This window comes from Halobellus limi, assembly GCF_004799685.1.
Taxonomy (GTDB): domain Archaea; phylum Halobacteriota; class Halobacteria; order Halobacteriales; family Haloferacaceae; genus Haloquadratum; species Haloquadratum limi.
In genome coordinates, this window is sequence record NZ_CP031311.1 from 2297539 (window position 1) to 2409670 (window position 112132).

Below are 112132 nucleotides of genomic sequence, written 5' to 3' on the forward strand. Positions count from 1 at the left end.
CCGCGAGTTCCTCGACTTTCCCCTCGCCGAAGTGGTAAGCGGCGTCCTCCTCGCGCGACTGCGAGAGCCGGCCGACGACGTCGTAGCCGGCCGCGCTCGCCAGGTCCGCGATCTCGGTCAGATCGGCGTCGTCGCCGCCGTCCACCCGCTTGGCGACGACGACGGGGCTCGTTCCGCTCATACGTCCACCGCGCACGCGGCGGCCTCGAAGTGGTTCACCTGCACTGTCTGAGAGGAGATACGCGGCCGAACCACTTGAACGCTACCCGCGTTGACGCGCGCAGTCCGCCCAGCCGGACTCCCGACGTCTGCCACCCCGTGTCACGAGTTCACTCAAGAATGGCACGCTATATAGGATTTAAAATCATCTATCACTCGTATTTTATAGATTAGTTTAACTTTGTTCGGCTATAAGAAAGGATACTCTATGATACGTCGTATTCGTTCGCAGTTTCTCCCACCCGACGCGACGCTTTTCGTCGCGCTCGCGACGGTCTGGGGGCTGTCGTTCGTCGCCATCGAAGCCGGACTCGCCCACGTGCCACCGCTCTTCTTTGCGGCCCTTCGCTACGCACTCGCCGGCGTGCTCGTCCTCGCGTACGCCGCGGTCACGACCGATCGCCTGCGCCCCCGCGGCCGCACGGAGTGGTTGAACGTCGCCGTCGTCGGCGGGTTCCTCGTCGGCGCGTACCACGCTCTCCTGTACCTCGGGCAGCTGTCGGTCCCCGGCCCGGTCGCCGCGGTCGTGGTGAGCCTCTCGCCCGTGCTGACCGCGGCGTTCGCGGCCGTGCTCCTCGACGACTCCCTCGACGCGGTCGCGGCCGGCGGCTTCCTGCTCGGCCTCGTCGGCGTCGCCGTCGTGGCCGACTTCGACCTCGGGAACCTCCTGACCGCCGACGTCCTCGGGATCGGACTCCTGCTCGTCGCGGCCGCGGCCTTCGCGCTCGGATCGGTGCTCTCGACGCCGCTTCGGACGACGCTCGCCGACGTGTCGATGCAGGCGTGGGCGATGCTCGTCGGCGCGGGTCTGCTCTTCGCGGGATCGATCGCTCGGGGCGAGCCTGTCGCCACCGTCGAGTGGACGACGACCGCACTCGCCGCCCTGGCGTACCTGACGCTCTTCTCGGGCGTGCTCGGCTTCCTGATCTACTTCGCGCTGCACGAGCGCGTCGGCCCCGCCGAGAGCAACCTGGTGAGCTACTTCCAGCCGATTGTCGCCGCGCTCGCGGGGTGGGCTCTCCTCGGACAGACCGTCACCGAGACCACCGTCCTCGGCTTCCTCGGCATCTTCGCCGGCTTCGTGCTCGTGAAACACGAGATCGTCCGCGAGCGGCTGGGCATAGGCGGTGCGCACTTCGCCCCGCGGAACCCGATGCTTACCTTCAGCTGCCGGGTCATCGAGCGCGGTCGCGGGCTCACCTTCGAACGCGACGTCGCCTCCGAGGACCTCTACGGGTCGACGACGAGTGGCTTCGGCCACGACGCCGACTGAGTAGGCCGTACAGCCGGTTTCACGAGCCGTTTCTTTCGGCGTTAATTCGGTGAATCAACCACCAGCTCGTGCGTGCTACTTGATCCAAGTATAGAATCCTCTGAATAGATTTTTGAACCCAATATCTGCTCCGAGTACAACAAGAACAAACAGATACGCCAGTAATGACAGGCAACTGTTTAATATTTGTGTCGTGCTTGCTGACCCTAATCCAGTCAAGAATAGAAGTGTGGCCACTCCACCGCCGAGCTTCATAAACAATACAATGAATATTATCGTATCCGGGTCAAGTGCGTCACCGATCCACCACCAAAGCAAAGCGAGCGAAATGCTGACCCAATACAACGTTACAGGTTCCCATACCATTAATAAATACACCAGAGAGATACACGTCTGAAGCTCGGCCTTCAATTCTAGCAGTTGGAGTGGTCTCCACGTTAAAAACTACCATCAATCAAATAATATTTTACGATGTGTACATACTTGCACATATGACTGATACTAATTCACCTCTCAGTACAATCAAGCAACTTGTAGACAGTTCTATCGAGAAAACAGACGACAGCGAGATCAGGTTCAAGCTCCGAACAGCTAGCCAATTAGTCGATGTTGTACAAAATCACCACGACGATCTAATAGACTCACTTGAGGACACTGACCTCGATGACGAATTACAAGAGGAACTACGGGATATGGGATATATTGAGTAAGCATCTGTCTTGAGCATCCGCGAGCGAACGGAGTGAGCGAGCGGTTCACCGACGGAGCCGTCGGAACACGGAAGAGCTCTGCTCTTCCGGAGACGGCGGAGTCGGACGTTTTTTGGTCCAGCTTTTTGCAAGGAGCGGTCGCGCGTAGCGCGACCCGACGCAGCAAAAAGGTGGGTGGATGCTACTCGTCCAGGAAGTCCGGTTCGATCCGCTTCTCGGCGTACTCGTCTTCGAGGTGCGCGCGGAACGTCTCGATCTCGACGTCCTGATCCTCCCGCTCCTTGCGGTCGCGGACCGAGATCGTCCCCGCCTCCTCCTCGTCGCCGCCGACGACGATCATGTACGGGACGCGGTCCTCCTGAGCCTCACGGATCTTCCGTCCGAGCGTCCACGAGCGGTCTTCCACCGAGACGCGGAAGTCGCCGAGTTCGTTCTTCACGCGGTGGGCGTAGCCGAGTTGGTCGTCGCTGATCGGCAGGACGCGGACCTGCTCGGGCGCGAGCCAGAACGGGAACTTCCCGTCGAAGTGCTCGATGAGCACCATAAAGAACCGCTCGTAGGAGCCATAGAGCGCGCGGTGAATCATCACCGGCCGGTGATCCTCGTTGTCCTCGCCCGTGTACGACAGCTCGAAGCGCTCGGGCATATTGAAGTCGAGTTGGACCGTCGGGCCGTCCCACTTTCGGCCCAGCGCGTCCTCGAACGCGAAGTCGATTTTGGGTCCATAGAAGGCCCCGTCGCCGGGTTCGAGGTCGTAGTCGATGCCCTGGTTTTCGAGCACGGATCGGAGCTGTGACTCGGCCTGCTCCCAGATCTCGTCGCCGCCGACGGACTTCTCCGGGCGCGTCGCTAAGGCGACGTGGGCGTCGAGGTCGAAGGTGTCGAGCACCTCGTAGATGGCCTCCATCACCTGATTCACTTCCTGCTCGATCTGCTCGGGCCGGCAGAACAGGTGACCGTCGTCGATGGTGAAAGACCAGACCCGAGAGAGCCCCGAGAGCTCGCCGCGCTGTTCCTTCCGGTACACTTTGCCGTCCTCGAAGTACCGAACCGGAAGGTCGCGGTAGGACCACGACTTCTGATCGAAGATCGTCGCGTGCCCCGGGCAGTTCATCGGCTTTAACCCATACTCCTCGTCGTTGACGTCCATCAGGAACATGTCGTCGACGTAGTTGTCGTAGTGGCCCGACTTCTTCCACAGTTCCGTCCGGAACAGGTGCGGCGTCTCGACGGGGTCGTAGCCGGCGTCCAGATTCAGCGAGCGGGCGTAGTCGCCGAGCTCGTCGAGGATCTTCTTGCCGTTGGGGTGATACAGCGGCAGCCCGGGACCGGTGACGTCGGGGATCGAGAAGAGGTCCAGTTCCTGGCCGAGCTTTCGGTGATCCCGCTCCTGGGCCTCCTCGCGGAGCGTGAGGTACTCTTCGAGGTCGGACTCGGATTCGAAGGCCGTCCCGTAGATCCGGGTCAACGTGTCCTCGTCCTCGTCGCCGCGCCAGAACGCCGAGGAGATGTTGAGCAGTTTCACCGCGCCGATGTCGCCGGTCGACTCGACGTGCGGGCCCTTACAGAGGTCCTCGAAGTCGCCTTGGGTATAAAAGGAGACGGGGTCCTCACCGGCGGCCTCGTCCTCGAGGATCTCGCGCTTGTAGCGGTTGTCCTCGTAGGTCTCGAGGGCCTCCTCGCGGGGTCGGAGTTCGCGTTCGATCGGGAGGTCCTCCTCTATGATCTCCTCCATCTCGGCCTCGATCTCCTCCAGATCTTCCGCGTCGAGGTCGACGTTCGCGACGTCGTAGTAGAACCCCTCGTCGGTCGGCGGCCCGATCGCGAGTTTCGCCTCGGGGTAGAGTCGCTGCAGCGCCTGCGCGAAGACGTGGGCCGCGGAATGTCGCAGGACGCGGAGGTACTCGTCGCTCTGGTCCGTCACGATCACGATCTCGGCGCCGTCGTGGACGGGCGCGGCCTTGTCGACGAGTTCGCCGTCGACGACGCCCGCGACGGTGTCGCGGCCGAGTCCGGGGCCGATCTCGTAGGCGACGTCCTCGACCGTCGCGTCCTCCGCGACGGAGAGTTCGGAGCCGTCGGGGAGGCGAACAACGATTTCGCTCATACGCGTTCGGAGTGCGAGCGCACGAATAAGTGTTTTCGAGTCGCCGAGCGATGTCGGGAGAAGAGCGGATCGGGGACCGCTGTCCACCCGATCAGCAGATGGCGTAGTAGGGGTACAGCTCCCCGTCTTCGGTGATCTCCACGTACGCGTTCCCGTAGCACGCGTTCGTCTCGATGGTGACGCTCTCGGTCGCGTTCCGGGCGGTCGCGGTGATCCGGAAGGACTCGATCCCGTCGGGACTCGCCTCTTCGAGGTTGTAGACGTCGCGGTCGGCCCCCGGCTCGAACGTCTCCGTCTCCTCGTAGACGGTCTCGTTCGTGGCCTCGCGGACGACGCTGATCCGGATCTCGACGGAGCGGTTCCACCTGTTCTCCACGTGGATCGCCTTGTCGGGGTCAGGCTGTTCGGACGCCTGCTCGGTCGTCGTCCACTCGTCGGTGGCCGTCTCGCCCGGCGTCGGATCGGGCGTCGGTGTCGGCGTCCCCGGCATCTCAGTGGCCGTCGGCGTCTGCGTCGGCGTGGCCGAGTCGGTCCCGGTCGACGGCGTCCCGCCGAGACAGCCGGCGGTGAGCACGACGACGAGGACGAGAGCGATCGATCGTCGGTAAGCGGGCATCACCCGACGCCACGAACGCTCGACAAAAGTCCCTTGTGTAGACTCAAAGGATCGTTGTAGCGGCCGGGGGCTCTCGGGGCCGCGTGTCGTTCCTCGCGCTCTCGGCCCCGTCGCCCTCTCGGGAGCGCGTCCCGGTCTTCGCGCTCCCGACCCTGGGTCACCCGCCCGACGCCACGTCCCGCTTCACCTCGTCGGCGTAGGCGTCAGCGAGCCGCGTCGGTTCCGGGAGTTTGTAGCCGTCACAGAGTCGCTCGACGAGGTCCGTCGCCGTGTCGACCGCGACCCGGTGGCCGGGGCTGACGTAGATCGGGTTGACGATCGGTCGCGAGTCGTACTGCCGCGACTGGAGCGCGTGTCCGATCCGTTCTCCCGGCTCGGCGTTCTCGACGTCGTCGTCCGCGAGGATCGGCGTCCGCCAGCCCTCCGGCCGCCCGTCGACGTCGGCCTCGGGCGTCCCGCAGAGCAGCCCCTTCGCGACGCCGACGCTCGGGATGTCGAGGGTCACGCCGATGTGGGTCGCCAGCCCGGCCTGCCGGTAGTGGATGCGGCCGCTGCCGTCGAAGACGACGAGGTCCGGATCGCACGTCAGTTCCGCGAAGGCCGCGAGGATCGGCCCGCCCTCGCGGAAGGCCAACAGCCCCGGGATGTACGGAATCTCTAGGTCGGTCACGGTGTGGGCGCGTTCGATCACCGTTCCGCCGCGGCGGACGACCACGACGCTCACCGCGCGGTCGTCGAGGAAGGCCTGATCGACGCCGGCGACGAGCGGGAGGGAGGACTCGGCGCTCGGAGACCCGGGAGAGAGCGTCGCCTGTCGGGAGTCACCGCCGGAACCGGAGTCGCGAAGCGGGCCGACCGCCGCCGGATCGAAGTCGAACTCGTCAGCCCACGTCGCGACTGCGGCGACCTCGCGCTGGAGGGACTCCATCTCCTCGCGTGTCGCCGAGGCGTCGGGGACGAACGCCGGACGGGCCGGGTTCATCGCTCAAAACCGTCCGCCGGGGCCGCCCGGTCCGCCCGGCCCACCGGGTCCGCCCCGACCGCCGCCGAACTGCAGCGACTGCGGGACGCCGACGCGGCCCTTCACGCGGACGCCGTAGGCGAGTCCGACCAGGAGGCCCGCCAGGTGTGCGAGGTGGGCGACGTTGCCGCCGACGACGCCGCCGCCGGCGGCGACGCCGAACCCGGCGACGATGCTGAACGCGGCGAACCCGAGCGTCAGCACCCACAGCGGCATCGGGATGATGAAGTACAGGTACACCTTCAGATTCGGGTTCAACACGGTCAGCACGCCGAGAACGCCCATAATCGCCCCCGACGCGCCGACGACGCCCGCCCCGAAGGGACCGACCGTGAGAAGCGTCGAGAGCACCTGCGCGAGGCCGGCGACGATGCCCGCCGCGAAGAACAGCGCCGTGAAGCGCTTCGTGTCGAGGTAACGCTCGACGACCGGGCCGAAGAAGTACAGCGCGATGCTGTTGAACGCGATGTGCGTGAAGCCCCCGTGGGCGAAGATGGACGTGATCCACGTCCAGACGTACTCGATGTGTCCGGGCGAGAGCACGAACGCCGCCTGCCAGAGGCTGCTCCGCGGCGACGCGCCGAGGAGCAGGGGAAAGACGAAAAACTGCAGCGCGAAGGTGACCCACATCACGCCGAGGAAGACGTAGCTCATATTCCCGCGGAAGTACCCCAGGGGGCCGCCAGTGCCGAGAACTCGGTCGGCGACACCCCCCGAAGTTGATCCGCCGCCGCGGTTCCGGACCGAGTCGTCGAAGCCGCTGTCGAACACTCCGGAAGGATCGTCCCAGTCACCGAGACCCGGGCAGTCGTGGTTCTCCGGGAGCCGGTGCTCGGCGCAGAAGGTCTGTCCGCACCGTCGGCACTGGTACGGCATATTCTCGTGTGCCCCGCACTCGTCGCAGGTAGCCATCACTCTCCGTAGTCACGGCGGGAGTAAAAGCCGTTCCCCTCCGTCCGGCGAGGCGTGGCACGGTTCCGACCGTCGTGGTCGGCTGGCCTACGTGCCCCGTTCCTCGGCGTCCTCGTCGCTCGCCTCGTCAGTCGGTGCCTCGTCGTCGTCTCCCGGGGTGGAAGCGCGGGGAACGACCGTCGGGTGAGCGACGCCGAGGCGCGGTCTACTGGCGGCCATCACGCTTGGACGTTGGTCCTCCACCCGCAAAAGATTACCCATACGCATAAATCATCCGTCAGTGCGTCAGGAATTACTGATAGATATACCAGAGGCGGTCGTACCCATCCGGAACAGGATCGAAAGCGACGTCCGAGAGATCCCCACGGGAAACGAGCGAGTGGCGCGAACGTCGGGTGCGGAACGCTGAAACGAGCGTTACGCGTGTGTGGTATCGCTGAAACGAACCGTTACGCGAAGTTCTCTTCGTAGAGGTCCATCGCGTGCTCGATGGCGTCCTTCGCGGCCGCGGCGTCGTCCCAGCCGAGCGTCTCCGTCTCTTTGCCCGCTTCGAGGTTCTTGTACGTCTCGAAGAACTCGGCGATCTCGGCCTTCTTTTGGTCGGTGAGGTCGTCGACGTCCTGCACGTCGTCGTATCGGGGGTCCTCGGCCGGGACGGCGATCACTTTGTCGTCCTTCTCGCCGTCGTCGTCCATCTCCATCAGCGCGACCGGGCGCGCCTCGATGATACAGCCGGGGAACGTCTGGTCTTCGACCAGTACGAGGATGTCGAAGGGGTCCTCGTCGTCGTAGTACGTCTGCGGGAGGAAGCCGTAGTCGGAGGGGTAGTGGACGTTCGAGTGAAGCACGCGGTCGAGGACGACGCCCGGGACGTCCTTGTCGTACTCGTACTTGTTCCGCTCGCCCTTCAGACACTCGACGACGGCGTAGACGACGTCCGGCGCGTCCGGTCCGGTCTCGATGTCTTCCCAGAGGTTCGACATACCAGCAGTGTCGCCGAACGAGCAAAAAGTCCTTTCGCATCGGTTCGGGCGCACCGGCCGTGAGCCGTGTTCACAACCACCTGAGCGTGGATGTCGGGGGTCGAAGTGCTCTCCACGTACTCGTCGGAGAATATCCAAGTCTGTCGGAGAGTATACAGTTCTGGCGTCGATCCGCCCCTGTTTCACAGCGCTGATCGATCGAGTACCGCCTCGGACGGCCGGAATACGAGTGATGAGGGCCATCGAGATCCGCCGTTGGGAAGCGTTAAATATCACGGTGACTTTGGCTTCGGTATGTCAGAGGCACAAACAGTTACCGAGGCAGATAGTGTAGTGCGTGACCTTACGGCGTTCCAGCAGAATATTCTCGTGATCCTCTCGGAGGAACCGATGTACGGACTCGCGATCAAGCGACAGCTCGAGTCCTACTACGGGACGGAGGTCAACCACGGCCGACTGTACCCCAACCTCGACGACCTCGTCGAGATGGGGCTCGTCGAAAAGAGCGAACTCGACAAGCGGACGAACCAGTACGAACTCACCGAGGCGGGCCACGACGCGCTCATCGATCAGTTCGACTGGATGTTCGCGAAGTTCGTCGCCGACGACGATCGCGCCGCAGAGCTCTCGGATCTCGTCGAAACGCACCGATAAGCGGCCGTAGAATCAGGGTCCGGGCACGTCGTCGCCGACGTCGTTCACGAGATCGACGCTCTCGGCGACGATGGATTCCTGCGCTTCCGACGGCCACGCGTTCCGCCGGTAGTACTCCGTGAGGAACTCCTCTCGCTCGGCCTCGGTAGCGTCGTCGACGCGCTTCAGGTAGTGGTTGCTCATGAAGTCCGCGAAGGCGCGGACGTTGGCCGCGTGGTCTGAGCCGTACTCCCGCTCGACGGCGTCGACGATCGCCTGGTTCGCCTCCTCGACGGAGTCCCACTCCGCGCCGTGGTCGGGCCCCGACAGCGAGACCTCCACTGCGCGGTCGGTGTCCTCGATCCGTTCGAGTCGGACGGTGCCGTCCTCGACCCACTCCTCGGGGTAGAGCACCAGCGTGTCGTCCTCCTGGCGAACGCGAGCGGTGTAGTCGTGGTCGTCGACGAGGTCGTCGCGACGCTCCCGGTACGCCTCGGCGGCCGCCTCGACCGCCGCCTCTCTCGCCAGCCGGGTCAGTCGCTCGGCCTCCTCGACGGTCTCTTCGGCCGGGGAATCGACCTCGGCCCCCGACTCGCCGTCCGTCCCGGTCGACCGCTCCTCGTCCGTTGGCGTCGTCGGTTCTCCGTCGGCCGCGGGCGACCGCTCTCCGCCCGTCTCGGCCGCGATGACGTCGTCGTTCTCGGCCGCCGGGCCGCCGCCTCTCTGTTCTCCGTCGTCCACCGAACGTTCCTCTTCAGGCATCGTCGAGCGCCTCGTTCGCTAGTGAGTCGGCGCGGTCGTTTACCCCTCTCGGTACGTGTTCGAGCGACCACCGCTCGAAGGAGTCGAGCAGTTCCCGCACGCGGACGCGTCGCTCCCGCAGTTCCGGGTTGTTGGTGTCGTACTCGCCTTTCACCTGCCGGACGATCAGCTGGGAGTCCCCGCGGACGTCGACCTCGTCGAAGCCGTAGTCCCGGGCGGCCGAGAGCCCCCGTTCGAGCGCCTCGTACTCGGCGCGGTTGTTGGTCGTCTCGCCGATGCGGTCGCTCCCCTCGGCGACGATCCCGTCGCTCGTGACGATCACCCAGCCGACCGCGGCCGGGCCGGGATTGCCGCGGCTCGCCCCGTCGAAGTAGACGTGCGCCCGTCCGCCCTCGTCGCCGCGGAGAAGCGCGAGGAGGTCCGAGGGGCGTGAGCCCTGCACCACGACCGTGTCGTCGTAGGCGACGGCGGTCGCCTCGCCCCGCTCGGCGCGCCAGCGCTCGTAGTCGGTGTTTCCCGCCTCGACCGCGACGCCGGCGGCTTCGAGCCGTTCGCGCGCGACGTCGGGATCGAGATCTACGCTTGGCATATCCGAACAACTGCGGGAACGCGAAAGAAGGGTTCGATGTCGGAGCGACCGCTGGTCGACGTGGACGGTCGACCCACCCTGCCGACTCGGCGCGTCGGCCGCGACGGCCCCTACGTGGAACGGCGTACAGTCGGCACCCGCTCGCGACGACGGCCCCGTCGTCGCCGTCGGTCCCCCAGCGACGGCCGCTCTCCCGTCGTCGTTTCCCCGCGTCGACGTGCCGAGCGACCGCGACTCGACGCGGGGCCGTATTCAGATCACGGCGCGAGTGGTCGCTCGTTCGTATATAAACGCTCGTCCGCCGCCGGAGGGCGTCGACGGAATCGACCCCTGATCGGCGGAGGGTTTAAATTCGTCGAGACAGCGAATATAAAAATGCGATGACACGGCCCACCCGCCAGCGGGAACAGGACGTCGAGAGGACGCGATGGCAGGGAGAACGCGAGGACGAGGCGGACGAAGCGGAAGACGACATCGACTTCGAGGACATGGACGAGGAGGACCTCGTCCGCACCGGGGACGGCGAACTGATTCACGAACCGACGGGGATCGTCGTCGAGGAGGAGCAGATCGACCCCGGTCCGGAGTGGCGGGCGTTCAACCACTCCGAGCGCCAGGAGAAGTCCCGCGTGGGCGCGCCCACGACGCAGACGATGCACGACAAGGGGCTGACGACGACGATCGACTGGAAGGACAAGGACGCCTACGGGCGCTCGATCTCCTCGCGGAAGCGCTCGCAGATGCACCGGCTGCGGAAGTGGCAGGAGCGCATCCGGACGAAGGACGCGGGCGAGCGGAACCTCCAGTTCGCGCTCTCGGAGATCGACCGGATGGCGTCGGCGCTGGGCGTCCCGCGCTCGGTACGGGAGGTCGCCTCCGTGATCTACCGCCGCGCGCTCAACGAGGACCTCATCCGCGGGCGCTCGATCGAGGGCGTCGCCACCTCCGCGCTCTACGCCGCCTGTCGAAAGGAGGGGATTCCCCGCTCGCTGGAGGAGATCTCCGACGTCTCCCGGGTCGACCGAAAGGAGATCGGCCGGACGTACCGCTACATCTCCCAGGAACTCGGCCTGGAGATGAAACCGGTCGACCCGAAGAAGTACGTGCCGCGATTCTGCTCGGAACTGGAACTCTCGAAGGAGGTCCAATCGAAGGCGAACGAGATCATCGAGACGACGTCCGAGAAGGGACTGCTCTCGGGGAAGTCGCCGACGGGGTTCGCGGCCGCGGCGATCTACGCGGCGTCGCTGCTCTGTAACGAGAAGAAGACCCAGCGGGAGGTCGCCGACGTCGCGCAGGTGACCGAAGTCACCATTCGGAACCGGTACCAAGAGCAGATCGAAGCGATGGGCATCCACAGTTAGGCGTCGGGAGCGCCGACGCCGAACCTTCATATCCGTCGGCGACTCAGTACCACGCGATGAAACTGGACGAGTACGTCGACCTCGAACGCAACGAGCGGGCGGAGCGTCGGCGACTCGCCGAGGAGAAGTCCTACGACATCCTCGATCACCTTGAGACGTTCCAAGACCGGTTCGAGGAGACGCTCCAGGGTGACTCGCTGTACGGCGGCGTCTCGCCGTCGATCTTCGTCGGCACCTCGAACTACCCGCGCGTCTCCGCGGGGCTGCTCTCGCCGGTCGGCCACGACGACGACGCCGAGCGCTTTTCGACCTCCGGTGCGTGGTACGACGAGGGCGTCTCGATCGACGACGTCTTCGCGCGGCGGACGTCGCTTCTCAACTCCAACACCTCCCGGAAGGTGACGAACGTCGCCGACTCGTGGGACGGGTTTCTGGGAACCCAGCGGGAGGTCGCGATCGCCGACCGACCCGTGACGGTCGAGATCGGCCTCGACGAGCGCCCGGACGTCGACCTCGACGTCGGCGTCGAAGACGTCGCGACGCCGGTGGGACCGCGAGCACGCGCCAAGTCCGCGGACCTCGCAGAGAACCCCCACGTGCCGCGTCTCGTCGAGAAGACGCTGGAGGACGACGACTGGAACGCCGAGGGCGCGATGAACTACCTCTACCGCCGCGGGTTCGACGTCTACGACATCAACACGATCCTCTCTGCGGGCGCCCTCGGCCAGACCGAACAGCGCCGGCTCGTCCCCACGCGGTGGTCGATCACCGCCGTCGACGACACCGTCGGACAGTTCCTCAGGGGGCGGATCCGGACGAACCCGGAGATCGACCGGGTGGAGGTCCACCGCAACGAGTTTATGGGCAACGCCTTCTGGGTGATCCTCGCGCCGGGGAAGTGGGAGTACGAACTCGTCGAGATGAAGGCGCCCGGGAGCGTCTGGAACCCCGACCCCGAGGCGGGGATGTACCTCGCCGCCGACAGCGAGGGCCGGGAGGGCCGGACGGGCTACGTCGAGGAGACCGCGGGCGCGTACCACGCCGCCAGACTGGGCGTGCTCGAACACCTCGACGAGCGCGGCCGGCAGGCGAAGTCGCTCGTCCTGCGGCACGTCTCCGAGGACTACTGGGGGCCGGTCGGGGTCTGGCAGGTCCGCGAGACCGTCCGCGACGCCTTCGACGACGAGCGCGGGACCGCCGAGACGTTCGCCGGCGCGGTCCGCGGCGTCACGGAACACCTCCCGGTGTCGCTCTCGACGCTCCGCCGCAAGTCGACGATGGCGGCCGGCCTCCAGACGACGTTCGGCGACTTCGCCCGCCGGTAGGCGAGCCGGCTCCGGTCGTCGGGTCGCGAACCGAACGACCGTGGCGGGGGACACCCTCTCACCCTCGGGTTGGGCGGTACTACTTTAACGGTTCGACGAGACTTACTACCGGAGGTCTATACGGTGGAAATCTCAGATAAGCTCTTGTGTCTGTTCAACGCGGATGTTCGTGAGGAAGACGACCGCTACGTCGTCGAAGTGCCGAAACGCGAGGTCGAGACCGGGTCGATCGAACCCGGCGAGGCCTACCGCGTCGCTCTCATCTCTCGTGCGGTCGAGTCCGACTCGGAATCGACCGAGACCGAGCGCCCGTCCTCCGAGCCGCAGCCACCGGTCGAGCCCGGAGAACTGCGCTACGTGGAGATCGAAGACATCGGCAAACAGGGCGACGGCATCGCCCGCGTCGAGCGCGGCTACGTCATCATCGTCCCCGGCACCGACGTCGGCGACCGGGTGAAGATCGAGGTCAGCGAGGTCAAATCGAACTTCGCGGTCGGCGAAGTGATCGAAGAAGAGGTCTAGACTCCGGCCGCGCCGAACTGACGGCGCGACGGCGCCTCGCAGAACGCCGTCTCGGCGCCGTTCGACACCGGTTCTCGCACTCGCAGAACGTGTCGATGACACACCGAGAGCGGTCGCTCGGACGGCCGGGACGAGGGGGCCCGAGCGTCACCGAAAAACTGTTTTGTGAGTTGCGGATGAACGTCGACTATGGGCCCTCCACACGCGACCGACCGAGCCGGACCGCTCGCCAGGTTCACCCCCGACAGTCGCCGATGGCGGCGGCGGATCGCCGCCGTCGCCGCCTGTGCGGCACCGCTGGCCGCCTACGCCGCGGTGGCGATCATCTCGGGCGTGAAGTCGGGGTTGGTGTACAACCTCCTCGTCGCCGCGTTCGGGACACTCGCGTTGACCCTCCCCGCGGTGGCCGCAGCGTCGCTACTCGCTCCCCCGTCCGGGGCGACGGATCGGACGAAGTCCCGCGAAGCCGACGCGGTGGAGACGCTCAAGCGCCGGTACGCCGCGGGCGAGGTGGACGAAGCGGAGTTCGAGCGGCGGCTCGACGCGCTCGTTCGGACGGAACACGCCGGGTCCGACGAGCCCGCTGCGGGAGCCGGCAGCGGCGAACGCGCACGCGGCAAGGAGATCGAATCGGTCCGCCGGTAGCCAACGCGGCGGGACGACCGACGGGCCGTGTCAGTCGGCTCGGGGGTCCGCCGGGTAATCGCCGGTGAACTTCGAGAAGTCCACCTCGGAGGCGTCCACGTCGCCGGCCGAGTCGTACGGCCTGTTGACGACGATGTCGCCGGCGGTCCGGTCGCCGATGCCCGGGATCGCGGTGAGTTCGTCCATCGAGGCCGCGTTGGGGTCCAGCGGGTACGGAACCCCCGTGACCGATCGGTAGCCGTGATCGACGACCGCGACGTCGATCGTCTCTCCCAACCCGCGCTCGCCCGGGATGCCCACGAGCAGCGGGTAGGTGCCGAGCTGTCGGCCGAACGTCCGGCCGTCCTGGTGGTACTCGAGGTGGACGTCCGGCAGCACCGTCCCCACGGGGGCCAGTCGTCGCAGCATCGGCCGGTCGATCTCCTCGCGGACCTCCTTTTTATACCGCTTGAAGCGCTTCTTGTGCGCCTTCGCGATGTTCGCGCCCTCGTCGGCCATCTCGGTCCCCTCGAAGGCCATCACCTGCCGGATGTTGATCCGGCGGACCATCAGCCCGGCGTCGTAGACGCGCTGTAAGAACTGCTTGTTGTGCTCGAACGTCTCCGCGCGCTCGCCCTTCAGCCCGTGTAGGAGGTTGATCCCCGGGAGGAGCTTCGGAAGCCGGTTCGCGGCTCCCGTCCCGTGGGTCGGCGCGTCGGCGGGGTCGTCGCCGGGCCGCCAGCCGGCCTCCTCGTTGACGATCTCGATCGCTCGGAAGCACTCGTCGGCGGTGACGTTCAGGTGATTTTCCTCCTGAACGAGCGGGTCAGCGGATTCGAGGCCGAACGCGGCGGTGTCGCCCGGGGTGTTGTGCTCGGCGATGATGCGGATCCCCTCCCTGGCCTTCTCGGGCCACTTCACCACCGTGATCGGGTTCATATTGTCCAGATGCAGCGTCCCCAGGTCGGGGGCGACCTCCCGGATCCCGCCGTACAGCCGCCGCAGCGCCTCGGGGTTGGGGGCCTCGCCGTCGCCGCCGTACGCGAGGATGTCGGCCTGGCGACCGAGCCGGAGGTGTCGCACGCCGCGGTCGTACAGCGCCTCGACCTCGCCGACGACCGACTCGGGCGTCCGGAACGCGGGGTCGCCGTACATCGGCTCCGTGCAGAACGAACAGCGGTAGGCACAGCCCCGCGAGGTCTCCAGTTCGCAGATGAGGTACTCGGGGTGGTTCGGGTGCTGTTCGACGACGAACGCGCCCTTCGCGGCCCACCGGTCGAGTTCGTCGTTGTCGCGGTAGCGGTTCTCGAACCCTTCTAATCCGCTGTCGACCAGGTCGTAGGCGGCGGCCTCGACGTCGGCCATCGCGAGGAAGTCGTAGTCGAGGTCCTGCCGCTGCATCTCCTGGGCGCCGGCGTTCTCCTCGCCGACGCCGAAGCGGATCGGCCCGCCCATCACGGAGACGCCCTCGGCGACCCACGCGAGTTCGCGGACCTCGTCGGGCTCGGCCGGCGTCCCGCCGACGTACTTGCCGGGGACGGTCATCCCCCCGATGTAGACGAACAGGTCCGCGTCGGCGACGTCGGCCCACTTGCCTCTGTCCTCGCGGAGTTCGTCGATCGTGTGGTACGTCACGTTCGACTCGGGGACGCCGGCGTCGACGATCGCACCGGCCGTGAACCGCGGGTACGTCGAGATGTACGGCGGCACGCCGAAGTGCGCCGGCTCGTCGACGTAGCCGTCGACGAGCGTCACGGAGAGGTCGGCCGGATCGGTCATAGAAGAGCACAGACGGCCGAGCGGTAAAACGCTCACTCTCTGGGGTCACGCCCAGAGGACCTCGTACCCTGCGTTGCGGATCACACCGTCGGCCGTGATGATCGCGTCCGTGCCCCGCGCCCGGTGAATCGCGACGATCAGCGCGTCGTGAATGCTGAACTCGCCGACGACTGCCGCGTATTCGGTCAGTTCGTCGTCGTCGACTGAGGCGACCGAGATCGGTCCGTTCCCGATCAGTGCACGGCGGGCGTCCTCCGGGGTTCCCGTGAGCGTAACGCCCCGAACGTTCTTGTCTCGGGACACCGAATACAGGACCTCCGCGAGGGCTGTACTCGGTGCCTGAATGACCGTTTCCCCCGCTTCCGCTTCGGCAAACGCCTGGTCGGCCTCACGCGGGAGTGCGTCGACGAGGTAGGCGAGCAGGGAAACGGCGTCCGCGGTGTACACTGCCATCTCAATCTTCCTCGTAGTTGCGGTCGCGACGATTGCGCACGCGTTGCGCCAGTTCTTCGGCGATCTCCCGGCGTTTCTCGTCGGGAGTGTCTTCCGGAAGCAGCATTCCGCGCCCACCGGTTCGCGTGCGTTTCTTTACGACGATGCCCTCTTCGGTGTCCAGCCAGACGACCTGGTCGCCGGGTTCCAGACCGTACTTTTCACGGAGTTCCTTCGGGATCGTGGCCTGTCCCTTCTCCGTGACGCGCGTGGATTTGCTCATACTGTGGTAATACCGTTCGTATTACCTTAGTTTTGTGGAGCCTTCAAGCGGTGGTTCCCATCTCCGAATCGCAAGACCAGTTACCGGGGGTACCGATCCGACAGATATGTCCGAAGATTCTCACGGCGTCCGGCTCCGACCGGCCCGTCCGGGGGACGCGACCGCCGTCCGCGACATCTACGCGCCGTTCGTGCGCGACTCGCCGGCGACGTTCCGCACCGAGGTCCCCTCGGTCGAACACGTCGCCGACGAGATCCGCGAGAAGCGCGCGACCGACGAGTTTCCCTGGTACGTCGCCGTCGCCGGCAGCCCCGAGCACGGGAGCGAACACAGCACCGACGACAGCGACGCAAACGGCGTCGTCGGCTACGCGTACGGCAGCCGACTCCGCGACCGCGGGGCCTACCGCTGGGCCGTCGAGACCTCGATCTACGTCGACCCCGACGCGCACCGGGGCGGGATCGGAACCGCCCTGTACGACCGCCTGCTGGACACGCTCCGCCGACAGGGCTACTGCGGCGTCTACGCCGCTCTTGGAATGCCGAACCCCGAGAGCGAGGCGTTCCACGAGCGCTACGACTTCGAGCGGATCGGAGCGTTCCCCGCTGCCGGGTTCAAACTCGGCGACTGGCACGACGTCGTCTGGTACTATCGGCGGCTCCGCGACCCCGACGGCGAGCCCGAGGAACCGCGGCCGGTGTCGGCGGTCGACACCGCGTTCGCCGACGGCTGAACGCCGGTTGGGCGCACGCCGCGGCGGCGACGCCCTCCCAGCGCGGCAATCCTCCGGAGAGTCGCCACGTTCAAGCGCTCCGGCCGAGTTGCACCGACAACGATGACACGAAGCGTCTGGCTCAAGGCCGACGACAGCGTCGGCGACTGGGAGACACGGAAGCGACGGATCACGGCGGGCCTCGAAGCGGGCGTCGACTGGGTGCTCGTCGACGAGGCCGACGTCGCCCGCGTGCGCTCGCTCGGCGACGTCTCCGTGGCCGCGTTCAAGACCGACGCCGACAGCAGCCTCATCGACGACGTCGAGGCCGGCGAGGACGGAGACGACGACGGAGCGGACGACCAGCACGCCGACGCCTACATCGTCGGCAAGGACGGAGAGGGCGACGGGACGGTCGACCTCCCCGAGGACTTCTCCGGGTCGGCCGATCTCACCACGCTCCGCCGCGAGGACGAGCGGGCGCAGGGGGCCTACGTCCGGATCCTCTCGAAGGACTACGAGGGGTTCGCCGAGGCGGCCGCCGAGGACGCCGAGTACACCATCGTCGTCGGCGAGGACTGGACGATCATCCCGCTCGAGAACCTCATCGCGCGGATCGGCGAGGAGACGGACCTGATCGCCGGCGTGACGAGTGCCGAAGAGGCGAAGACGGCGTTCGAGACGCTCGAACTCGGTTCCGACGGCGTCCTCATCGACTCGGACGACCCCGACGAGATCAGAAAGACCGTCGAGATCCGCGACGAGGCCGAGCGCGAGACGCTCGACCTCGAGTGGGCGACCGTGACCGCGGTCGAGCGCACGGGGATGGCCGACCGCGTCTGCGTCGACACCGGGAACCTGATGGAGCACGACGAGGGGATGCTCGTCGGCAGTATGGGCCGCGGGCTCTTCTTCGTCCACGCCGAGACCGCCGAGTCGCCGTACGTCGCCTCCCGGCCGTTCCGCGTCAACGCCGGCGCGGTCCACGCCTACGTCCGGACGCCCGACGGCGGCACGAAGTACCTCTCGGAACTCAAGAGCGGCGACGAGGTGCAGATCGTCGACTCCGAGGGGAAGACCCGCGAGGCCGTCGTCGGCCGCGTGAAGATCGAGAAGCGGCCGATGTTCCGCGTCGAGGCCGAGATCGACGGCGACCGCGTCGAGACGCTCCTGCAGAACGCCGAGACGATCAAGGTTCCGACGCGGGAGGGCCGGAAGTCGGTGACGGACCTCGAAGCCGGCGACGAGGTGTTGCTGTACTACGAGGAGACCGCCCGGCACTTCGGCGAGGCCGTCGAGGAGAGCATCATCGAAAAGTAACCCGGGAGCGTCCCGACACGCCCGAACCGCCCGACGCCTTCGATCTCGGTCGATCAGTCTGAACAATCACCGAACGCGCCGTCGGTTCGAGATCCGGTCTGACGGCGTCAGAAGTGCTCTCTCACGTCCGCGACCAGCACGTACGCACAGACGGCGAGCACGACGGCCGAAAAGAGCGTCCAGAGTCGGACGTTGATCCCGCCCGGACCCGCCCAGTGCGGGACCGGCGCGCGCGTCGCCGGCGGGGTGAACGGCCACAGGAGGTCGGGTGAAACCGTCGGCGACGGCGGGAGAAGCGGTCTGTAGTTGTCGGCGAGGAGGTGCGACAGGTGCGCGAACGCGAAGGCCGAACTCAGCCTGTTTCTGTCCGTCTTCCACCCGTAGAGAGCGACCGCCGCGAGGAACGGGACCGCGACGGGCAGCGAGTGCATGAACACCCGTCCGGAGGGGATGACTCCGAACTGGTGAGCGAGCGGTTTGTCGATCAGGTCCGGGAACTGGCTCCCGACGAAGACGAGCGCCACCAGGCGGAGTGTGGGGAGCCGTCCGTCCCGCACCAGCACGTAGCCAAGCACGGGGAGGAAAGCGACGATGAAGTGCTCCAGCGGAAGCATATCAGGGCTCTCGGACCGACGGTGCGTGATTGGCTATCTCCGAGCGACTCCGTGGCCCGCTTACTGCTGTTCTCCGGGCCGTTCCCACTCCAGTTCGATCGTACACCACGGACAGAAGTCGATGGCGGGGTCGAGTTCCCCGCCGCAGTTCGGACACTGCGGTTCGTCCGTCATCCGCGGCCCCGCGACGGCGAGGCGGTAGGCGTCAACCGCGCTGACCAGGAGGAGCCCGAACAGCGGGGCGGTGACGGCCACCGGGAGCGTCGCGGGATCGACCGACGCGACGGCCGCCGGATCCGCGAGGTTCAGCGTCGAGGGGTCGACGAACGCCCACAGGAGCACGAGCGCCGCGCCCACGACGAAGGAGAACCAGGCGGCCGCGCGTCGCCAGCGGCGGAGGTAGAGGTGGCCCGCACCGGCGACGCCGAGGCTTGCACCGAGGACGGCGACGAGTGTCGCGATCAACGCACGGCGGCGCGTTCCGGTCATACCCGAGGTCGACGACGTCGGAGTTTATAAACGTCCGGGAAACGACCGCGCGGGTCGGATCGGACGAAGCCCGATAGATCGGCTGTCTCGGGCGCTGATTCGGGGAAACCGGCGCACTCAGAAGGGGAGGAATCCGACGGAAAGTACGGGGTCGACTCCGGCGGCCTGACCGCCGGATCAACGGCGCGGGGACTACGCGAGGCCGATGCTCTCTTCGGCTTCCAGCAGCTCGTGGTAGCGGTTGCGGATCGTGACCTCGGAGATGTCGGCGACGTCGCTGACGGCGGCCTGCGTCGTCTTCTCGTTGGTGAGAAGCGCCGCGGCGTAGACGGCGGCGGCGGCGAGGCCGACCGGCGACTTCCCGGAGTGGACGCCCTTCTCCTTGGCGTTCTTCAGCAGCTGGCGCGCGCGGAGTTTCGCCTCGTCGGAGAGGCCGAGTTCGGACGCGAAGCGCGGCACGTACTGCTCGGGGTCGGCGGGCTTGACCTCCAGCGACAGCTCGCGGGCGATGTATCGGTAGGTGCGCGCGACCTCGCTCTTGGGGACGCGGGAGACCTCCGAGATCTCGTCGAGCGACCGGGGGACGCCGGCCATCCGCGCGGCGGCGTAGACGCAGGAGGTGGCGACGCCCTCGATCGAGCGTCCGGGCAGCAGGTCCTCGTCGAGCGCGCGGCGGTAGATGACCGAGGCCGTCTCGCGGACGTTCTCGGGGAGGCCCAGCGCCGAGGCCATCCGGTCGATCTCGCCGAGCGCCTGCTTGAGGTTGCGCTCCTTCGAATCTCGCGTGCGGAAGCGCTCGTTCCACTTGCGGAGCCGCTGCATCTTCTGGCGCTGGTTCGACGACAGCGAGTTGCCGTAGGCGTCGCGGTCGCGCCAGTCGATGTTGGTCGACAGCCCCTTGTCGTGCATCGTGTTCGTCGTCGGCGCGCCCACGCGGGACTTCTGGTCCTTCTCCTTGGCGTCGAACGCGCGCCACTCGGGACCGCGGTCGACGGAGTCCTCCGTGATGACCAGCCCGCAGTCGTCACAGACGGTCTCGCCGTGTTCGTCGTCGACGACGACGTTGCCGCCGCACTCCGGACAGGACAGCTCCTCGTCGGCCTGTTCGGATTCGGTCTCCTCTTCTTCCTCTCCGGGTCGAACCCACCGCTGGCCGGCCGAGTCGCCGTCTCGGCCCTCGTTCGTTCGCGACTCGTCTCTCGTGCTCGCGTTCACGCGAGTGTAAGTACTCTTCTCGCTCATCGGTATAGCGACGAATGCTCCGTGCCACAGATACGCGTAAGAGAGGCCCGGAGCGGTCCGTACCAACTCCACCGACGGAGAATATAAAAAGGGTTCGGAATCGCTCGCCCGAATCGAACGCACAGCCCCGGACCGAGGGATCCATCGAAAACGACCGTGATGATTTATATACGAGTTGGATCCGGAAGACGCGCACCCCTCCCGCCGGAGGTCGGCAGTCACGTCCGCAGGCCCCGAATTCGACCGTCGCCGCCTCCGCAACGCATTTGCGCCCGACGACGAGATACCCGGTATGGATCCGACCGGGGCCGCAGACGCCGGCAGCGACGCCGACCGAGCGGATTCGCCGCGCTCCGAACGCGCCGACGCCCGCCCCGTCGAGCGCGTCGTCTCGCTCGCGCCCAGCGCGACCGCCACGCTATCGGCGATGGACGCCGGCGACGCCGTCGTCGGGGTCACGACCCACTGCACGCTCGACCGCCCGGTCGTCGGCGGCTGGCTGAACCCCGACTACGACCGGCTGGCCGACCTCGATCCGGACGTAGTCTGCACCGCCGACGCCCTCCAGGCGGACGTCAGAGACGACCTCCGCGAGCGGGGCTACGACGTCTGCCACGTCGAACCGGCGACGCTCGACGAGGTCCTCGACTCGTTCGCGACGCTCGGCCGCGCGGTGGGACGGCCCGAGGCCGGCCACCGGCTCGCGGCGGAAGCACGCGATCGGATCGCCGCGGTCCGATCGAGAACGGCAGCGCGCAATTCGGACCGAGACGGGACCGACGGCGATCCGCGCCCCCTCGTCTACTGCGAGGAGTGGGGCGATCCCCCGATGGCCGCCGGCAACTGGGTCCCCGAGGCCGTCGAGGCCGCCGGCGGCCGGTACCCGTTCTGCGATCCCGGCGGGCGCTCCCGCGAAGTCTCGCGCGAGCGGGTCGAGGCCGCGGACCCGGACCACGTCGTCGTCCACCACTGCGGGCACGGCGACCGCGTCGATCCGGACGTCCTCGAAGAGCGCGGTTGGGACGTCGACGCGACGGTTCACGTCCTCGACGACGACCTGCTGAACCAGCCGAGTCCGGCGCTCGTCGACGGCATCGAGGCGCTCGCGGGGCGGTTCGACGGCGACGGGGCGTAAGCCGCCGAGGCCGTCTGCGGTCCGGCCTCGCGTCGGGCGTACGTTCATATACGAGGCCGGGGCCAGACCGGGCGTGACGTGAAGACAGCCCCGCGCCGGGCAGCGGTCGTTCGGTACGTCGGCGCGGGAGCGAGCGCCGGGCGAAGGTCCCCCGGCCGCACGGTACCGACTGTTCGCCACACGGACTACGGGAGCGCACGCTCGGCCGGTCGCGCCGAAATCGACACACGTAACGTTCGGGTGCGTCCACTCGTGCGTATGCGAATCGCAGTCGGCAGCGGGAACCCGGTGAAGCGCGAGGCGACCGTTCGCGTCTTCCCCGACGACGACGTCGCCGCCGAACCGGTCCCCTCGGGTGTCTCCGAACAGCCGTTCGGCCACGACGAGACGCGACGAGGGGCGCGAAACAGGGCCGAGACGGCACTCGGAGCCGACGCCTACGACCTCGGCGTCGGCATCGAGGGCGGCGTCGCGGGGTTCGACGAATCGGCGGTCGGAATCGAGGAGGGCGGCGTCGCGGGCGGCCGATTCGAGGGCTCCGGGATCGGGGCGTCGGCGACCGGAGCCGGCGAGGACAGCGAAGCGGGGGCGCCGGCCGCCACCGAACTGTATCTCGTGATGTGGGCCGCCGTCACCGACGGCGACCGCTGGGGGGTCGGGGCCGGACCGAGCCTCCCGCTGCCGACGCCCATCGCCGCGCGAGTCGGCGACGGCGAGGAACTGGGCCCCGTGATGGACGACGTCCTCGGCGAGTCGAACGTCGCGGAGAAGCAGGGAGCAGCGGGTGCGTTCACGGGCGGAAAACTGACCCGGACGGACGCGCTCGACGCCGCCGTCGCGGCCGCCGCGTCGCCGTTCCTGAGCGATCTGTACTGAGAAGATCGGGGCGCACGGTCAGAGACCGACTCAGTCGAGCTTCGGCGATTCCTCGGTGCCGCGCACCTCGCGGGTCTCCTCGACGGCGGTCGTCAGCGAGACGTTGAGTCCGAGCATCGAGGCGTAGCCGCCGACGACGGTGACGAGGTTCTTCACGGCGTGATCGAGGACGGCCGCACCGAGCGCGAGTTCCGGGCCGAGCGGGGTCAGCGCGACCACGAGAAGCGTGAACGCGCCCTCGTAGAGTCCGATCCCGCCCGGCGACAGCGGCAGCACCTTCGCGAGGTTGCCGACGCTGACGGCGAAGAAGCTCACCGCGACCAGTTCGACGAGCGGAAGCCCCGGCGCGAACGCCGCGAGGACGAGCAGCGCAGTCACGACGTCGAGCGTCCAGACGAGCACGCTCGTCGCGCCGACGCGGGCGAACCCCCGGCGCGTCCCGGCGACCGTCTGGAGGTCGCCGACGAACCGCCCGATCACGCCGGCGACGAAGTCGGCGTAGGAGTCCGTGCTCACCCGGTGGACCGCCTCCGTGACGTAGTCGCGGTCGCTCCGCGCGGAGAGCGCGATGGCGCCGACCGCGCCGATGGCTGCGAGGCTGACGCCGAGGGCGACGGCGACGGCCACCCGGCCCGCGCCCTCCGCGCCGACGACCGCCCGGGCGAGTTCGGCGGTCTGTCCCGTGACGGTGTACCCGACGAGGACGACGCCGGCCATCGACGCGATGGTGAGCAGATCGAATACCCGTTCGGCCGCCAGCGACGCGAACCCCGAGGGGTACGGAATGCCCCGGCGAGCCTTGACCACGTACGCTCGGATGAGGTCGCCGGCGCGGGCGGGGAACACCAGGTTCCCGGTCTGACTGATGAACACCGCGCCCGTCAGGAAGTCGACGCGCTCGCGGTAGCCGAGTTCCGCGAGGATGTCGCGGTAGCGGAGGCCACGGAGCGGCCACGAGAGGAGGTACACGACCGTCGCCGCGCCCACGAGGACCGGATCGGCCGCCCGCATCTCCGAGAGGACGGTCCCGAAGTCGATGTACTGCGTCATCAACACGAGCGCGAGGACGGCCAGTCCGCCCCCGGCGACGAGGCCGACCCGCTTCGAGAGCCGCGGGCGGACGGACAGCTGCCACCACGTCCGGAGGATCTGACTCCCCATCCCGAGGACGTCGCGGACGAGGTCCACTTTCGTGTCGCTCTGCGGCTCCCAGTCGACGGGGAACTCCGCCACCTCGTAGCCGGCCCGCTGCGCGCGGACGAGCATCTCCGTGTCCCAGAACCAGTGGTCGTCGCCGACGTCGTCTCGGAGCGCCTCGAACGCCTCCCGGCTGAACGCCTTGAACCCGCACTGGTGATCGCGGAGGTCCGAGCGGAGGAACGCGCGCACGAGTCCGTTGTACGCCCGGCTCGGCACGCCGCGTTTCGCGGGCCTGTCCGCGACGTTGTCGGGTATCCAGCGCGAGCCGGTTGCGACGTCGGCCTCCCCGGAGCGGACGCGCTCGACCAGTTCTTCGAGGTGCCGCATGTCCGTCGCCAGGTCCGTGTCGAAGTAGACGAGGGTGTCGCCGTGGGCCGCCTCGAACGCCTGCTCCAGGGCCCCACCCCGTCCGAGCCGCTCGTCGCTGTGGAAGTGCCGGACGCGATCGTCCTCGGCCGCCAGTCGGTCCGCGATCTCCGGCGTCCGATCGTCGCAGCCGTCCTCGGCGACGATCACCTCGAAGGTCCCCGGATCGAGGAACGCGGCGAGCGTGCCGAGCGTCGTCGCGACCGTCGCCTCGATCGTCTCGGCCTCGTTGTAGGCCGGAAGGACGACGCTCACCGTCACGTCCCGGTCCGTGGTCTCCCCGCCGACGCCCTCGGTGCGATTCCCGACGCTCTCGACGCGAGCGGGGTCGGAAGGGTCACCGTCGGTGCCGTCTGGGTGACCAGCCATTACCCAACCCTGGCTCTCCGGCAGGTATGAACTTTCTGTCTCGACGCGCGTGGGCCCGGCCGCTTCGGTTAGACGACCGTACCTCCAGGCGACCCCAGGGTGTCGAATACCGGCGCCGTGATCGGAAGATCGCACCACTGCGGAGTGTTAACCCTCCGTACCAAACCGAACATAGGGCGCTGTCCCGTAGACGTAGGTATGAGCGCGACGGCCACCGCGACGACCGCACCGAAACTCAGCGACAAGCAGCACCGGATCCTCCAGTACCTCCGGGCGAACGTCGACGAGCGGACGTACTTCAAGTCCCGTCTCATCGCCGAGGAACTGGGCCTCTCGGCCAAGGAGGTCGGCGCGAATATGCGTGCGCTGCTGGACGGCGAGGTCGGTCTCACCGTCGAGAAGTGGGGCTACTCGTCGGGGACGACCTGGAAAGTGACGCGGTAGTCGCGAGCGACGGGGCCGCGCCGACGCGAAACCGGCGAACAGTAGCCGTTATCCATCCGCGGAACGAACGCGGAGTGTTGATGGACGATCCGACGCCCACGAAGCGACGACGACTTCTCGAAGGCATAAGTGTCGGGGGAGCGACGCTGCTCGCCGGATGTACGGACCAACTCGACCTCGGCGGCGACGGCGGCTCCGACGAGCAGGTGGATTCGGGGTCCGACGCGGGCGCTGACGGCGTCGCCGCAATCGCGGCTATCGACCAGGAGGCGATCCAGGAGGAGCAGGCCCGACTGCGATCGGAACTCCAGAGCGGCAACATCTCCCAGCAGGAGGCCCAAGAGGAGCTGGCGACCCTCCAGCAGGAGTACCTCGACGAGGCGGTGACCGCGCTCGGCGACACCGCCGCGGAGGCCGAGGGCGTCACCGTCGAAGCGGAGTACCGCTCGCTGGGGGCGGTGGTCGTGACCGGCGATGCCGGTGGGATCCTGGGGATTCTGAACACCGACGCCGTGCGGGCGCTCGTTCCGAGGTCGGACGTCGAGGAGCGGGCGCAGTCGGCCCAGGGGACGGGAACCGCACAGAACTGAGACGCTCTCTCCGACGACCGCGGGTTCCGTTCTCCTCCGTCAGGGATCGTACCGAAGGAGCGAGTCGGCCTCGGCGGACAGTTCGACCGCCTCGGGCCCGAACGAGTCCGCGTATCGGATCACGAGGGTGAGGACCGTCTCCGGCCGCTCGACCGCGTACGCGCCGTCTCGCGAGAGCAGCCCGGCCTCGTCGAGTTCGCTCGCGTAACCGCTCACGGTGGCCCGCGAGACGTCGAGGCGGTCGGCGAGTTCCGCGCCGGTCCGTCCGGGGTCTCGGAGGAGTTCGACGAGCATCCCCCGGGGCGTCCGCCGACGGAGATAGCCCAGCGCGGTCCGTTCGAACGCCGAGAACCGCCCCGCCGGGAAGAAGCGCTTGTAGTCGCCGTCCCGCTGGAAGACGAGGGTGCCGTCGTCGACGAGGCGGCGGAGGTGGTGTTGGGTCTCCCCGGTCCCGAGGCTGAGATCGTCGCGGATCTTCGAGAAGTGTGCGCCCGGCGTGGACGCGACGTAACCGACGATGGCGTCGCGGGCGTCGCTCGTCGTCTCGGCGGCCTCGGCGCTCCCGCTGGCGCCGAGTCCCGCGAGCGGCGAGGCGGCTCCCAGGGCAGCGAAGCGCCGCAGCGTCGTCCGTTTCTCCTCGTCGATTTCGCGGTCCGCCATTCGAGTTCGTGGGTAGTACGGTCCGACGCGGTCAAAAGCGCTTCGTTCGGGTCAATCGATCGAAAAGAGGGGCCAGCGCGCTTCAGAACAGCGCCGCCGGTGCCGCTGTGGAAGCGGACGCTTACTCGCGTTCGGTCTCGACGGCGGGGTCGGTATCCGCTTCGGCGTCCCCGCCGTCCGAATCGGAGCCGGCGTCGGCATCTGAGTCGGCGTCAGTCGGCGTATCCGCGTCGTCGACGGCCTCGTCGGGCTCCGTGAACGAGGCGCCGTCGGCCTCGCTTATGATCTCGTCGGGGCTCTTGATGTCCGTGCCGCCGCCCTGCTTGATCGCCTCGGCCTCCTGTTCGAGTTCCTCGACGTCCATCTCGGTCGCCTCGTCGATCTGGCCGAGGATCTCCTCGATGTCGTCGAGGCCGAGGAGCTCGCGCGTCTCGGCGTCGAAGTCGAGGCTGTCGAGGCCGGCGGACTCCTGCACGTCCGAGTCGGTCAGCTGACGACCGTAGCGGCCCAGGAGGCTCGTGAGCTCTTGGGGGAGCACGAACGTCGTCGACTCGCCCTGGCCGATCGTCTCTAAGCTCTCCATCCCCTTCTCGATGATCGCGCGTTCGCCCATCGACTCGGCGGACTTCGCCCGCAGGACCGTCGAGATGGCGTCGCCCTGCGCTTCGAGGATCTGGCTCTGCTTTTCCCCCTGCGCGCGGATGATGTTCGACTGCTTCTCCCCCTCGGCCTGCTCGACCGCAGAGCGCCGTTCGCCCTGCGCTTCGAGGATCATCGCCCGCCGGCGACGCTCGGCGGACGTCTGCTGCTCCATCGCCTGCTGGACGTCCTTGGAGGGGTTGACTTCGCGCACTTCGACGCTCTCGACGCGGACTCCCCACTCGTCTGTGGGTTCGTCTAGTTCGCGTCGGATCCGGCCGTTGATCTCCTGCCGCTTGTTGAGCGTGTCGTCGAGTTCCATGTCGCCGATGACCGCCCGCAGCGTCGTCTGCGCGAGGTTCGAGACCGCGCGCTTGTAGTCGTCGACCTCGAGGAACGCCTTCTTCGCGTCCATCACCTTGATGTAGACCACGGCGTCGGCGGTGACCGGCGAGTTGTCGCGGGTGATCGCCTCCTGTCGGGGCACGTCGAGCGTCTGCGTCCGCATGTCGAACGGGTACGTCCGCGAGACGAACGGCGGGATGAAGTTGATACCCGGCTCCAGGAGCTTCCGATACTCGCCGAAGACCGTCAGCGCCTCCTTCTCGTAGGCGTCGACGATCTCGACCATCTGGTAGACGGTGACGATCGCGAGGAGGAGTACCAGGATCCCGACGGTCGGGAGCCCGATGCCGGTCTGTAGCGAAACGGGACCAAATACCATACCCGGACTTAGTGTGTCGCGTTCATAAGCATTGGCCCGGCGGTTTCGGTCGTGTCTGGTCAGGCGGTTGCCAGCCGGTCAACCGCTGCCGAGTGGGAGTGGTGGGAGTCGCGCGTCGACGGCGGGGACGACGCGAGCCGCGAGACGGCGGAGCCGCCTCGGCCCCCGCGAACGGGACCGAAACGCCCGTGAGCAGACACCGCAGGGACGAGCGTAGTGAACGGCGGAGAGCACAGCGGGTCGGCGTCGCCGAGCCCGCGGGCTTCCGAGGCCGTCGTATCTCTCCATCGACGTTTCCGCACCCAACGGACAGCACCGTTCGACGGGTGCCAACGAACCTCGGCACCGCGCGATGGCGGCAGAATTGCGACAGTCAGCGGCGGACGAGAAGGAGGGCCGCAGCGAGGAACGCACCGAGGGCGATCGCAATCCCGAATCCGGGGGCCTCACTGCCGGTCGTGTCGGTGGCCGTCGGCTCCCCCTCGGGCGACGCGGTGACGGAGAATCCGTCGAGATCGGTCCCGGCGGCCCAGACGGCTCGTTCGTCGTCGCTGCCGTCCGGAGACGGTGACACCGACGTCAGCGCGTATCCCTCGGGAGCGCTCACGCGAAGTGTGCGATCGGGGTCGAACCCGCTCGCGAAGGGCTCCGTGAGGACCACGCGATCGTCCCGGACGGCCGCCAGGCCGTGCCAGACGACGCTCATCTCGACGACACCGGTTCGGTCGGCCGTCGAGAGCGACAGTTCGGCGTCGCGAGCCGACATCGTCCGGCCGGTCTCCTCCGCCGCGCTCGCGGCGAGCGATCGCATACGCTCCGCGAAGGCCGTGCGGAAGCGATCCCGCGCGTCTTCGTCGTCCCGCAGCTGTTCGAACGCCGCCGATTCGTTGTCGTCCGTCAGATCGAACGTCGAAACGAGCGTGACGGCCGCGGATCCGTCCTCGTGAAGCGCGATCTCGAGCGCGGGTTCGGGTGCAGACTGCTGTGCGGTGACCGGTGCGACCCCGACCGAAACGACGAGGGCGAACGCGGTCGCGATGCCGACGACAGCTCGGGTTGTATCGTCCATTGTTTGTCTCGGATGTGTCTCGTCTGTAGTGCCGAACGGCTATCTGTTCCCGCCGGCGTTTCCGGACCCGGACGCGGCGTCCGCGTCGCCGTCGGTCCGGCTCTCGGTACCGTCCCGTGACGTCGTCGGTTCCTCGCTCTGCGTGGCCGTCGCCGCGTCCGTGGCGTCGCCGTCGCTCCGCTCGCGCGAGTCAGAGTCACCGGGTCGGTCCGTGGGGGCGCTTTCGGCCGAGCCGTCCGACTCGGGGCCGGCATCCGCTCCCGGACCGCCCGCGGCGCTGCCGGCGGACGCCCCGGCGATGCCCCGAGCGATCTCGGCGACCTCGGGACCGGTCAGCTCGCCGGCGTCGTTCTTCAGGGTCCGAATCGCAGTGACGTTGACGCCCTTCGACCGCAGCGACTCCTCCGGGAGGCCCCGCGTCGCGTTTTCGGTGTGGTTCGCGAGCCGTTTCACGCCCTCCGTTCGGGCGTGCAGTTTCGCCATCTCCGTTCGGAACCGAGCCTCGCTCATCGAGCCGTTCTGCCGGGCCTCTTCGAGTGCCCGCTTGCGCTCCGTGATGTTCTGGAGGCGCTGTTCGAGGTCGCCGTACTGCGCCGCGACGACGGCCGCCTTCGAGTCGTTACTCTTCGCGTTCGCGACCGCGATACCGAACGCGCGCCCCTCGAGTTCGGTCTCGAGTTCGGTCTGCTGCGTACTGACGATTCCGCCGAGACGCGCCCCGAGCGGAATGCTCGCGTTGTCGTCCGCCTCGTCGGCGGCGGTACTCGTTTCCGTATCGGTCGGCGTCGCCGTCTCGCTGGCGGTCGTGGTCGTCTCCTGTGCGAGGGCCCCGGTCGGAACCGCGGCGATCGCACTCACGACCAACAACAGCGCGACGACGACTGTGATGTTTCGCCTCATCTCCGCTCTCGGAGACGGCGGAAAGTCGTATATAAACGGACGTCGCTGATCCCGGTTTGTGCTCGTTTAATCCCGTTTTACGTCGATATCGACGGTTACGCCCAGTTTGCGGGACGGAACGTGTCCAATCCCGATCCAACGAGACGGCGAGTCCCCGCACGTGGTCGCGCCGTGTTGACACGTGGTCACGCCGGTCGATTGTTCCATCGCGCACGCGAGTGACTATTGGACAGATCGCCATCGCAGCAATCAGGCTTGACAGATCGCCACGCGGTACCGAATCGCAGCAATCAGGCTCGGTCGCTCTCGGTCTCCCGCTCGGTCTGTAAATCGGCGTCGGAATCGGCCTCGGCGTTCGGGTCGTCCCCGCCGGTCGGACCGTCCGAGTCGGTGCCGGCGCTCTCGTCGTCGCCCGCCGCCGCGGCCCCGCGGTCGAGTTCCCGATCGATCTCGTCGTAGTTCGTCGACAGCGACTCGACCGTGACGACGTTGCCGCCGCCGGGGTCGATCACGACGACCTCGGTCCCCTCTTCGAGTTCGCCGTCGACCGATCGGGCGGAGTAGAAGGGATTGAACCCACCCTCGTCGAGTTTGACTTCGCCCTCGGTTGGCGTGACCCGCTCTGTGACCCGTCCGGTTCGGCCTCGGAGGCTCGTCGAGTCGCTGGTCTGCCCGGAGCCCTTCCCGCCGTAGATGTCGAGTTCGCGGTAGCCGTAGAGCGAGACCGCCCCGAAGAGGAGGACGAGAACGCCGAGGACGATCGGGGAGGCGAGCGGCCCCAAGAGGAGGCCGACGAGCCCCGCGGCCAACAGCGCCACGCCGAGCACGACGAAGTGCGCGCCCGGCGCGAACGCTTCGAGGACGCTGAGACCGATCCCGGCGACGACGAGCAGCAGCGGCAGCGTCTCCGGCGGGATCGAGAGCTGCAGGGCGATCGAGGGCGCACCTTCGAGCATACGCTCCGTAGGTCTGGCGGACGATTAAGGGTTGTCACGCTCCGCGACGCCGTCGCCCCGCGAGCCGGCCGTCTCGGACGCAGTCGGCAGTCGCAGAACCACGTTCGTCCCCGACGCCCCGACCTCGAAGTCGACGGCGCCGCCGAGGGAGTCGACGCCCCACGTGACGATCCACAGCCCCAGTCCGCTCCCGTGTTCGAGGGCCGTCTCCCCCGTCTCGTCGAGGACGGCGAGTTCGTGCTCGGGGATCCCCGGGCCGTCGTCCGCGACCTCGACCGCGAGGAACCCCGGTTCCGCTTCGTCCTCTGCGGTCCGGACGGTCACGGTCGGAGTCTCGGAGGGGTCGTGTTCGATCGCGTTCTCCAGCAGGTTCTCGAAGACGGCCTCCAGGAGCGACGGGGCCGCCCGGACCGTCACGTCGTCGTCGACGTCGACGGTGATCTCGGCAGCCGGTTCCGTCTCCGAGCGTCCCCCGGCATCGGGTTCCGTCTCCGAGAGCCCCTCGGTGATCTCTTCGAGAAGCGGTCGCAGTTCGACGGGGTCGGGGTCGTCGACGCCCGCGTCCAGCGCCCGCTCGATGTAGCGGGCCTTCTCGCCCAGTTCGACGACTCCCGCGGTGTTCTCGGCGGCGACGTCGAGCATCCGCCGGACGTCCTCGTCGTCGACGCGCGCTTCGGCCATCTCCAGGTAGCCGGAGACGACGTTCAGGTCGTTCCGGAGGTTGTGCCGAAGCACCCTGTTGAGAACGGCGAGACGCTGTTCGCGCCGGCGCTCCTCGGTGATGTCCTGAAAGACGATGGTGTCGCCGACGGCGGCCCCGGTGGCGTCCGTGAGCGGCGACGTCGCGACGGCGTAGGTCCGCTTCCCGCCCGCTCGCCGTCGCGTGATCGGCTCGTTGTCGCCGTCGAGGTCGACGTCGTCGAGGTGAGTTTCGAGCCGTCGACCGAGCGCGTCGCTCCGGGCGGTGCCGAGCAGCCGCCCCGCCTCGTCGTTGCACTCGATGATCCGCCGGCCGCTGTCGACGATGACGACCGCCGATCCCAGGTTGTCGATGGCGGCGCGGTCGGCGACGCGCCGGGCCGCGGGCACCATCTCGAACATGTCCCGGGAGAAGAACGCGTACATGTCGAACGCCAGGTGGACCGGAAAGAGCAGCGGCGTGAGGTTCAGCGGCGGCGTCGCGCCGACCTCGGCCAACCAGAGCAGAAACGGGACGCCCGGGAAGATCGGCGAGACGGCGATGGCCGCCGCCTGGGTCCGGTACAGCGGCCCGTAGCTGAACACCGTATCCGCCAGCAGGAACGAGGCGACCGCGATCATCAGGATGAAGCCGGCGGCGTTGACGAACAGCCACGGCTGGTGGGCGTAGACGACGGTCGCGAGGCCGTAGGTCGGTTCGACGGCGTAGTCGCTCCAGGCGATCCGGTGGAGCGGGTTGGTGACGACGAGGAGAGTGTGGAGCACCTGGAGGGCGACGACGCTCCCCATCGCCTTCGACCGGAGGAGGTGCCCCCGCCCCGTGTACTCCAGCGCGAAGGCGAGAAAGAACACCCCGATGAAGTTGATCGCGGTCCAGATCGGCACCTCGAAGGCCTCGCGCAGGGCCGGATCGAACACGAACAGCGCGAGCCCGTACGACAGCGACCAGAGCGCCTCACATCCGATCGTCGCGAGGAAGAACCGCCCGCCGAGGCGGTCCCGATACGGCCAGAGGTACCGCATAAACCCCAGGGAGACGACCCCCGAGGCCAGCGACGCGGCCGCCAGCCACGGGAACGCGGAGAGCACGGGTATCACTCCCGAAGGCCGTCGGTGGTAAAAAGTTACGTGCGTGTCGCCTCCGCGTTCGGCGCAGGTGGACCGCCCGGAGAGCGGTCAGTCGCTTCCGGACTCGACGGTCGCCTCCGGCGCCAGCGAGGGGTCGCGAACGAAGCGCACGCCCGTCTCGTCGGTCGTCAGGAGCGTCGCGCTCGTCCCGTTCTCGGGGACGGAAAACACCGTCCAGACCTCGCGGGTCTCCCCCGGCTCGAAGAGGCCCGCCGAGGGGAAGCCGGTCACGCCGTCCAGCGGCTGATGGGCGTACCGCTCGCCGGCGACGTCGACGACCAGGGCGGACTGTCCGAACTGCGTGGGCGCGCCGTCCCTGTTGGTGACGTTCATCCGCACCAGGAGGAACTTCTGTTCGGACGGCGCGTCGTACGTCGTCCCGTTTACCGTCAGGGAGTCGGTCGTCTTCGCGTTCCAGCGGACGTCGACGGTCGCGTTCGCGCCGGCCGTCGAGACCGCGGAGACGTCCGTGCCGCCGTCGCCGCCCGAGGCGAGCGGGCTGCCGAGACCGACGGCCGGTCCCATCGTCGCACCGAGGACGAAGGCGACGACGAGGACGAGCGGGATCACCACGGCCGGAATCGACCGCGACGAGAGTCCCCGGAGGTGCGACGTGAGCGCGCCGAAATGCCCCCGATTCGATTCGCCGGAACCGCCCGGCGAGGGACCGTCCGCGGGGTCGGTTCCGCCGACAGCCCGGCTCCCACCGTCGGAGCCGGACTCCCCGCCGGCACCACCGTCACCGCGATCGAACCGCTCGCGGATCGAATCGATCGCCGCCCCGGCGCCCGCGACGCGCTCGACGAGCGCGGCCGGCACGGGGACGCCGAACTCCTCCAGTTTTTCGACGGCCGCATCGAGGCCGCTCGCCTCGGTGTATTCACCCAGAACGTCCTCGAAACCGCCCTCTTCGACCGTGTTCGCGAGCGCCGAGCGATCCAGCAGGTGGACGCTCCTCTGACCCGCGATCCGCCGGGCGCCCTCCGCAAACGCGCCCTGCGTCGCGACGACGGCGACGTCGACCCCGCGCTTCCGACAGAAGCCGACGAACTGCTTCAGGTGCCGCTCGGTCACCGTCGCCGTCGTCGTCGGGAAGACGTAGATGACCCCGCGCTTGCCGTCGCCGCGCTTGCCGATCACGAAGTGCGTCTCGTCGGCCCGTTCGCGGACCGACGTCTCCCACCCGCGGGCGTCCCACAGGTCGGCGAGGAACGAGACGAACTCGTCGGGGTCCAGTTCCGGAATCACGGGGAACCACCTCGGCGGGCGAGGAGCGCGGCGGCCCCCAGGAGCGCCGCGACGGCGACGCCCGGAGAGAGGGGCAGGCTCGACTGCGTGGCTCCGACCGGGTCCAGCGGCGTCCGGGTCACCACGGGGTACGGCGTCGCGGAGGGCGTCGCCGTCGCGGTCGCCGTTCGCGTGGGCGTGCTCGTCTCGGTCGGAGCCGGCGGGAACGCGACGTGTGCGGTGTCGTTGACGAGGTATCCGGCCGTCGAGTACGCCGCTGCGCCGGGGTCGTACGACTCGTCCTCGCCGGGGCGAACCAGCTCCGCGCGGAGTTGCTGATCCTCGAACAGCGCCGTTCCGAGTTCGGCCGAGACGTTCGCGTGCCGTCCGGGGGCGAGGTAGTCGCTCCGGCCGACGGACTCGCCGCTCGCGTCCGTCAGGCGGACGAACCCGCCCGCGGGGACCTCGACGCTCGCGACCCCGACGCTCGTCCCGCTTACGGTCTGGTTCTCGATCCGGACCGTCGGATCGGGCGCGACGAGGCGCACCTCCTGGGTCGTCTCGGGGAAGTGACCGCGGACCCAAAGCGTCGCGTTCGTGCCGCGGGTGAGCGCGGAGAGGTCGAACGCGGCCCCGAAGCTCCCGTCCTCACGGACCGTCGCGTCGGCGAGTTCGAGGAACGCGTTCGGGTCCGACGACCGGAGTCGGACCTCCAGTTCGGTGTTCGGCGCGCGGTTCGTCGATCCCGTCACCGCGAAGCTATCGTTCTCCCAGGGGTAGTGTACCGAGTCGGTCGCCGGCGACAGCGACACCGACTGCCGCTCCAACTCGAAGGTCGTCGACGCGGCGGTCGCCGACCCGTCGGAGAGGCCGCTCTCCTCGGTGAGCGTCAGCGCGGCCCGGTAGCGGTTCCGTCCGTTCCGGGACTCGATGGGGACCCCGGAGGTGTTCCAGAGGACGTAGAACTCGTCGTTCGCGAGGTTCGGGAGCACCGTCACGTTCGCGGAGTCGGTCGCGACGTACTCCCGGGGTTCGTGGTTCGGCCCCGGATCCGTCTGCGTGAAGTTCACCTTGAGCCCGTTCGCGGCCGCGCTCCCGGTGAGATCAGAGGCGTTCAGGGCCGTCTCAAGCCCGCTCTCCTCGATCCGCATCACGGCGTAGTCGCCGCGGGCGACGGTCGATCCGGCGGTCGTCGTCGACTGCAGCGGGCCGACGTTCGCGTCGTCGTCCTCGCCGCCGCCGACGTACTCCGAGGGCGCGAAGGAGCCGGGGGCACGGTGGGACTCGGCGGTCACCGCGCCGCGGGGCTCGACCGTGAGCGTCGCGATGTCGCGTTCGACGCCCGCGACGTCGACGCGGAGCAGGTAGTCCTCGGGTTCGAGCGGTTCGTCGAGCGGCGGCGTGTGAAGCGTCGCCGACCCGCCGTCGACGAACGCGCTCGGATCCGCCGCGGTCGTGCGGCGCGTGTCGAGGACGATCTCGTCGGTACCGCCCCCGCCGAGTTCGACGGTGAGGTGGAAGCCGTACTCCGGGCCGCCGATCGTGACGTTCGCCGCGGCGGAGTGAGAGACGGAGATCGTCACCTCGTCGCCGCGCGTGACGCTGACGTTCCCCTCGGGGAACGACCCGGAGGCGTCGTCGGTCTGTTCGCGGGCGGTCGTGTCGGATCCGTCGTACGGGGGAGCGCCGACGCGGTCGGCGACGAGAGACCGATCCGCCGTCTGCTCGTGACCGGCGGACGCGGCGCCGAGTCCGGAGACCGGCGTCGCGGCCCCCGCGAGGAGGGAGAGGGCGACGGCGAGGGTGACGGCGGTGGAGGCGTGAGACATCGGCGAGACGGTCGTCGTTCCCGGCTACCCCCCGACCGGCATAAAACACTGCGGTCAAACCATCAGAACTGATAACCGAGCGGTCGCCGGGGGACGGCGGTCGGCCCCGCGACCATCGCGGCCGCTCGGTCGGCGTCCGCGAACCCCGCCGCCGCCCGGTCAGAGCAGTCCCGGCAGGACGGCGCTCGCCAGCAGCCCGACGGTCCCGAGCACGCCGAGGAACACGAACAGCGCGTGCTCCGCCGACGGGTCCCCGGGTTCGATCGGTTCGCTGAGAAGCGGGTTCAGCTCCTCGACCGCGGTCGCGGCGTCGAGACTCTCGTCGTCGACGTCGTCACCGAGTTCCCCGGCCTCGCCACCGACGCCCTCGGAACTTCCGGCCTCGCCACCGACGCCGTCGGGACTTCCGGTCTCACCACCGACGCCGTCGACGCCGGCGTCCTCCTCCGGCGTCTCCCCCTGACTGCTGCGGTCCGAGTCACTCATTACCGGACGTACGCCCTGGGAGGAAAAAGACCTGCCGCCCCCGTTCCGAACCGACGCTACTCGACCGGGCCGCGTCGGTCGCCGTGTCTGATGAGGTTGCCCTCGAAGACGACGCCCCGCTCGGCGTGCAGCGTCAGCGTCGTCCCGTCGGAGAGCGACCGCGGGAGGGGGGCCCCGGAGATCATCGGAATGCCGAGTTCGCGCGCGACGAGCGCCGGATAGCCGGTCATCCCGGGGCGCGCGTCGATGATGCCGGCGATCTTCGAGGCGTCGCCCTCGAACTCGCCCTCGAAGCGGGCGGGCAGCGAGAGGATCGCGCCGTCGGGGACCTCCGAGAGGTCGCCGTCGTCGACGACGGCGAGGGGGCCGGCGACCCGGCCGCCGACGACCTTCCGTCCGTTGGCGACGGTCTCGGCGGCGACGTGGAGTTTGAGCATGTTCGTCGTGTTCGTCCCCTCGAGTTCGGTCATCATCCCCGAGAGGACCACGAGCGTGTCGCCGGAACTGGCGACGCCGGCGTCGAGCGCGGCGTCGACGGCGTCCTCCATCATCTCGTCGATTCCGTCTCGGTACGAGGAGTACTTCGGGACGACGCCCCACGAGAGCGCGAGCTGCCGGCGGACGCGGTCGTCCGGGGTCGTCGCCACGACGGGGACGCCGGGGCGGAACTTCGCGGTCTTCCGCGCGGTGTAGCCGGACTCGGAGGCGGCGACGATGGCGCTCGCGCCGACGTCGCGCGCGAGATACCGCGCCGAGCGGGCGAGCGCCTCGGTCCGGGAGTCGCCGTCGGCCGTCGGGATGCGCTGCTCGCGGCCCTCGGCGTACTCCTCGCTGGATTCGACCTGGCGGACGATCCGGTCCATCGTGTCGACGACCCGGACCGGGTCGTCGCCGATGGCGGTCTCGCCGGAGAGCATCACGGCATCGGTCCCGTCGAGCACCGCGTTGGCGACGTCGGAGGCCTCCGCGCGGGTCGGACGGCGCGCGTGGACCATCGAGTCGAGCATCTCCGTCGCCGTGATGACCGGCGTGCCCGTGGCGTGGCACTTGCGGATGATCCGCTTTTGAATGATGGGGACGTCCTCCAGGGGCATCTCCACGCCCAGGTCGCCGCGGGCGACCATCACGCCGTAGGCGGCGTCGATGATCTCGTCGAGGTTCTCCACCGCGCCGGCGCGCTCGATCTTCGCGACCACCGGGATGTCCACCCCGAGTTCGTCGAGCGCGTCGCTTATGGTGTAGACGTCTTCGGCGTCGCGGACGAAGGAGGCGGCGACGAAGTCGGCCTCGGTCTCGGCGGCGACTTCGAGTTCCTTCCGATCGCTCTCGGTGATGAGGTCGATGTCGAGGTCGACGCCCGGGAGGTTGACGCCCTTTCGCCCGCCGAGTTTCCCGCCGGAGTCGATCCGGGCGAGGAGGCCGTCGTCGTCGACTTCGAGCACCGTGGCCTCGATCCGCCCGTCGTCGAGGAGGATCGTGTCGCCGGACTCGGCTGCGGTGATCGAATGCGACAGCCCGATCCGCTCGGGGGTCGCCTCTCCGCCCTCGTGGAACCGGACTTCGCTGTCGGTTTCGAGGTGGATCGGCTCCTCCAGCGGCGCGGTCCTGACCTCCGGCCCCTGGAGGTCGACCATCGCGGCCAGCGGCTCCTCCGTCACGTCGTCGACGGCGCGGATGCGATCGATCACCTCCCGGCGGTGGTCCGGCGTCCCGTGGCTCGCGTTGAGCCGGGCGACGCTCATCCCGGCGTCGACGAGGGCCCGAATCGTGGACTTCTCGTCGGACGCCGGGCCGAGCGTGCAGACGATCTTCGCTTTTCTCATAGCGATCCCTACTCGGGACCGAGTTAAAAAGACCGACGATGGAGGGGGAACCGAACGTGGTGCGGGAGTCTGCTGCGAGGGGTCGGGGGCGAGGGCGACGCTCGGGGCTACCGGATCTTCGTGCCCGGTTCGGCGTCGCCGTGCGTCGTGAGCAGGTCGGCCTCTTCGCCCGCCGCGAGCAGCATCCCGTTCGACTCGACGCCGAACAGTTCCGCCTTCTCCAGGTTGGCGACGACGACGATCTTCTCTCCCACCAGGGAGTCGAGGTCGTGAAGCTGCTTGATCCCGGCGACGATCTGGCGCTCCTCGACGCCGATGTCGACGGTCAGCTTCGCGAGTTTGTCCGCGCCCTCGACGCCCTCGGCCGCGAGGATCTCGCCCACGCGGATGTCGAGTTCCTGGAAGTCCTCGAAGCCGATGCGCTCCTCGGCGATCGGTTCGAGGTCGGCGGCCGGTTCCGCGTCCCCGTCGTCGGCCTCGCCCGCGCCGTCCGCGTCGTCACCGGCGGCGTCGCCGTCGTCGCTCTCGCTCGCGGCCGCGACCCGGGATTCGAGTTTCTCGTTCAGCTCCTCGACGCGTTCCTCGGGGATCTTCTCGAACAGCTCGGTCGGTTCGTCGAACTCCCCGGCGGGGTCTTCGAGCGCGGCGTCGACGCCGACCGCGTGGACGTCGCCCTCCTCGCCGAGGTCGTCCCAGAGGTTCTCGGCGGCCTCGGGCGTCACCGGCTCGAAGAGCACGGCGACGGCCTTCGCGATCTGGACGCAGTCGCGGATGACCTGCGCCTTCTCCGGGTCGTCGTCGTCGAGCTTCCAGGGCTCGTTGCGCTGGATGTACTCGTTGCCGAACTGCGCGAGGCGGACCGCGCTCTCGCCGATGTCGCGGACGGAATAGTCGTTGACGCCGGCCTCGAACTCGTCGATGGCTTGCTCGATCCGCTCGCGGACGTCGTCGGAGAGCGCGACGTCGGGCGATCCGCCGAACTCTCGGGCCGCGAAGAGCAGCGAGCGGTAGACGAAGTTGCCGACGGTCCCGACGAGTTCGTTGTTCACGCGCTCGCGGAAGCGCCCCCACGAGAAGTCGACGTCCTGCTGGAAGCCGCCGTTGGTCGCGAGGTAGTAGCGGAGCAGGTCCGGTCGGAAGCCCTCGTCGAGGTACTCGTCGGCCCAGACGGCCCGGTCGCGGGAGGTCGAGAAGCCCTTGCCTTCCAACGTGATGAACCCCGAGGCCATCACCGCGCGCGGTTCGACGTAGCCCGCGCCGCGGAGCATCGCCGGCCAGAAGACGGTGTGGTGCTGGATGATGTCCCGGCCGATGATGTGGACGATTTCCCCATTGTCACGCCACGCTTCCTCCCAGTCGAAGACGTCGGGGCCGACGCGTTCGGTGTACTGCTTCGTCGAGGAGATGTACTCGATCGGCGCGTCGACCCAGACGTAGAGGACGAGGTCGTCGTCGCCGGGGTAGTCGACGCCCCAGTCCATGTCGCGGGTGATACACCAGTCCTGGAGTTCGCCCTCGATCCACTCGCGGGGCTGGTTCTGCGCGTTCGAGGTGCCCTCCAGGCGGTCGATGAACTCGCCGAGGTACTCCTGCAGGTCGGAGACGGCGAAGAACTTGTGCTCTCTGTTCCGGTACTCGGCGGGGTTACCGGTGATCGTCGAGACCGGGTCTTCGATCTCGCCGGGTTCGAGGTGGCGGCCGCAGCCCTCGTCGCACTCGTCGCCGCGGGCGTGTTCGCCGCAGTAGGGACAGGCCCCCTCGACGAACCGGTCGGGGAGCCACTGGTCTGCGTCGGGGTCGTAGGCGACGGGGATCTCCTTCTCGTAGACGTACCCCGCCTCCTCCAGCGTGCGGACGATCTCCTGTGTCGTCTCGACGTTCGTCTCGTCGTGGGTCTGCCCGTAGTTGTCGAACTCGACGTCGAACTTCGGGAACGTCGCCTCGTAGGTCTCGTGGTGCCGAAGCGCGAACTCCTCGGGGGTGACGCCCTCCTCGGCCGCGTTGACCGCGACCGGCGTCCCGTGCATATCCGACCCGGAGACGAACGCGGTCTGCTGGCCGAGTCGCTTCAGCGCGCGGCTGTAGATGTCGCCGCCGACGTACGTCCGGAGGTGGCCGATGTGCAGGTCGCCGTTGGCGTAGGGCAGCCCGCAGGTCACCACCGCCGGGTTCTCGGTGGGGAAGTCCTCGTGGCTCATAGGGGACACTCTCTGCGGCGACACCAAAATCCCGCTGATTCGGATCGGCCGATCCGGGGCGGACGCGGGGGCGAGGTGAGGCGGTCGGGGCGCCTATCTCGTCTCGTCGAGATCGCCCAGGAACGACACGAGCATCTCCCGACTCACGTGCGGCATCACGACGATCCGGACCAGCCCCGAGCCCGTCCGTGAGAGCCGCCATCCCCGGTCTCGAAGGGCCTCGAAGGTGGCCGCCGAGAGGTCGACCACGACGATCGGCAGTTCCACGTCTGCGACGTCGAAGCCGCGCTCGCGGAGTTCGCCCGCGAGCCAGCGTGCGAGACGGTCGGCGCGCTCGTACTCCCGGCGGTAGCCGTCGGGCCACAACGCGTCCATCGCGGCGGCCGCGCCGGCGACGCCCGCGCCGCTTCGGGTCCCCGTCAGCGACGCCTGCGACGTGGATTCGAGATACGGCGTGTCGACCGCCAGCGCGTCCATCCCCGTACGCTCGCGGAACAGCAGGCCGCCGGCGGGGATGACCGCCCGCCCGCACTTGTGGGGGTCGATCGTCATCGAGTCGATCGGGGCGTGGCCGAAGTGCCACTCGTGATCGGTGAAGGGGAGGAGGAAGCCGCCCCAGGCGGCGTCGACGTGGCAGTACGCGCCGGCGTCGTGGGCGAGTTCGGCGAGTTCGGGGATCGGATCGACGCGACCGTACTCGGTCGTTCCCGCGACGCCGACGACCAGCACCGTATCCTCGTCGATCGCGGCCGCGACGGCGTCGACGTCCGCGCGGTGGTCGGCGTCGGTCGGGACCGTCCGCAACTCGACGCCGAGCACCTCGGCGGCCTTCGTGAAGGAGAAGTGGACGCTCTCGGGCGCGACGACGTTCGGTTCGTCGGCGTCGGCGCGGTTCCGCGCCGAGCGCACCGCCTGGATGTTCGCCTCGGTCCCGCCGCTCGTGACGTAGCCGTGCGGCGGTCCGTCGCGGGCGGCGGTCCGCACACCGGCCTGGTTCGGGAACGTCGAATCGAGACCGGCCAACTCGCCGAGCATCGCCACCGCGCGCGCCTCGAGTTCGCCGATCTCGGCGTACGTGGCCGGGTCCCCCGGATTCGTCGCGAGGAACCGCTCTGCGGCCTCGCGCGCCGCGGGATGCGGCTCCGTGCACATCGAGGAGAGAACGCGGTCGAACGTCTGCGGGGCCGCCCGCTGCATAGCGTTCGGTACTTCCCGGTCGCGTTTAGGCATTCTGTTCTGTCGGGACCGCGTCGATCAGGGAATCGACGACCCGTCCGTGGCTGGAACGGACGGCCCGTCGAACGCCTCGATCAGCGCACCGAGTCGAGGAGGAGTCGCTGCTCGACGCGCTTGGCCTCGTGCTGGACGTCGCGGACGGCGTCGATGTTCGCCGACACCGACGAGATGCCCTTCTCGACGAGGAACTGGACCATCTGCGGCTTCGAGGCCGCCTGTCCGCAGATGCTGGTCTTGACGCCGAGGTCGCGGCACGTCTCGATGGTGTCGCCCATGAGCTTCAGTACCGACGGGTGGAGTTCGTCGAAGCGGTCGGCGACGCGTCCGTTGTTCCGATCGACCGCCAGCGTGTACTGCGTGAGGTCGTTCGTCCCGAACGAGACGAAGTCGATACCGGCCTCGGCCATCGACTCGACACCGAGGGCGGCCGCCGGCGTCTCGATCATCACGCCCCACTCCCGCTTTTCGGGATCGACTCCGGCCTGCTTCAGCAGATTTCGGGCGCGCACGACGTCCTCGGCGTCGTTGACGAGCGGGAACATGATCTCGACGTTGTCGTAGCCCATCTCGTATATGCGCCGGAACGCCTCCAGTTCGTGCTCGAACAGCCCCGGATTGTCCAGCGAGCGGCGGATCCCGCGGTAACCGAGCATCGGGTTGTGCTCGCGGGGTTCGTCGCCGCCGCCCTCCAACTGCCTGAACTCGTCGGTCGGGGCGTCGAGCGTCCGGACGCGGACCGGTCGAGGGTAGAACTCCTCGGCCGCCGTCCGGATGCCGTCGACGAGTTCGTCGACGTAGGCGCGCTCGCCGTTGTCCGCGATGTACTTCGTGGGCGTCTTGCCGAGCGAGAGGACCATGTGTTCGATCCGGAGGAGGCCGATGCCGTCCGCTCCGGTCGCCGCCGCGCGCTCGGCCGCTTCCGGGATCGAGACGTTGACCTTCACCTCCGTCGCCGTCATCGGCTTGACGGGCGTCTTCGGACGGGCCTCCTCGATCGGCTCGTGCTGTTCTTCCTCGGCCTCCGCGCCCGCGCGGACGGTTCCCTTGTCGCCGTCGATGGTGATCGGCTGGCCGTCTTCGAGCTGCCGGGTGGCCGATCCCGTGCCGACGACCGCCGGGACGCCGAGTTCGCGGGAGACGATCGCCGCGTGGGAGGTCATTCCACCCTCGTCGGTGACGATTCCCGAGGCGCGCTTCATCGCGGGGACCATGTCCGGCATCGTCATCTCGGTGACGATGATGTCGCCGTCGCCGACCTGATCGAGGTGGTCGAGCTTCGTGACGATGCGGGCCTCGCCCGAGGCGATCCCGGGGCTGGATCCGAGGCCGCGGAAGAGGACGTCGCCGTCGCCCTCGCTCCCGTTCGAGTCGCCGTTCGCACCGCCGTTCCCGGCGACCGCTGCGGCGTCGTCCGCTTCCGCCTCGTCGATGGTCGTGATCGGCCGCGACTGGAGCATGTACACCTCGCCGCCGTGGACCGCCCACTCGACGTCCTGGGGGTGCCGTAGTGGTCTTCGACGCGCTCGCCGAGTTCGACCAGTTCGTCGATCTCCTCGTCGGAGAGCACCCGCTTGCTCCGCTTCTCGTCGGGGACCTCGCGCTCGACGGTCTCGCCGGTCTCCTCGTCTTTGACCATCATCATCTTCTTGTCGGCGACGGTGACCGTCTCCACCTCCGCCGTCTCCCGGTCGATCACGTAGTTGTCCGGGGAGACCGACCCGGAGACGACCGCCTCGCCCAGCCCCCAGGCGGCCTCGATGATGATCTGCGGTTCGCCCGTCGAGGGGTGAGAGGTGAACAGGACGCCGGACTTCTCGGCGTCGACCATCTCCTGGACGACGACCGCGATGTCGACCTCGTCGTGGGGGAAGCCCTGGCGGTTCCGGTAGTAGATCGCGCGCTGGGAGAACAGCGACGCCCAGCACTCTTTGACCCGATCGACTAAGGCGTCCTCCCGGACGTTCAGGAACGTCTCCTGCTGGCCCGCGAAGGAGGCGTCCGGGAGGTCCTCGGCGGTCGCCGACGAGCGGACGGCGACGAACCGCTCGCCGTCGCCGAGGTCCCGATACGCCGAGACGATTCCGTCTCTGACGTCGTCGGGGACGGGCGTCTCCATAATGAGCTCGTGCGCGCGCTCGTGCGCCTCGCGGAGCGCCTCGGTGTCCTCGTGATCGACGTCGACGGCCGCGAACAGTTCCTCGTCGATACCCGCGTTCTCGATGAACTCGCGGTACGTCGCGGCGGTCACGACGAACCCCGACGGCACGGGCAGCCCTGCCGCAGTGAGTTCGCCCAGTGAAGCCGCCTTCCCGCCGACGTGATCGACGTCGGCGGACCGCACGTCGTCCAGCCAAGCTACAGCCATTAGCGTGTGCAATTCCGCAGATATCCCTAAAGTACTTTCCGAAGAGTGCAACGATGAATAAAACGTACTCGGAACCGAGTACGTAATCGAGGGAGTCGGCGGCGAGAGGTTCTTTAGTCCCGATGTCCTTCGAACGACTGTGATTCCGGAATGGGTCTCGTCGCTGCCGCCGTGGCTCGTTTTCGGCCTCCTGGGCGGCGGCCTCGCCTCCGTGGTCGTCGCCGGCGTGTTCCTCGTCGGCGGGCGGTTGTTCCCCGACGAGCCCGCACCCAGGGGTCACCGCGTCGACGGGTCGGCGCGCCGTCGCACGGAGATCCGCAAGTACCTTCGGACCATTTCGGAGCCGTTCGTCGAGGATCACGCGATCCACGGGGAGACGGTCGAGTTCTATCTCCCCCGGCGCGACGTCGCGCTCACCTTCGACGCGCAGGCGTACTTCCGTCTCGAACGCGCGGGGACGTACACCGTCCTCTGCGAACACGAGATGCCGGTGCACGCGCTGGGGCGGCGGCTCCCCTTCGACGTTCCGGAGTTCGACTTCGGACCGCGGGGACGAACGAGCAACGACCCCGTGGGCGAGGCGTTCGACCACCTCGATCTCGCCCGGACCGCGAGTCCCGAGGCCGTCAGAGACGCCTACCGCGACCGCGTGAAGACGGTCCACCCCGACCACGGCGGCTCGCAGGCGGAGTTCAAGCGCCTGCAGGAGGCGTACGCGACCGCCCGAGAGCACGCCGCGGAGTGAACGGGACGAACCCGAGCCGTCCCGAGCGTTTTTATACGAGTACGGAACCACACCGCCCGTGATCTGAACCGCACCACGGCGCGTCTCGCGGGCGTGTGACACACCGCGCCGTGGTTCGAGCGGCGATTCGGCCGTCTCGCCCATCGTGTCACCTGTTCGCCAATTCGAGGTTCACGTAGCCTATACTAGCGTTTGCAAGTCTTCACTCACTCGATCGCACGACAGCGTGCGATCGGACGAGCAATTAGTTGCAAACGCTACTATAGTGTCGCTGCCGCCGCTCGCTCTCCCGACCGGCCGCGAGCGCCACCGGACCCCTGGGTCGCCACCGGCGACCGCCGTCACCGATTTGCGCCCGTCGGTCGTACCTCCCGTCGTGGACGACATCGACTACCTCCCGCGGGCCGTCTACCTCTCGGGGGCGGACGCGCTCGTCGTCGCCGACCTCCACGTCGGACGGAGCGAGTCGTCCGCCGTCGAGTACCCCCTCGGCGAGCGACGCGACCTCCTCGAACGGCTCCGGGACCTGCTCGGCGCTGTCGGTCCGGAGACGGTCGTCTTCGCCGGCGACATCCTCCATCGGTTCGGGACGGTCTCCGAGCGCAGTCGGGAGACCGTCGAGCGGGTCGTCGCAGCCTGCCACGACGCCGGCGGCGATCCGGTCTTCGTCCGCGGGAACCACGACGCGGCGCTGGACTCGGTCCGCGACGACGTCAGAGACGCGTACCTCGCCGGCGACGACCCGCGAACCGTGGTCTGTCACGGCCACGAGGAGCCGCCGCTCGACGCCGAGAGATACGTGATCGGCCACGACCACCCGGCGATCGAGATCGAGGGACGGCGACGCCCCTGTTTCCTCGACGTCCCCGACGCCTACCGCGGCGCCGACGTCCTGATGCTCCCCGCGTTCTCGCGGCTCGCCGCCGGCGTCGAGATCAACGACGCGCGCGACGACAATCTGCTCTCGCCGCTGGTCTGCGGTCTCGACCGCGCCCGACCGATCGTCTACGACGAGGACCGAGCGGAGGCGCTCGCGTTCCCGCCGCTGGAGTCGTTTCGGCGGTTGCTCTGATCGGGCGAGACCCGGAGCAGTGCCGCGGTCAGCGATCCCGCTCGACCGCGCGAGCGGCCTCGCGGCCGCTCCGCATCGCGCCCTGAATCGACGACCACGCGGTGTAGTCGCCGGCGAGGTACGTCGATCCGCCCGGCGCGCGGGCGTCCGGCAGCGACTCGTGGATCCCCGGCGGCTGATCGAACTGCGCGAACTCGATCCGGTGGGTCCGGACCGGTTCGAGTCCCGAGAAGTCGCGTTCGGGGTACCACGACTCCAGCGTCAGCCGCGTCTCCTCTGCGAGCGCCGACGCGTCGCGCTCCAGCGCAGCGTCGCCCAGGAAGGTCGCGTTGAACAGCGCCGTCCCGTCCGGGGCGTACTCGGGGGCGACCTCCGACATCGGGACGACCGTGTTCGGCGACGGGTCGGCGGCGTTGAGCAGGATCTTCCGGCCCGTCCGCGGAGCGTCCTCGGCCGGCAGTCGGTAGTACTGCGTCACGCAGCCGCGGGCCTCGACCGGGATCGACTCGACGCCCGTGAGCCGGCGGGCTTCCTTCGGGTCGGCGGCGACGACGACGACGTCGACGTCCATCGTCTCCGCCTCCGTTTCGACGGTGACGTTGCCACCGGCCTCGTCGATCGACTCGACCCGTTCGGAGCAGCGGATCGACGCGCCCGCGGTCCGCGCGCGCTCGGCGAGCTGCTCGGGGATCGCGCGCATCCCCGCCGCAGGCACCGCGATCTGCCCGTCGGAGAGCGCCTTGAACGTGTACTCGAAGACGCGCTTGGAGGTCGACAGCGACCGGTCGAGCGTGATCCCGCCGTAGAAGGGGGCGACGAAGTGCTCGACGTAGTCCTCGGAGAAGCCCCACTCGCGGAGGTACGACCGGATCGACCGGTCCGCGGCGCGGAAGACCTCCGACTCCGTCCGCGTGCCGACGTGCTGGCGGAGCAGCAGCGTCCGGAGTTTGTCGCTCAGCGTTACCTCGGCGTTCCGGATGGACGCCGGGGCCGAGCGGAGGTCTCTGAGGGGATCCGAGAGCACCGACCGCGACCCGGGGCGGGCGATGACCGCGCCGGGGCGGAAGTACCGGAGGTCGAGCGCGTCCAGATCCAGCTCCCGGCGAACCGCCGGGTAGGCGGTGAAGAGGACCTGGAAGCCGCGGTCGAGCGTGAACCCGTCTCGCGTCTCGGTCCGGACCCGACCCCCCACGGTCGAACGTCGCTCTACCACGGTCACGTCCGCGCCCGAAGCGGCGAGTCGTCGGGCGGCGACGAGGCCGGCCAGTCCCGCGCCGACGACCGCGACGGATTCTCCGTCCATAGTCGACCTTCGCTCGGTGGACACAAAGAGACTGCGAGTGTCTCCGGTCGCGCCGGTTCCCCCGGCGGCGAGTGAATAGGGATTTGTCCGTCGGATCGTAACGCCGAGTATGCAAACGACAGCGGCGTTCCGCGGACTCGTCTGCACCGAGACCGGCGAGCGCTACGACGCGACGGCGACCGGGCCGAGCGACGCCGGGGCGCGGCTCGAAGCCGCGTACGACTACGACGCCGTCGACTGGACGGACGGCGCGCTTGCCGACGCGCCGGCGTCGATGTGGCGCTACGGCGACCTGCTCGCCTTCGATGATCCCGTCACCGCCCAGGAGGGCGGGACGCCGCTGGTCTCGGCTCCGGCACTCGCCGAAGAGGCCGGACTCGGTGGCCTTTCGGTCAAAGACGAGAGTCGAAACCCGACGGGAACTATCCTGGACCGGGGGCTCGCCCCGGCGGTGACCGCCGCCCGCGAGGCCGACGCGGAACTGGTCGCGCTCGCGGCGGCCGGCAACGCCGGCCAGTCCGCCGCCTCGTACGCGGGGATGGCCGAACTCCGCTCGTACGCCTTCGTCCCCTCGCGGTCGCCGTTCTCGAACAAGGCGATGATCAACGTCCACGGCGGGGAGATGCGCGTCGTCGGCGGACGGTACCCGGACGCCGAGGCGGCGCTGCACGAGCAGTTGCAGTCGGAGTGGCACACCCTCCAGGAGTTCGACAACCCGTACCGCCACGACGGGATCAAGACGGTCGCGTTCGAGGTCGCCGAGGCCGGTGGGTGGACTCGGCCGGACGCCGTGGTCGTCCCGGCGGGCACCGGCGAGGTCGTCGCCGGCGTCGCGAAGGGGTTCCGCGAACTCCGGGAGGTCGGGGTCCTCGATTCGCTCCCGCGAATCTTCGCCGCACAGCCGTCGGGGTGTGCACCGGTCGTGACCGCGTACGAACGGGACGCCGACTCGGTTGAGCCCTGGGAGTCGCCGGACACGATCGTCGGCGAGTTGGAGATCACCGACCCGAAGGGCGGGGCCGCCGCGCTCGAAGCGATCGAAGAGACCGACGGCGGTGCCGTCGCCGTCGACGACGAGGAGGGCCTAGAGAGCGCCGTCCTCGCCGCCCAGCGCGTGGGACTGGAGGTCGGCGCGGCCGGCGGCGTCGCGCTCGCGGCCGTCGACGAACTCGCGGGGGAGGGCGTCCTCGGTCCGGACGATCGCGTCGTCGCGCTCAACACCGAGTCGGGGACGAAGACGGCGGACGTGCTCCGGAGTCACCTGATGGGCAAGGGGGTGTAGGTCGACGAGGGCCGAGCCACCCCGCGGGTTTCGACTCGACTCTCGTCGCGGTTTTCCACCGTCAGGTTATTACTTTAGACCGGTCTAAACCGGCGTATGTTGAGCGACGTGATGGAGGACTACCTGAAGGTCATCTACGAGATCCAGGCGCGGTCGGGGCCGCCGGTCTCCACCTCCGCGGTCGCCGAGGCCCTCGACAAGACGCCGGCGACGGTGACGAGTATGCTCGGGACGCTCGAGGAGCGCGGACTCGTGACGCGCGAGAAGTACAAGGGAGCGGAGCTCACGCCGGAGGGCGAGACGGTCGCGCTGGAAGTGCTGCGGCACCATCGACTGTTGGAGGCGTACCTCGCCGAGCAGTTGGATTACTCCTGGAGCGAGGTGCACGACGAGGCCGACGCGCTGGAACACCACATCAGCGAGGAGTTCGAGCGGCGCGTCGCGGCGGCGCTGGACGACCCCGCGGTCGACCCGCACGGCGACCCGATTCCCTCCGCCGATCTCAGCCCGCTGGAAGAGGACGAGACCACGCCGCTTTCGGCCCGTGAGGTCGGCGACCGGGTCGTCGTCTCCCGCGTCAGCGACCGCGACCGCGACGAACTGGAGTACCTCGCGGACGCCGGCGTCACGCCGGGAACGACGCTCGAAGTCGTCGACGTCGCTCCCTTCGGGATGGTCACCGTCCGGACAGACGGGGGAGGCGAACAGAGCCTCCCGGACTCCGTCGCCGACGCGATCCGCGTCCGGCCGATCGACGAGCGGACCGGTCCCGACGATCGAGCCGAGGTGACCGACGCGTGAGTACCTACCTCGAGATCCTGGTCGTGGCGTTCGTCGCGCAGCTGGCCGTCCTCCCCGGCGAGAAGGTCCAGTTCATCATCGCGGGGCTCTCGACGCGGTACGACCCGAAGGTGGTCGTCGCGGCCGCGGGGTCCGCCTTCGCCGGGTGGACGGCCGTCGAGATTCTCCTCGGCCGGGCACTGCAGGCGGCGCTGCCGCCGGTCGTCCTCGACGCGGTGACGGCGGCGCTCTTTCTGGCGTTCGCCGTGCTCCTGTACCGCTCGGCCCCCTCAGCGGGGACGGAGACGACCGCGGCCGCGTCGACCGAGACCGACGGCGGTTTCGCGGACCTCGCTGCAGTGGACCTCCCGGGACCGCTGGAGCGCTACTCGGGGTCCTTCGACGGCTTTCTCCCCATCTTCGTGATGATGGTCACCGGGGAGTTCGGCGACAAGACGCAGCTGGTCACGATCGGTCTGGCGGTCCAGTACGGCGCGACGTCGGCGATCTGGGTCGGCGAGATGCTCGCGATCATCCCGATCAGCCTCGCGAACGCGTACTTCTTCCACACGTTCGCCCACCGGGTCGACATGCGGAAGGCCCACTTCGCCGCGGCGGCGCTCTTCGCGTTCTTCGGCGCCGACACGGTCCTCTCGATCCTGACCGGGTTCTCCTTCTGGGAGACGTTCATCGGCGCGATCAGCGCCGCGGCGGCCGGGCTCGTCTGAGCGCCGCTGGGCGACGCGGTCGACCGGCCGTCCGTTCGGCTTCGGATCTTTTTTCTCACCGCTCACCCTGTGTCCGTTCGATGACGAGTCTCGTCGCGACGCTCGGTGCCGGCGTCGTCTTCGGCGTCGCGCTCGCGGCCCCGCCCGGACCGATGAACGCGATCATCGCCGAGGAGAGCGTGCTCCGTGGGTGGATCGCGGGATTCAAGGCCGGCCTCGGGGCGATGACCGCCGACGGAATCTTCTTCGTGCTCGCGCTGCTCGGCGTCGTCACGTTCGTCGAGCGGTTCCCGCTCGTCCGCGCGGCGATGATCGGCCTCGGCGGCGTGTTGATGCTGTATTTCGCCTACGGCGCCGCCACCGACGTCCGGTCGTCGTTCACGGCCGGCGGCGGGGCTTCGGACGCCGAGGACCCCCGCGTCGGGACGGGGTTCAGAAAGGCGTTCGTGCTGGCGCTCACGAACCCCTATCAGATCCTCTTCTGGCTCACGATCGGCGTCGGGCTGCTCCGGCCGGGGACGCTCGACGTCCTGGCGCAGACGCCGTACGTCGGCGAGTCGCTGGCGGGAGTCGTCGTCGTCGACACCGGATCGCCGGCGCTCATCGCGGGCTTCTTCGGAGGGATCTCCCTCTGGATCACCGGCTTCCCGGCCGCGCTCGTAAGCGCCGAGCGGCGCGTCGACGCCTTCGCGCCGATCGTCGCCGGGGTCAGCGCCGTCGTTCTCGCGGGGTTCGGCGTCCTCTTCCTGGCACAGAGCGCCGGGACGTTTCTCCCGTAGGCCCGCCGGGAGTGACATCGCCGGTGCGCCGCCGGCTCTCGCCGCTGCAAGAACGCACCGCGGGCTCTCGCCGCCGCGAGAACGGGAAGCCATTTGGGGCGTCCGGCGAAACGGGAGCTATGTTCGAGAAGACGACGTGGATCAAACTCCCCCGGAACGTCCTCGTCGGCCACGGCGTTCTCGATGACCTCGCGGCGGCGGTCGAGGATCTCTACCTCTCGGGTCGCCCGCTCGTGGTGACGAGTCCGACGCCGAACGACCTGGTGGGCGATCGGGTGCGCGCCCAGTTCGACGTGGCCGGAACGACCGCGATCGAGACGGCGAGCTTCGACGCCGTCGAGCGCGTCGTCGCCGCCGCCGAAGACGCCGAGGCCGGTTACCTGATCGGGCTCGGGGGCGGCAAGCCGATCGACACCGCGAAGATGGCCTCCGATCGCCTCGGGTGTGGCTTCGTCTCGGTGCCGACCGCCGCCAGCCACGACGGCATCGTCTCCGGACGCTCGTCGATCCCCGAAGGCGACACCCGTCACTCGGTCGCCGCCGACCCCCCGCTGGCCGTCGTCGCCGACACGGAGACCCTCGCGGAGGCCCCCTGGGAGCTCACGACCGCCGGCTGTGCGGACATCATCTCGAACTACACCGCCGTCAAGGACTGGCAGCTGGCCCACCGGCTGAAGAACGTCGAGTACAGCGAGTACGCCGGCGCGCTCTCGCAGATGACCGCGGAGATGCTCGTCGAGTCCGCCGAGGCGATCAAGCCCGGCTTCGAGGAGTCGGCGTGGCTCGTCGCGAAGGCGCTCGTCTCCTCGGGCGTCGCGATGTCCATCGCCGGGTCGTCGCGGCCGGCCTCGGGCGCGGAACACCTCATCTCCCACCAGCTCGACCGACTCGTGCCGGGGGCCGCGCTCCACGGCCACCAGGTCGGCGTCGCCGCCGTCGTGACGGAGTACCTCCACTCGGGCGAACGCGGCGAGTGGGCCGACATCCGCGACGCCCTCGAAGCGATGGGCGCGCCGACGACTGCCTCGGAACTCGGCATCGACGACGACACGTTCTTAGAGGCGCTGACGACCGCCCACTCGATCCGCGACCGGTACACGATCCTCGGCGACGGCGTCAGCGAGGACGCCGCCCTCGAAGCGGCGACGTTCACGGGCGTGATCTGAGCCGGCGATCGAGCGTCGCCGCGGAAGCGACCGACGGCCGGTTCGGGAGACGAGGACGAGACGGGATCCGAAGACGGATTAGGACCGGTTTCCAACTCCGGGTATGGCAACTTCGAGCGCCGACAACGCGGTCAAACGCCACCCGCTCGCGGTCACCGCCCTGCTCTCGGTCGTCGGCTACGCCGCCGTCGTCGGGACGTTCCTCGGCGTCGTTCCGAGAAGCGTGTTCCCCGACCTGTCGCTGTGGGCGGTGAACCGCCTCGCCGACGCCATCGCGGTCGTCAACGCCGCGAACGTCCTCGTGATCGCCGCCGGCTGGCGGTGGATCCGCCGCGACGAGGTCGAAAAGCACGCGGCCGCGATGGTGACTTCCTTCCTCCTCATCCTCGTGTTTCTCGTCCTCTATCTCACGAAGATCGGCGGCGGCGGCACGAAGGAGTTCGTGGGGCCGACGCTCGTCTACTACCCGTACCTGACGATGCTCGCGATCCACATCGTGCTCTCGATCGTGTCGGTGCCGGTGGTGCTGTACGCGCTCGTCCTCGGCGTCACCCACTCGCCGGCGGAACTCAGAAGCGAGACGCCGCACCGCCGCGTCGGTCGGATCGCCGCCGCCTCGTGGCTGCTCTCGCTCGCGCTCGGCGTCGTCACGTACCTGCTCCTGAACCACGCCTTCAGTTGGGAGTACGTCGAATCGGCCGCGGCGACGCTGCTGCTGCTCTGAGCTCCGGTACCGAACCCCGAGGCGCCGTCGACCGAACCCCCTCCGCCGATCCGTTCGCTCGGCCGCCGAATGTCGAGGATTTTTATCGCCGCGACGAAACCCACGGGTATGCGCGTCGCGTTCGTCTCGCTGTACCCCGATCAACTCAGTTCGGACGGCGCCACGAGGCGAACGCGACGGATCGCCGAGCGGCTCGCCGCGCGCGGTCACGAGGTCGTCTTCTGCTGTGCGCAGTGGTGGGAGGGACCGCTCGACGAGTTCGAACACAACGGCGTCGAGTACGTCGCCGTCACGGAGGAGCCAGCGGTTCGGTCCTTCGCCTCGAAACTCCCCTTCGCGCTCCGTCGCGCGTCGCCCGACGTGATCCACGCCGCCAACAGCCCGCCGGCACAGGTCGTCGCCGCGAAGACGGCCGCCCGCGTCCTTCGGGTTCCGGTCGTCGTCGACTGGTGGGCGCGGCGGGACGACGACTCCACGCGGATGCTCCGTCGGGCCGCGAAGGGCGCGGATCGCGTCCTGGCCCCCTCGCGGCTGGTCAAGACGGACGTCCGCGAGTACGGTGCGGCCGCCGACGACGTCACGCTCGTCCCCGAATCGATCGACGTCGACCTCGTGCGCGAGGCCGACGTCGACAACCGGGCGGACCTGGTCTACGCGCGGCACCTCGACGAGCACGCCAACGTGGAGTCGTTCCTCCTCGCGCTCGCGGAACTCCGCGGCCGGGACTGGCGGGCCGCCGTGGTCGGCGACGGGCCCGAACGCGACGCCGCCGAGGAGACCGCCGCGGAACTCCGCATCGACGACCGCGTCGAGTTCCTCGGCGAACTCGACCCCGAGGCGTTCGTGCCGATTCTGAAGGGCGCGCACGTCTTCGCCCAGACGGCGACCGTCGAGCCGTTCGCCCGCGGACTGCTCTGGGCGCTCGCGTGTGGCTGCGTCGGGATCGTCGAGTACCAGGCCCGGTCGAGCGCGCACGAACTCGTCGAGAACCTTGACCGCGGCGCGCGCGTGACGAGCCCGCAGGAACTGGCCGACGAGGTCGTCGCCGCCGCCGGTCACGACCCGGCGACGGTCAACGAGGCGTTCGTCGGGTACGACCACGAGCCGATCCTCGACGCCTACGAGGACGTCTACGAGACCGAACGCGACGACTACGGCTTCTTTTGAGTACTCGCCCGCCAGTCCCGCAGAATTACCACCCCGTCCGGCGTAGGTGGGGGTATGGCGAGTGCCCTCCACCTCCTCGTCCGACTCGTTCACGTCCTCGGGATGGCCGTCCTCCTCGGCGGAGCCGTCGTCGGCTGGCGGACGCTTCGGGCAGAAGACCGCGACCCGCGTCCGGCGTTGCGTCGGTACGAGTGGTGGTTCTGGGGTTCGATCGGCGTGCTGATCGCCACCGGCGTCGGCAACCTCGGGGCGCTCGGTCCGCCGAGGCCCGCGACCCGCTGGGGGTCGATCCTGACGATCAAGCTGCTCGTCGTGGGCGGGGTCGTGGTCCTCTCGGCGGTTCGCTCGCTCGCCGTCGGTCGGCTCGACGATTCTGAAGCGATCCGGTCAACCACCCGCGACCGTCTCCGCGTCCTGTACGCCGCGACCGGCTGGGGACTCGGCGCGACCGTCGCGCTCGCGGAGGTGCTCGCCCATGGGTGACCGGGTCGGTCGGGACGGGACCGAGCCCGCCGGTCGAGCCGAGGACGGATCCACCGGTCACACCGAGGTCGGGCCCGCGGATTCGTTGGAGGTCTGGACGGTCGCCACGTTCGACCTCGCGGCGTTCTCGCTCATCGCGCTCCTGGCCGGGCACCTCTCAGGAGCGCTGGCCGGCGCGTTGACGGGGTTCGGGACGGTCCCGGGGCTGGCCGCGTTCGGCTACCTGTGGCTGCTCGTCGTCGTCGCGGTTCGGTGGGTCCTGTCCGGGGGCGGAATCGCGGCGGGGGACCGCGGCGTCGGCTCGTTGCTAATTCGTGGCAGCCTCGGTGGGGCCGGCGTCGGCGTCGGACTGGTCGGGGGCGGCGTCCTCGTCGGCAGCGTGTTCGCCCTCGTCCGCGGTCCGGAACTCCTGGCGACCGTCGCGTTCGTCGCCGTCGTCGGCGCGGTCGTCGGGGCCGTCGTTGGCGCGGGCGCGGGTGCGGCCTCGGCGGTCTGTAACGTCGCGGTCGCGCGGGCGAGCGAGCGGATCGCCCCGGGAACGGGATCCGACTACTCCTCGTCTTCGAGTTCGTAGTCGCCGCCGTACTTCAGGAAGAAGAAGGCCAGACCGAGCGTGGCGACCATCGCGAACGTCGTCGCGACGCCCAGCGTCTTCGCGGAGTCGGGGACCGACGGGACGTTCGAGGGCTCCGGCGTCTCGATCTCCTCGACGACCTCGATCGTCGCCTCCATCCCGGCCGTGAGGTGGGGCTCGCAGTAGTACTCGTAGGTGCCGAGCGTCTCGAAGGTGTACTCGTAGGTGAAGCCGGTGTTCTCGATCGTCTCGTGGCCCTCCCAGTTCGCGCCCTCGGGCTGGCTGTCGACGACGATGTTGTGGTTGTCGGAGTCCCAGACGAACTCCACGGTCGTCCCGGGCGTGACCTGTAGCGGTTCGCTCGTTCCGGGTTCGAAGACCAGGTCGCCGCCCGGTCCGACCGTGACCGTCGCCGTGCCACCGCCCTCCTGTCCCACAGCGGTCCCGGCGGCACCCGCGACCGCGGCGGTACCGGCGGCCGTCGTGAGGAAGGCGCGACGGGACATCTCCGCGTTGCCGTCAGTCATACTCGGGCGTTGGGAGTCGCCTGTAGTGAATACTTTGGTTTGTCTCGTCGAGATGGACGTCGCGGGCGGCGACATCGCAGTGTGGAGCGTTGCGAGCTCGGGGTACGGTGACGGTGCCGGTAGCGGTAGTCGAGCAGTTACCGCGAGGCGAGCAGAGCGAGCCTCGCGGGACCTTTTTGGTCCAGCTTTTTGCAAGGAGTGGTCGCGCGCAGCGCGACCCGACGCAGTAAAAAGGTGGTTCCGCAATGCCTTTTGCACGTCGTCTCGCACGTGACGGCTATGGCAGACGTAGAGGCGGAACTCCGAGAGCAGTTCACCGAGGCGTTCAGTGGCGCAGACTTCCCCGTAGGCAGCCAGATGGACCTGGTGCCGACGCTCCCGGACGGCCCGGGCACGAAGTTCGAGGCGGGCGACGTGACGCTCACCGCGATGGAGATGGCCGCGAAACTCGGCTCTCACCAGGACTTCCCCTACGACGACGTCGAGTCCCTCGTCGACGACGTCATCGAGGGGCTCAAGGCCGAAGGGATGATCTGACGTCCGGGTACCCACGCGCCGGCGGACTCTCTCTTCAAATCGACGGTCGGCGCACGGATTTCGAGGGCGAGCCGCGTCCGTCCTCAACGATTATGTAGATCCCTCGTGATTGTCCGCGTATGGGATACGTCGTCCGGATGCCGAAGCTCGGCCTGGAGATGGAGAACGGGACGCTCTTGGAGTGGTTCCTCGAAGAGGGAGAGACGGCCGAGGAGGGCGCGGTGGTCGCGGAGATCGAGTCCGAGAAGACGACGGCCGAGGTCGACGCCCGCGAGGGCGGCGTGCTCCGCCGGACCTTCCTCGAAGCGGGCGAGACCGTCGATCCCGGAACCCCGATCGGGATCATCGCCGGAGCGGACGAAGACATAGAGGGGCTGCTGGCGGAGGTCGAATCCGAACTGGGAGACGTCGCCGGGGGCGAGGAGTCGGACACTACGAGCGAGCCGGCCGGAGAATCCACGGAGACGCCGGAGGCTTCGACGTCGGGAACGGCTAGCGAGACGACCGGTTCGTCGGGCGCGTCCGGCTCCGCCGCGAAAGCCAGTCCTCGCGCGGAGAAGCGAGCCGACGAGTTGGACGTCGACCTGACCGGGGTCGAGGGGACCGGACCGCAGGGCGCGATCACCGCCGAGGACGTCGAAGCGAGCGCGGACGCGACGAGCGGCGACGAGGCGTCCGGTGACGCCGGCGGCGGCGACGTCCGGGCGACCCCGCGCGCCCGGAAGCGCGCGGAGGACCTCGGCGTCGACCTCGCGGCCGTGAGCGGGTCGGGACCGCAGGGTGCGATCACCGAGGAGGACGTCGAAGCGCGCGCGGAGTCCGCCGACGAGGGGGCGGAAGCGCAGGCCGACGACGGACCGGGTGCGACGCGGACGCTCCGCGAGGAGCGCGCGTTCGACGGGATGCGCCGGACGATCGCGAAGCGCCTCAGCGAGAGTTACCGCGAGGCCGTCCACGTCACCGAACACCGGGAGGTCGACGCCGAGTCGCTGCTCGCCGCCGCCGACGCGGCCGAGGAGGCACTCGACGCCGACGTGTCGATGACCGACGTGTTGCTGCTGGCGCTCTCGGACGCCCTCGACGAGCACCCCGCGTTCAACGCGACCTTCGAGGACGACACTCACCGGCTCTACGAGGAGCACAACGTCTGTCTGGCCGTCGACGTCGAACAGGGGCTCGTCACGCCGGTCGTCCCCGACGTCGGGTCGAAGTCGCTGTCGGCGCTCGCGACCGACCGACGCGAGATCGTCCAGCGTACGCTGGAGGGCGACTACACGATGGCGGACCTCCAGGGCGGGACGTTCACCGTCACCAACCTCGGCGTCCTCGGCGTGGAGTCCTTCGACCCGATCATCAACCCGCCCCAGATCGGGATCCTGGGCGTGAACGCGCTGCTGGAGCGCGTCGTCCTGGACGACGACGGGACGCCGGGGACGCGCCGCGTGCTCCCGCTGGATCTCTCCTTCGACCACCGGGTCGTCGACGGCGCGGACGCCGCGCGCTTCCTGGGGACGCTCGCGGAGAATATCGAAGACCCCTGGGATCTCCTCCCCGAGGAAGTCGCGGCCGCTCGCGAGGGAGGTGAGGATCGGAGTCCCGAGGCGACAGCGGAGTCGGCCCCCCGCGAGGCCACCGCGCGCTCTATGGAGGGAATGTCCGGGACCGTCAGCACCCAGGGCACCGAACAGCGCTACGGAGACGGATCCGAGCCCTCGCCGGTCGATCTCTTCCTCGGCTCGCTCGCGGCGTGCCTCTCGCTGTCGATCCGCTATCAGGCGGAGATGCGCGACGTGGGCGTCGGCGACATCGACGTCGAGACCGACGCCCGACCGGAGTCAGGTTCGGTGGAGTCGATCGACATCACGGTGCGACTGGACGCCCCGGAGGCCGACGAGTCGACGCTCGAACGGGTCGTTGAGTACGGCGAACGGAGCTGTCACGTCGCCGAACTCCTGCGCGAGGACCTCCCCGTCGAGTTGTCCTGGGAGCGACGGTAGGTCGGGAGCCTCCTCGGGTCGGGGGAGCGACGGTAGGTCGGGAGCCTCCTCGGGTCGGGGAGCGACGGGAGGTCAGAGCCGTCCACGGGTCGAGGGACCGTCGGCGAGTCAGCGATCCGCTACCGCCGTTCGACGGCGCGAGCGTCCGCCGCGAGCGGGGCGGCCTCGAAGACCGCGTCGAAGTCGACCAGGCGGGGGCCGTCCGATACGGGCCGAACCCCGATCTCCGCGTTCTGCACTTCGAGTTCGCGCTCGCCGTCGACGCTGACGACGGCCTCCCCGACCTCGAACCCGTGTTCTTCGTCGGGAGCGAGATGCGACCACTCGGCGACGCCGACGCGCTCGACGACGCCGGGGACGGTGATCGCCCCGACCGTCCGCTCGGCGCCCGCGTCGAGTTCGAGCGCGACGCCGCGACCGTCGTCGGGGTCGACGCGGGTGAGCGCGCCGGCCACGCCGGAGAGGCCGACCTCGCCGCGACCGGCGCGGGAGACGCCGCCGCCGAGGAAGTCGTCGGGGTCGAGCACCGCGCGCGTCCCGACGAACGACTGGTCGACGACGCCGACGGTCGCGAGCCCCCGGATCGAGCGGCCGTCGTCGACGCGGGCCTCGACCATCGTGTGCCGGTACGTGACCGCCCCGGGGTCGACGGCGTCGGTGGCGAGGAAGGCCGCCGCCGCGCCCGCGACGGTGCCGTCGACGGGCGTCGGAACGACGTTGTTCGTTCCGGTGGAGACCGCGAGCACGGGGACGTCCCCGATCTCGACCGCGAGGTCGCGGGTCGTGCCGTCGCCGCCGAAGACGACGACCGCGTCGACGCGCTCGCGGAACGCCTCGGCGGCGCGCCGGGTGTCCGCGCTCGTGTCGTCGACTGGCGTATCGAGGAGTCGCACGTCCGATCGGTCGGCCTCAGCGACGGTCCGCTGGCCGATCTCGCCGCCGTCGGGTGCGACGAGGATATCGACCGGGTCCTCCGCGAGGTCGACGCCCGCGAGGACGCACTCGGCGGCGCGGCGCTTCCCGTAGGTGTCGCTGACGGTCGCGCCGCCGGTCAGGCGGCGGACGTCCCGCCCGGCCGCGGGGTTGACGAGGAGGCCGATTGTCGGTGCGGCCACCCCTCAGACCACCTGGCTGATCGCGTCGCGGACGTCGTCGCCGTCCGGGACGACTTCGTCCTCCAGCGGCGTGCTGAACGGGATGTGCGTGTCAGGCACGCCGACGCGCTGCAGCGGCGCGTCGAGGCTGAAGAACTCGTTTTCGACCATCCGGGTGATTACCTCCGCATGGACGCCGTAGGAGAGGGGGCTCTCGTCGGCGACGACCATCCGGCCGGTCTTCCGGATGCTGTCGGCGAGCGTGTCGGTGTCGAGCGGGTAGAGCGACCGGAGGTCGATGACCTCGACGCTCGTCTCGCCCGCGAGGTCGTCGGCGACGTCGAGCGACTCGCCGACGAGGCGCTGGGTCGCGACGACGGTGACGTCCTCGCCCTCCCGTTCCACGCTCGCCTCGCCGATCGGGAGCGTGTACCCGGGGTCGGTCGGGACCTCGCCCGACTGCTCGTACATCATCTTGTTCTCGAAGAAGAACACCGGGTCGTTCGAACGGATCGCGGACTTGAGAAGCCCCTTCGCGGCCGCCGGGGTGCCGGGCGTCACGGCCTTCAGCCCCGGGAAGTGCGCGAACCAGGTGTGCGGCGTCCCAGAGTGCTGACTCGCCGCGCCCATCCCGCCGCCCTCGGTCGTCCGGACGGTGACGGGCATCTCGATCTTCCCGCCGAACATGTAGCGCATCTTCGACATCTGGTTCATGATCTGTTCGCCGGCGACGCCGAGGAAGTCGGAGAACATCACCTCGACGACGGGGCGAGAGCCGGTGGCGGCCGCGCCGACGCCCGCGCCGACGAATCCGGCCTCGCTGATGGGCGTGTCGCGGACGCGTTCGCCGCCGAACTGCTCGAAGAGGCCGTCGGTCACGTCGAGGACGCCGCCGAACTTCCCGACGTCCTCGCCCATCACGAAGACGTCCTCGTCCTGTTCCATCTCCTCGCGGAGCGCCGCGCGGATCGCCTCGCGTACGGTCAGCGTCTCGGTTCGGTCGGTGGATGCGGTCTCGGGTTTGGTGCTCATCGTCATTCACCTCCCGCTCCGTCGGCCCGGAGCCGGCTCGCGAACTGTTCGATCTCGGGGACCGGTTCGCCGAACATGTCGTCGTACGCCTCCGAGGGCTCCGGCAGGTCCGCGTCGCGGGCGTACTCGACTGCGGCCTCGATCTCGGCCTGCACCTCCGAGCGCATCTCATCGAGTTCCTCCTCGGTCAGGTCGCCGCGGTCGATGAGGCGCTCGGCGAACGTGTCGATCGGGTCGCGGTCGCGCCACTGCTGGACGTCCTCCTCGTCGCGGTAGGGTTCGGGATCGCCCTCGAAGTGGCCGCGGTAGCGGTAGGTGTCGGCCTCGATGAGCGTCGGCCCCTCGCCGTTGCGTGCGCGGTCGCGGGCCTCCGCGACGGCCTCGTTCACGGCCGTGACGTCCATCCCGTCGACGGTGAAGCCCGGGATGTTGTACGACTCCGCGGTCTCGCTCAGGTTCTCGATGTTGTGCTGTTCGTCGGCGGGCGTCCCCTCTCCGAAGTGGTTGTTCTCGACGAGGAACACCGCAGGGAGGTCCCACGTCGCCGCGAGGTTGATCGCCTCGTGGACCTGCCCCTGCGCGACGGCCCCGTCGCCCAGGAACGCGAGCGCGACGCGGTCTTCGCCCTTGAACTGGCTCGTCAGCGCGGCCCCGGTCGCCAGCGGCGGGCCGGCCCCGACGATGCCGTTCGCGCCGAGCATGTTCGCCTCGACGTCGGCGATGTGCATCGAGCCGCCCTTGCCGTTGCAGTAGCCGTCGCGCCGGCCGAACAGTTCGGCCATCATCCGGTTCGGATCGAGCCCCTTCGCGATGCAGTGGCCGTGGCCGCGGTGGGTGCTCGTGATGTAGTCCTCCTCGTCCAGCGCGGCGCAGGCACCGACCGCGACCGCTTCCTCGCCGATGTAAAGGTGTACGAACCCCGGGATCTCTCCGTCGGCGAAGAGGTCACCCGCGGTGCTGTCGAACTCCCGTATCGTCAGCATCCGTCGGAGGATCTCGCGCCTCCCGTCGGTATCTTCGATTGAAATTGATGACATACAGTACGATAGTCAACGTCTCTCGCAATGAAGGTTTCTCTCAGTTTATGTATATGACATCCGTCGAGCGATCGTCTATCCACCGCATCCGACCCCACCCGAACGCTCCCGTCGATTCCGACGAACGCTCCTGTCGATTCCGACGAACGCTCCTGTCGATTCCGACGAACGCTTCCGTCGGTTCCGAATCTACCCGAACGCTTTCGTCCGCATCCGGCGAAGGAGGCGGTATGCCCCACGACATCGAGCGGTACCTCAACGTCCGGAGCGCCTACGGCGCCTCTTTCTCCCCCGACGACGACCGCGTCGCGTTTCTGATGGACACGACGGGCGTCCCGCAGGTCTGGACCGTCGCCGAACCCGGCGGGTGGCCCGAGCAGCGCACGTTCTTCGACGAGCGGGTGACGTTCGTCTCGTGGTCGCCCGAGCGCGAGGAGTTCGCCTTCGGAATGGACGAGGGCGGTAACGAGCGCCAGCAACTGTTCCGGTACGACCTCCCGACCGGGGAGATCACGAACCTCACGGGGTCGCTCGACGCGAAACACCGCTGGGGCGGGTGGAGCCACGACGGCGAGCGGTTCGCCTTCGCCGCCAACCGCCGAGACGAGTCGGTCTTCGACGTCTACGTGCAGTCGCGCGAGACGGCCGGGGAAGGCGCCGAGCTCGTCGCCGAGGGCGACGGCTGGCTGACGCTCGGCGGCTGGTCGCCCGACGACTCCCAACTGCTCGTGACGGAGGCGTACTCGAACTTCGATCAGGACGTCGCCGTCCTCGACGTCGAGACCGGCGAGACGACGGAGCTAACCCCACACGAGGGCACCGTCCGGTTCCAGAGCGCCGAGTGGGGGCCGGCGGGCGAGCGCGTCTACCTCGTCTCCGACCGCGAGAGCGACACCCTCGACCTGTGGTGCGTCGACGTCGAGACCGGCGAGTTCACCCTCGTCGCCGAGGATCCCGACTGGGAGATCGACGGCGTCGCCGTCGACGAGGAGACCGGGCGGATCGCCTACTCGACGAACGTCGACGGGTACACCGAACTGACCGTCGGCGACGTCGTCGCTGCGGGCGAGGTCGAAGAGCGCCCGACCCCCGACCTCCCCGAGGGCGTCGCGGGCGGCGTCGCCTTCGACTCCGCGGGCGAGCGGTTCGCCGTCACGGTGACGCGGCGGGGCGATCCGGCGAACGTCTACGTCGTCGAGGACGAAACGGGCACGGCGGAGCGGTGGACGCGCGCGGCGACCGCCGGGATCCCGCGGGACTCCTTCGTCGAACCCGAACTCGTCCACTACCCGACGTTCGACGGGCGGGAGATCCCGGCGTTCTTTTCGCTGCCGGAGACCGACACGGGTCACGGCGAGACGCCGGTGATCGTGGACATCCACGGCGGGCCGGAATCGCAGCGTCGGCCCTCCTTCAGCGCGGTCACGCAGTACTTCCTCGCGAACGGCTACGCCGTCTTCGAGCCGAACGTCCGCGGATCGGCGGGCTACGGCAAGGCCTACGGACACCTCGACGACGTCGAAAACCGGATGGACGCGGTCGCCGACGTCGAGGCCGCCGTCGAGTGGCTCCACGACCACCCGGCGGTCGATCCCGACCGGATCGTCGCGATGGGCGGCTCCTACGGCGGGTTCGTGGTGCTCGCCGCGATGACCGAGTACCCCGACCTGTGGGCCGCCGGCATCGACATCGTCGGCATCGCGAACTTCGTGACCTTTCTTGAGAACACCGGCGAGTGGCGCCGGGAACTCCGCGAAGCCGAGTACGGCTCTCTGGACGGAGACAGAGAGTTCCTGGAGTCGATATCGCCGCTCAACACCATCGAGGAGATCCGCGCGCCGCTTTTCGTCCTCCACGGCGAGAACGACCCCCGCGTCCCCGTCTCTGAGGCCCACCAGCTCGTCGAGGCGGCGAGCGAGCACGTCCCGGTCCGCGAACTCGTCTTCGAGGACGAGGGCCACGGGTTCACGAAGCTCGAAAACCGGATCGCCGCCTACGAGTCGATCGTCGAGTTCCTCGCCGAGCACGTCGACGACCGGACGTGACAGCGCTGGCGGTCGCCGATCGAACGGGAGCCACACACCGCCGTTCGACGTTGGTACCGGGTGAGTGATATTATGAATCTCTTCTCACGAGACGAATTCGTTCGGAGGTACCACACGATATCCACGTTCGAGTGGGGAAATATTCAAGAAACCAAACGTATTAATGGTCTGACGTTCGATAAGACAGTATGTCGAGAGATGCTGCTGGGGGACGCGTGCTGGTCGTCGTTCCGGGGACGGCCGACGGTCTCGAGACAGCAGACTCTCGTGGCGAAGACGACGTGTCGGCCGGATCGGAGGGCGGCGACTCCCGGAACCGTGACGAGGATATGGGAGGCGACGCCGCCGATCGCGGTGCTCCGTTCCTCCGCGGTGGGAAGCCGGTATCCGACCCCGAGGCGGGTGCGGGCGAAGAGGGCGAGGAGGCGGAGTACTCGGACGAGAACGGCCCGGCGAAGCCGTCGGATCGGGACGGGTCGACGCCGGGCGCCGGCGGGAGCGCGGGTCGACCCTGCGATCCGGAAGCGGTCCTGGCCGTGCTGGAAGAGGAACTCGACGCCGAGGTGGTGGTCCGCTGCGGGGAGACCGCGACGGAGTACGTCTCTGAACTCGGGCCGACCCTCGATTGCGTCGTCGTCCTCGGCGACGACAGGCAACTGATCCACGACCTCATCGAAGAGGGGTCGGTCACGACCATCGTCTGCGAGCCCCCGGTGATCGGGCGTATCGACGACTCCGTCGTCGGTGAAGACTCCACCGGAGAACTCGTCGAACGGGTTCGAGTCGAACTGCAGAACGACCTCACGCGGAACGACCTCCGCGAATCGAACGCGCGGTTGGCCGCGTTGAGCCACTACGCCGAGGACATCACCGCCTGCGAGACGGTCGATGCCGTCGTCGACAGAACCCTGGAGGCGACGACCGACGCCCTGGCGTTCGATTACTGCGTCGTCTTCCTCGTGGAGGGCGAACGGCTCGTCCCGCGGGCGTCGGCGCTGCCCGAACCGGGGGTGAACACCGCCGACGTAACCGAGGGAATCGCCGGTCGAACGCTCGCGAGTGGCGAGGCCGAGATCGTCGAAGACATACAGTCGGACCCGGACGCGATTCCCGAACACGGCGACCTCCACGGGGGGCTGAGCGTCCCGATCGGCGAGCGCGGGGTGATCCAGGTGGCGTCGACCGACCGCGACGCGTTCGACGAGCGGGACAGGGAGTTCGTCGAGATTCTCGCGGGGTACACGCGCGAGGCGCTCGAACGGATCGAACGGGAGGTGACCCTCCGCACGGAGCGCGATCGGCTCCACGCCTTCTTCGGGGACCTGCCCGTCCCGGCGGTCCACGTGGAGCGTCGAGACGGCGTCACGGCCGTCCGGGAGGCCAACCGGGCCTACGCCGGCCAGTTCGGCGAGATCGAACCGGGGACGCGCCTCTCGGAGGTCGTCCGGAGCGAGACGGAGCGCCGGCAGTACGAATCCGCGCTCGACACGGAGACTGTCACGACCGGAACCGTCGACCGGACGAGCGGCGACGACGCCGCCGGGGAGTTCGCACTCAGCGTCGTTCCGGTGTCGCCGCCGGGGACCGCCGAGTGCGCGTACGGGATCTACATCGATCAGACGGTTGGACTCCTCGATGCCCTCAGCTTTCGGAACGCGTGCGACTGATCGCGCGGTCGAACGCGCGTGCGGACGCTCGAACGGGACACGAAGGCGTCCGGCGCACGCTCCGGCGGTAGAACCAAACGGACGGACGTCCAAGCGTCGGCTATGAGCGCCGACGCCGAGGGAGCACACAGACACCGCCCCATCCGGTGTCTCATCGCGAAGGTGGGACTGGACGGCCACGACCGGGGTGCGCACGTCATCGCCCGCGCGTTCCGGGACGCCGGCTTCGAGGTCGTCTACTCCGGGCTACACCGTGCGCCCGAGGAAGTCGTGCAGGCGGCCGTCCAGGAGGACGTCGACGTGCTCGGCCTGTCGATCCTCTCGGGCGCGCACAACACGCTCGTCCCGAAGGTCGTCGAGGGCCTGAAGGAGTACGACGCCTTCGAGGACACGCTGTTGATCGTCGGCGGGATCGTCCCCGAGGGAGACCGCGAGGACCTCCACTCGATGGGCGTCGCGGCCGTCTTCGGTCCCGGGACGCCGATGGAGGAGACCGTCGAGTTCGTGCGGGAGAACGCCCCGCGCCGCGAGTGATGGATCGATCGAACACGGAACGCGGAGTCGACACGGACCCGGAGACGGTCGCCCGCAATCGCGATCTCGTCGAGTCGCTGCTCGACGGCAAACACCGCGCGCTTGCCAGGGTCATCACGCGGATCGAGAACCGAGAGCCGGGACACCGTGACCTGGTCTCGCGGCTCTACGGCCACGCCGGATCCGCGAGAGTCGTCGGGGTGACGGGCAGCCCCGGCGCGGGGAAGTCGACGCTCGTGGACAAACTGGCCGAGGCCTACCGCGAGCGCGGCGACACGGTCGGGATCATCGCCGTCGACCCCTCCTCGCCCTACTCGGGCGGGTCCGTCCTCGGCGATCGGATCCGGATGGCCTCGACCGTCGGCGATATGGACGTGTTCGTCCGTTCGATGAGCACGCGCGGTCGCCTCGGGGGACTGTCGACGGCGACGACGGACGCCGTCACGGCGCTCGACGCCTTCGGCAAGGACGTGATCGTCGTCGAGACCGTCGGGGCCGGCCAGAGCGAGGTCGACGTCGTCCGCACCGCCGACACGGTCGCGGTGCTCGTCCAGCCGGGCAGCGGCGACGACGTCCAGATGTTGAAGGCGGGGATATTGGAAATCGGCGACGTCTTCGTCGTCAACAAGGCCGACACCGACGGCGTCGAGCGAACCGTCGCGGAGTTAGAAGAGATGATCCGCGGTCGGGACGGGACCCGGCGCGTCGCGAACGGCCGGTCGAACTCGGGATCGGTCGCGGGCCACCACGGCACCGAAACGCCGGGTGGTGGGTCGTCGACGCGTCGCTCGGGGACAGCGGATCGAGGCGACGGGGAGTTCGACGGTAGCGGTGGCAGGGAATTCGACGATAGCGGTAGCAGGGAGTTCGACGATAGCGGCGACGTCGCGGGCGGCGAGAGCGCCCGCGACACCTGGCGGCCGCCGGTCGTCGAGACCGTCGCGACCACCGGGTCGGGGATCGAGGACCTCGTCGAGGCGCTGGACGGACACGCCGCGTACCTGCGGGAGTCCGGCGACGACGAGACGCGGGCGCTCGACAGAATCGGCGAGGAGATCCGGCGGCTCGTCCGGAGCGACGGCAACGAGTTGCTGGCGGCCGAGATCCGTCGACGCGGCGGCATCGAGTCGCTGGCGCGGCGCGTTCTCGACGGCGAGACCGATCCGTACACGGTCGCCACGTCGATCGTCCGGCCGGTCCGGGAGTGCATCGAAGGGGGCCTCGAAAACGGCGACGAGGGAGAGCGATCCCCTGACGACGAGCCCACCCGTCGGTGAGCCGCCGGTGCCAGCAGGCTGAAGCGTCCCCCGACCCTACCCCGGCTATGCGCCGCCGCGCTCTCGCCGCCGGACTCGCGATCGGAACCGGAGCCGTCGCCCTCGCGAACACCGCACTGCGACGACGAACGCCCGAGTTGGAGCCGCCGCTCGCGGGAACCCACCGCACGTTCGAGTGGAACGGCATCGACGTCCGGTACACGGAGGCCGGCGACCCCGACGATCCGGACCTCCTCCTCCTGCACGGGATCAACGCCGCCGGCTCCAGCGGCGAGTTCCGCGAGGTCTTCGGGGACCTCGCCGACGACTACCACGTTATCGCCCCCGACCTCCCGGGGTTCGGGACCTCCGAACGGCCGCCGCTCCGGTACTCCGCGACGCTGTACGAGGAGTTCGTCCGCGACTTCCTCTCGGAGTTCGACCGCCCGGCCGTGGTGGCCTCCTCGCTGACCGGCGCGTACCTCAGTGCGGTCGCGGACGACCTGGATCTCGACTCCGTCGTCCTCATCTGCCCGACCGAACGCGGCGGCCCGGATCGCAACCTCTTCGCCCGCGAACTCCTCCGATCGCCCGTCGTCGGCGAGGCGCTTTTCAACCTGCTCGCGTCGAAGCCGTCGATCCGCTACTTCAACGCCGACCACGGCTACTACGATATGGATCGAGTGAGCGAGTCGTGGATGGACTACGAGTGGCGGACCGCCCACCGGCCGAACGCCCGCTACGCGCCCGCGTCGTTCGTCAGCGGCTTTCTCAACGCCGAAATCGACCTCGAAGAAGCCCTCTCCGAGATGAGCGCGCCGGTGACGCTGCTGTGGGGTCGCGAGGCCGACATCACGCCGCTGAAGCGAGGGCGCGACCTCGCGGCGGGGGCCGACTGCCGACTCGTGGTGATCGACGACGCGAAACTGCTCCCGCACGTGGAGTTCCCCGAGCAGGCCCTCGACGTGATCCGGGACGCGATCTGAGGGGGTGTGACACGTCGGAGGAGGGGCGCGCGCTGAACCGCTGGGTCTTTTTCCTCTGCCGCGCACCGACCGAGTATGCTCGAAGCCGAGCCGAATCAGCGGAGACGGGGCCGGAGGGTGGCACGCCCGTGAGTGACGGTTCGCCGACGAACGGCCGTTCCATCCTCGTCCGCGGCCGCGGCTCGCCGAGCGACGCCGTCGTCGACGCGGCCGCCGAGCGCGACGGCGTGTCGGTCGCGCGGGTCGACGCGACCGCCCGCGGAGCCGACGGCGACGACGATCCCGACGTCGTCTTCGCCGTGGGCGAATCCGCGCTGCTCACACTCGCGTCGACGCCGACCGATCGCCCGGTCGTCCCCGTCGAGGCGGGGACGGGTCGGTACGACGTGGCCTCCGAGGACGTGACTGCGGCGGTCGACGCCGCGGCGACGGGCCGATACGAGACCGTGGCGCACCCGATCGTCGACGCCGCGGTAAACGGGGAACCGGCGGGGGCCGCTCTTGCCGACGTGACGCTCATGACGTCCGCGCCGGCGCGGATCTCCGAGTACGGCATCGAATCGCCCGACGGGTGGACCGAACGGGTTCGGTCCGACGGCGTCGTCGTCGCGACGCCCCTGGGGAGCGCGGGGTACGCGCGGGCCGTGGGCGGCCCGCTTCTCGCGCCCGCGACGGGACTCGTGACGGTTCCGGTCTCGCCCTACGCGATGCACACCGACGCCTGGGTGGTGCGGCCGCCGGTCAGACTCACCGTCGAGCGCGACGAGGCAGCGGTTTCACTCCGCCTCGACGACAGGGTCGCCGTCGAGTCGGTCCCGCCGAACACGCCGGTCGAAGTGGGCGTCGACCGGGAACTCTCGCTCGTCCGACCGCAGTCGATCGGCGATTTCTGAGCCCTCTCCCGGTCGTCTCCGGGGCCGCGGGGCGGATCGAAAAGAGGTCTCCGCCGGTCGGCTCAGATGATCGAGTTCCAGACCGGCTCGATGAGGTAGAAGAAGCTCTGGTAGCTGGCGTACAGCAGCGCGAACACCGACGCGCCGATGGCCGCGGTCGGCCGTTCGAGGTCCTTGCTCTTCGAGCGCGCCTCCACGCGACGGGACTCGAACTCGAAGAAATCCGAGACGAACACCGAGAGCGCGAGCACCGACATCACCATTCCGCCGTGCGGCGCGACGATCATGAAGAGGAACGACGCGAACACCATCCCGAGCGTGGTGAGCGTGTGCGGCAGCCACCGATTTATGGCGTCGTCGTCGCCGTCGTCCGCCTGCGCCGCGTGCTTGCGGTGTTGCAAGATGCGGGTCAGCAGGTTGAGGACCACAAAGCCGAAGACGACGAGCGGAAGCACGGGCGCGAGCGCCTCCACCGCGTCGAGCGGGACGAGGAACTGTAGCGGTTGCATACACGACGATGGGGACAGGACTCATTAGAGTTTTTCCAATCCGCCGCGGGACGGCGGGCGTCTCCGATCGAAGCGGACACTGCCGGCGGCACAAAAGACGGCGAGTTCGCGCGAACCCTACTGCGCGCGCTCTTCGAGCGCCTCGCGAGCCTGTCGGATCACGGGGATCCCGACCCAGAACGTCAGCGCGCCGATGATCGCGAACCAGAAGAACATATCCATCAGCAGGACGCCCAGCGTGTCGAACATCGTCGCGGAGTCGCTCAGCGACACCGGGGAGACGAGCTGCTCCTGGCTCTCGAAGCTCGGCGTTCGGTACCACCCCGCGAGGACCATCCACGCGAGCCCCGCACCCGTGAAGATGCCCAGTCCTTTGACGAACTCGTCAGCCATCGTTGTTCGAACCTTCGCCGGAGTCCTCTTGAGACTTTCCCATTCCGCGGGCGCGAAAGCGCGTTCCGATCACGTACACGCCGGCGCCGAAGGCGATGATCGAGAGCCCGACCACGGCGAAGACGGTGCTCAAGATCCCGTCGGCGACGCCGAGGCCGACCGCGGCGAGCGCACCGCGGACGAAGTTCCCGAGGAAGCTCACGCTCAGCGTCGCGGCGTCGAGGAGCATGAATCCGAACACGACGCTCACGACGGCGATCAGCGTCGAGAACACCGTCACGGTCTTGTAGAGCCGCATCGGCACGACGACGTCGCGGCCGCGACGCTCTCGGTCGGCGGTCTCGCCCGACTGCTCCCCCGCGGCGTCCTCGGAGGCGTCGGAGGTCGTCGCCGCCGACTGCTCTGCCGCCGGATCGGTCGGCCCGTCCGCCAGATTCGTCGACCCGTCAGCCGTCGGGTCACCCGACCTATCCGCCGTCGGGTCGTCCGGCCCACCTGCCGCCGGGGCTCTATCGGTCATTGCCGGCGGTAAGGACCGACGGGACATGGACCTTTCCGTGTGGGCGCGGCTCCGGGATCGTGGTCGGAGAGCGTCGGTGTACGGAAAATCGAGTCGAAAACGGAACCCGATCCGAGGGGGTGGAACCGCGAGACGCGAGTTCGCGAGCGACTACCGTCCCGCCTACTTCGGCGGGCGCAAGCGGTAGTACCTGCGGTTGAGGTCGTACATGTACCCCTCGCGCATCGTCTTCAGCACCGCCCAGGTGACGAACCCGCCGACGATCGGCAGCAGGAACGTCAGGTCGAACGCGAGGTGGACGTTCATCGGCAGGAGGTTCTTCGCGGAGTAGACGCTGATGGTGAACGCGAAGATGACGCCGCCGACGCCGACGGCCGCCCAGAAGGGCTGCTCGACCGGTCGGCGGGCGCTCCCCTTGTTGAGGAACGGGACGATGGCGACGAAGCCGACGACGACGAGGTTCGCGAGCACGCCGTAGGTCCGGTCGGCCATCAGCTTCTGTCCGCCCAGGATCGACAGCTCCGGGTTGAGGGGGCCGAGCTTGAGCAGGCCGAACGACCAGTAGAGGTACCAGTCGGGCAGGATGATCGCCGGCGTGCTCGAGGGGTTCGCGGGGTCGCCGATGTGCGGCGGGAGCGTCGCCGACAGGAACAAAAGCATCCCCACGAAGAAGCTCGCGATGGCGAGGTTGCGGATGATCTCGTGGGGCCACGTCGGGAACGCGAGCACGTCGCGCTCGACGTAGTCGGACTCCTGTCGGAGGTCCTGGTCTTCTCGACGGGCGCGCTCGAAGTACTCGTACGTGAGCTGTGAGAGCCCCTGCGTACGCTCCTTGCGCTCGCGCCACGTCGGCGTTTCGTCGTCCGGCGCGACGATGCCGCTGCCGTCGGCGCGGACGTCGTCGTCGGTGGTGGTGTCTTCGTCGGTCATTGGTTTAGTGGGGTTCCGCGATGCCCTGCACCCAGACGATGCCGATGTGGATGGCGATCAGCGCCGTCACCACGAACGGGAGCAGGAACACGTGGAGGATGTACATCCGTTGCAGCGTCGCCTGACTCAGCGAGAAGCCGCCGAAGAGCAGCTGGGCGATCCACTCGCCGATGAGCGGGATCGACAGCGACATCTCGACGCCGATCTGTCCCGCCCAGAAGGCGAGCTGGTCCCACGGCAGCAGGTAGCCGGTGTATCCGAACACCATCGTCAGGCTGATCAGGACGATGCCGATGAGCCAGTTCAGCTCGCGGGGCTCCTTGTACGCCCCGGTGAAGTACACCCGGAGCATGTGCAGGAACACCGCCGCGACCATCACCTGCGCCGCCCAGCGGTGGATCGACCGGAGCATAAACCCGAACTGGAGGTCGCGCATGATGAACGCGATGCTCTCGTAGGCGACGGTCCCCGCCGCTTCCGTTCCGGCGGCGGCCGACGGACTGTAGTAGAATCCCAACAGCGCCCCGCTTATCGCGGCGACGACGTACGCCAGCGTGGAGAACAGCCCCAGCGTGTACAGGGGGTACCAGTACCAGAACTTGTTGTCGAGGTTGTACTGCTCGGTGTGACTCTTCGGCATCTGGAGGTTGACCCGGTAGTAGAGGGTCTCCATCAGTTCCAGGTAGTCGACGATGCGGAGTCGCTTGTCGAGCCAGATGAGCGTCGTGAGGAAGGCCGACTCCACGGGAGTCAGATCCTTCTCTTTCATCCAGCCCTTGTGATCGTATTCGTCTTTCTTTTCGAGGCTCATTGTTATCGCTTGTAGTACGGGTAGATCGCGCGCTTGACGTGGTCCCAGGCGCCGTCAGCGAACGGCGTGCCGTCGACCTCGTCCTCGCGGATGTAGAGGTCCTCCCACTTGCGACGCCGCTTCTTGACGATCACGACGTCCGGCAGGAACTCCTTGCGGTACAGCGCGAGGATGAACGCCAGGTCGATGAAGATCACCGCCAGCACGGCGCCGAGGTACATGTTCCCCGTGTCGCTCAGGCCCCAGCCGGAGATGAGGCCGTACGTGAACAGGAACACGAAGACGACCTCGATGATCGTGAGCAGGACGATCGCGATTGCCGCGGCGGTGCTCTCGCGGGCCGGTTCGTAGCGGTGGATGTCGCCGTAGGTGCTTCCACTCGATGACATTGTCAGTTCCTCCCGGTGCCGGTGTGCGGTGATTCACCGTATTTCAGGATGTAGAACGTGAAGATGACCGTCACGAGGATCCCGAGGATCGTCGCCGCGCCGACCCAGTGGGCGTGGATCGGAACGCCGAGGTCGTGCAGTTCCTTCTCGCCGCCCCCGCCGCCGCCCGCTGGCTCGGGGTTCTCGACGACCTCGATCGTCGCTTCCATCCCGGCGCTCCGGTGCGGGTCGCAGTAGTACTCGTAGGTCCCCAGCGTCTCGAACGTGTGTGAGTACGTGAAGCCGGTGTTCTCGATCGATTCGTGACCGCCCCAGTTCGCGCCCTCGGGTTGGCTCTCGACGACGATGTTGTGGTTGTCCGAGTCCCAGACGAACTCGACGGTCGTCCCCGGAGCGATCTGTAACGGTTCCTCAGTCCCCGGTTCGTACACGAGCGAGCCGCCCGGCCCGACTGTCACCGTGACGGTCTCGCCGCTTCCGCCGCCACCCGAATCGCCTCCGGTACCGGTCCCCGTGCCAGTGCCGGTTCCGGTCCCGGTGCCGTTCTCGGTTCCAGTTCCGGTTGCCGTGCCGGTGGCTGTCCCGCCCGACGTCTCCGTCTCCTGAGCGGCGCCGAGTCCGGCGGTGGCAGAGGCCGTCGTGGCAGCAGCAGGGACGCTTGCTGCTCGCAGAAAGTCCCGCCTCTTCATACAGGCTGACGTCAGGATGGAACGCGCTTAAACCCACCGACTCCCCCGCCAGCGGACGCTACGTGTCGACTTCCTCGTCTCCGGTTCCGCCCGTCTGTGACGACCGAGCGTCGTCGTCCGATGAGTCGTCCGGGGGGGCGACGTCGCTCGCTTCGGTTCCGTCCCCGGCGTCGTCGACGACGCCCGCTGCCGGTTTCCGGTCCGCGGCTCCGTCCGGACGGGGCGCGTCGGCGGCTTCGAGCGCCCGGAGCCGGTTGCGGAACTCCTCGGTCCGGAACCGGTCGGAGAGCCGGGCGTTCGCCACGACCAGGAAGAGGAAGAAACCGATCACGAGGAAGCCGAGGGCGGCGATCGGGGCGACGACCGTCGAGAGCGACGGGAGCGCGATCCAGGCGATCAGCAGGCCGAGACCGACGACGATCTGCGCCCCGGCGACGACCTGCAGCATCAGGTTCCCGAACTCGCCGCTGCCCTCGACGACCTCCTCCGGTTCCGGCAGCGACGCGTCCGCCGGCGCGTCCATCAGTTCGTAACTCTCCATCGAGCAGAGCGCGACGGTCGGCTTGACGTCGCGCAGAACGGTGCCCTCGCCTTCGACGCTCCCGTCGGCGTACACCACCGCGTAGCCCTCGTCGGAGTAGGCGACCACGTACTCTTCGCCGTCGCTGACGCGTTCGACGATCGCGAAGATCTCGCGGATCGCGACCCGCGCCTTCAGTTCGTGTTCCACCCGGTCGAGGAGTTCCTCGCCGACGATCCACGTCCCGGGATCGAAGGCGGCCTCCCACTCTTCGAGGCTCATCTCCGCCATGTCCTCGGGACCGAAGTCGTCGAAGTCGTAGGTCTCTTCGACCTCTCGGCGAAGCGCTTCGAGGTCGGCGGACTCGGAGTCCGGGGCGTCGGTCGCGGTCGCCGACTCCGAGTGGGCCGCCCCGCCCGCCGGGTCGGCAGCGTCGGCCGCGTCGTCGGCATCGCCCGGGTCCGCGCGGCGGTCCACCGCGTTCGGCTCCTCCGAGGACTCGGTCATTTCCAGGGAGTTGGAGTGGCACACTCCTTAGGGTAACGGTTCTTCGGAGCCATCGATCCTGACGCGACGCGCTGCTGCGAGAACGTCGGGCGTGACCGGCAGAGATCGACGTGACCGGCAGAGATCGGACGCGACCGGGGGAAGTCGGACACTTTACCCGTCGGAGGTCCGAACCACCGGCGATGGTATCCGATTCGACCATCGCGACGGTCGCCGCGCTGATGGTCACCTCGAGCCTGCCGTTCTACCTCTACGGGGCGTGGATCATGATCGACGCCGAGACGGTCAGTTGGGACGTCCTCGTCTATCACCTGAAGTTCATCGTCCCCGGACTCGTGCTCAACACGATCCCGGTCGTGACGTGGATGCTCCCGCGGCTGCTCGATCAACTCGGCGGCGTGATCGTCCTCCACGCGATCCTCGGACTGCAGGCGTACGCGCTCTTGGTGCTCGCGCTGACCGGCATCGTCCGCATCCTCCAGGTCAAACGCGACGCCGACCTCTATGAGAACCCCGAGCAGGACGTCGACCTCGACGACCTCCACCCGGACATGGGCGCCTGGCGGGGACGGCTCCGCGTCGGCGTCTTCGGCTACGTCATCTTCTGGTTCCTCGCGTGGCTGCTCGGGCTGTATCAGTATCTCGGCCGGTACGTGCTCGGATGAGGCGATGGGGCCGTCGGGTGGCGCTAGCCGTCAGCCCCAGGCCTCGCCCGACGCGAGGTCGACGTCGCCGTCGAGTTTCGAGGACGGACAGACGTCTTCGAGCACGCACGCCTCGCAGTCGGGGTTGCGCGCGGTGCACACCGCCCGGCCGTGGCTGATGAACAGGTGCGTGAACTGCTGCCAGTCCGATTCGGGCACGAGTTCCATCAGCTCGCGTTCGATCTTCGTCGGCGACTCCTCCTCGGCGATGCCGAGTCGTCGCGCGATCCGCTGGACGTGCGTGTCGACGACGATGCCCTCGACGACGTCGTGGCCGTGCTGGAGGACGACGTTCGCGGTCTTGCGGCCGACCCCCGAGAGGTCCGTGAGCTCGGCCATCGTGTCCGGCACCTCGCCGTCGTGTTCGTCGCGAAGCGTCTCGCCGATCGACTTCAGGTAGCCGGCCTTGTTGTTGTGGAACGTGATCCCGTAGATGTCCTCGGCGAGTTGCTCCTCGTCGGCCTCGGCGTAGTCCTCGGCGCTCCGGTACTTCTCGAACAGCTCCTCGGTCACCTCGTTGACTCGCTCGTCGGTGCACTGCGCAGAGAGCACGACCGCGACGAGCAGTTCCAGCCGGTTCGAGAAGTTCAGCGAGATGGTCGAGTCGGGGTACTCCTCGTAGAGCCTGTCCAGAACCTCCGCGGCCTGTGCTTCGCGATCGGAACGCGGCGTGCCCATACGCGGAGGTCGTGGCCGTCGGTGTTGACACTGTCGACCGCGGCGACGGTGTCGAACTTCCGACTCCGAGCACACGCGGCGGCGGACTCGGATCCGGCGATGTCAGTCGTCGGCGCTCGACTCGATCGCCGCGAGCGACGCGTCGGCGACGCGGTCGACCGACGAGCGGTTGCTCGTCGGGTCCTTCTCGACGGTCACGAGGTCGTCCGCGGCGGCGACGAGGTCGTCGTCGTGGCTCACGATGAGGATCTGTGCGACCCCGAGGCGGCGCATCTCCTCGACGAGGTCGACGAGCCGTGAGACGTGCCCCGAATCCAGGAACACCGTCGGCTCGTCGAGGATGAGCGGGGGCATCGGCGCGGACCCCTCGATCCCCTCCGCGAGGAGCCGGTAGATCGCACACCGCAGCGAGAGGTTGAACAGCGCGCGCTCGCCGCCGGAGAGCTGTTCGGGATCGAGCGCGGTGCCGTCCTTCTGGAAGACCGTCAGTTCGTACTCGTCGTCGAGGCGGATCCGCGAGTAGGCGTCGTTGCCGTAGACGAGGTCGAACGTCTCGTTGAGCATCCGTTCGAGCGTCTCGACGTTCCGCCGTCGGAGCTCCGCGCGGAGGGAACTGTACGTCGATTCGAGCGTCGAGATCTCCTCGTGCAGGGAGTCGAGGTCCGCGACCCGCTCGGCGAGTCGGTCCCGGTCTTCCCGCAGCGATTCGAGCTCCGAGAGCTCGCTTTTGACGCCGCCGATGTCGTTCTGGAGGGCGTCGCGCTTCTCGCGGAGTTCGGCGAGTTTCTCGGCGACGTTCTCCAGGTACGCTTCGGCCTCGGCCCTGTTCTCCTTCGCCGTCTCGATGCGCTCCTCGTCGACCGCCTCGGCGAGTTCCTCGCGCCGCTCGCGCTTCTCCTGGAGGTACTCGCGGCGTTCGTCGTTCCGCTCCGCGATCGACTCGCGGCGCTCTCGGAGCCGGTCGATCTCGGACTCCGCCTTGTCGATCTCCGAGTGCAGCGTCTCGACCCGGTCGAGTCGCTCGCGTGCCGCCTCGACGGCGTCGAGTTCGTCTTCGAGCGCGGCGACTCGCTCTGCGGCCTCCTCGGCCGCCTCCGACTGCGCCGCCGCGGCCTCGCGCTTCTCTTCGGCCTGATCGTCGAACTCGGCCGCCTGCTCGCGGAGCGATTCGGCCTCCGCGCGGCGTTCGCTGGCGGTTTCCCGGGCGTCCTCGATGCTGCTCTCGATCAGCGATCGCTTCTCCCGGAGGTTCCCAAGGCGCGTCTCCGCCTCGGCCAGCGACTCGGCCGTCTCCAGGTCCGCTTCGAGTTCGCTCTCCGCCTCGCGGAGGTCGTCGAGGTCGGCTTCGAGCGTCTCGACCTCCGCTTCGTGTTCACCGATGGCGTCGACGTGCGGTGAGTCCTCGACCGGCTGGCCGCACTCCGGGCACTTGCCCTCCTCGCGCAGCGTTTCGGCCTCTTCGAGTCGGTCGCGGGCCGACGCCAGCTCCGCCTGCGTGGTCGCGATCCGCTCGCGCGCCTCCCTGAGCGCCTCCTGTATCGACTCGCGGTGGTCGCTCGCCTCGCCGACGTCGACGGGTGCCCCGTCGAACCGCTCGCGGAGCGCTTCGATCTCGTCGTCGACGTCGTCCAGTTCCGCTTCCCGCTCGTCGACGCGGGCTTCGGCGTCCGCGGCGGTCGACTCGGCCTCGTCGGCGCGTTCTCGCGCGTCGTCGGTACGCTCTCGGAACTCCTCGGCGCGTTCTGCCAGCTTCTCGGCCTGGTTCGACAGCATCGTCTCGCGCTGTCGGGCCTCCCGTAGCTCTTCGCGGACCGTCTCCTCCTCCGCGTCGAGCGCCTGCCGCCGGTCCTCGATCGCCTCGGCGTCGACGTCGCCGGCGTCGAGAGGTCCCTCAGACGCCGACGCGTCGCTCGCGACCTCGTCGAGACCGGTCTCCGCGACCGCGGCGTCGAGATCGGACTCCAGCTCGTCGATCCGATCGCGGGCCTCGACGATCTCGTCTCGGAGGTCCTCGCGCTCGGATTCGTCCGCCCGGATCGTCTCGCGGAGGTCCGCGATGTCGTCGTCGAGGTCGTCGAGTCTCGCCTTCGTCTCCTCGTAGGCCTCGATGACTTCCTCGGCGTCGGCGAGCGTCTCCTCGGCGCGCGCCTCGTTCTCCTCGAAGCGCTCGATCTCGGAATCGACCTCGGAAAGCTCCGTCTCCAGATCGTTCAGCCGCGCGTGGAGGTTCGCGTCCTCCTTGGCCTCGATCTGCGCGTCGAGCTTCGAGAGCGCGCCCTGCTTCTCCGAGCGGACGTCCTCGACGCCGAGGCGCGCCTGAGCGGCCCGCTCGCGGTACTCCTCTAGCTTCCCCAACTGGAGGAGGTCGTCGATGGTGTCCTGCCGCTCGGTCGGCGTCGCGTTGATGAGCTTGTTCACCTCGCCCTGGCGGACGTACGCGCAGTTGACGAACGCCTCCGCGTCCATCCGGAGGAGGTCGGTGACGAACGCCCGGACGTCGGTCGCGCCGTCGACCGCGACGTCGGGGCCTTCGAGCGTGCAGGTCGTCGTGCTCATTCTGTCGCCGGAGCGCCGCAGTTCGCGCGTGATCTGGTACGTCTCGCCCGCGTGGGCGAACCGCAGCGACACCTCGGCCTCGTCCTCGCCGGTCGTCACCACGTCGTCGAGCGTCTCGTCGAGCGCGCGAGCGCCGTACAGCGCGAAGAAGCAGGCTTCGAGCAGCGAGGACTTGCCGCTGCCGTTCAGTCCGTGGATGACGGTGACGCCGTCGCGGAGATCGAGATCCGCGTCCGCGTACGGCTTGAAGTTCCGCAGCCGGATTCGCTCGAAGCGCATCTAGAAGTCCCCCATCGTGACTTGCCCGTCGGTGGTCCCCGCGTCTCCCGTCGAGTCGTCGCCGACGTCATCGGTCCCGGCGGTGTCGTCGCTGTCGCCGGTATCGTCGGCGCCAACATCGCCGACGTCGACATCGCCGGCGGCGGCACCATCGACGCTCTCGGTGTCGTCGCCGAACTCGTCGTCTTCGGTGTCGTCGTCCACATCATCCTCGATGCCGTCGTCAACGTCGTCGTCCTCGGTGCCGTCATCTATGTCGCCCTCGGTATCGTCGGCGTCCGAAGCGTCGGGCGCCGGTGAGAACGCGTCGCGGTCGGTTTCTAAGAGGTCCGACACCCGCTCTTCGACGGCCTCGCGGACGTTCGAGTCGGCGGTCTTGCTCGCGCGGATCGTCTCGTCGACGTCGAGGGCGGCCGAGGAGAGTCCCAGCTCGCGGACGCGTTCCTCGACGGCGTCGTCGGGGTCGGCGAAGGAGACGTCGAACTCGGCGTCGGTCTCCTGCTCGCGGCGGTCGGTGACGCGGGCGACGAGCGCCCCGCGCTCCGTGAGCGACTCCTCGATCGACGCGGGCGTCACCGGGTCGCCCCCGCCGGTTACTTCGACGACGACGACGGCGCCCTCGACGTCGCGCTGGCGGAGTTGCTCGTGGACCCGTTCTGCGCCCTCGCTCTCGGCCAGTTCGACCGAGACGAAGACGAACGGGCGCGTGTCGAGCGTCCGCCGTCGGATGTCGACGGGGGGAAGGTCGCCGTCGGCGGCCTGTGGGGGTTCGCCCTCCGCACCGTCACCGGTGCCGCCGAACGTCACGAGGTTGTACCCGCGCGCGTCCTCCTCGGCGGCGCTGGCGCGCTCGGTCGACCCGCAGTAGGTCACCCACGCCCCGTCGACGGTCTCGATGCCGGGGGCGTGGTTGTCGCCGAGGAGCACCGCGTCGAAGTCGACGTTCGACTCCGCCAGAACGGTCTCGGTCTCCCAGTCGGCGTGGGCGAAGGGGGTGAAGAGTCCGTGGCTCACGAGCGCGGCGTGGGCGGCGTCGTGCGGTTCGAAGTCGTAGTCGAGGTCGGCCCGCCGTGACTTCGGCACGTGGTCGAGCCCGTAAAACGCCGTGTCGCCGACGGTCCGGGGCTCCGCGCCGAGGCGCTCGCCGAGCCCCAGGTTCTCGAAGAGGTCGAGCCACTGGCCGCCGCGGGTCGACTCGTGGTTACCGACGACCGCGAGAAACGGGATGTTCGCCTCGCTGAGCCGGCGGAGGACCCGGATCGTCCCCAGCAGGTCCCGGAGCTCCGGCCGCCGGTCGTGGAACAGGTCGCCCGCGTGGACGACGGCGTCGACGTCGGCCGAGACGGCGTCGTCGATCACCTGCTCGAACGCGTCGAGGAAGTCCTCGCGGCGCGCCGGCGAGTGATACTGCTGGTACCCGAGGTGGGTGTCGCCGGTGTGAATCACCCGTGTCATCTGCCCGGACGTTGAGCGCAGCGTCCTAAAACCGTTCCGCGAGCGGAGCGGAAGTGGTCGCATCGCCAGTGGTCGCGGCGCCAGTGGTTGCGTTTCCGGTGGCGCCGAGCCGCGGGGTGGTGGTGTCGCCCGCTCACAGTCGGGCTGTACCGATCGCGACAGCGTCGGTGCCTCGTCCGGATGGCTCGGCTTCGGGATCACCTCCGGAGGGCTCGGCCTCAGGGCCACCTCCGGATGGCCCGATTTCGGAATCACGTCCGGACACCGCGGTGTCGAGGTCGCGGAGGATCGCGCGCGCCCGACGTCCCCGCCGTGCCACCTGCTCGTGGCCGCAGCGTTCCGCCGTCGTGACCGCGTCCCCGAGCGTCGCGAGTCGGCCGTCGAGCAGAAACGCCGACGCGGCCGCCGCACACGAGACGGCCCGCTCGGCGTCTTCGACGACCGCTCGGAGACGCTCGGGGTCGTGGCGGGCGCTCGCGGGGTCGGGCGACGGTCCGCGCGGTGCGGATCCCTCGGCGAGCGCTCGGAGCGAGCGGCGGACCGATTCGGGGGACGGTTCGGAGGCGGCGGACTGACAGTCGGTCACGGCGGCAGTGGTCCCGCCATCGTACTTGAACCTCGGGGCGCGGAGCGACCGCGGGACGTCCCTACAGATCGAGGGTGTACAGCCGCTTTCTGGCGTCGGTGAACGAGAACCGCGAGTCGACGACGCCGGCGTCTTCGAGGCGGGAGATCGCGTATCGGACGGTCCGGGGCGGAAGGAGCGTCTCCTCGGCGAGTTGGCTCTGCGTCAGCGTCTCGTTGTAGTCGAGGACCTTCGCGACGAGTTTCGCACTCGGGGGCATCTCGCGGACCGGGTCCCAGCGGTCGGTCGACTCCTCTTCGGGCGCGAGTGCCTGGGTAGCGCTCATATGTATCTCCCACTGTGAGATGTAAGGTGATAATATTTACTGTATCGATATATTACCTATAGGAATTATTCGGGTGAAAGGAGTCGGCGTCGTACCGTCGGGTCGGAGGCGTTCCTCGTTCACCGCTACCGTTTCACGCACCCGAAGTCTCTTATGAAGCCGCGACCTACGGAGGGTGATGACTGACACTGTGGACGACGTCGAGCTCCCGTACGACGAGGAGGCGGCGTCGCAGCAGGAGAAGATCCAAGCGCTCAGAGAGCGTCTGGATATTCTCGAGTCCCAAAACGAGGAGATGCGGGACAAACTTCTGGACGCGAACGCCGAAAACAACAAGTACCAGCAGAAGCTCGAGCGGCTGACCCACGAGAACAAGAAGCTCAAGCAGTCGCCGCTGTTCGTCGCGACGGTGCAGGAACTCACCGACGACGGCGTCGTGATCAAACAGCACGGCAACAACCAGGAGGCGCTCACCGAAGTGACAGACGAGATGCGCGAGGACCTCGAACCGGACGCGCGCGTCGCGGTCAACAACTCGCTGTCGGTGGTCAAGCGCCTCGACAACGAGACCGACGTCCGCGCCCGGGTGATGCAGGTCGATCACAGTCCGGACGTGACCTATCAAGACATCGGCGGCCTCGAAGAGCAGATGCAGGAGGTCCGAGAGACCGTCGAGATGCCGCTCGACTCTCCCGAGATGTTCGAGAAGGTGGGGATCCAGCCGCCGTCGGGCGTCCTCCTGTATGGGCCCCCGGGGACGGGTAAGACGATGCTCGCGAAGGCCGTCGCCAACGAGACCGACGCCACCTTCATCAAGATGGCCGGCTCCGAACTCGTCCACAAGTTCATCGGCGAGGGCGCGAAGCTCGTTCGCGACCTCTTCGAGGTCGCCCGCGAGAACGAGCCGGCGGTCCTCTTCATCGACGAGATCGACGCCATCGCCTCCAAGCGGACGGACTCGAAGACCTCCGGCGACGCCGAGGTCCAGCGGACGATGATGCAGCTCCTCTCGGAGATGGACGGCTTCGACGAGCGCGGCGACGTCCGCATCATCGCCGCGACGAACCGCTTCGACATGCTCGACGAGGCCATCCTCCGCCCCGGCCGCTTCGACCGCCTCATCGAGGTCCCCAAGCCCGGCCACGAGGGCCGTGCGATCATCTTCAAGATCCACACCCGCGACATGAACGTCGCCGACGACGTCGACTTCGAGCAGTTGGCCGAACTGACCGACGACGCCTCCGGCGCCGACATCAAGGCGATCTGTACGGAAGCCGGGATGTTCGCCATCCGCGACGACCGCACCGAGATCGCGATGGCGGACTTCGTCGAGGCCTGGGAGAAGATCCAGGCCGAGACCGTCGACGAGGGAACCGCGAGCCGCGCGTTCGCCTGATCGGCGCTCTACGCGTTTTTTCTACTTCGAACCGGTTTCGCCTTCGCCGCCGACGCGAAGCGCCGCGACGGCGCGCTCGGTCACGTCAGTCGCGTCGTACCCACGCTCGCCGTGTACCCTGGCCTCGACGAGCAGGCCGGCCGCGCGGAACTCCGCGAGCAGGCCGTGCAGATCGGACTCACAGAGGTCGTACGCGTCGAGCAGTTCCACCACCGAGAGCGGTCCGCGGTCCGCGAGTTCGACGAGCAGCCCCAGGGATCGCTCGTCGTGTGCGGCGGAGACGACCCGACGAACCGGGCCGGGAATCCCGCTCGCGGCGACCGAGAGCGTCGGCTCGCCGTCGTCTTCGAACCGCAACCGCTCGTTCGGGAGGTAGCGCTCCGCGCCGGTTTCGGGGTCGCGAACGAGGCTCGAATCCGACGAGCGCTTCACGAGGAGGAACCGGTTGCCGTCGGCGTCGCGGACGGTCTGCATAGCCGTGGGGAGGACCGACTGGCGCTTATGGGTTGTGTTGAGCCGTCGTCCGTTGGGCCCGACCGGACGCGCTTCGGCCGGAGCGGTGCCTCGTTATTTATTGTCGGCCGACTCCCCGCCGCCATCGACCGTTTCGCCGTCGCCGTCGGCGACCTCCTCCTTGTAGGTCCGATAGAGGTCGTACGTCCGGTAGAGCGCGAACAGACCGACCGCGATGGCACCGCCGCCCCACCCCCACTGACCCCGGAAGGCGACGAGCAGGAGGCCGATGCTGATCCCCGCGAGCGCGACGTTCGCGTAGACGACGGTGGCCCAGAAGAACTTCGCGAGGTCGCCGTCGACCTCGACGCCCGCGTCCGCCTCGTCGGCGTCCTCGCCGGGGATCTCGACCGCGGGGACCGAGACGAGGTCGTCCTCGGGCGCGCCCCAGCGCGCCTCGGGATCCGGCTCCTCGGGTTCGTCGGGCCACTCGTCGAAGTCACTCGGCACGCCCGAAGGGAGGGCCGGCGGTCGCAAAAGCGGTTCGTTCCGCCGGGCCCGGGCGCTGTCGGGTAGCGGACGTCGAAAACGCGGTACCGATCCGTCGAACGTACGTCCGACGGTGCTATCGTAGCGTTTGCAAGTCGTCGCTCACACGATCGCACGACGGCGCGCGAGCGGCTGTGCAATCAGTTGCGAACGCTGCGATAACTGTGCTCGGCGAGTATCAGCAGTGCTCCGTGAGCGTCACCGTCCGGGAGGCTTCGACCCACGCGAGCGGGTTCTCCGGATCGTAGAACACGACCCCGCCGTCGACGTCGTAGGACTCGACCTCCGCGAGTCCGCTCGCTTCGCCCACCCGCGCCGGCGCGGCTGGCGACCGATCCGTCCGCTCGGAGTCTGCAGGGTCGACCATCGTGAATCGTGGTAGGGTGTACCACAGTATAGGTCTTGTGCTCGTGTCAATACGTCCCCGAACGATTCGGCACTCCCGTACGGACGGGCCGAACGGAGCCGGTCGGGTACAATGCCGAAGTTTTTACTCGGGTATGCCGAAAGCGACGCTATGAAACAGGCAGGGCTCACGGACAACTGGAGCGGCGGCGGGGACGACGCCGCCGAGGGCTCCCGGCCCGACGAGGAGGCGGTCGCCGTCGCCGGCAACGGCAGCCAGCACGTCTCCGAGGTCGTCGACGCCGAGGACATCCGCTTTCCCGACGCCGACGGCACGGTCGAGCTGATGGTGACGCAGGTGAACTACTCCATCGAGGGGAGCGGAAACAGCGAGTACCCCGTCCTCCACGTCTTCGGCCGGACCCGCGAGAACGAGGTCGAACACGTCCGCGTGCTCGGCTTCGAGCCCTACTTCTACGCGCCGACGGAGACGCTCGACGACGACAAACTCGACAGGGACGTCATCACGCGCACCGAGGACGGATTCGAGAGCATCCGCGGCGACGACCTCACGAAGATCTGCACCCGGACGCCGCGGGACGTCGGGCAGATCCGCGACGAGTTCGAACACTACGAGGCGGACATCCTCTTTCCGAACCGCCTGCTGATCGACAAGGACATCAAGAGCGGAATCCGCGTCCCCGAGCGTCGGCTCGGAGACGACGCTGACGGCAGCGGAGGAAGCGACGGTGGTGACGAGGGAACCGACGGGAACAGTACGATCCAGATCCCCCACGACGAGATCGAGCCCGTCGACGTCGAGGCGGACCTCCGCGTGAACACCTTCGACATCGAGGTCGACGACCGCTCGGGCTTCCCCGAGGAGGGCGAGGAGCCGATCGTCTGTCTCACGAGCCACGACTCCTACCGCGACGAGTACGTGGCGTGGCTCTACGACGCCCCCGAGGCGGGCGCGGGCGTCGACTCCCCCGACGACCTCGCCGACTACGAACCGCTCCGCGACGACACCGAAATCGACGTCCGTTCCTTCGAGCGCGAGGACGAGATGCTCGACGCGTTCGTGTCGTACATCGAAGAGACCGATAGCGATATTTTGACCGGCTGGAACTTCGAGGACTTCGACATGCCGTACCTCCTCGACCGGATGGAGGTACTGGACCCGACGTCGGAGTACGACCTCAGCCCCGAGCGCTTCTCCCGGATCGACGAGGTCTGGCGCAGCGGGTGGGGCGGCCCGAACGTGAAGGGCCGCGTCGTCTTCGACCTGCTGTACGCCTACAAGCGCACGCAGTTCTCCGAACTGGAGTCGTACCGCCTCGACGCCGTCGGCGAACTCGAACTCGACGTCGGCAAGGAGCGCTACGCGGGCGACATCGGCGACCTCTGGGAGCAGGAGCCCGAGCGACTGCTGGAGTACAACGTCCGCGACGTGGAACTCTGCGTCGAGATCGACCGCAAGCAGGACGTCATCGCCTTCTGGGACGAGGTACGGACGTTCGTCGGCTGCAAGTTAGAGGACGCGACGACGCCCGGCGACACCGTCGACGTGTACATCCTCCACGAGGCCCACGGCCGCTTCGCCCTCCCGTCGAAGGGCCAGGCCGACGCCGAGGACTACGAGGGCGGGGCCGTCTTCGATCCGATCACCGGGGTCAAAGAGAACGTGACGGTGCTCGACCTCAAGAGCCTCTATCCGATGTGCATGGTGACGATCAACGCGTCGCCGGAGACGAAGGTCGACCCCGACGAGTACGACGGCGAAACCTTTCAGGCCCCGAACGGGACGCACTTCCGGCGCGACCCGGACGGGATCATCCGCGAGATGATCGACGACCTGCTCGCAGAGCGCGAGGAGAAGAAGTCGCTGCGGAACGAGAACGATCCCAACACAGCGACCTACGAGCAGTACGATCGACAGCAGGCGGCTGTCAAGGTCATAATGAACTGCTTCACGCCGGATACGGACGTACTCACGCCCGACGGCGTCCGCAACATCCGTGATCTCGACGTCGGCGACGAGGTCTACTCGCTCGATCCGGAGACGATGCGGATGGAAGTGAAGCCGGTCGAGGAGACCCACGAGTACCCCGATTACAGGGGGGAACTCGTCGACATCCAGACCAGCAAGACCGACTTCCGCGTGACGCCGAACCACCGGATGCTGGTCAGAAAGAACTCGAAGAACGGCGCGACGTGGGACGACTTCCGATTCGTCGAAGCGGGCGACCTCGATTCGTCTTCGCACTACGAACTCCCGCACGAGTGGACGGTCGAACCCGGGGACCGAATCGACGAGGTCGACCTCACCGAACTGCTCGGCGAGGACGAGGAGTACGAGGTGTGGGTCCGCCCGTCCGTACACGGTCACACGTTCACCGCGGAACTGGGCTGGACGCCCCGACGCGTGCCGAAGGCGGACGTCGGACAGACCGGCTACGTGTTCACCGCCGAGGAGTTCGAGGAACACCGCGAGTACATCGAGTCCGTCTGCGAGACCAGTTTCGTCCACCGTGAATCGGGGAGGAAGTGGATCCCGCGGACGTACGACGGCGACGACTTCCTCGAACTCCTCGCGTGGTACGTCACCGAGGGTAACGTGTACACGTCCGAGGAAAAGCAGTTCGGCGAGAATCACCGGGGGTCGTCAACGACCGTCAAGATCGCACAGAACGCAGTCGCGGACGGCGGAGAGGCGGCGCGAGACGATCACGCGCGGATCGGTGAACTGCTCGACCGAATGGGCTTCGACTGCTACGTCGACGACCGAGCGTATCAGTTCACCTCGAAGCTTCTCGGGGGTCTGTTCGAACGTCTCTGCGGTGCGGACAGTTTCGAGAAACGGATCCCCGACCTCGTCTTCGACGCCGCCGAGGGGCAGAAGCGCCGCTTCCTCGACACGCTCGTCGCGGGCGACGGCGACCGACAGGTGAACTCGTGGCGGTACACGACGTCGAGCGAGCGGCTCCGCGACGACGTGCTTCGACTCTGTGCACACCTCGGAGAGACGGCGAGCTACAACCGCGACAGCGGGTCGTGGCGGATCTACTGCACCGAGGACGCGAAGAACTCGTTCCGGATGCACCGAAGCGGCGGGACGAGCACCGCGGACGAGGGTGCCTACTGCGTCACGGTCGCGGACAATCACACGCTTCTGGCTGGGCGGAACGGGAAATTCCAGTTCATCGGTCAATCACTGTACGGCGTTCTCGGCTGGGATCGCTTCCGGCTGTACGACAAGGAGATGGGCGCTGCCGTCACGGCAACGGGTCGTGACGTGATCGAGCACACCGCCGAGTCCGCGGGCGAACTTGGCAAGGAAGTGATATACGGGGACACTGACAGCGTTATGCTGGAACTCGGCGGCGACGTCTCCAAGGAAGAAGCCATAGAGCAGTCCTTCGAGTTGGAGGAGCACATCAACGACTCCTACGACGAGTTCGCCCTTCGGGAACTCGACGCGGCCCACCACCGCTTCCAGATCGAGTTCGAGAAGCTCTATCGCAGGTTCTTCCAGGCGGGCAAGAAGAAGCGCTACGCCGGCCACATCGTCTGGAAGGAGGGCAAGGACGTCGACGACATCGACATCACGGGCTTCGAGTACAAGCGCTCGGACATCGCGCCGATCACGAAGGAGGTGCAGAAGCGCGTCATCGAGATGATCGTCTACGGAGAGGACAACGAGACGATCGCCGACTACCTCAACGGGATCATCGAGGACTTCGAGACCGGCGAGGTCCCCGTCGAGGACATCGGCATTCCCGGCGGGATCGGGAAGCGTCTGGACGCCTACGACACCGCGACGGCGCAGGTCCGCGGCGCGAAGTACGCCAACGAGTTCCTGGGGACGAACTTCGGACGGGGGTCGAAGCCGAAGCGGCTCTACCTGCGGAAGGTCCACCCCTCGTGGTTCCGGAAGATGGAAGACGAGGAGGGCTTCGACCCGCAGCGGGACGCCCTCTACGGCGAGTTCAAGCGCGACCCCGACGTCATCTGCATCGAGTACGACGACCAGCTCCCCGAGGAGTTCGAGGTCGACTGGGACAAGATGCTGGAGAAGACCCTCAAGGGCCCGATCGCGCGCATCATCGAGGCACTCGGGATGTCGTGGGACGAGGTGAAATCCGGGCAGGAGCAGACCGGACTCGGCAGTTTCGTGTGACACTGAGTACTCTCACTTTTTATCGCCGAGCGCCATCCACGTTGCCCGCTCTCGACGGTGAGAGCCGAGAGTAATCGGTGTGAGTCGGCGCGACCCCGCCATGCGTCGACACGTCACGTATCCGAAACTGGTTTCGTAAAACGCAAATAATTTTTACCGACAGTAAAGCGACGAGTGGGGAATGCGTAACCATTATGGGTGCAAGAGCCCACTTTAGCGATACGAGGCAACGAAACAACGATGGCTACACTCGAAATCAAGAACCTCCACGCGAGCGTGGCGGAGGAAGGCGGCGAACAGATTCTTCGTGGCGTCGACCTGGAGGTCAACTCCGGGGAGATCCACGCCCTGATGGGACCGAACGGGTCGGGGAAGTCGACGACGGCGAAGATCATCGCCGGGCACCCCGCCTACGAGGTGACCGACGGAGAGATTCTCCTCCACCTCGAAGACGACGAGTTCGGCGACGACGTCGAGATCCCCGCGGACAAACGCACCTGGGACCTTCTGGACCTGGAGCCGAACGAGCGCGCGGCGCTCGGTATCTTCCTCGGCTTCCAGTACCCCGCGGAGATCGAGGGCGTCACGATGACGAACTTCCTGCGCACGGCGCTCAACGCCAAACTCGAAGAACGCGAGGAGCTCTTCGAGGAGGACGACGAAGCGGAGGCCGAGACCGACGACGAAGAGGGCTACGAGACCTCGCCGATGGAGGGCCCCGCCGACGAGGGCGAGATCGGCGTCGCCGAGTTCCAGAAGCTCCTCAAGGAGAAGATGGAGCTCCTGGACATGGACGAGAAGTTCATGCAGCGCTACCTCAACGCCGGGTTCTCCGGCGGCGAGAAGAAGCAGAACGAGGTGCTGCAGGCGGCCATCCTCGAACCGTCGATCGCCGTCCTCGACGAGATCGACTCGGGGCTGGACATCGACCGACTCCAGGACGTCTCCGAGGGGATCAACGCCCTCCGCGACGAGCAGGGCACGGGCATCCTCCAGATCACCCACTACCAGCGGATCCTCGAGTACGTCGAGCCCGATCACGTCCACGTGATGCTCGACGGCAAGATCGCGAAGAGCGGCGACGCATCGCTCGCCGAGGAGCTCGAAGACGAGGGCTACGACTGGGTCCGCGAGGAAGTCTACGAGACGGCGTAACTATGTTCAGTTACGCACAGCCTCATAAGCAACGAACCGTAAACACACACTACCCACAATGAGTTCCGAACAAGACCACCTCAAAGAGACCGACACCGAGGCCCGCTTCGACTTCAAGAAGGAGGAGACCTCGGCGTTCCAGACCGAGAAGGGCCTGACCGAAGAGACGGTCCGCGTCATCTCCGAGGACAAAGACGAGCCCGAGTGGATGCTGAACCGCCGCCTCCGGGCGCTGGAGCAGTTCCAGGAGATGCCGATGCCGACCGACTGGCCCGGCCAGCCGGACCTCTCGGAGGTCGACATCGCCGAGATCGTCCCGTACATCCGTCCCGACGTCGACGTCCGCGCGGGCGTCGACGACTGGACCGAACTCCCCGACGAGATCAAAGACACCTTCGACAAACTGGGCATCCCCGAGGCCGAGAAGAACGCCCTCTCCGGCGTCGGCGCGCAGTACGAGTCGGAGGTCGTCTACCAGAACATGCAGGAGCGCTGGGAGGAGAAGGGCGTCATCTTCATGAACATGGACGAGGCGGTGCAGAAGCACCCCGACATCGTCCGCGAGCACTTCATGACGAAGTGCGTCCCTCCGTCAGACAACAAGTTCGCCGCGCTCCACGGCGCGGTCTGGTCCGGCGGTTCGTTCGTGTACGTCCCCGAGGACGTCACCGTCGAGATGCCGGTCCAGGCGTACTTCCGGATGAACTCGGAGGGGATGGGCCAGTTCGAGCACACGCTCATCGTCGCCGAGGACGGCGCGGAGGTCCACTATATCGAGGGCTGCAGCGCGCCCAAGTACTCCGCGTTCAACCTCCACTCCGGCGGCGTCGAGGTCTTCGTGGGCGAAGACGCCCACGTCCAGTACTCGACGGTCCAGAACTGGTCGAAGAACACCTACAACCTCAACACCAAGCGCGCGCTCGTCGAGGCCGGCGGCCGGATGGAGTGGATCTCCGGATCGATGGGCTCGAAGGCGACGATGCTGTACCCCTCGACCGTCCTGAAGGGTCCCGGCGCCTCCGACAACCACATCACCATCGCCTTCGCGGGCGAGGGCCAGAACATCGACACCGGCGCGAAGGTCTACCACAACGCGCCGAACACGAAGTCGACGATCGAGTCGAAGTCGATCTCGAAGGACGGCGGCCGCACCAACTACCGAGGGCTGGTCCACATCGCCGACGGCGCCGAGGACTCCTCGACGTCGGTCGAGTGCGACGCGCTGATGTTCGACAACGAGTCGACGTCGGACACGATGCCGTACATGGAGATCAACGAGTCGAAGGTCGACGTCGCCCACGAGGCCACGGTCGGGAAAATCGGCGACGAGGACGTCTTCTACCTCCAGTCGCGCGGTCTCGACGACGACGACGCCAAGCAGATGATCGTCTCGGGCTTCATCGAGCCGATCACGGAGGAACTGCCGATCGAGTACGCGGTCGAACTCAACCGCCTCGTCGAACTCGAGATGGAGGGGAGCCTCGGGTAATATGAGCAGCGCACAACTCCCCGCGAACCTGTCGACGGAGACGGTTCGAGAGATCTCCGAGAGTCGCGACGAGCCCGAGTGGCTGCTTGACGCCCGACTCGACGCGCTGGACGCGCTCGAATCGCTGGACCTGCCGGACGTCATCCAGACGCCGGGCCGGCGCTGGACGAACCTCGAAGCGCTCGACTTCGAGTCGCTGGTCGACCCGCTCGACCAGGCCGACGAGACCGAGCGGACGTCCGACGAGGGCGTCGAGGTGCTCACGTTCACCGAAGCGCTCGAGGAGCACCCGGACCTCGTCGAGTCCGCCTTCGGGTCGACGATCGACCCCCAGGAGAACTACCTCACGGCGCTGTCGGCGGCGCTCTTCACGACCGGCACCGTCGTCTACGTCCCCGAGGGCGTCGACGCCGAGGACGTGACGATCCGCGCGGAGATGAACTCCCGCTCGCTGTTCAGTCACACGCTCGTCGTCACGGAGAAATCCTCCTCGGTGACGATCCTCGAAAGCATCGAGTCCGGCGCCGAGGTCGACGCCGACGCCCGGTACTTCTCGAACCTCGTCGAGATCGACGCGGGCGAGAACTCCTACGTGCAGTACGGATCGCTGCAGGACCTCGAAGAGGACACCTACACGTACTCGCTGAAGCGCGCCGACGTCGGCACCTACGCGACAGTCAACTGGATCGAGGGCAACCTCGGCTCCCGGCTGACCCGCTCGGACGTCGAGTCCGAACTCAACGGCGACTCCGCGGAGACGAAGATCGTCGGCGCGTTCTTCGGCCACGGCGGCCAGCACTTCGACGTCAACGCCCGCGTCTGGCACGAGGCCGAGAACACGACGGCTGATCTGGTCACCCGCGGCGTCCTCGACGACCAGGCGCGCTCGGTGTACGAGGGCGTCCAGGACGTCGGCCGCGACGCGTGGAACACCTCCTCCTACCAGCGGGAGAACACGCTGATGCTCTCAGACGAGAGCGAGGCCGACGCGTCGCCGAAGCTGATCATCCACAACCACGACACCGAGGCGTCGCACTCGGCGACGGTCGGACAGGTCGACCAGGAGGACCTGTTCTACATGGTCTCGCGGTCGATCCCGGACCAGCAGGCGCGGAACATGCTCGTCGAGGGCTTCTTCGTGCCCGTCCTCGAGGAGATCGAAGTCGACGAGTTCCGCGAGGACCTCGAAGAACTGATCGCCGCGCGGCTTCGGTGACGGCGATCCCCCGCTGATCTCGGGCTTCGTTCCCGGCGGAGCAGTTCTCGCGGCTTTTCTCGACGGATCTGTTCTCGCGGAATCTATTCGCGCGGACACGCCCCCGTCGGCGTGACACAGCGCGGTCCCGGCGACGGATCGCTCCACGCGACGGACCGCTCGTCGGTGTTGCCGTCGGTGTCGCCGACGCCGAACTTTCCGGGCGGCACGACCGCGATGGCGACCGTTCGCACGCTGAACTGCACCCGCCTGCTCCGCCCCAGCGACTCCGCGACGCCGTCTCCGTCGACGTCGAGGTCGGCTTCGGAACCGTCGCGGACGTACGTCGTCTCGCCGCCCTCGACGCCGACGGCGAAGCGGCCGTACGCGCCGCGGGACTCGACGATCCAGAGGTTCGCCGTGGCGACCCACGGGCTGAGCGTCGGCGAGATCGGGAGGCCGGCCGGGATCGCGCCGACGGTGCCGTTCGTCGCACGGGAGATTCCCTCTTCGGTGGCGCGCTCGGCGGCGTCGGTCGCCTCCCGCTCGACGAACTCCCGCGTCGAGGAGACGGCGTCGTCGACGGCAGATTCGGGGACGCGAACGCGCTCGGACGTCGCGACGCGCCGGAGATCGACCCGAAGCGCGACCCGAATTCGATCCCGGGCGACCGGCGAGGAACCGTCCCGTCCGTCCGACCGCGCCTCGACCGCGACGGCGGCCACCTCGCGGGCCAGCGACCCGTCGGTGGCCGCGACCGCGCGCTCGCCGGGACCGTCGAAACGGGCGAACGAGCGGTCGACGATCCGTCTGCGCTGGTTCCGATCCAGCGACGTCTCCCGGGCGAGCGTCCGCGTCGCCGCCGCGCGGACGTCCCCCATCGAGCCCTCGACCTTCGTTTCCAGGACGTCCCGGCGGGCTTCGAGCGTCTCGTCGGGGTGCGTTTCGAGCGTCCGGTCGGCGGCGACGAGCGCCTGGCCGGCCGTGTGTAGCGACACGCGTCCGGGGTCGCCGAACAGCGTCCGCGTGACGAGGTCCGCGGCGTCGCCGTAGGGGACGCTGAAGACGTTCACGTTCCTGACCGCGAGGCCGACGTACCGTTCCCCGTCGGCGACGCCATCGACGAGCGTCCCCTCGACGGGGTCGGGCGCGAGGTAGGCGGGGTCGCCGTCGGGGATCAGCGTCGTCTCGCCGCGAGCGCCCTCGGATCCGCCGAAGTCGGTCCGCGGCGACGGCGCGTCCGGCGTGAGCTTCGCGAGGTCGTTCACCCGCGAGGCGGCGAGTCCCCTCGCGTCGAGCGCGCGGTCGATGCCGGCGTTCTGCGCGCGCGTTCGTCCGGCGCGCGCGTCGAGACCGGCGAGTACCTGATCGAGGTACGCGGCGCGAGCGGCCACGCGGGTCCGGTCGGCGACGCCGTCGTACCGGTTCGGGGCGTCGACGAGTTCCGCGCGCCGGTCGCGAACGAGCGCGGCCAGGCGCGCCGCACCGTTGGCGTGACCGGTCGCCGCGTCGCTGGCCTCTACTTCGATCGAGAGGTCGCGAACGCGGCCGCGGAGGTCGGCGACGTCGGCGTAGACCCAGGGTTCGAGGTCGGCGGGGCGGTCACCGGTGATCGTTCGCGACGCGCTCGTCCGGCCGCCGGTCACGGCCCTGCGAGCGACGGTGTCGGGGCCGCCGAGGTCCGAGACGAGCGTTCGACTCACTTCTCCCGCCTCCTGCAGGTTCGGCCCGCCGAGCGCGCCGCCGGATTCGAACAGCGGTCGGACGGGTCGCGTCGGTGCCGCGCTCCCGGGGAGTCGGCCGGTGCCCGTGATCCGAACGCGGTGGACGTCGCGCCACGACGCGGTCGTCGTCCGCGGCGTCTCGTTGACCTTCACCCACGTCCGCTCGACCCGCCACCGCTCGGTGACGCGTCTGGTCGCCGAGTAGAGCCGTCGCTCTTCGGTCCCGGTTCGGGAGACCGAACGCGTGCTCCCGCCGCCGCTCACGGAGACATCCTTCGAGACATCGGAGAACACGAGCGTCCAGTTCTCACCCGGCGCGCGCGGCGAGGGGCGGCGCTCGTTTCTGATCGCCCGAGTGCTGGCCCGAACCGAGACGCTCGCCCGATACCCGTCGCGCCGGATCGAATCGAGGCTCGCTGCCCCGCTCGCTCCCCGGAGGAGTTCCAGGAACGCCTCGTCGGCCGTCCCGTTGACGCCCACCGAGACGGTTTTCGTCGCCGGGAGCGCGCCGGACTCGGGCGTTTCATCCGAACGCTCGGCCGCGTTCGGGTCCGGGAGTTCACCGGTGACCGCGGAGACGACGTGGCCGTCGGCGTACGGGTCGAGGACGTCGGTCACGCCGGTCCGAAGCGTCGCCGCGCGGACGCCGGCAGCCGCGTCGGGGTCGCTCCGTCCGAAAGCGGCCCGCTGAGCGTCGAGCAGTCCGGCGTTCGTCGAGAGCGCGACGTGGCGGTTCGCGACGACGTTCGAGATCGGCAGCCCGCCGTACTGGCCGAGCCCGCGGGCCTGCGCCATCGCCGTGACGCCCACCGTCGTGCGGCGGGCGAGCCCCGGCGCCTCGATCGGCCCGGCGTCGAGTCGCTTCTGGAACGCGTCCGTTCGGTCGTGGAGCGCCAAGGCGGGGACGCCGACCGTGACCGTCCGGTCCACCCGACGCGCGTCGAGCGGCCGGCCGTCCCGTTCCACGGTCAGTTCGAGGTCGTAGAGCGTGACCCGGAGTTCGGTCCCGTCGTCGACGCCCGCGATCGAGACGCGATCGATCGCTTCGGACGCGCTCTCGACCGACTCGCCGAACGACGCGCGGGCCACGCTCGCTCCGCGTCGGTGTTCGACGGGGACCATCGCCTCGCGCGCGGCGAGGAAGATCCGAAGTCGGAGATAGCGGCGGAAGGTGTCCGGGCCGTCGAGTGCGCGTCCGGCCTCGGTGTCGGCCGCGACCGTGACCGGATCGCGCGCGGCGGCCCTCGCGGCGTCGCGAGCGGCGACTCTGAGCGCGGCGGTCGCCTCGGCGTCGACGCGGTCGGCGGCGACGTCGGCCGAGCGGTCAACGGGCGCGACCCCCGGCGTCGCGAGCGACACCGCGAACGTCGAACTGGCGACGAGGAGCAGCACGCCCACCAGCGCGAACGGGACCCGGCCGCGGTCGTCCTCCGCGAGCCGCATTATCGAGCCTCCGACGTCGGAGACTGCGGTCCCGCCGGAGACGGCGACCACGTCCGGACGACGATTCTGACGGACGAAACCGAGACGGCCTCGGCGGCGGCCGCCGGGGCGTCGTACCGGGCGCGCAGATCCTCGGTGAATCGCGGGGCGAGCGCGGCCGCGATCCGCTCGTTCGCCGCCTCGGTGTCCTCGGTGGCGAGCGGCTCCGCGAGGGACGCGTTGGTCTCCGTTTCGAGGCGGGCGTATCGGTGACGGACCAGCGCGGCGGCCGGGTCGTCGCCGCGGAGCGTGATGCGAGCGGGGCCCGCGGGGACGAGCACGGCAACGGTCCGCTCGGCGACGGCCGCACCCAGGGAATCGAAGTCTCTCGCCGCCGACGCGGGAATCGAGTCGACGCCCGTGGGGACGACGAGCGTCGCGGCGTGAACGCCGTCGGCCGGCGGCTCCGGACCGACGCCGACCGCGCCGCCGACGGGTGCGCCGGGGTAGGGCTGCCAGGTGGCGTCCACGCGAACGGACGAGCCGGTTCGTGCCCGAACCGCGTCCTCGACGCCGTTTCGGAACGACGCGCGGGTGCGCGTGAGCGGCGGGACGGCGGCGGGACCGGCCGTCGCGTTCGCGTCGACCGTCGCCGCCGAGTCGATCCCGCTCGTCGTCGTCGCCGCGCGGGCGAGCAATCCGGCGAGGCTGCCGTGGGCCGTCCGGTCCAGTTCCGGCGAGTCGAGTGCGATATCGGGAGCGTCGGAGGTCGTCTCGTTCGCGGCCATCCCGCGCACGCCGGGGGCGAGCGAGTAGTCGACCTGCGCCGTCGTCGTCGCGAGGGCGTCCGCGACCGCGTCGGCCTCGCCGGCCGTCGCGGGCGGGGACTGCTCGACCGTGACGAGACCGACGACGGCCGCCGAGACGAGGAGTAAGAAGACGACCGCGTCGATGGCGACGTTCATCGCCGCACTCCGACGTCGATCGCTCTCCGGTTCATCGCCACACCCAGACGTCGAGCGTTCCCCAGACGACGTCTCCGTCTCCCGTCGCGACGCTCACCGGACGCTCGGCGTGGTTGACGGGGACGCCCGAAGACGCCGGCGGGTGACGCCGGTTCGTCCACGTTCCCGTCGGCGTCGTCACCGCGACCGCGACGCGGTAGCCGTCGGGGACAGCCGGTCCCGCGCTCGGCAGGCCGACGGGCGAGACCACGCCGCCCTCGCTGACGTCGTCGTACACCCGTTCGAGCGTCGGCTCGGCCAGCGCGTTCTCCGTCTCGTCTGGCGTCACGGCGCCCAGGGTCGTGGCGTACAGCGAGAGGCCGGTACAGACGGCAAAGAGCGCGATCAGGGCGACGACGGGAGTCGTCTGCGCCCGTGAGGTACCGTCGTCGATCCGGCAGCGAGCGACGGCGCGCCGCCCGGCGGACTCACGCGTCGACGAGGACGACATTCACTCCCTCCCAGGAGAGGCGGCGGACGATCAGCGTGCGGTCCACGGTGCGCCAGGGGGCGTCGCTCGCGTCCGCCCGGGCGTCGACGACGGCCTGCCTGAACGCCTCCGGCGAGTCGAAGGCTCGTTCGGGGGGCGTCCCGTAGAGGACGTCGCGCAACGGCGATCCCTCGGTCGGAACGGGCGTGACCGGCCCGAACGACAGCGTCGCGTGCGCCGTTCCCGAGTCGGACCGGAGCCCGATCCGGCGCGTCCCGAGTCTGATCTCGTCGGCGTCGAGCGGGTGTTCGCCGGTGGCCGCGTACTCCGCGGCGGCGACCCGATCGACCGTCGCCCCGGCGGCCCCCGCGTCCGGCGGCGGTGCCGTCGGAAGCCCGGCCGCCGCGCCGACGAGCGCGACGCCCGCGAGCGACAGTCCGATCCAGCCGTACCACGCGTCCACCGTGAGTTCGAACATAGCCCCCCTGGTCCCGCCTCCGTATATAAAGGCTCGTCCCGGAATCGTCGAGGAACGGCCGTCAAATCCACCTCAGAACAGCATCGACGCGCCCAGGAACGCGACGAGATACGTCGCCGTCGCCGCGAGGAGTGCCAGGCCGATCCGGTAGCCGACGAGCGTCCGATCGAGACCGCGGTCCAGCCCCGTCGCCACCGCCGTGAGGACGGCCGCGAGCGCGAGGACGTACACCCCGACGGCCGTCCCGAGCGTCGACGGGGAGAGCGTCGCCGCCCCCGGGGCGGCCGATCCCGCGAGGGAGGCGCTCTCGGCCGCCGTCGCCCCCGACGCGGCCATCTGGGTGGCCATCGCGACGGTCGCGCCGCCGACGAGCGGGCCGAAGAGCGCCGCCGTGTGGCTCAGCGTCCCCGTGATCGCCGCGAGTTCGCGTCGCGCCTCGTCCTCGACGCGTCGGAGTTCGGTGAGGTGATCCGCCAGACGCGTGAGCGTGTCGCCGGCCGGCCGACCCTCCTCGGCGGCGACCGCGAGCAGCGACGCGGTGGCGCGACCCCGGCGGCTCGGGAGGTGTCTGAGCGCGCCGTACTCGCCGAGGAAGGCGCGGTACACGCCGACGCGGAGTCGACGCTGGACGCCCGAGGCCGACTCGAACAGCTCGCTGGTTCGCCCGGTCGTCGCTGTCGCGGCCGATCCGATCGCCGACTCGACCGACTCGCCGGCGCCGACGCGGCGCCCGACGACCGCCGTCGCGTCCGCGAGTCCGCGCTCCGCCTCGTCGACCCCCCGTCGGACCGCGGCCATCGGGCGGAAGTGGACCGTAAGCGCCGCGCCGGTCCCCGCGCCGACGGCACCGACGGGGGCCGCCCAGGCGGCGACGGCCGATCCGACCGCGAATCCGCAGACGGCTCCCACCACGCCCGCCGCGAGCGCCCGCGTCGGGCCGGACGGGACGTCGGGGTGGGCGGCCGTCACGCGGGGTGGCGCGAGCGCGATGGGGCGTCTGAGGAGGAGCCACGCGCCGGCACCGATCAGGCCGGCCGGGAGCAGGACGTCGTAGAGGACGACGAAGGCGGACGCGGGAACGGTTACGCCGCCGGCGCGCGCGGCGGGCAACACGCCGACGAGCGCCAGCGGGAGGAGGACGCCGAACGCGTAGATGCCGCTCGCCGGGCCGCGAACGTCGCCCGCGAACTCGGCCATCTCGGTGCGCGCGCCGTCGAGAACCGTTTCCAGCGCGCGGTCGAGCGCCGCGTCGCGCTCGTCCGGCGGTGCCTCGACGGCGGCCGACAGGAGCGCGACGGACCGTTCGAGCGCGGGGAACCAGGGCCGCCACTCCGCGGCGAAGGCGTCGAGGCCGGCGGTCGGTCCCGACCGGGTCCGTTCGGCGTGCGCGCCGAGGCTTCGAGCGAGCGGTCCCGTCCCCGTCCGTGCGGCGAACGCCGCGGCGCGCTCGGGAGTCGCTTCGAGGCGGAGACGCAGCGCCGCGCGGGCGACGAGGCCGGGCGCGTCCCCCAGCGCGCGGGTCCGGCGAAGCGTCGCGGCGGCGACGGGGAGGCGGTGAATCACGTGCGTCGCCCCGAGGCCGATGCCGGCGGCCGCCGGCATCGACGCCGCGACGGGGAGCCCCGGAAGACCGACGAGGAGGGCACAGAGGGCCAGGACCGCGACGGGGACGGCGGCGACGTAACCCGCGCGGACGACGGTGTCGGCCCGGAGGTCGCTGTCGAGAAACGCCAGCGAGCGGTGGAGTTCGGCCGTCGACTCGACGTCGTTCGGGTACCAGCGGGCCAGCGACCGCGCGGTTCGGCGGAGTCGAGTCGCCGTCGACGAGGTCATCAGGGGCCTCCGCGGCGGCCCCGGTCGCACGCGTCGGGTGTCGTCAGCGCGGCCGTCGCGAGGCGGTCGAACCGACCCGCACGTCGTTCCAGTCTCTCGAGGAGGGCGCCGTAGGACTCGTCGTCCCGACAGGACCGCTCGAACACCGCGCTGTCGCCCCGTTCGACCGCCCCCGTCGACCGGAGCGCGCCCTCTCGGCGTTCGAAGAGGGGAACGAACGTGGCGTCGTCGCCTGCCGCTCGCACCTCCTCGACGGCGGCGACGTACCGGGAGTCGCCGTCGCGCGCGCAGGTCACGACGAGGTCCGTCGCGCCGAAGGAGGACGCCGGGACCCCGAGGTCCGAGACCACGCGCTCTCGGACCGCGGCCGCGGAGTCGCCGTGGATCGTCCCGAGCACGGCGTGGCCGTGCGCGCCGACGCGCATCGCCTCGTAGAGCGACCCCGCCTCCTCGCCGCGGACCTCGCCGACGACGAGCGCGCCGTCGCCCAGTCTGAGCGCGGCGCGGAGCGCCGCAGTCGGCGAGAAACCCCCGCGGCCGCAGCCGTTCGGTCCGTTCCTCCGGTTCCCGCTCGCGCCGCCTCCCGCCCCCGCCCCGACGTCGGTGTGCAGTGCCTGCACGTCGCGGCCGTGTTCCCGAAGCGCGTCGACGGGCAGTTCCGGCGTGTCCTCGATGCTGACGAGCCGGGTCGCCGCCGGGAGTTCCCAGAGCAGCGCGCCGAGGAGCGTGGTCTTGCCGGCCCCTCGCGTACCGGCGACGATGGTCGCCGCCCCGCGTTCGACCGCGAGCGAGAGGAACGCCGCGGCCTCGGCGGGGAGCGACCCGACGGAGACGAGGCGGGGCAGCGTCCAGGCGTCGTCGTCGCGGGCGCGGAACGCGAACCCGACGCCCTCGCTCGCGGGGGCCGTCACGCCGGCGACCCGGATCCGCCGGCCCGTCTCGGCGACGACGGATGCGTCGAGCGTGGGCGAACTCCGGGAGAACGCGCGTCCGCTCTCGCGCCGGAACCGCGAGGCGAGCGACGCGGCCCCGTCGGGCGTCAGCCGGACGTTCGTGGGAAGTCGCTCGCCGTCGACGACGACCCGGACGGGCGTCTCAGTCACCGGCGCCGAGACGACCACGTCGGAGACCCGCTCGTCCGCGAAGAGGTGCTCGAAGACCCCGAGGCCGTGGGTGTGGCGATCCAGAACCGCGGCGAGCGTCTCCGTCGGATCGTCCGGGTCGGCGACGCGCCGCACGGCGCGCCCGGCCGCCCGCGCTCCGCCGCCGACCGACCCCTCGGCGAGTACCGCATAGGCCGCCGCGAGCGTGGCAGTCGCGTCGGGTTCGAGATCGTGCGCGACCGGAGAGAGGTGGTAGACCGCTCCCTCCGACTCCCGGCCGTCGTAGATCCGCGCGGTCGCGCCGGTCGGGAGCGAGGTCGTATCGCGGAGCGAGCGGGCCGGCGGCGGACGACGGGAGACCCGGGCCCGGGAGACGACGGGACCGACGAACGCACGGAGCGCGACTTGGTAGGGGTCCGGATCGGGGTCACCGGCTCGGGGCTCCACTGTCGTGGGGCCGACGGATCGATCCCCGCCGTCCGGAACGCGATCCCAGACGCGGTCGGCTCCCGCGGCGAGCCCGGACTCGGCCGCGATCCGCGCCAGCGCTCCCGCGCGTCCCGTCGCCCGACGCGCGGCCGCGAGCGGATCCGAGCGGGCGCGGTCGGCCAGCGCCTCGTCGTGGAACCGCGCCCGCTCGGCGAACCGGCCCGCCGCGAGCAGCAGCCCCACCGCCGCGTCGGCGTAGGTCCGTTCGGTCCCGTCCGATCGCGTTCGGACCGCGTCCACGTCGCGCGCTTCGAGCGACGAGACCACCGTCGCCCGGCAGGCCGGACTCGACGCCAGGTCGCCGTCGCCGGGACACGCCGACGCGTCGACGACGAGCTCGTGGCGGTCGGTGATTCCGGTCCCAGCGGGCTGTTCGACCGTCGGACGGCAGCGACACGCCCCGACGGCGGGTACATCCGTCTCGCTCGTCTCACCCTGGGAATCCCCGCCGGTGGCGAGTCCGAGCGCGGCGGCGAAACCGGCGACGGAAGACGGGAGATCGGCGATCGCGGCGTCGAAGTCGGTGAACGCGTTCGAGCGGTCGGCGAGCGCGGGGACGGCGCGCGCGGGCGATTCGTCGGTGTCCGGTTCGAGAGCGCGGTCGGGGGTGCGTGTCATAGCGCCGGTGGTCCCGTCTCGGTATATAAACCATCGGGCGGAGCGTCGCCCGCGGGCGGTCGAGGTCGATTCGAGCGCGCGCCGATTCAGTCCCGAGCGCCGGTTCAGCCCCGCGTGACGACGAGCGTCGGTCGCCCGCCGTCGCGGACGAGCGCGACGTCGACCGCGTGCCGACCGGGCGCGGTGAAGACGACGGGTCCGTCGGGCGTGGAGACCGGGATCGGCAGCGAGACGCCGCGGAGACGCGTCGGCGAGGTCCCGACCGCGTAGGCGACCACCGAGCGGTTTCCCGGCCCGCCCGGACGACCGCCGACCGCGACGAACGCCGGCCGCGCAGTCGTCAGCGACGCGTCCGGCGTCCGAAACGCCACGCGACGCGTCGCCGCGTACGCCCGCGTCGGCGTGGCGTCCTCGGAGGTCGCGAGGCTCCGGCCAGCGCGTTCGATGCGGTCGATCGAACCCGCCAGGTCTGCGTCGGTCCGCGTCGCACGCGCGTCGTCGACGGCCGGGAGCGCGGCCGAGAGCGTCGCCACCGTCAGGACCGCGGCGACGACCAGCCTGATCACCGGAACGCGTCGCGGAGTCGCGACGCGAGCGAGCCGTCGCTTCCGGGCGAGTCGGTCCGCGGTTCCGCCGCGTCGGCGTCTGGGCTGACACCGGTGACCCGGGAGGGATCGCGCTCGTCCCCGGAAGCGGCGTCGCCGCCGTTAGTGAGCGTGGAGCCGACGCCGTCACCGTGGGCGCGCCCGGAACCGACGCCCCCACGGTGGACGCTTTCGACCCCGACGCCGGGGCTGGGACGGTCGCGGGCGTCGGGAACGCGTCCGGACCGGGAATCGCCGTCGACGGCCTCTGGGGACGCGGGGTCGTCGGTGGTTGCGGCTGACTCCGTCGGTTCCGTCTCGGAGATCCGCTCGCGGACCAGTCCGCGCTCTCCCCCGTCGAGCCGCCGTTCGAGCGCCTCGACCTTCGCCAGCGCGATCGACGCGCGGCGTTCGATCGACTCGTCGACGGCGTCGATCCCGTCGAGGAGGCCGCGGACCGCATCGATCTCGGCCTCGACGGCCGTCAGCCGGCGGTCGAACGCGTCCAGCCGTTCTCCCGTGGCGTCAGAGTGGCCGTCGCTCGGAGCGGCCGCGTCCGTCGAGCCCTCGGCCGGTTCGTGTTCCACTGTCGCCGCAGGGTCGCGCTCGATCGTCCCCGAAGGGTCGTGCTCGGTCGTCGCCGCAGGATCGTGTTCCGTCGTCGCGACAGAGTCGTGCTCGGTCGTCATACCGCCGGTGGTCCCGTCCCGGGATATAAACGCTCGGCACCAACGTTCAAGGGCCGCTGCCGCGAGACGTTAGCTATGAAGTCCGTCCTGATTGGCGTCGGCCAGGCCGGCGGGAAACTCGCCCGCGAACTGGTCGAGTACGACGAGCGGATGGGGTTCGGCGCCGTCCGCGGCGCGGTGGGCATCAACACCGCGAAGGCAGACCTCCGAGACCTCCCCTTCGAGACCGTCCTCGTCGGCCAGGATCGCGTGAAGGGCCAGGGAGTCGGCGGCGACAACGAACTGGGTGCGGAAGTGATGCAGGCCGACATCCAGGAGGTCCTCGCGTCGCTCGACGGCCGCGTGACCGCCGGGACCGAGTCGATATTCGTCGTCGCCGGCCTCGGCGGCGGCACCGGCAGCGGCGGCGCGCCGGTCCTCGCGAAGGAACTCAAGCGCATCTACGACGTTCCCGTCTACGGTCTCGGGATCCTCCCCGGCCGCGACGAGGGCGCGATGTACCAGGTGAACGCCGGCCGCTCGCTGAAGACCTTCGCCCGCGAGGCCGACTCGCTGCTTCTGGTCGACAACGACGCCTTTCGATCGAGCGGCGAGAGCGTGACCGAGGGGTTCGACTCGATCAACCGAGAGATCGCGAAGCGGGTCGGTCTCTTGCTCGCCTCGGGCGAGTCCGTCGAGGGGGTCGCCGAGAGCGTCGTCGACTCCTCGGAGATCATCAACACCCTCCGAAACGGCGGGATCGCCGCGCTCGGGTACGCGTCCGCGGAGGCCGCGCCCGAAGCCGAGGACAACATCAACGCGGTGATGAGCACCGCCCGGCGTGCGTTGCTCACGGGATCGAGCCTCCCGGACGCGACCGACGCCGACGCGGCCCTCCTCGTCGTCGCCGGCGAGCAGGACGCCATTCCGCGGAAGGGCGTCGAGCGCGCCCGCCGCTGGGTGGAAGAGGAGACGGGGAGCCTGCAGGTCCGCGGCGGCGACTTCCCCCTTTCGAGCGGCCGCCTCGCGACGCTGATCCTCCTCGGCGGGGTCGAGCGCTCCGACAGGCTGGAGGCGTTTATGCAGCGTGCGAAGGACGCCGAGAAGGAGGACGAAACGACCCCCGAGCGGGCGTCTCCCGGAGAGCAGTGGACGAACGACGAACTCGACGACCTGTTGTAGGCGGTCGCTCGGGCGTTCGAGGGCCGGATGTGGGCGGGGGACGGATGTGGACGGGAAACGGTCTGCGGGACCGCTACTTACAGAGGCTCGCGCCGTCGAACTCCGCGCGGGCGTAGTCGACGTCCATCAGGTCCAGAATCGTCGGCGCGATGTCGTAGAGGTCGGCGTCCGTGATCTCGACGTCGGGGTCGTCGACGAACAGCGACGCGTTGTCGAAGCTGTGCATCCCGTTCCGGGGGCCTTTCCCGAAGACGTCTTCGTGGCCCTTGAAGCCGGACTTGAGGTCGAACCCGTGGTTGGGAACGACGACGAGGTCCGGCGCGATGTCGTCGTGATCGCCGCGGAAGGCGTCCTCCTTCTCGACGACGCGCTCGGCGACCTTCCGCCCGTTCGGCCCTTCGAGGGTTTCCAGTTCGGCCTTGAGTTCCTCGCGCGTCTCCTCGTACTCGTCTCTCGGAACGCTCCCCCGCGGTTCGCGGCCCTCGAGGTTGATGTAGAACCGCCCCGGGATGAGCGAGTACGCTCGCGTGTCGTCGGAGATGTCGCCGAGTTCCTCGTGGTCGTCGTCCTCGTAGGAGAGCCAGCCCTGCTCTTCGAGCCAGGCGTTGCAGTGGACCTCGTGGTCCAGCGACGTGAAGCCGTGGTCCGAGGCGACGACGAGCGTGACGTCGTCGGGCAGTGACTCGCGGATCTTCCCGACGTACTCGTCGACCTTCTCGTAGAACTCGACGAAGGCCTCCCTGTTCTCGCCGTCGCGCTCGTAGTCCGCGAAGAGGAAGTGGTTCACGCGGTCGGTCGTCATGAAGACGCCGAAGAAGAGGTCCCAGTCGTCGCGTTCGAGGACGGACGAAAACGCCTCGTAGCGTCGGTCGAGCGTCTCGTGGGCGTTCTCGACGAAGTCCGACTTGTCGTCGTCGTGGCCGAGTTTGGCGTTGACGTCGATTCGGTAGTCCATCGAATCGAGTTCGTCGCGGAACTCCTCGGGGTGGGCGGCCTTCTTGACGCCCGGCGAGAGGAAGCCCGAGACCATCCGCTGGACGTTCCGCTGCGGCGGGAACGTCACCGGGACGTTCATCACGCTGGCCTGTCGGCCGTCGTCGGTCACGCGGTCCCACAGACGCGTCGCCTGCACGTCCCGACCCATCGGAACGTAGGTGTCGTAGGAGCCGTTCTCGCGGTCCTGGAAGCCGTAGACGCCCGTCTCGCCCGGGTTCACGCCGGTCGTCAGCGAGGGCCAGCAGGCGGAGGACTCCGGCGGGACGATGCTCTCGATCGCGCCGGCGGTGCCCTCCGCCCTCAGCGCGGCGAAGTTCGGAAAGGTGTCGGGGTTATCGGCGAGGAGACTGAAGGGTACGCCGTCGATACCGATGAAAGCGACGCGCGGATTATCGTCTCCGCGCAGCCGGTCGAACAATCCCATACGGGTCGTATTCCGCCGTGAGTCATAAGAAGTTTCGTCTCTACGCGAACTGCTGCCGCCGTCTCCGACGAGAATCGTGATCGTGGGTCGCTAACACGGCACACGAACGGGGACGACCGACAGGTCCGATCCGGGCTGGTCGTCTCTCACGGCGAAGGAGCGAAGTAGACGCCGCCGTAAGGAGAGACAAGAGCCGTGAAGGAGTTCGAGCGAAAGCAACTGCTGGAGCGCGTCAATCGCGAGGGCGCGACGGTGGGCGCGGAGATCCCCGACGAGATCGACGTACAGGGCGAAGAGATCGCGCTCCGGGAGTTCGTCTTCGAGATCAAGCGCCGCGACACGGTCCCGAAAGGCGAGCGCGACCGCGTCGAGGAGGCGAAGAAGAACCTCCGCCGGGAGCGCTTACAACGCCTCCAGCGGATCGAGGAGGGAGAGATCCCCTACGAGGAGGGCGAGCGCCTCGCCGAGAGCATCGTCGGCATCGACCGCGCGCTGAACGCGCTCGAACAACTGCGACCGGTCGATATCGAACAGGAGGCCGAGGTGCAGGAGACCGCCGACCGGAAGCGCTGGATGCGCTTCCTGAAACAGGCCCTCGGCCACAGGGACGGGAGTAACACGAGCGGTCGCGGAGGGGGGCGGCCGTGACCAGGAACGCCGAGGTGGCGCGCCGCCTCGAAGCGTTCGCCGACCTCCTGGAGGCCGACGGCGTCGAGTACAAGCCGAACGTCTACCGGCGCGCCGCCGAGAACATCCGCGAGTACCCCGAACCGATCGAGGACCTGGCCGCCGAGGGGGAGTCGGCGGTGGAGGAGATCGACGGCGTCGGCGACGCCATCTCATCGAAGGTCGTCGAGTACATCGAGACGGGCGAGATCGAGGAACTGACCGAGCTGCGCGAGAAGCTTCCGGTCGACATCGAGGCGCTCACCCGCGTCGAGGGCGTCGGGCCGAAGACCGTCGGGGCGCTCTACGACGCGCTCGGCATCACGACGCTCGACGAACTCGCCGAGGCGGCCGAGGCGGGGGAGATCCGGGAGGTGAAGGGGTTCGGCGCGAAGACCGAGCAGAACATCCGCGAGAACATCGCCTTCGCCAGGCACGCGACGGAACGGGAGCGGCTCGGCGACGCCCGTCCCCTCGCCGACGACGTCCTCGAACACCTTCGGGAACAAGAGGCCGTCGCGCAGGCCGAGGTGGCGGGATCGATCCGTCGGTGGCGCGACACCATCGGCGACGTCGACGTCCTCGTCGCCTCGGAGTCGGGCGAGCGCGTCGTCGACGCCTTCGTCGAGTGGCCGGCCGCGAGCGACGTCATCGAGGCTGGCGAGCACAAGGCGAGCGTCCGCGTGGAAAAGGTCCGGGTCGACCTCCGGGTCGTCGCCCCCGGGGAGTTCGGCGCGGCGCTGCAGTACTTCACCGGCAGCAAGGACCACAACGTCGAACTCCGGAACCTCGCGATCGACCGCGGCCTGAAGATGAACGAGTACGGCGTCTTCGACGTCTCCGGGGTCGACGACCCCGACGCGGGCCAGCGCGTCGGCGAACGCGTCGCCGGGGAGACGGAGGAATCGATGTACGCCGCGCTCGACCTGCCGCTCGTCCCGCCGGAGATCAGGGAGGGGACCGGCGAGGTCGACGCCGCGCGCGAGGGCGCCCTCCCCGACCTCGTCGAGGCGGACGAGATCCGCGGCGACCTCCACACGCACACCGACTGGTCGGACGGCCGCGCGACGCTCTCGGAGATGGTCGCGGCCGCCGCCGAGCGCGGCTACGACTACTACGCGGTGACGGACCACGCGACCGGTCCCGGGATGGTCGGCGGCGTCGGGCTCTCGGAGTCGGACCTCCGCGAGCAGATCGAGGCGGTCGAAGACGAGAAAGAGGCGTTCGGCGACGACCTGACGCTCTTACACGGCGTCGAGACGAACGTCGACGCCGACGGCGGCCTCTCGACCGACGACGACCTGCTCGCCGACCTGGATCTCGTCGTCGCGTCGCCGCACGCCGCGCTCGGGCAGGACCGCGAGACGGCGACCGATCGGCTCGTCCGCGCCGTCGAACATCCGAGCGTCGACGTCCTGGGCCATCCGACGGGACGGCTCATCAACGAGCGCGAGGGGCTGGACCTCGACGTGGCCCGGATCGCCGAGGCGGCCGCCGCGGCCGGGACGGCGCTGGAGATCAACGCCGACCCCGCGCGGCTGGACCTCCGCGGGGAACTCGCCCGCGTCGCCGTCGAGGCGGGCGCGACCATCGCCGTCGACACCGACGCGCACGCGCCAGGCGCGCTCGACGTCATCAGATACGGCGTTCACACGGCCCGCCGGGGGTGGTGCGAGCGCGCGGACGTGCTGAACGCCCGCGACGTCGACGACCTGCTGGCGTTCCTGCACTGAGAGACGCCGGAGGGAGTACTCCGCAGATAATAATTACTCTCGTCTCGTACCGCCGAGCGCCGTAAACGGGGGTATCGGCGGTAAAAAGTGAGAGCAATCACGGTGAGACGATGTCCGAACGACTCCTCCTCGACGCGATGCTCGGCAAACTGGCGACGTACCTGCGGATGTGCGGCTACGACGCCGCGTACGTGCTCGACCGGGACGTCGCCGAAGGATCTGAGGCGGACCCCTCCGACGACGCCATCGCCGCCTGGGCGGAGCGGTCGGACCGGACGCTGCTCACGCGTGACGTCGACCTCGCGGCCCGCGTCGACGACGCCGTCCTCCTGTCGTCGCGCGACGTCCGCGAACAGCTGCGGACGCTTCACTCGGCGGGCTACGAACTCTCGCTCGAAGACCTGCCGAGTCGGTGCGGCGCGTGCAACGGCGACCTCCGCCCCGTCGACGCCGAGGAGTCGCTGCCGTCGTACGCGCCCGACCCCGCCGGGACTGCCTGCTGGCGGTGTCGGGAGTGCGGGCAGGTCTTCTGGAAGGGGAGCCACTGGGACGACGTCGCCGCGACGCTCGCGGACGTCACGGGGTAAACAAAAAGGCGGGAGAGCGGACAGCGAAGAGGGAAAAGAGAGAGAGACAACAGCGAAGACGGGGCGAGACGCGTTCGCGATCGGGTCAGCGTCGGCGCTTCGGCGACCAGTCCTCGCAGGGGTCCATATCGTCCATCAGTTCCTCGTGAGCGCCGCAGTACGGCTGGATCCCCGAATCCGTCCGGACGTACTCGAAGTGCGCGCAGTTGCCGCAGTAGGTGTCTGCGGCGTCGTAGTTCCCCGCTCCCGACCGGCCCGAACCCGCAGACGAGGGGCCGTTCGACGGCGACGATCCGCCCGATGGCGACGACCCGCCCGATGGCGACGACCCGCCCGACGGGGAGCGCGGTCGCCCGCTCGCCCCAGTGGGGCCGCCCGGCGCGTTCGAGTCGGGACCGGCGCCCTCGCCGCGTGAGCCGTCCAGCGGCGAGGTGATCGACTCCGACTCGGTGCCGCCGTCGGAGGCGGTCCCGCCGGTGCCGCCACCGCCGGTCTGCGTCTCGACCTCGCCGTCGGGGGTGCCGCCGAAGAACCCGATGCCGCCGAGGCCGCCCCGGGAGCGCTCGACCGGCACGTACTGGGTCTCCTGCTTCCGCGTCACGTTCACCATCGCCGTCCCGCCGGGGTCGTTGCGGGTCTTGAAGTTCGCAACGCCGGCGAACAGACACCAGAAGGTGAGGATCGCGCCGAGGAAGTAGACGCCGACGGTCAGAAGCGTCAGGTCCGGTTTCCCCGCGCCGCAGAGCGATCCCGACCACTGGCAGGGGTACGCGTGAGTGAAGAGCGCGACGCCGATCACGGCGATGCCGGCGCCGACGACGGCGGCGGCCTTCGTGAGCCGCCCCGACGGCAACACGGCGAAGATGCCGAGGAACACCGCGGGAACGCCGACGCCGGCGAGGACGCCCCCGAGTTGCCGCTTTGCCGTCACCGCCAGCGGCTCCGTCCCGTAGAGGAGATCGGTCGTGGCGACGACGATCCCCGAGACGACCAGCAGGGACCCGGCGAGAAACAGCCCCAACCCGAAGAGCAGTCGGCGGAGGCTCGCCCCCGTTTGCTTTCCCCTGTAGACCTCCGAGAGACTGGGCATACCGGGTACTTCGTGATCACCACACAAAACGATGCGTCAGACGGACGCACGACAGCCCGCCGATCGACCTTCGAAAAAATCGGTGTGAGCCCTCCTGTCACGGCGTGTCGAAGGGATTATTGTCGGCCGTGGCAAATCCGGGGATATGGCAGACGAGGAGGAATCCGAGGGCCCCGTCGTCGAACTGGGCGAGGAGACGCCCGTCGAGGGACAGCCGCTGGCGCGCGTCGCCGCGCGGCTCACCTGGCCCCACGAGATGAGCCGGATCGTCGAACAGGAGGGCGACAGCGTCATCCGGACGCCGTCGGGCCCCCAGACCCTCGAAGACGTGCTCGAAGCGGTCGACGAGACTTACGTCGACTCGCGTCAGACGTTCGTCTCGCTCGTCCGGGACGTCGTCGGCGACGGCCCCGTCGAGACCGAGTAGCGCCGACCCGCGACGGTGTCCGTCCACGCCCGCATTCGCGCCCTCGCCGGCGAATCCAGTTGGCTCCAGCGAGCGCTCTTCGTCGGCCTCGTCCTCTCGATCCTGTGGAGCTCGTGGGCGGTTCCGCCGGCCGACCTCGGCGCGCGCGTCGTCCGCGACCTACTGTTATTCTTCGCGATCCCTGCCAGCCTCGCCGCCACACACGGCCGGGATCTCGGGTTTCACGTCGATCGGGTGGCCCTCCGCGACACCCTCCTCCTCGCGGCGTTCGTCCTCCCCTTCTACCTCGTCGGGTCGTCGCTGCCGAGCATCCGCGCGTACTACCCGATGTGGCAGACCACGACCGCGCTCTCCCAGTTTCTCCCACACACCCTGCAACAGCTGCTGGTCGTCGTCGCGGCCGAGACGTACTACCGCGGACTGCTCTGCGTCGGCGTCAGCGAGGAGTTCGGGTTCAAGAGCGTCTTCATCAGCCCCGTCGTCTACGCGCTGCACCACGTCGGGAAGCCGCCGATCGAACTGCTTCTTTCGGGTCCGACGGACGTCCTCTTCGGCGCGGTCGACTACCACAGCCAGTCGCTGCTCCCCTCGATCGTCGCGCACGGACTCGGACTGACGCTCCTGGATTGGCTCGCGCTGCACGATCCCATCTTCCCGCCGGAGGACGTCCTCGCCGCCCTCCGCTGGCTGCCGGTCCCGCTGTGAACGGCGGGCGAGCGGACCCGCGAGGCCGACGTCGGAGCGGTGCCCCCGCCGGGAAGCGACAGTGTGCGGTGGAGCGATAGTGTGCAGTAGACACACTCCCATACGTTTTCATCGGATGCCGTCGTACCCTACGTCGATGACGTTACCAATCGACCCTGAAGCGATCGCGGCGGGCGACATCGGCGAGGAGCGAGCCACCCTTCGGATGGACCACGAGGAGGCGATCGAACACGTGCGCGAGGCGTTCACGGACGCGGGGTTCGGCGTCGCCACCGAGTTCTCGGCCTCGGAGATGTTGAACGAGAAGGTCGACGCCGGTCGGGACCCGTACTACGTTCTGGGCGCGTGCAACCCGAACATGGCGAACCGCGCGCTCGACGCGAGCGAGAAGCGGATGGGGGGGCTGTTCCCGTGCAACGTCGTGATCTGGCAGGAGGAACCGGGCGTCCAGACCGTCTATCACGTGAGCATTATGCGGATCGCCCGACTCGTCGGGATGGCGCCCGACGACGACGTGATGGCCGACATCATCGCCGACACGGGCGAACTCGTCGACGAGGCGTTCGGTAACCTCGACGCCGAGTGAACTCATCCACCACTTCGACCGTCACGAGGGGTTTCGACCCGCGAAACGGACTCCGCTGACGCCGGTCAGGGACCTTCGCGCTCCGAGCGCGGACTCCACGAGCCGAGTTCCCGGATCGTCGCGTCCATCTGCGAGAAGTTCGCCGTTTCCCTGGTATGAGAGTTCATATCATAGACGACGGCGATATGATATAAATATCTTCTGACGGTATCGTTTGATGTTCCTAGTGCTCCTTCGAGTTATTATATCTGTATAGCCACTTTTGATCCACCTATCCAAACGTTCGTAAGTTAACCTCGGCTATTTTTAGTGGTGGAAAGTAGACGTCCGCTCCGGGCCGGCAGTCCGTGGTGGCAGATCGTCAGATCCGCGTCCGTCTCCGGAACACTTAGCCTACCGCCGGCCACAGCGACACGTATGACTCGAAGCGACTGGGGAGACTGGCTCCCGCGCGCCGTGGAAGCAGCGGATCCCGACACCGTCGCCGTCTGGTACCTCGGCTGCAACGGCTTCATCCTGAAGGGCAGCGAGGGCACGACCGTCGCGATCGACCCCTACCTGGGGACCGGCGATCCGCCGCGGACCGTCCGGATGATTCCGGTGCCGTTCGATCCCGACGACGTCGCGGAGATGGACGCCGTCTTCGCCACCCACGAGCACACAGACCACACCCACGGCCCGAGTCAGGCGCCGATCCTCGAGAACACCGGCGCGCCCTTCTACGCCCCGGACGACTCGCTGTCTGTCGCCTTCGACGACGAGGCGTGGCTCGACGAGTACGACCTCGAGGAGTCGCAGTTCACGGAGGTCGCCGAGGGCGACACCCTCGACGTCGGCGAGTTCACCGTCCACGTGGAGTTCTCGCACGACCCCGATTCGACGCACCCGGTCTCGTACGTCTTCGAGCACGACTCGGGCACGTTCTTCCACGGCGGCGACACGAAGCCGCACGACGACTTCGACGAACTGGGCGACCGATACGATATCGACCTCGGCGTGCTGGCGTTCGGCGCGATCGGCAACATCGACGACAAGGAGACCGGCGAACCGGTCCGCACGCGCTGGTACTCCACCGAGAACGAGGCCGTCAAGTCCGCCTCGGACCTCCGGTTCGATCGCTTCCTCCCGAGTCACTGGGACATGTGGAAGGGGATGACCGCCGATCCGAAGGTGCTGCACCACCACGCGCGGAGCTACGAGTACCCGCAGTCGCTCGAACTCGTCGAGATCGGCGACCGCGTCGACCTCTGAGCGGGGGGTGTCGGCGGGGCGGCGCGCAGTCGAAACGCGGCGGGCTCGTCACAAGGAACTTGTCGGTCCGGAGTTGCGTGGCCGTATGGTTCTGGAACCGGGTATGTCCGGCAAAGCGAGGCTCTTTTTCGCGGCCTACGGTCTTCTCGTCGTCGGGATCGTCGTCGCCCTCCGCGAACTCTTCGGAGTGAGCGGTGCCCCGCTCGCCGGCGCAGCGGTGGTAGTGGCCGTCGTGCTGTTCTGGGGCGGGCTGCGACCGGCGTATCGTCGCGTCGACGCCGGCGGGGGCGAGTGAGCATCCCGTTCCGTGGGTTCGACTCCCGAACGGTGCGCTCTGGGTCTCACTTCGTTCGACAGCAGAGCGGACGCGGCGGGACTCCCGCGAGCGAAGCGAGCGGGGGTACGCCGCGGGAGTGAGCGAAGCGAACGGACGCGGCGGGAGTCGAACCCGCGATCTAGGGGTTAGGAACCCCTCGCCCTGGTCCACTAGGCCACGCGTCCCACCGGCCGATTGTACAGCCACCGCTTAAACGAATTGGATTTCGCGAAAAGGACCGGGTGGGCGACAGCGCGTCAGTTCGTCTCGGTCGACGTCTCAGTCGATGTCGACGTCGTCTTCTCTTCTTCCTCTTCGTCGTCGCCTTCCATCTGGCTGAGCTCTTCTTCGATTTCCTCGCGGCCGCGTCTGAACTCGCCCATCGCCTGCCCCGTCGAACGGGCGAGTTTCGGGATCTTGTTGGCGCCGAACAGAAGCACCAGTATGAGCAGGACGACGAGCACTTCCGGCCCACCCGGCAGCCCCGGGAACAGTGGGGTGATAGTTCCGTACATCGCTACCAGAACCTAACCCAGTGGTAATTATAGGCTTTTTGCTCGGCTACCCCGAGCAAAAACGACCGCAGACGGACCGCCGGATGCGACGACGGAGGGCGAGATCACCGACAAGTGGGTGAGCGACGACCCCGGCGTCGAACCCGACTACGACGAGGTCGCCGCCGCGGCCGAGGACGCGAAGTCCGCCGAAATCGACGCCAACGCCCAAGACGCACGGTAGCGCTCGGCGGGAAGAGACGAGAGTAATTAGCATCAGTACACGACTCCCGCAGATACTTTGCCGCCGCCGGAGTAGCCGGTTCTATGGCGAACTCCAGCGGAAACGGCGGTCGCGAGTACGATCCCGACGCCGAGCACAACTTCCCCGACGAGCGGGTCAACGCGGTTCTCGACGAGATCCTCTCGGATCCGGAGGTCACGACCTACCTCGAAGCGCAAAACGTCAACGCCGTCCAGCGGAAGGGGTACAACGACCACGGAACGAAGCACATCGAGATCGTCCGCAATCGCGCGCTCTGTCTCTACGACCTCCTGAAGGGCGGCGACGTCGCGTGCAACGGGGCCGCAGATCAGGGCCTCGACGAGGCCGACGAACCGGTGATCCTCGCGCTGGCGGCCACGCTGCACGACATCGGTCACGTAGTCCACCGCGACGACCACGTCTACTACTCGATCCCGCTGGCGGCGGACCTCCTCGACCGACTCGTCCCGCAGTTGGGGTTCTACGACACCGAGGAGGCGGTCCGGCTGAAGGCCGAGGTGCTCCACGCGATCCTCTGTCACCACACCGCGGAGGACCCGCTGACGACGGAGGCGGGGATCATCCG

General features: G+C 68.7%; 107 protein-coding genes, 1 tRNA gene and 2 pseudogenes (2 of these 110 running past the window's edge). 48 read left to right on the top strand and 62 right to left on the bottom strand.

The window, feature by feature from the left end; genetic code table 11:
* Positions 1-181, bottom strand: the start of a protein-coding gene (hflX, locus tag DV707_RS11345) for a GTPase HflX (RefSeq protein WP_103991594.1). It extends 1172 nt beyond the left edge of the window; 181 of the gene's 1353 nt are visible here — the first part of the coding sequence; the start codon lies at positions 179-181; the stop codon falls past the left edge of the window.
* Between the two features lie 246 nt (positions 182-427).
* Between hflX and DV707_RS11350 the strand changes: the two genes are divergently transcribed.
* Positions 428-1492, top strand: coding sequence for a DMT family transporter (locus DV707_RS11350; RefSeq protein WP_103991593.1), 1065 nt, complete (start codon positions 428-430; stop codon positions 1490-1492).
* A gap of 891 nt (positions 1493-2383) precedes the next feature.
* Here the strand turns inward: DV707_RS11350 and thrS are convergent.
* The 6 genes from thrS to DV707_RS11375 form a co-directional block, all read right to left on the bottom strand.
* Positions 2384-4309: a threonine--tRNA ligase gene (gene thrS / locus DV707_RS11355; RefSeq protein ID WP_103991591.1), complete on the bottom strand. Its 1926-nt coding sequence runs from the start codon at positions 4307-4309 to the stop codon at positions 2384-2386.
* 91 nt (positions 4310-4400) lie between these two features.
* The gene (locus DV707_RS11360; RefSeq protein WP_103991590.1) at positions 4401-4925 is read right to left on the bottom strand and encodes a hypothetical protein; all 525 of its coding nucleotides are present in this window, start codon (positions 4923-4925) and stop codon (positions 4401-4403) included.
* Positions 4926-5082: 157 nt separating this feature from the next.
* Positions 5083-5907, bottom strand: a complete 825-nt coding sequence (locus tag DV707_RS11365) for an endonuclease V (protein ID WP_103991589.1) — start codon at positions 5905-5907, stop codon at positions 5083-5085.
* A gap of 3 nt (positions 5908-5910) precedes the next feature.
* Positions 5911-6858, bottom strand: a complete 948-nt coding sequence (locus DV707_RS11370; protein WP_103991588.1) for a rhomboid family intramembrane serine protease — start codon at positions 6856-6858, stop codon at positions 5911-5913.
* Positions 6859-6945: 87 nt separating this feature from the next.
* Positions 6946-7077, bottom strand: coding sequence for a hypothetical protein (locus DV707_RS19200; RefSeq protein WP_268806874.1), 132 nt, complete (start codon positions 7075-7077; stop codon positions 6946-6948).
* Between the two features lie 230 nt (positions 7078-7307).
* Positions 7308-7841, bottom strand: coding sequence for an inorganic diphosphatase (locus DV707_RS11375; protein WP_103991587.1), 534 nt, complete (start codon positions 7839-7841; stop codon positions 7308-7310).
* 294 nt (positions 7842-8135) lie between these two features.
* On the opposite strand from DV707_RS11375, the gene DV707_RS11380 reads away from it, so the two are divergent.
* Positions 8136-8495 carry a PadR family transcriptional regulator gene (locus DV707_RS11380; RefSeq protein WP_103991586.1) on the top strand — a complete coding sequence of 120 codons (360 nt, stop codon included), beginning with the start codon at positions 8136-8138 and terminating at the stop codon, positions 8493-8495.
* Positions 8496-8507: 12 nt separating this feature from the next.
* Here DV707_RS11380 and DV707_RS11385 read toward each other — a convergent pair whose 3' ends face one another.
* Together DV707_RS11385 and rnhA are read right to left on the bottom strand one after the other, a co-directional pair.
* Positions 8508-9236 carry a DUF7108 family protein gene (locus DV707_RS11385; RefSeq protein WP_200820883.1) on the bottom strand — a complete coding sequence of 243 codons (729 nt, stop codon included), beginning with the start codon at positions 9234-9236 and terminating at the stop codon, positions 8508-8510.
* The gene (gene rnhA / locus DV707_RS11390; RefSeq protein ID WP_103991585.1) at positions 9229-9825 is read right to left on the bottom strand and encodes a ribonuclease HI; all 597 of its coding nucleotides are present in this window, start codon (positions 9823-9825) and stop codon (positions 9229-9231) included. The genes DV707_RS11385 and rnhA overlap by 8 nt, the downstream gene beginning before the upstream one ends.
* A gap of 488 nt (positions 9826-10313) precedes the next feature.
* Here rnhA and DV707_RS11395 point away from each other — a divergent pair, with 488 nt between their 5' ends.
* The 4 genes from DV707_RS11395 to DV707_RS11410 all read left to right on the top strand — a co-directional run bounded on the left by DV707_RS11395 (position 10314) and on the right by DV707_RS11410 (position 13681).
* Positions 10314-11189, top strand: a complete 876-nt coding sequence (locus DV707_RS11395; protein WP_394337406.1) for a transcription initiation factor IIB — start codon at positions 10314-10316, stop codon at positions 11187-11189.
* Positions 11190-11245: 56 nt separating this feature from the next.
* Positions 11246-12514, top strand: a complete 1269-nt coding sequence (nreA, locus tag DV707_RS11400; protein WP_103991583.1) for a DNA repair protein NreA — start codon at positions 11246-11248, stop codon at positions 12512-12514.
* Between the two features lie 123 nt (positions 12515-12637).
* Positions 12638-13036, top strand: a complete 399-nt coding sequence (locus DV707_RS11405; RefSeq protein ID WP_103991582.1) for a TRAM domain-containing protein — start codon at positions 12638-12640, stop codon at positions 13034-13036.
* Between the two features lie 189 nt (positions 13037-13225).
* Positions 13226-13681, top strand: coding sequence for an SHOCT domain-containing protein (locus DV707_RS11410; RefSeq protein WP_103991581.1), 456 nt, complete (start codon positions 13226-13228; stop codon positions 13679-13681).
* A 30-nt stretch (positions 13682-13711) separates the two neighbouring features.
* On the opposite strand, the gene DV707_RS11415 is transcribed toward DV707_RS11410, so the two are convergent.
* From DV707_RS11415 to DV707_RS11425, 3 genes are read right to left on the bottom strand one after another with little or no spacing between them, the layout of a single operon-like run.
* Positions 13712-15439, bottom strand: coding sequence for a radical SAM protein (locus DV707_RS11415; protein ID WP_103991580.1), 1728 nt, complete (start codon positions 15437-15439; stop codon positions 13712-13714).
* Positions 15440-15484: 45 nt separating this feature from the next.
* The gene (locus DV707_RS11420) at positions 15485-15892 is read right to left on the bottom strand and encodes a zinc-binding metallopeptidase family protein (RefSeq protein WP_103991579.1); all 408 of its coding nucleotides are present in this window, start codon (positions 15890-15892) and stop codon (positions 15485-15487) included.
* A gap of 1 nt (position 15893) precedes the next feature.
* Entirely contained in the window at positions 15894-16154 is a 261-nt protein-coding gene (locus tag DV707_RS11425) for an AbrB/MazE/SpoVT family DNA-binding domain-containing protein (protein ID WP_103991578.1), read from the bottom strand.
* 106 nt (positions 16155-16260) lie between these two features.
* On the opposite strand from DV707_RS11425, the gene DV707_RS11430 reads away from it, so the two are divergent.
* Entirely contained in the window at positions 16261-16887 is a 627-nt protein-coding gene (locus DV707_RS11430; protein ID WP_103991577.1) for a GNAT family N-acetyltransferase, read from the top strand.
* 102 nt (positions 16888-16989) lie between these two features.
* Positions 16990-18186, top strand: coding sequence for a 3-dehydroquinate synthase II (locus DV707_RS11435; RefSeq protein WP_103991576.1), 1197 nt, complete (start codon positions 16990-16992; stop codon positions 18184-18186).
* 107 nt (positions 18187-18293) lie between these two features.
* Here DV707_RS11435 and DV707_RS11440 read toward each other — a convergent pair whose 3' ends face one another.
* The 3 genes from DV707_RS11440 to DV707_RS11450 form a co-directional block, all read right to left on the bottom strand.
* A complete protein-coding gene (locus tag DV707_RS11440; protein ID WP_103991575.1) occupies positions 18294-18800 on the bottom strand; it encodes a metal-dependent hydrolase in 507 nt (168 codons plus the stop codon).
* Positions 18801-18860: 60 nt separating this feature from the next.
* Positions 18861-19289 (bottom strand): zinc ribbon domain-containing protein, encoded by a 429-nt coding sequence (locus DV707_RS11445; RefSeq protein WP_103991574.1) that lies wholly within the window; start codon positions 19287-19289, stop codon positions 18861-18863.
* Positions 19290-19481: 192 nt separating this feature from the next.
* Positions 19482-20531 (bottom strand): transcription initiation factor IIB, encoded by a 1050-nt coding sequence (locus DV707_RS11450; RefSeq protein ID WP_103991573.1) that lies wholly within the window; start codon positions 20529-20531, stop codon positions 19482-19484.
* Positions 20532-20823: 292 nt separating this feature from the next.
* Between DV707_RS11450 and DV707_RS11455 the strand changes: the two genes are divergently transcribed.
* Both DV707_RS11455 and DV707_RS11460 read left to right on the top strand, forming a co-directional pair.
* A complete protein-coding gene (locus DV707_RS11455; RefSeq protein ID WP_103991572.1) occupies positions 20824-21666 on the top strand; it encodes a cobalamin-binding protein in 843 nt (280 codons plus the stop codon).
* Positions 21667-21924: 258 nt separating this feature from the next.
* Complete coding sequence (locus DV707_RS11460; RefSeq protein ID WP_103991571.1) at positions 21925-22542, top strand: DUF84 family protein; 618 nt, start codon at positions 21925-21927, stop codon at positions 22540-22542.
* 30 nt (positions 22543-22572) lie between these two features.
* On the opposite strand, the gene DV707_RS11465 is transcribed toward DV707_RS11460, so the two are convergent.
* Positions 22573-24477: a flippase-like domain-containing protein gene (locus DV707_RS11465; protein WP_103991570.1), complete on the bottom strand. Its 1905-nt coding sequence runs from the start codon at positions 24475-24477 to the stop codon at positions 22573-22575.
* A gap of 198 nt (positions 24478-24675) precedes the next feature.
* Here DV707_RS11465 and DV707_RS11470 point away from each other — a divergent pair, with 198 nt between their 5' ends.
* Positions 24676-24921, top strand: coding sequence for a DUF7123 family protein (locus DV707_RS11470; protein WP_103991569.1), 246 nt, complete (start codon positions 24676-24678; stop codon positions 24919-24921).
* Between the two features lie 80 nt (positions 24922-25001).
* Positions 25002-25511 carry a hypothetical protein gene (locus tag DV707_RS11475; RefSeq protein WP_103991568.1) on the top strand — a complete coding sequence of 170 codons (510 nt, stop codon included), beginning with the start codon at positions 25002-25004 and terminating at the stop codon, positions 25509-25511.
* 39 nt (positions 25512-25550) lie between these two features.
* Here the strand turns inward: DV707_RS11475 and DV707_RS11480 are convergent, their stop codons facing one another.
* The 13 genes and pseudogenes from DV707_RS11480 to ppsA form a co-directional block, all read right to left on the bottom strand.
* Positions 25551-26171, bottom strand: coding sequence for a winged helix-turn-helix transcriptional regulator (locus DV707_RS11480; protein WP_103991567.1), 621 nt, complete (start codon positions 26169-26171; stop codon positions 25551-25553).
* 121 nt (positions 26172-26292) lie between these two features.
* Positions 26293-27534 carry an SPFH domain-containing protein gene (locus tag DV707_RS11485; RefSeq protein WP_103991566.1) on the bottom strand — a complete coding sequence of 414 codons (1242 nt, stop codon included), beginning with the start codon at positions 27532-27534 and terminating at the stop codon, positions 26293-26295.
* Between the two features lie 373 nt (positions 27535-27907).
* Positions 27908-28603: a DUF7345 domain-containing protein gene (locus tag DV707_RS11490; RefSeq protein ID WP_103991565.1), complete on the bottom strand. Its 696-nt coding sequence runs from the start codon at positions 28601-28603 to the stop codon at positions 27908-27910.
* Between the two features lie 39 nt (positions 28604-28642).
* Positions 28643-29503 carry a DUF7096 domain-containing protein gene (locus DV707_RS11495; RefSeq protein ID WP_103991564.1) on the bottom strand — a complete coding sequence of 287 codons (861 nt, stop codon included), beginning with the start codon at positions 29501-29503 and terminating at the stop codon, positions 28643-28645.
* 290 nt (positions 29504-29793) lie between these two features.
* Positions 29794-30459: an NfeD family protein gene (locus DV707_RS11500; RefSeq protein WP_103991563.1), complete on the bottom strand. Its 666-nt coding sequence runs from the start codon at positions 30457-30459 to the stop codon at positions 29794-29796.
* A gap of 24 nt (positions 30460-30483) precedes the next feature.
* Positions 30484-32247, bottom strand: coding sequence for a histidine kinase N-terminal 7TM domain-containing protein (locus DV707_RS11505; RefSeq protein WP_103991562.1), 1764 nt, complete (start codon positions 32245-32247; stop codon positions 30484-30486).
* Positions 32248-32334: 87 nt separating this feature from the next.
* Positions 32335-33534: a restriction endonuclease gene (locus tag DV707_RS11510; RefSeq protein ID WP_103991561.1), complete on the bottom strand. Its 1200-nt coding sequence runs from the start codon at positions 33532-33534 to the stop codon at positions 32335-32337.
* Positions 33531-35342 (bottom strand): DUF7282 domain-containing protein, encoded by a 1812-nt coding sequence (locus DV707_RS11515; RefSeq protein WP_103991560.1) that lies wholly within the window; start codon positions 35340-35342, stop codon positions 33531-33533. Before DV707_RS11515 ends, DV707_RS11510 begins: the two co-directional genes overlap by 4 nt.
* A 159-nt stretch (positions 35343-35501) precedes the next feature.
* Positions 35502-35828 (bottom strand): DUF7312 domain-containing protein, encoded by a 327-nt coding sequence (locus tag DV707_RS11520; protein WP_103991559.1) that lies wholly within the window; start codon positions 35826-35828, stop codon positions 35502-35504.
* A gap of 56 nt (positions 35829-35884) precedes the next feature.
* Positions 35885-37651: a pyruvate kinase gene (gene pyk, locus DV707_RS11525; RefSeq protein WP_103991558.1), complete on the bottom strand. Its 1767-nt coding sequence runs from the start codon at positions 37649-37651 to the stop codon at positions 35885-35887.
* 107 nt (positions 37652-37758) lie between these two features.
* The gene (metG, locus tag DV707_RS11530; RefSeq protein WP_103991557.1) at positions 37759-39849 is read right to left on the bottom strand and encodes a methionine--tRNA ligase; all 2091 of its coding nucleotides are present in this window, start codon (positions 39847-39849) and stop codon (positions 37759-37761) included.
* Positions 39850-39942: 93 nt separating this feature from the next.
* The gene (mfnA, locus tag DV707_RS11535; protein WP_103991556.1) at positions 39943-41046 is read right to left on the bottom strand and encodes a tyrosine decarboxylase MfnA; all 1104 of its coding nucleotides are present in this window, start codon (positions 41044-41046) and stop codon (positions 39943-39945) included.
* A gap of 113 nt (positions 41047-41159) precedes the next feature.
* Positions 41160-43450, bottom strand: a pseudogene (gene ppsA, locus DV707_RS11540) (phosphoenolpyruvate synthase).
* Between the two features lie 139 nt (positions 43451-43589).
* Between ppsA and DV707_RS11545 the strand changes: the two are divergent.
* Together DV707_RS11545 and DV707_RS11550 are read left to right on the top strand one after the other, a co-directional pair.
* Positions 43590-44195, top strand: coding sequence for a J domain-containing protein (locus DV707_RS11545; protein WP_103991554.1), 606 nt, complete (start codon positions 43590-43592; stop codon positions 44193-44195).
* A gap of 376 nt (positions 44196-44571) precedes the next feature.
* Positions 44572-45267: a metallophosphoesterase gene (locus tag DV707_RS11550; RefSeq protein ID WP_235010768.1), complete on the top strand. Its 696-nt coding sequence runs from the start codon at positions 44572-44574 to the stop codon at positions 45265-45267.
* Positions 45268-45295: 28 nt separating this feature from the next.
* On the opposite strand, the gene DV707_RS11555 is transcribed toward DV707_RS11550, so the two are convergent.
* On the bottom strand, positions 45296-46570 hold the full coding sequence (locus DV707_RS11555) for an NAD(P)/FAD-dependent oxidoreductase (RefSeq protein ID WP_103991553.1): 1275 nt from the start codon (positions 46568-46570) through the stop codon (positions 45296-45298).
* Positions 46571-46679: 109 nt separating this feature from the next.
* Between DV707_RS11555 and DV707_RS11560 the strand changes: the two genes are divergently transcribed.
* From DV707_RS11560 to DV707_RS11600, 9 genes are all read left to right on the top strand, one after another.
* Positions 46680-47852 (top strand): threonine synthase, encoded by a 1173-nt coding sequence (locus DV707_RS11560; protein WP_103991552.1) that lies wholly within the window; start codon positions 46680-46682, stop codon positions 47850-47852.
* A 96-nt stretch (positions 47853-47948) separates the two neighbouring features.
* On the top strand, positions 47949-48653 hold the full coding sequence (locus DV707_RS11565; RefSeq protein WP_103991551.1) for a metal-dependent transcriptional regulator: 705 nt from the start codon (positions 47949-47951) through the stop codon (positions 48651-48653).
* Positions 48650-49360, top strand: coding sequence for a TMEM165/GDT1 family protein (locus DV707_RS11570; RefSeq protein ID WP_103991550.1), 711 nt, complete (start codon positions 48650-48652; stop codon positions 49358-49360). Before DV707_RS11565 ends, DV707_RS11570 begins: the two co-directional genes overlap by 4 nt.
* Before the next feature lie 80 nt (positions 49361-49440).
* Entirely contained in the window at positions 49441-50139 is a 699-nt protein-coding gene (locus tag DV707_RS11575) for a LysE family translocator (protein ID WP_103991549.1), read from the top strand.
* A gap of 119 nt (positions 50140-50258) precedes the next feature.
* A complete protein-coding gene (locus tag DV707_RS11580; protein ID WP_103991548.1) occupies positions 50259-51305 on the top strand; it encodes an NAD(P)-dependent glycerol-1-phosphate dehydrogenase in 1047 nt (348 codons plus the stop codon).
* A gap of 103 nt (positions 51306-51408) precedes the next feature.
* On the top strand, positions 51409-52029 hold the full coding sequence (locus DV707_RS11585; RefSeq protein WP_103991547.1) for a DUF420 domain-containing protein: 621 nt from the start codon (positions 51409-51411) through the stop codon (positions 52027-52029).
* Between the two features lie 108 nt (positions 52030-52137).
* Positions 52138-53196: a glycosyltransferase gene (locus DV707_RS11590; protein ID WP_103991980.1), complete on the top strand. Its 1059-nt coding sequence runs from the start codon at positions 52138-52140 to the stop codon at positions 53194-53196.
* 54 nt (positions 53197-53250) lie between these two features.
* Complete coding sequence (locus tag DV707_RS11595; RefSeq protein WP_103991546.1) at positions 53251-53679, top strand: CopD family protein; 429 nt, start codon at positions 53251-53253, stop codon at positions 53677-53679.
* A complete protein-coding gene (locus DV707_RS11600; protein WP_103991545.1) occupies positions 53672-54253 on the top strand; it encodes a hypothetical protein in 582 nt (193 codons plus the stop codon). The genes DV707_RS11595 and DV707_RS11600 overlap by 8 nt, the downstream gene beginning before the upstream one ends.
* Here the strand turns inward: DV707_RS11600 and DV707_RS11605 are convergent.
* A complete protein-coding gene (locus tag DV707_RS11605; RefSeq protein WP_103991544.1) occupies positions 54229-54780 on the bottom strand; it encodes a plastocyanin/azurin family copper-binding protein in 552 nt (183 codons plus the stop codon). The two genes, DV707_RS11600 and DV707_RS11605, sit on opposite strands and share 25 nt — an antisense overlap.
* A gap of 279 nt (positions 54781-55059) precedes the next feature.
* On the opposite strand from DV707_RS11605, the gene DV707_RS11610 reads away from it, so the two are divergent.
* Both DV707_RS11610 and DV707_RS11615 read left to right on the top strand, forming a co-directional pair.
* Positions 55060-55317, top strand: coding sequence for an MTH865 family protein (locus DV707_RS11610; RefSeq protein ID WP_103991543.1), 258 nt, complete (start codon positions 55060-55062; stop codon positions 55315-55317).
* Between the two features lie 119 nt (positions 55318-55436).
* Positions 55437-57314, top strand: coding sequence for a 2-oxo acid dehydrogenase subunit E2 (locus DV707_RS11615; protein ID WP_103991542.1), 1878 nt, complete (start codon positions 55437-55439; stop codon positions 57312-57314).
* A gap of 119 nt (positions 57315-57433) precedes the next feature.
* On the opposite strand, the gene DV707_RS11620 is transcribed toward DV707_RS11615, so the two are convergent.
* From DV707_RS11620 to DV707_RS11630, 3 genes are read right to left on the bottom strand one after another with little or no spacing between them, the layout of a single operon-like run.
* On the bottom strand, positions 57434-58429 hold the full coding sequence (locus tag DV707_RS11620) for an NAD(+)/NADH kinase (RefSeq protein ID WP_200820882.1): 996 nt from the start codon (positions 58427-58429) through the stop codon (positions 57434-57436).
* Positions 58430-58432: 3 nt separating this feature from the next.
* A complete protein-coding gene (locus DV707_RS11625; RefSeq protein ID WP_103991978.1) occupies positions 58433-59440 on the bottom strand; it encodes an alpha-ketoacid dehydrogenase subunit beta in 1008 nt (335 codons plus the stop codon).
* A gap of 2 nt (positions 59441-59442) precedes the next feature.
* On the bottom strand, positions 59443-60477 hold the full coding sequence (locus tag DV707_RS11630; protein WP_103991541.1) for a thiamine pyrophosphate-dependent dehydrogenase E1 component subunit alpha: 1035 nt from the start codon (positions 60475-60477) through the stop codon (positions 59443-59445).
* 230 nt (positions 60478-60707) lie between these two features.
* On the opposite strand from DV707_RS11630, the gene DV707_RS11635 reads away from it, so the two are divergent.
* The 6 genes from DV707_RS11635 (at position 60708) to DV707_RS11660 (ending at position 67858) form a co-directional block, all read left to right on the top strand.
* Complete coding sequence (locus DV707_RS11635) at positions 60708-62522, top strand: S9 family peptidase (RefSeq protein ID WP_103991977.1); 1815 nt, start codon at positions 60708-60710, stop codon at positions 62520-62522.
* Positions 62523-62710: 188 nt separating this feature from the next.
* Positions 62711-64189 (top strand): GAF domain-containing protein, encoded by a 1479-nt coding sequence (locus tag DV707_RS11640; RefSeq protein ID WP_136361871.1) that lies wholly within the window; start codon positions 62711-62713, stop codon positions 64187-64189.
* Between the two features lie 102 nt (positions 64190-64291).
* The gene (locus tag DV707_RS11645; protein ID WP_103991976.1) at positions 64292-64723 is read left to right on the top strand and encodes a cobalamin B12-binding domain-containing protein; all 432 of its coding nucleotides are present in this window, start codon (positions 64292-64294) and stop codon (positions 64721-64723) included.
* On the top strand, positions 64723-66000 hold the full coding sequence (meaB, locus tag DV707_RS11650) for a methylmalonyl Co-A mutase-associated GTPase MeaB (protein ID WP_103991539.1): 1278 nt from the start codon (positions 64723-64725) through the stop codon (positions 65998-66000). The genes DV707_RS11645 and meaB overlap by 1 nt, the downstream gene beginning before the upstream one ends.
* 47 nt (positions 66001-66047) lie before the next feature.
* Positions 66048-66965, top strand: coding sequence for an alpha/beta fold hydrolase (locus DV707_RS11655; protein ID WP_103991538.1), 918 nt, complete (start codon positions 66048-66050; stop codon positions 66963-66965).
* 128 nt (positions 66966-67093) lie between these two features.
* Complete coding sequence (locus tag DV707_RS11660) at positions 67094-67858, top strand: NAD(+)/NADH kinase (protein WP_235010767.1); 765 nt, start codon at positions 67094-67096, stop codon at positions 67856-67858.
* Positions 67859-67920: 62 nt separating this feature from the next.
* On the opposite strand, the gene DV707_RS11665 is transcribed toward DV707_RS11660, so the two are convergent.
* The 8 genes from DV707_RS11665 to DV707_RS11700 form a co-directional block, all read right to left on the bottom strand.
* Positions 67921-68367 (bottom strand): DUF7313 family protein, encoded by a 447-nt coding sequence (locus DV707_RS11665; RefSeq protein WP_103991537.1) that lies wholly within the window; start codon positions 68365-68367, stop codon positions 67921-67923.
* A gap of 117 nt (positions 68368-68484) precedes the next feature.
* Positions 68485-68760 (bottom strand): DUF7314 family protein, encoded by a 276-nt coding sequence (locus DV707_RS11670; RefSeq protein ID WP_103991536.1) that lies wholly within the window; start codon positions 68758-68760, stop codon positions 68485-68487.
* Positions 68753-69193: a DUF7315 family membrane protein gene (locus DV707_RS11675; RefSeq protein WP_449405028.1), complete on the bottom strand. Its 441-nt coding sequence runs from the start codon at positions 69191-69193 to the stop codon at positions 68753-68755. Before DV707_RS11675 ends, DV707_RS11670 begins: the two co-directional genes overlap by 8 nt.
* A gap of 249 nt (positions 69194-69442) precedes the next feature.
* Positions 69443-70210 (bottom strand): cytochrome b family protein, encoded by a 768-nt coding sequence (locus DV707_RS11680; RefSeq protein ID WP_103991535.1) that lies wholly within the window; start codon positions 70208-70210, stop codon positions 69443-69445.
* Positions 70211-70214: 4 nt separating this feature from the next.
* Positions 70215-71021, bottom strand: coding sequence for a cytochrome b (locus DV707_RS11685; RefSeq protein WP_103991534.1), 807 nt, complete (start codon positions 71019-71021; stop codon positions 70215-70217).
* 2 nt (positions 71022-71023) lie between these two features.
* Positions 71024-71410 carry a DUF7318 family protein gene (locus DV707_RS11690; RefSeq protein WP_103991533.1) on the bottom strand — a complete coding sequence of 129 codons (387 nt, stop codon included), beginning with the start codon at positions 71408-71410 and terminating at the stop codon, positions 71024-71026.
* Between the two features lie 2 nt (positions 71411-71412).
* Positions 71413-72099, bottom strand: a complete 687-nt coding sequence (locus tag DV707_RS11695; RefSeq protein WP_103991532.1) for a plastocyanin/azurin family copper-binding protein — start codon at positions 72097-72099, stop codon at positions 71413-71415.
* Between the two features lie 58 nt (positions 72100-72157).
* Positions 72158-73126: a DUF7319 domain-containing protein gene (locus DV707_RS11700; protein WP_103991531.1), complete on the bottom strand. Its 969-nt coding sequence runs from the start codon at positions 73124-73126 to the stop codon at positions 72158-72160.
* A 182-nt stretch (positions 73127-73308) separates the two neighbouring features.
* Here DV707_RS11700 and DV707_RS11705 point away from each other — a divergent pair, with 182 nt between their 5' ends.
* A complete protein-coding gene (locus tag DV707_RS11705) occupies positions 73309-73791 on the top strand; it encodes a DUF7321 family protein (protein ID WP_103991530.1) in 483 nt (160 codons plus the stop codon).
* A 30-nt stretch (positions 73792-73821) separates the two neighbouring features.
* On the opposite strand, the gene nth is transcribed toward DV707_RS11705, so the two are convergent.
* The 5 genes from nth to DV707_RS11730 form a co-directional block, all read right to left on the bottom strand.
* Positions 73822-74508: an endonuclease III gene (gene nth, locus DV707_RS11710; RefSeq protein ID WP_103991529.1), complete on the bottom strand. Its 687-nt coding sequence runs from the start codon at positions 74506-74508 to the stop codon at positions 73822-73824.
* A gap of 102 nt (positions 74509-74610) precedes the next feature.
* Complete coding sequence (rad50, locus tag DV707_RS11715; RefSeq protein ID WP_103991528.1) at positions 74611-77343, bottom strand: DNA double-strand break repair ATPase Rad50; 2733 nt, start codon at positions 77341-77343, stop codon at positions 74611-74613.
* Positions 77344-78798 (bottom strand): DNA double-strand break repair protein Mre11, encoded by a 1455-nt coding sequence (gene mre11, locus DV707_RS11720; RefSeq protein ID WP_103991527.1) that lies wholly within the window; start codon positions 78796-78798, stop codon positions 77344-77346.
* A 133-nt stretch (positions 78799-78931) separates the two neighbouring features.
* On the bottom strand, positions 78932-79384 hold the full coding sequence (locus DV707_RS11725) for a hypothetical protein (RefSeq protein WP_103991526.1): 453 nt from the start codon (positions 79382-79384) through the stop codon (positions 78932-78934).
* Between the two features lie 61 nt (positions 79385-79445).
* Positions 79446-79709, bottom strand: coding sequence for a MarR family transcriptional regulator (locus tag DV707_RS11730; RefSeq protein ID WP_103991525.1), 264 nt, complete (start codon positions 79707-79709; stop codon positions 79446-79448).
* 178 nt (positions 79710-79887) lie between these two features.
* Here DV707_RS11730 and pan1 point away from each other — a divergent pair, with 178 nt between their 5' ends.
* Positions 79888-81105 carry a proteasome-activating nucleotidase Pan1 gene (gene pan1 / locus DV707_RS11735; protein ID WP_103991524.1) on the top strand — a complete coding sequence of 406 codons (1218 nt, stop codon included), beginning with the start codon at positions 79888-79890 and terminating at the stop codon, positions 81103-81105.
* 21 nt (positions 81106-81126) lie between these two features.
* On the opposite strand, the gene DV707_RS11740 is transcribed toward pan1, so the two are convergent.
* The 3 genes from DV707_RS11740 to DV707_RS11750 form a co-directional block, all read right to left on the bottom strand.
* Entirely contained in the window at positions 81127-81579 is a 453-nt protein-coding gene (locus tag DV707_RS11740; RefSeq protein ID WP_103991523.1) for a DUF7346 family protein, read from the bottom strand.
* A gap of 93 nt (positions 81580-81672) precedes the next feature.
* Complete coding sequence (locus tag DV707_RS11745; protein ID WP_103991522.1) at positions 81673-82068, bottom strand: DUF7322 domain-containing protein; 396 nt, start codon at positions 82066-82068, stop codon at positions 81673-81675.
* A gap of 217 nt (positions 82069-82285) precedes the next feature.
* Positions 82286-82474 (bottom strand): DUF7331 family protein, encoded by a 189-nt coding sequence (locus tag DV707_RS11750; protein WP_103991521.1) that lies wholly within the window; start codon positions 82472-82474, stop codon positions 82286-82288.
* 150 nt (positions 82475-82624) lie between these two features.
* Here DV707_RS11750 and DV707_RS11755 point away from each other — a divergent pair, with 150 nt between their 5' ends.
* The 4 genes from DV707_RS11755 (at position 82625) to sufD (ending at position 90492) form a co-directional block, all read left to right on the top strand.
* Positions 82625-86632, top strand: coding sequence for a DNA polymerase domain-containing protein (locus DV707_RS11755; protein ID WP_103991520.1), 4008 nt, complete (start codon positions 82625-82627; stop codon positions 86630-86632).
* Between the two features lie 240 nt (positions 86633-86872).
* A complete protein-coding gene (locus DV707_RS11760) occupies positions 86873-87787 on the top strand; it encodes an ABC transporter ATP-binding protein (protein WP_103991519.1) in 915 nt (304 codons plus the stop codon).
* A 58-nt stretch (positions 87788-87845) separates the two neighbouring features.
* On the top strand, positions 87846-89276 hold the full coding sequence (gene sufB / locus DV707_RS11765) for a Fe-S cluster assembly protein SufB (RefSeq protein ID WP_103991518.1): 1431 nt from the start codon (positions 87846-87848) through the stop codon (positions 89274-89276).
* 1 nt (position 89277) lies between these two features.
* The gene (gene sufD / locus DV707_RS11770) at positions 89278-90492 is read left to right on the top strand and encodes a Fe-S cluster assembly protein SufD (RefSeq protein ID WP_103991517.1); all 1215 of its coding nucleotides are present in this window, start codon (positions 89278-89280) and stop codon (positions 90490-90492) included.
* A gap of 83 nt (positions 90493-90575) precedes the next feature.
* Here the strand turns inward: sufD and DV707_RS11775 are convergent, their stop codons facing one another.
* The 8 genes from DV707_RS11775 to DV707_RS11810 all read right to left on the bottom strand — a co-directional run bounded on the left by DV707_RS11775 (position 90576) and on the right by DV707_RS11810 (position 100845).
* Positions 90576-93638, bottom strand: coding sequence for a DUF7286 family protein (locus tag DV707_RS11775; protein WP_103991973.1), 3063 nt, complete (start codon positions 93636-93638; stop codon positions 90576-90578).
* On the bottom strand, positions 93638-94582 hold the full coding sequence (locus tag DV707_RS11780; RefSeq protein ID WP_103991516.1) for a DUF7284 family protein: 945 nt from the start codon (positions 94580-94582) through the stop codon (positions 93638-93640). Before DV707_RS11780 ends, DV707_RS11775 begins: the two co-directional genes overlap by 1 nt.
* 31 nt (positions 94583-94613) lie before the next feature.
* The gene (locus tag DV707_RS11785) at positions 94614-95072 is read right to left on the bottom strand and encodes a DUF7285 family protein (protein ID WP_103991515.1); all 459 of its coding nucleotides are present in this window, start codon (positions 95070-95072) and stop codon (positions 94614-94616) included.
* On the bottom strand, positions 95050-95529 hold the full coding sequence (locus DV707_RS11790) for a DUF7283 family protein (RefSeq protein ID WP_103991514.1): 480 nt from the start codon (positions 95527-95529) through the stop codon (positions 95050-95052). Before DV707_RS11790 ends, DV707_RS11785 begins: the two co-directional genes overlap by 23 nt.
* A gap of 72 nt (positions 95530-95601) precedes the next feature.
* Positions 95602-97362: a type II secretion system F family protein gene (locus DV707_RS11795; protein ID WP_103991513.1), complete on the bottom strand. Its 1761-nt coding sequence runs from the start codon at positions 97360-97362 to the stop codon at positions 95602-95604.
* Positions 97362-99572, bottom strand: coding sequence for a type II/IV secretion system ATPase subunit (locus DV707_RS11800; RefSeq protein ID WP_103991512.1), 2211 nt, complete (start codon positions 99570-99572; stop codon positions 97362-97364). The genes DV707_RS11795 and DV707_RS11800 overlap by 1 nt, the downstream gene beginning before the upstream one ends.
* A gap of 104 nt (positions 99573-99676) precedes the next feature.
* Positions 99677-100138 (bottom strand): DUF7311 family protein, encoded by a 462-nt coding sequence (locus tag DV707_RS11805; RefSeq protein WP_103991511.1) that lies wholly within the window; start codon positions 100136-100138, stop codon positions 99677-99679.
* Positions 100135-100845 carry a DUF7310 family coiled-coil domain-containing protein gene (locus DV707_RS11810; RefSeq protein WP_103991510.1) on the bottom strand — a complete coding sequence of 237 codons (711 nt, stop codon included), beginning with the start codon at positions 100843-100845 and terminating at the stop codon, positions 100135-100137. The genes DV707_RS11805 and DV707_RS11810 overlap by 4 nt, the downstream gene beginning before the upstream one ends.
* 75 nt (positions 100846-100920) lie before the next feature.
* On the opposite strand from DV707_RS11810, the gene DV707_RS11815 reads away from it, so the two are divergent.
* Positions 100921-102006 carry a tubulin/FtsZ family protein gene (locus DV707_RS11815; protein WP_103991509.1) on the top strand — a complete coding sequence of 362 codons (1086 nt, stop codon included), beginning with the start codon at positions 100921-100923 and terminating at the stop codon, positions 102004-102006.
* Positions 102007-102079: 73 nt separating this feature from the next.
* Here the strand turns inward: DV707_RS11815 and DV707_RS11820 are convergent, their stop codons facing one another.
* Entirely contained in the window at positions 102080-103426 is a 1347-nt protein-coding gene (locus DV707_RS11820) for an alkaline phosphatase family protein (RefSeq protein ID WP_103991508.1), read from the bottom strand.
* A 195-nt stretch (positions 103427-103621) separates the two neighbouring features.
* Between DV707_RS11820 and DV707_RS11825 the strand changes: the two genes are divergently transcribed.
* The 3 genes from DV707_RS11825 (at position 103622) to DV707_RS11835 (ending at position 106412) form a co-directional block, all read left to right on the top strand.
* Complete coding sequence (locus DV707_RS11825) at positions 103622-104074, top strand: DUF5788 family protein (protein WP_103991507.1); 453 nt, start codon at positions 103622-103624, stop codon at positions 104072-104074.
* On the top strand, positions 104071-105825 hold the full coding sequence (gene polX, locus DV707_RS11830) for a DNA polymerase/3'-5' exonuclease PolX (protein WP_103991506.1): 1755 nt from the start codon (positions 104071-104073) through the stop codon (positions 105823-105825). The genes DV707_RS11825 and polX overlap by 4 nt, the downstream gene beginning before the upstream one ends.
* A 110-nt stretch (positions 105826-105935) precedes the next feature.
* Positions 105936-106412 carry a Mut7-C RNAse domain-containing protein gene (locus tag DV707_RS11835; protein WP_103991505.1) on the top strand — a complete coding sequence of 159 codons (477 nt, stop codon included), beginning with the start codon at positions 105936-105938 and terminating at the stop codon, positions 106410-106412.
* An 85-nt stretch (positions 106413-106497) separates the two neighbouring features.
* Here the strand turns inward: DV707_RS11835 and DV707_RS11840 are convergent, their stop codons facing one another.
* The gene (locus tag DV707_RS11840; protein WP_103991504.1) at positions 106498-107502 is read right to left on the bottom strand and encodes a DUF7139 domain-containing protein; all 1005 of its coding nucleotides are present in this window, start codon (positions 107500-107502) and stop codon (positions 106498-106500) included.
* Positions 107503-107647: 145 nt separating this feature from the next.
* Here DV707_RS11840 and DV707_RS11845 point away from each other — a divergent pair, with 145 nt between their 5' ends.
* The 5 genes from DV707_RS11845 to DV707_RS11865 all read left to right on the top strand — a co-directional run bounded on the left by DV707_RS11845 (position 107648) and on the right by DV707_RS11865 (position 110766).
* Positions 107648-107929 (top strand): DUF5789 family protein, encoded by a 282-nt coding sequence (locus DV707_RS11845; protein ID WP_103991503.1) that lies wholly within the window; start codon positions 107648-107650, stop codon positions 107927-107929.
* Positions 107930-107962: 33 nt separating this feature from the next.
* Complete coding sequence (locus tag DV707_RS11850; RefSeq protein WP_394337405.1) at positions 107963-108634, top strand: CPBP family glutamic-type intramembrane protease; 672 nt, start codon at positions 107963-107965, stop codon at positions 108632-108634.
* 136 nt (positions 108635-108770) lie between these two features.
* The gene (locus DV707_RS11855) at positions 108771-109220 is read left to right on the top strand and encodes a DUF302 domain-containing protein (RefSeq protein ID WP_103991502.1); all 450 of its coding nucleotides are present in this window, start codon (positions 108771-108773) and stop codon (positions 109218-109220) included.
* A 417-nt stretch (positions 109221-109637) separates the two neighbouring features.
* Positions 109638-110471, top strand: a complete 834-nt coding sequence (locus DV707_RS11860; RefSeq protein WP_103991501.1) for an MBL fold metallo-hydrolase — start codon at positions 109638-109640, stop codon at positions 110469-110471.
* Positions 110472-110556: 85 nt separating this feature from the next.
* Positions 110557-110766 (top strand): hypothetical protein, encoded by a 210-nt coding sequence (locus DV707_RS11865; RefSeq protein WP_103991500.1) that lies wholly within the window; start codon positions 110557-110559, stop codon positions 110764-110766.
* Positions 110767-110898: 132 nt separating this feature from the next.
* Here DV707_RS11865 and DV707_RS11870 read toward each other — a convergent pair.
* Both DV707_RS11870 and tatA read right to left on the bottom strand, forming a co-directional pair.
* Positions 110899-110972: transfer RNA gene (locus DV707_RS11870), tRNA-Arg, on the bottom strand.
* A 72-nt stretch (positions 110973-111044) separates the two neighbouring features.
* Entirely contained in the window at positions 111045-111302 is a 258-nt protein-coding gene (tatA, locus tag DV707_RS11875) for a twin-arginine translocase TatA/TatE family subunit (RefSeq protein ID WP_103991499.1), read from the bottom strand.
* A 94-nt stretch (positions 111303-111396) separates the two neighbouring features.
* Between tatA and DV707_RS11880 the strand changes: the two are divergent.
* A pseudogene (locus DV707_RS11880) lies at positions 111397-111525 on the top strand (peroxiredoxin); the annotation flags it as partial.
* An 83-nt stretch (positions 111526-111608) separates the two neighbouring features.
* Positions 111609-112132, top strand: the 5' portion of a protein-coding gene (locus DV707_RS11885; protein ID WP_103991498.1) for an HD domain-containing protein. It continues 289 nt past the right edge of the window; 524 of the gene's 813 nt are visible here — the first part of the coding sequence; it begins with the start codon at positions 111609-111611; its stop codon lies off the right edge, out of view.

Bases quoted from the DNA above. Each gene is read 5' to 3' on its own strand.
- DV707_RS11350 (WP_103991593.1), top strand. From the start codon at position 428: ATGATACGTCGTATTCGTTCGCAGTTTCTCCCACCCGACGCGACGCTT.
- thrS (WP_103991591.1), bottom strand. From the start codon at position 4,309: ATGAGCGAAATCGTTGTTCGCCTCCCCGACGGCTCCGAACTCTCCGTC.
- DV707_RS11360 (WP_103991590.1), bottom strand. From the start codon at position 4,925: ATGCCCGCTTACCGACGATCGATCGCTCTCGTCCTCGTCGTCGTGCTC.
- DV707_RS11365 (WP_103991589.1), bottom strand. From the start codon at position 5,907: ATGAACCCGGCCCGTCCGGCGTTCGTCCCCGACGCCTCGGCGACACGC.
- DV707_RS11370 (WP_103991588.1), bottom strand. From the start codon at position 6,858: ATGGCTACCTGCGACGAGTGCGGGGCACACGAGAATATGCCGTACCAG.
- DV707_RS19200 (WP_268806874.1), bottom strand. From the start codon at position 7,077: ATGGCCGCCAGTAGACCGCGCCTCGGCGTCGCTCACCCGACGGTCGTT.
- DV707_RS11375 (WP_103991587.1), bottom strand. From the start codon at position 7,841: ATGTCGAACCTCTGGGAAGACATCGAGACCGGACCGGACGCGCCGGAC.
- DV707_RS11380 (WP_103991586.1), top strand. From the start codon at position 8,136: ATGTCAGAGGCACAAACAGTTACCGAGGCAGATAGTGTAGTGCGTGAC.
- DV707_RS11385 (WP_200820883.1), bottom strand. From the start codon at position 9,236: ATGCCTGAAGAGGAACGTTCGGTGGACGACGGAGAACAGAGAGGCGGC.
- rnhA (WP_103991585.1), bottom strand. From the start codon at position 9,825: ATGCCAAGCGTAGATCTCGATCCCGACGTCGCGCGCGAACGGCTCGAA.
- DV707_RS11395 (WP_394337406.1), top strand. From the start codon at position 10,314: ATGGACGAGGAGGACCTCGTCCGCACCGGGGACGGCGAACTGATTCAC.
- nreA (WP_103991583.1), top strand. From the start codon at position 11,246: ATGAAACTGGACGAGTACGTCGACCTCGAACGCAACGAGCGGGCGGAG.
- DV707_RS11410 (WP_103991581.1), top strand. From the start codon at position 13,226: ATGGGCCCTCCACACGCGACCGACCGAGCCGGACCGCTCGCCAGGTTC.
- DV707_RS11415 (WP_103991580.1), bottom strand. From the start codon at position 15,439: ATGACCGATCCGGCCGACCTCTCCGTGACGCTCGTCGACGGCTACGTC.
- DV707_RS11420 (WP_103991579.1), bottom strand. From the start codon at position 15,892: ATGGCAGTGTACACCGCGGACGCCGTTTCCCTGCTCGCCTACCTCGTC.
- DV707_RS11425 (WP_103991578.1), bottom strand. From the start codon at position 16,154: ATGAGCAAATCCACGCGCGTCACGGAGAAGGGACAGGCCACGATCCCG.
- DV707_RS11430 (WP_103991577.1), top strand. From the start codon at position 16,261: ATGTCCGAAGATTCTCACGGCGTCCGGCTCCGACCGGCCCGTCCGGGG.
- DV707_RS11435 (WP_103991576.1), top strand. From the start codon at position 16,990: ATGACACGAAGCGTCTGGCTCAAGGCCGACGACAGCGTCGGCGACTGG.
- DV707_RS11440 (WP_103991575.1), bottom strand. From the start codon at position 18,800: ATGCTTCCGCTGGAGCACTTCATCGTCGCTTTCCTCCCCGTGCTTGGC.
- DV707_RS11445 (WP_103991574.1), bottom strand. From the start codon at position 19,289: ATGACCGGAACGCGCCGCCGTGCGTTGATCGCGACACTCGTCGCCGTC.
- DV707_RS11450 (WP_103991573.1), bottom strand. From the start codon at position 20,531: ATGAGCGAGAAGAGTACTTACACTCGCGTGAACGCGAGCACGAGAGAC.
- DV707_RS11455 (WP_103991572.1), top strand. From the start codon at position 20,824: ATGGATCCGACCGGGGCCGCAGACGCCGGCAGCGACGCCGACCGAGCG.
- DV707_RS11460 (WP_103991571.1), top strand. From the start codon at position 21,925: ATGCGAATCGCAGTCGGCAGCGGGAACCCGGTGAAGCGCGAGGCGACC.
- DV707_RS11465 (WP_103991570.1), bottom strand. From the start codon at position 24,477: ATGGCTGGTCACCCAGACGGCACCGACGGTGACCCTTCCGACCCCGCT.
- DV707_RS11470 (WP_103991569.1), top strand. From the start codon at position 24,676: ATGAGCGCGACGGCCACCGCGACGACCGCACCGAAACTCAGCGACAAG.
- DV707_RS11475 (WP_103991568.1), top strand. From the start codon at position 25,002: ATGGACGATCCGACGCCCACGAAGCGACGACGACTTCTCGAAGGCATA.
- DV707_RS11480 (WP_103991567.1), bottom strand. From the start codon at position 26,171: ATGGCGGACCGCGAAATCGACGAGGAGAAACGGACGACGCTGCGGCGC.
- DV707_RS11485 (WP_103991566.1), bottom strand. From the start codon at position 27,534: ATGGTATTTGGTCCCGTTTCGCTACAGACCGGCATCGGGCTCCCGACC.
- DV707_RS11490 (WP_103991565.1), bottom strand. From the start codon at position 28,603: ATGGACGATACAACCCGAGCTGTCGTCGGCATCGCGACCGCGTTCGCC.
- DV707_RS11495 (WP_103991564.1), bottom strand. From the start codon at position 29,503: ATGAGGCGAAACATCACAGTCGTCGTCGCGCTGTTGTTGGTCGTGAGT.
- DV707_RS11500 (WP_103991563.1), bottom strand. From the start codon at position 30,459: ATGCTCGAAGGTGCGCCCTCGATCGCCCTGCAGCTCTCGATCCCGCCG.
- DV707_RS11515 (WP_103991560.1), bottom strand. From the start codon at position 35,342: ATGTCTCACGCCTCCACCGCCGTCACCCTCGCCGTCGCCCTCTCCCTC.
- DV707_RS11520 (WP_103991559.1), bottom strand. From the start codon at position 35,828: ATGAGTGACTCGGACCGCAGCAGTCAGGGGGAGACGCCGGAGGAGGAC.
- pyk (WP_103991558.1), bottom strand. From the start codon at position 37,651: ATGAGAAAAGCGAAGATCGTCTGCACGCTCGGCCCGGCGTCCGACGAG.
- metG (WP_103991557.1), bottom strand. From the start codon at position 39,849: ATGAGCCACGAGGACTTCCCCACCGAGAACCCGGCGGTGGTGACCTGC.
- mfnA (WP_103991556.1), bottom strand. From the start codon at position 41,046: ATGCAGCGGGCGGCCCCGCAGACGTTCGACCGCGTTCTCTCCTCGATG.
- DV707_RS11555 (WP_103991553.1), bottom strand. From the start codon at position 46,570: ATGGACGGAGAATCCGTCGCGGTCGTCGGCGCGGGACTGGCCGGCCTC.
- DV707_RS11560 (WP_103991552.1), top strand. From the start codon at position 46,680: ATGCAAACGACAGCGGCGTTCCGCGGACTCGTCTGCACCGAGACCGGC.
- DV707_RS11565 (WP_103991551.1), top strand. From the start codon at position 47,949: ATGTTGAGCGACGTGATGGAGGACTACCTGAAGGTCATCTACGAGATC.
- DV707_RS11575 (WP_103991549.1), top strand. From the start codon at position 49,441: ATGACGAGTCTCGTCGCGACGCTCGGTGCCGGCGTCGTCTTCGGCGTC.
- DV707_RS11580 (WP_103991548.1), top strand. From the start codon at position 50,259: ATGTTCGAGAAGACGACGTGGATCAAACTCCCCCGGAACGTCCTCGTC.
- DV707_RS11585 (WP_103991547.1), top strand. From the start codon at position 51,409: ATGGCAACTTCGAGCGCCGACAACGCGGTCAAACGCCACCCGCTCGCG.
- DV707_RS11590 (WP_103991980.1), top strand. From the start codon at position 52,138: ATGCGCGTCGCGTTCGTCTCGCTGTACCCCGATCAACTCAGTTCGGAC.
- DV707_RS11595 (WP_103991546.1), top strand. From the start codon at position 53,251: ATGGCGAGTGCCCTCCACCTCCTCGTCCGACTCGTTCACGTCCTCGGG.
- DV707_RS11600 (WP_103991545.1), top strand. From the start codon at position 53,672: ATGGGTGACCGGGTCGGTCGGGACGGGACCGAGCCCGCCGGTCGAGCC.
- DV707_RS11605 (WP_103991544.1), bottom strand. From the start codon at position 54,780: ATGACTGACGGCAACGCGGAGATGTCCCGTCGCGCCTTCCTCACGACG.
- DV707_RS11610 (WP_103991543.1), top strand. From the start codon at position 55,060: ATGGCAGACGTAGAGGCGGAACTCCGAGAGCAGTTCACCGAGGCGTTC.
- DV707_RS11615 (WP_103991542.1), top strand. From the start codon at position 55,437: ATGGGATACGTCGTCCGGATGCCGAAGCTCGGCCTGGAGATGGAGAAC.
- DV707_RS11625 (WP_103991978.1), bottom strand. From the start codon at position 59,440: ATGAGCACCAAACCCGAGACCGCATCCACCGACCGAACCGAGACGCTG.
- DV707_RS11630 (WP_103991541.1), bottom strand. From the start codon at position 60,477: ATGTCATCAATTTCAATCGAAGATACCGACGGGAGGCGCGAGATCCTC.
- DV707_RS11635 (WP_103991977.1), top strand. From the start codon at position 60,708: ATGCCCCACGACATCGAGCGGTACCTCAACGTCCGGAGCGCCTACGGC.
- DV707_RS11640 (WP_136361871.1), top strand. From the start codon at position 62,711: ATGTCGAGAGATGCTGCTGGGGGACGCGTGCTGGTCGTCGTTCCGGGG.
- DV707_RS11645 (WP_103991976.1), top strand. From the start codon at position 64,292: ATGAGCGCCGACGCCGAGGGAGCACACAGACACCGCCCCATCCGGTGT.
- meaB (WP_103991539.1), top strand. From the start codon at position 64,723: ATGGATCGATCGAACACGGAACGCGGAGTCGACACGGACCCGGAGACG.
- DV707_RS11655 (WP_103991538.1), top strand. From the start codon at position 66,048: ATGCGCCGCCGCGCTCTCGCCGCCGGACTCGCGATCGGAACCGGAGCC.
- DV707_RS11665 (WP_103991537.1), bottom strand. From the start codon at position 68,367: ATGCAACCGCTACAGTTCCTCGTCCCGCTCGACGCGGTGGAGGCGCTC.
- DV707_RS11670 (WP_103991536.1), bottom strand. From the start codon at position 68,760: ATGGCTGACGAGTTCGTCAAAGGACTGGGCATCTTCACGGGTGCGGGG.
- DV707_RS11680 (WP_103991535.1), bottom strand. From the start codon at position 70,210: ATGACCGACGAAGACACCACCACCGACGACGACGTCCGCGCCGACGGC.
- DV707_RS11685 (WP_103991534.1), bottom strand. From the start codon at position 71,021: ATGAGCCTCGAAAAGAAAGACGAATACGATCACAAGGGCTGGATGAAA.
- DV707_RS11690 (WP_103991533.1), bottom strand. From the start codon at position 71,410: ATGTCATCGAGTGGAAGCACCTACGGCGACATCCACCGCTACGAACCG.
- DV707_RS11695 (WP_103991532.1), bottom strand. From the start codon at position 72,099: ATGAAGAGGCGGGACTTTCTGCGAGCAGCAAGCGTCCCTGCTGCTGCC.
- DV707_RS11700 (WP_103991531.1), bottom strand. From the start codon at position 73,126: ATGACCGAGTCCTCGGAGGAGCCGAACGCGGTGGACCGCCGCGCGGAC.
- DV707_RS11705 (WP_103991530.1), top strand. From the start codon at position 73,309: ATGGTATCCGATTCGACCATCGCGACGGTCGCCGCGCTGATGGTCACC.
- nth (WP_103991529.1), bottom strand. From the start codon at position 74,508: ATGGGCACGCCGCGTTCCGATCGCGAAGCACAGGCCGCGGAGGTTCTG.
- rad50 (WP_103991528.1), bottom strand. From the start codon at position 77,343: ATGCGCTTCGAGCGAATCCGGCTGCGGAACTTCAAGCCGTACGCGGAC.
- mre11 (WP_103991527.1), bottom strand. From the start codon at position 78,798: ATGACACGGGTGATTCACACCGGCGACACCCACCTCGGGTACCAGCAG.
- DV707_RS11730 (WP_103991525.1), bottom strand. From the start codon at position 79,709: ATGAGCGCTACCCAGGCACTCGCGCCCGAAGAGGAGTCGACCGACCGC.
- pan1 (WP_103991524.1), top strand. From the start codon at position 79,888: ATGACTGACACTGTGGACGACGTCGAGCTCCCGTACGACGAGGAGGCG.
- DV707_RS11740 (WP_103991523.1), bottom strand. From the start codon at position 81,579: ATGCAGACCGTCCGCGACGCCGACGGCAACCGGTTCCTCCTCGTGAAG.
- DV707_RS11750 (WP_103991521.1), bottom strand. From the start codon at position 82,474: ATGGTCGACCCTGCAGACTCCGAGCGGACGGATCGGTCGCCAGCCGCG.
- DV707_RS11755 (WP_103991520.1), top strand. From the start codon at position 82,625: ATGAAACAGGCAGGGCTCACGGACAACTGGAGCGGCGGCGGGGACGAC.
- DV707_RS11760 (WP_103991519.1), top strand. From the start codon at position 86,873: ATGGCTACACTCGAAATCAAGAACCTCCACGCGAGCGTGGCGGAGGAA.
- sufB (WP_103991518.1), top strand. From the start codon at position 87,846: ATGAGTTCCGAACAAGACCACCTCAAAGAGACCGACACCGAGGCCCGC.
- sufD (WP_103991517.1), top strand. From the start codon at position 89,278: ATGAGCAGCGCACAACTCCCCGCGAACCTGTCGACGGAGACGGTTCGA.
- DV707_RS11775 (WP_103991973.1), bottom strand. From the start codon at position 93,638: ATGCGGCTCGCGGAGGACGACCGCGGCCGGGTCCCGTTCGCGCTGGTG.
- DV707_RS11780 (WP_103991516.1), bottom strand. From the start codon at position 94,582: ATGAACGTCGCCATCGACGCGGTCGTCTTCTTACTCCTCGTCTCGGCG.
- DV707_RS11785 (WP_103991515.1), bottom strand. From the start codon at position 95,072: ATGTCGTCCTCGTCGACGCGTGAGTCCGCCGGGCGGCGCGCCGTCGCT.
- DV707_RS11790 (WP_103991514.1), bottom strand. From the start codon at position 95,529: ATGTTCGAACTCACGGTGGACGCGTGGTACGGCTGGATCGGACTGTCG.
- DV707_RS11795 (WP_103991513.1), bottom strand. From the start codon at position 97,362: ATGACCTCGTCGACGGCGACTCGACTCCGCCGAACCGCGCGGTCGCTG.
- DV707_RS11800 (WP_103991512.1), bottom strand. From the start codon at position 99,572: ATGACACGCACCCCCGACCGCGCTCTCGAACCGGACACCGACGAATCG.
- DV707_RS11810 (WP_103991510.1), bottom strand. From the start codon at position 100,845: ATGACGACCGAGCACGACTCTGTCGCGACGACGGAACACGATCCTGCG.
- DV707_RS11815 (WP_103991509.1), top strand. From the start codon at position 100,921: ATGAAGTCCGTCCTGATTGGCGTCGGCCAGGCCGGCGGGAAACTCGCC.
- DV707_RS11820 (WP_103991508.1), bottom strand. From the start codon at position 103,426: ATGGGATTGTTCGACCGGCTGCGCGGAGACGATAATCCGCGCGTCGCT.
- DV707_RS11835 (WP_103991505.1), top strand. From the start codon at position 105,936: ATGTCCGAACGACTCCTCCTCGACGCGATGCTCGGCAAACTGGCGACG.
- DV707_RS11840 (WP_103991504.1), bottom strand. From the start codon at position 107,502: ATGCCCAGTCTCTCGGAGGTCTACAGGGGAAAGCAAACGGGGGCGAGC.
- DV707_RS11845 (WP_103991503.1), top strand. From the start codon at position 107,648: ATGGCAGACGAGGAGGAATCCGAGGGCCCCGTCGTCGAACTGGGCGAG.
- DV707_RS11855 (WP_103991502.1), top strand. From the start codon at position 108,771: ATGACGTTACCAATCGACCCTGAAGCGATCGCGGCGGGCGACATCGGC.
- DV707_RS11860 (WP_103991501.1), top strand. From the start codon at position 109,638: ATGACTCGAAGCGACTGGGGAGACTGGCTCCCGCGCGCCGTGGAAGCA.
- DV707_RS11865 (WP_103991500.1), top strand. From the start codon at position 110,557: ATGGTTCTGGAACCGGGTATGTCCGGCAAAGCGAGGCTCTTTTTCGCG.
- tatA (WP_103991499.1), bottom strand. From the start codon at position 111,302: ATGTACGGAACTATCACCCCACTGTTCCCGGGGCTGCCGGGTGGGCCG.